This window comes from Acidovorax sp. Leaf73 (assembly GCF_916855635.1).
Taxonomy (GTDB): domain Bacteria; phylum Pseudomonadota; class Gammaproteobacteria; order Burkholderiales; family Burkholderiaceae_C; genus Acidovorax; species Acidovorax facilis.
In genome coordinates this window covers 337,923-443,499 of record NZ_CAKASI010000006.1, presented here as the reverse complement: position 1 = coordinate 443,499, position 105,577 = coordinate 337,923, and the positions used below count along the sequence as shown (strand labels likewise).

The following is a 105,577-nucleotide window of genomic DNA, read 5'->3' as shown; positions in this document are numbered from 1 at the left end:
GCGCCATCCAGCATTTGGCGGGCATGAAGGACTCCAAGGTGATCGTGGCGATCAACAAGGACCCTGAGGCACCGATCTTCAGCGTGGCCGACTATGGGCTGGAAGCGGATCTGTTCACGGCCGTGCCGGAGCTGACCAAGGCGCTCTGAGCCCCCGTAGATCAAAAGCACAGCCCAATCGATGCGGGTTGTATGCTATTGAAAATATAGCTGCCAGTGCTTATTGAATAAGCGATGGGCCTATTTTTTGCACCTATAAACCAGCAGGAGACAAAACCATGAGCGCATCCCTTTCCCGTCGCAGCCTCGTCCAGGCCACTGGCGCAGCGCTGGCCAGTGCGGCACTGCCAGCACTGGCCCAAGCCACTTGGCCCAGCCGCCCGATTCGCATCGTCGTGCCATACACGGCGGGCGGGTTTACCGACCAGATGGCGCGTCTGCTGACTTTGGGCCTGCAAAAGCAGTTCGGTCAGTCGGTTGTCATCGACAACAAACCCGGCGCCAACAGCATCATCGGCGTGGATGCCGTCGCCAAGTCCGCTCCGGACGGTCACACCTTTGGCGTGGTCATTCCGGCCTTTACCGCCAACACCACGCTCTACCCCAAGCTGCCCTACAACCCGCGCAAGGACCTGGTGGGGGTGTCGCTGCTGGGTGTTTCTCCACTGGTGGCAGCGGTGGCCCCCAATGCACCGTTCAAGACGGTGAAGGAACTCGTGGCCTATGCCAAGGCCAACCCGGGCAAGGTGAGTTTTGCCTCTTCAGGCACGGGCTCTGCCGCGCACCTGACCAGCGAGTTGCTCAAGTCACTCACAAAGACCTTCATGGTCCATATACCCTACCGCGGCGCCGCGCCGGCGCTGACGGATTTGCTCGGCGGCCAGGTGCCTTTGTTCCTCGACCCTCCGCCTAACCTGATTCAGCCCGCCAAGGCAGGCCGCATCACCCTCATCGGCGTGGCCAGCGAAAAGCGCTTGCCCATGTTGCCCGACGTGCCCACCTTCATCGAGCAGGGCGTGCCCGGCATGCTGGGCAGCACCTGGGCCAGCATGATTGCTCCCGCCGGCACGTCGCGCGACGTTGTCAAGCGCATGTCGGACGCGGTGAACGCCATCATCCAGAGTGAAGAGACCAAAGCCAAGCTCGAAACCATGGGTACCTTCGGAGAGGGCACCACACCGGAGGCGTGCGATGCCTTCTTGGCTGCTGAAACGACCAAGTGGGGCAAGGTGATCCGCGACGCGGGTGTCACGCTGGACTGAGAAGGTGTGCACCCGGCCTGGCCTGACGGCCAGGATTTACGCGTAGCGCTTGGCCCGCAGGTTCTCTTTCATCTGCTGCAGGATCGGCTGCAGCGAGCTGCCAATGCGCAGCGCCACGCAGGTGGCCAGCACGTCGATGATGAGCAGGTGCATCAGCCGCGACACCATGGGGCTGTAGCGGTCGTAGCCCTCGGGGTGGTCGGCGGCCAGGTGGATCTGGCAGGTGCTGGCCAGGGGCGAGCCGCTGGCGGTGATGGCGATGGTGGTGGCGCCGTTCTTGCGGGCGATGTCGGCGGCGTCCATCAAATCGCGGGTGCGGCCCGAGTTGGAGATGATCACCGCGCAATCGCCCGGGCCGAGCAGGGTCGCGCTCATCACCTGCATGTGCCCGTCGCTGGTGGCAATGGACGTGACGCCCAGGCGGAAGAACTTGTGCTGCGCGTCCTGTGCCACGATGCCCGAGTTGCCCACGCCGTAGAACTCGATGCGTTTGCCGGTTTTCCAGGTGGCTGCAATCGCCTCGGCCGCACGCTCCAGCGCCACGGTGCTGGCGGCATTGCGGTATTGCAAAAAGGCCGCCACGGCGTTGTCCACCACCTTCACCAGCACGTCGCCGGTCTTGTCGTCGGCGTCCACGCTGCGGTGGATGAAGGGCACGCCTTCGCTCACGCTGCCTGCCAGCTTGAGCTTGAAATCTGCCAGTCCGTCATACCCCATGCTGCGGCAAAAGCGCACCACAGTGGGCTTGCTCACGTGCGCGCGTTCGGCCAATTCACGCACGGGCAGGCGTGCAAAAGTGCGTGGGTCGGTCAGCACCAGCCGGGCAACGCGCTGTTCGGCGGGGGCCAGGGAGGGCAGGGAGGCGGTGATGCGGTCGAGCATGTCTCGGTCAGGGTGTGCAGCGCGGGCTGCTCAGGTGAGGCCTTCGAACAGGTTTGGGGGAACCATTCTTAATGTAACTTGGTTCCCAAGGCGGCGGGGAGGGCGCCATCCCTGCCTTTCAACCTGCTTGCACCCGGTCTGGGAGTTTCCCCCCTGACCCTGGCCTGCCTGCAGGACTAGCATCCTTGCATCACGTTATCCAGATACTGAGGAGACTCCCATGCGCAAACATTTGCTGACGAAACTTCTGGCCGGTGCGGCCCTGGTGGCCACCGCCTCCGGCAGCTGGGCCCAGGGCCAGGTCAACATCATCTGTTCGGTGCAGGCCGAGTGGTGCAACCTGATGTCCACGGTGTACGCCAAGACCACCGGCACCAAGGTCAACATGACGGCCAAGGGCTCAGGCGAGGCGCTGGCGCAGCTCAACGCCGAGCGTGCCAACCCCAAGACCGACATCTGGTTTGGCGGCACAGGCGACCCGCACCTGCAGGCGGCCGAGCAGGGCCTCACGCTCGAATACAAATCGCCCCAGTTGCCGCAGCTGTACCCCTGGGCGCAAAAGCAGGCGGCGGATTCCAAGTACCGCACGGTGGGCGTGTACCTGGGCCCGCTGGGCTTTGGCTACAACAAGGAGCTGCTGGCCAAGCGCAAGCTCAACCCCCCGCAGTCGTGGGCCGACCTGCTCAAGCCCGAGTTCAAGGGCGAGGTGCAGATGGCCAACCCGGCATCGAGTGGCACGGCCTACACCATGATCGCTACGCTGGTGCAGATCATGGGCGAGGAAAAGGCGTTTGAATACCTCAAGGCCCTGCACCCCAACATCAGCACCTACACCCGCTCGGGCACGGCGCCCGTCAAGGCGGCCGCCCGGGGCGAGACCACGGTGTCGGTGAGCTTCGTGCACGACGTGACCACTGAGGCGGTCAATGGCTTCCCCGTGGGCTCGGTCACGCCTTCGGAAGGCACGGGCGCCGAGGTGGGCTCCATGAGCATCGTCAAGAACGGCCCCAACACCGAGGCCGCCAAGAAGTTCTACGAATGGGCACTCACGCCAGGCGGCCAGCAGTTTGGCCTGGCGGCCAAGCAGTTCCAGCTGCCCAGCAACACGCAGGTGCCCAAGGACCCGCGCATGACCGACCCTTCCAAGATGAAGCTCATCAACTACGACTACGCCAAGTACGGCGCCAGCGCCGAGCGCCGCCGCCTGATTGCGCGCTGGGAAAAAGACGTGCAGAACGCGGCGCGCTAAGGGGTGGTGGTGTCGGCAGCAGCAGCGGCGGCGCACGCAACCCTCCGAACCACAGCACCCAGCGCCTCGGTCAACCGGCCCTTGTGGGTCTGGCTGGTCGTGGGCGTGCTGGGTTATCTCGTGTTCCCCTGGTATGCGCAGCAGGATGCCAATGGCCTGCTCGCGGTGGGCCAGGTTTTCAGCGGCGAACAGGCGGCCAACGGGCTCATGCAGGCGGCATTGTTTGGTCGGCCCTGGCTCTGGCTAGGCCTGGCCGGTCTGGCCGTGGCGGGGCTGGGCGCCTGCCTGCCTGCGGGACGCAAGCAGGGCGCCGTGCTTGCGGCGGGGGGCGCGCTGGGGCTTGTGGCCTTGTTGCTCAGTGGCTTTGCGATTGGCGCACGAGGCTGGGCCTTTGAGTGGATGAACACCAGCCTGGGTGAACTGGGCGCGCGCCAGCCCGGCATGGGCTGGGGCGGGTTTGTGGTGTTGTCAGCACTGCTGGTGCTGCTGTCGTTCGGCGTGGCACGGCGAGGATTTTTCAAAGGCGATCTGTTCGTAGCGGCTGCGGTGGTGGGCTGTGGAAGCCTGCTCGCGCTGTTCATCGTGTTCCCGGTGCTCAAGGCGTTGTCGGCTGCGTTTTTTCTGGAGGATGGCCCGTTCTCGCTGGCCGTGGTGTGGGAGCGCATTGCGCACGAGCGCAACTTTGGTCTGTCGTGCCTGGCGGGTGGCCAGCGCTGCGGCGTGGCCTGGAACACGCTGTTCCTGGGGCTGATGACCGCCACCAGCACCACGCTGCTGGGCACTTTCATGGCGCTGATGGCCGAGCGCGCGTCGCGCCGCTATGCGCGGCCGCTGAACATCGTGGCGCTGCTGCCCATCATCACGCCGCCGTTTGTGGTGGGCCTGGGGCTCATCCTGCTGTTCGGCCGTGCCGGGGTGTTCAACCAGTTTCTGGAGTACGCGTTCGGCATCACGCCCACGCGCTGGTTCTACGGCTGGCTGGGCATCTGGGTGGCGCAGACCTTTGCGTTCACGCCCATCGCCTTCATGATCATGCGCGGCGTGGTGCAGGGCGTGGCGCCCAGCCTGGAAGAGGCAGCCCAAACGCTGCGTGCCAGCCCGCACCGCACCTTCATGACCGTAACCCTGCCGCTGCTCAAGCCCGGCCTGGCCAACGCGTTTTTGGTGGGCTTTATCGAAAGCATGGCCGACTTCGGCAATCCCATCGTGGTGGGCGGGCAGTTCTCGGTGCTCTCGACCGAAATCTTCTTTGCCATCGTCGGTGCGCAGTACGACCAGGGGCGTGCCGCGTCGCTGGCCTGGATCCTCACGTTCTTTGCGCTCACCGTGTTTGCGATCCAGCGCGGGCTGCTGGGCAAGCAGAACTTCACCACCGTGTCGGGCAAGGGTGATGCAGGCATTGCCATGCCGCTGCCCACCGGTGTGCGCCGCGTGGTGCATTCCATTGCACTGCCCTGGATGGCCTTCACGCTCATCGTGTACCTGTTTGCACTGGCGGGCGGTTTTGTGCAGACCTGGGGGCGCGACTACACCATCACGCTGGCGCACTTTCGCACGGCGTTCAGTGTGGAGTGGGGCGAATTTGGTGTGGTGTGGGCGGGCACCGCGTGGAACTCGTTTTTCACCACGCTCAAGCTCGCGGCCATCTCGGCGCCGCTCACGGCCACGCTGGGCATCGGCATTGCGTGGCTGCTGGCGCGCACCGAGTTCCGGGGGCAGGGCGCGTTCGAGTTTGCAGCGCTGCTGGCCTTCGCCATCCCGGGCACGGTGCTGGGTGTGAGCTACATCCTGGCGTTCAACGTGCCGCCGTTCGAGCTGACGGGCACGGCACTCATCATCGTGCTGTGCTTCATGTTCCGCAATCTGCCGGTGGGCGTGCGGGCGGGCACGGCAGCGTTCAAGCAGCTGGACCGGTCGCTGGATGAAGCGTCCGTCATGCTGCGCGCGGGCAGTGTGCAGACGCTGCGCCATGTGGTGCTGCCGCTGCTCAAGCCTGCGCTGGTGGCGGCGCTGGTCTACAGCTTTGTGCGCGCCATCACCACCGTGAGTGCGGTGATCTTCCTGGTCACGGCCGAAAACGAGCTGGCCACCACCTACATCATTGGCCGCGTGGGCAATGGCGACTATGGCGTGGCGCTGGCGTACTGCACGGTGCTCATCATCCTCATGTCGGCCTCCATCGGGCTCATTCAGCTGCTGGTGGGTGACCGCAAACTCGGTCGGCGCGTTGGCTTATGACCCCCCTGAGTCGCCTTCGGCGCCTTCCCCCCAGGGGGACGACGCCCTGGCTGCGGGGCGGCCCTTGCTCGGCTTCCCACGCCTGGACCGCGCCAGTTGCCAGGCGCAATCGTCAATTGAAAAGACAACCATGAACAACAATGACGCGGGCATCGTGTTCCGCAACATCACCAAGCGCTACGGCAGCGACAGCAGCGCTGCCCTGGCCGTCAAAGGCATCAGCTTTGAGGTGCCGCGCGGCACGCTCACCACCATCCTCGGCCCTTCGGGCTGCGGCAAGACGACCACGCTGCGCATGATTGCGGGGCTGGAATCGCCCACCTCGGGTGAGATCTTCATTGCCGGCAAGGACGTGACCACACTCGGCCCCGCGCAGCGCAACGTGAGCATGATGTTCCAGAGCTACGCGCTGTTCCCACACATGAACGTGGTGGAAAACGTGATGTACGGCCTGCGTATGTCAGGCCAGCCCAAGGAGCAGGCACGGACCAAGGCGGTGGAGGCGCTGCGCGGCGTGGGCCTGGTGGGCTATGACGACCGCCTGCCCAGCGAACTTTCGGGCGGACAGCAGCAGCGCGTGGCCCTGGCCCGCGCGCTGGTGCTCGAGCCCGAGGTGCTGCTGTTTGACGAGCCCCTGTCCAACCTCGACGCCCGCCTGCGCCGTGAGATGCGTGAGGAAATCCGTGCCTTGCAGCAGCGCCTGTCGCTCACCGTGGCTTACGTCACACACGACCAGGCCGAGGCCATGGCCGTGAGCGACCAGATCATCGTGATGAACCAGGGCCTGATTGCGCAGAAGGGATCGCCGCGCGCGCTGTACGAAACCCCGCACAGCGAGTTCGTGGCCGGTTTCATGGGCGAGGCCATGCTCTTCCCGGCCGCCGCCGACGCGGACGGCACGGTGGCGCTCGGCCCGCTGGTGCTGCGCCCCCGCATGGCGGTGAAGAGCGGCCCGGTAAAGGTGGCGGTGCGGCCGGAGGCCTGGCGTATTCACCGCCAGGGCGCGGGCCTGCTGCCCGCCCGGCTGGACAAGCGGGCCTATCTGGGCGCGGTGCACGAATATACCTTTGACACCACGCTCGGCCACATCTTTGTGGTGTCGTCCGACCTGGATGATGTGCTGGCCGTGGGTGATGACGTGCAGCTTAGCCTGGGTGTCCACGGCGTATCGGTGGTTGGTAGTACCGAAGGTGCCCAACGTGATGCGGAATAATGGCGCCATGAACCAACTCGACGCCCTCAAACAGTTCACCACCGTGGTTGCCGACACTGGCGACTTTCTGCAACTGGTCCAGTTCCGTCCGCAGGACGCCACGACCAATCCCTCGCTGATCCTCAAGGCGGTGCAAAAGCCAGAATACGCGCCCCTGCTCAAGGACACCGTCGCCAAGTGGCAAGGGCGCGCCATGGACGAGGTGATCGACCGCCTGCTGGTGCGTTTTGGTTGCGAAATCCTGACCCACGTGCCCGGCCGTGTCTCCACCGAAGTGGATGCGCGTCTGAGCTTTGACACCAGCGCCACCGTTACGCGCGCCGAGCGCATCATCGAGCTGTACCAGGCCGAAGGCATCCACATCGACCGCGTGCTCATCAAGATCGCGGCCACGTGGGAAGGCATCCAGGCGGCCGCCCAGCTGGAGCGCAAGGGCATCCACACCAACCTCACGCTGCTGTTCTCTTTTGCCCAGGCCGTGGCCTGCGGCCAGGCCAAGGTGCAGCTGATCTCGCCGTTTGTGGGCCGTATTTACGACTGGTACAAAAAGCAGGCAGGCGCGAGCTGGGACGAGGCCGCGCGCGCGGGCGCCAACGACCCGGGCGTGCAGTCGGTCACGCAGATCTACAACCACTACAAGCGTTTTGGCATTGCCACCGAGGTGATGGGCGCGAGCTTCCGCAACGTGGGCCAGATCACGGCGCTGGCCGGGTGCGACCTGCTGACCATTGCGCCTGAGCTGTTGGCACAGTTGGCGGCGAGCGATGCGCCGTTGCAGCGGGCGCTGGATGCAGAGGCCGCCAAGGACATGGATCTGCCTGCGGTGAACTATGACGAGGCGGGGTTCCGGTTTGCGCTAAATGAGGATGCGATGGCCACCGAGAAGCTGGCCGAGGGGATTCGGGCGTTTGCGGTGGATGCTGTGAAGCTGGAGAAGCTGATCCTGGCGGCTTGAGGTCGGAATTTTTAGTGGTTTTGGCGGCTAACGCTTGTGTAGCAAGCGCTAGCCGCTATTGTTTTTATAGTTCCGTAGTTTGCCCCATACCGTTCGGGCTGAGCTTTTCGAAGCCTTGGCGCGCTGGTTTAGGCGGTGTGCTTGTGTTGAGGGCGGAGGCCGGGTTGTCGCCCCGGCGGGCGAGTAACTTTCTTTTGCTTCGCCAAAAGAAAGTCACCAAAGAAAAGGCGACCCCCAGTCTGCAACCCCTGCGCTTCGCTACGGGGCAAACCTGCGTCGGAGCGGTTGCGGGGTGCGCCGTGGAACTCGCTTTGCGCTGTGCGCGCCGCTCGGACAACCACGGCGAGTCAGTTCACGAGGCATGGGCGCTGCGACGCCCATGCTCACCCCGCAACCGCCCCGCCGCAGGCGCAGCCAGCAGGGGGTTGGGTACCCGAACATCCAACATCCGAACATCCACACGGGCCCTTGCTTCGCTCGGCCCCACCTCGCGGGCGCAAGCGCCACGCGCTGCGCAGGCGGGGCCGAGCGAAGCAAAGGCCCGAATGGATGTCCGTTGGGTTCCCTTCTGGATGCGCCTGGGGCGCGCAGGGCGCGGGGTGGCATGTGTGCCGAAGGACACACATGCTTTGTGAACTGACTCACCGCAGTTGTCCGAGCGGAGCGCCGCAGGCGCGCAGCGAGTTCTGCGGTGCACCCCGTGACCGAGCACCCCAGGTTGCCCCGGAGCGCAGCGCAGGGGTCGCAAACAGCAGGGTCGCCCTTTCTTTGGTTCCTTTCTTTCGGCGACGCGAAAGAAAGGGACTCGCCCGCCGGGGCGAACTCCCGGCCTCCGCCCTCAATCCAGGCACGCCGCACAGATCAGCGAACGAGCGTGCCCAGGCTTCGACAAGCTCAGCCCGAACAGGCAGAAGAAACCCTGCAACTATTAAAACAATAGCTGTCAGTGCTTATCCACCAAGCGCCAGACCCCAAAAACACAAAAACTCACACTGCAGGCAGCCGCATCCCCACCCGCAACCCCCTAGGCACCACCCCCTCCGCCACCGTCCGGCCGCCATGCCGCAGCGCGATCTCCTCCACGATCGACAGCCCGAGCCCACACCCCCCCGCCTTGTCCGACCCGCGCCAGAAGCGCGCAAACAGATCGCCCAGGTGTTCGGCTGGCACGCCCGGCCCGTCGTCCTCCACCAGCAGCAAGGCCCAGCGCCCGGGCTCCTCGTGGCCCACACGCACTGTCACCGTGGCGCCGGGGCCTGCGTAGTGCAGTGCGTTGTCGATGAGGTTGTTGAGCGCTTCGCGCAGCAGCACCGGGTGGCCTTGCACGGGCAGGCTGTCGTCACCCTCGTAGCCCAGGTCCATGCCTTGCGCCAGGGCGCGGGCTGCCCATTCGCGAGCGACTTCGCGGGCCAGGCAGGCCAGGTCGATGGCCTGCATCTCCACGTTCGATTCGGAGCGTGCCAGCTGCAGCAGCTGGTGCACCAGGTGGGCGCTGCGCTGGGCGGCCGAAAGCACCTTTTGCAGGCGTTCCTGCACGGCGGGCTCATGGCTTTCGTGCAGGGCCAGCTCGGTCTGGCCGATGAGCCCCGCCAGCGGGGTGCGCAGTTGGTGCGCAGCGTCGTTGAGAAAGCGCTTTTCCTTTTGCTGGCCGCGCGCCACGGTCTCCAGCAGCCGGTTGATGGTGCTGGCCAGCGAATGCACCTCCTGCGGAGCCGAGGTCAGCTCGATGGGGGGCAGCGGCGTGGTGCCAGCCTGCGGCAGGGCGCCGGCGCGCTCGATCTGGGCCTCCAGGCGCTTCAAGGGCTGCAGGCCGCGCAGCACGCCCGCATACACCACGGCGCTCAGCGCCAGGCCCATCAGCCCCATGGGGAACACCATCTGCTCCAGCAGCTCCTGCGCGATGCGCTCGCGCACGGTGAGGCTCTGCGCCACCTGCACGCGCAGGGTCTGGCGCGTCTGGGGTGTGCCGTAGTCCACGTCCAGCAGCGCCACGCGCACGGGGCGGTCGTCCACGCGGGCGTGGTACAGGTAGGGGTCGCCCACGCGCACCTCCACGGGCGGCGGCGGAGGCAGCTGGGCATTGCCCAGCAGAAAGCGGCCGGGCGGGGACGACACCATGTAGGTGATGCGGTCGGCCGGGTCCTGCTCCAGGATGTCCTGCGCGGCCTTGGGAAAGTCCACCAGCAACCCGTCCCCGATCGGCTTGATCTGCCGCGCGAGCGCTCGCACCGACTGCGTCAGCGTCTGGTCAATGCCCTTCTCGCCGTTCTGCAGCGCAATGCGCCACGCCAGAAACCCGCCAGACAGCCACAACACCAGCTGCGGCAGCAACAGCCACAGCAGCAGCTTGCGTTGAAGAGAAACCCCCGGTACGTGGCGCATGTCAGTGGCCTGGGCCTGCGGAGATCAGTGGGACCCCCGATGCCAGCCACTGGCGCGGCCCCCGCGAGGGATGCCGAGCAAGGGCCGCCCCGCAGCGAGGGCATCGTCCTCCTGCCCGCGTAGCGCAGCGAAGCGAGAGCGGGGGGAAGGCGCGCAGCGACTCAGGGGGGTGTTCCATCTACGGCCTGTTCAGCATGTACCCCAGCCCCCGGATGTTGCGGATGGCCAGCGGCGAGGTGTCGAGCTTCTTGCGCAGGCGGTGCACATACACCTCCAGCGCGTTGGAGTTGAGCGGGGGCGCGGCGGTTTGTCCGGGCTCCGGGGGGCTGGCGCGCCAGGCGGCCAGCACATCGTCGCGCGTGACGACTTCGCCACAGCGGTTGACCAGCAACTCCAGCAGCTCCCATTCGCGCTGGGTCAGGTCGAGCAGGTCGCCATTGAGCGCCGCCGAATGGCTGGCGTGGTCCAGCACCAGCGGGCCGATGGTGGTGCTGGCGCCCCCTGCGGCGCTGCTGGCCTGGGTAAAGGCGGGCTGGCGCGCACGGCGCAGCATGGCCTGCAGGCGGGCCTGCAGCTCCTGCATGTTGAAGGGCTTGGTGATGTAGTCGTCAGCCCCGGCATTGAGACCCAGCACGCGGTCTTCCACGCCATCGCGCGCGGTCAGAATCAGCACGGGCAGGCCGGCAATGTGGGTGCGCGCCCAGGTCAGAAGCTCCATGCCGTCGGCGCCGGGCAGGCCCAGGTCCAGGATGATGCCGTCCACCGCCTGCGACTGCAGCAGCGTGGTGGCCTCGGCCACACTGGAGGCCGTGTGCACGCCGAATTCCAGCTGCTGGAGCTGGCCAGTCAGCGCGTCCAGCAGCAGGGCATCATCTTCAACAATCAGTATCGTGGCCATGGGATTGAGCATAACAAAGCACCCCGCCAGCGGCTCCTGCAGCACGGCAATGCTTGCACCCGCAGCGGTTGGTAATTCAATAACGGGCCAATGGCGTTGGTATGTAACCCACACCCGGGAAAGCCCTGATATGTTCATTAATTATTGTAATTAAAGTACCGACTGCGCTGAACAGCACCGGATTGCGGCGCACCAACGGATTCAAACATCGAGGAGACACGGGTATGTGGAAGATGACAAAAATCGCCGCAGTGGCGGTGGGCCTGGCGGCAGCGATGTCGGCCAGCGCGGGGGAGGTGGAGGTCCTGCACTACTGGACTTCGGGCGGCGAAGCCAAGTCGGTGGCCGAGCTCAAGAAGATCATGCAGGGCAAGGGCCACACCTGGCGCGACTTTGCCGTGGCCGGTGGCGGTGGCGACAGCGCCATGACCGTGCTCAAGAGCCGCGTGATCTCGGGCAACCCACCGTCGGCTGCGCAGACCAAGGGCCCGGCCATTCAGGAGTGGGCGTCCGAAGGAGTGCTGGCCAACATGGACACCCTGGCCAAGGCTGAAAAATGGGATGACCTGCTGCCCAAGGTGGTCGCCGATGTCATGAAGTACAAGGGCGCTTACGTGGCCGCCCCGGTCAACGTGCACCGTGTGAACTGGATGTGGGGCAGTTCCGAGGCCCTGAAGAAGGCTGGCGTGGCCGCCATGCCCAAGACCTGGGACGAGTTCTTTGCGGCAGCCGACAAGCTCAAGGCCGCAGGTCTGGTGCCCGTGGCCCACGGTGGCCAGAACTGGCAGGACTTCACCACGTTTGAATCGGTGGTGCTTGGCGTGGGTGGCCCCAAGTTCTACCAGGACGCCTTGGTCAAGCTTGACGACAAGGCCATCAACAGCGACACCATGAAGAAGTCGCTGGAGACCTTCCGCCGCATCAAGGGCTACACCGACCCCGGCGCCCCTGGCCGCGACTGGAACCTGGCCACGGCCATGCTGATCCAGGGCAAGGCAGGCTTTCAGCTGATGGGCGACTGGGCCAAGGGCGAGTTCCTGGCCGCAGGCAAGGCGCCGGGCAAAGACTTCCTGTGTGCTGCTGCACCGGGCTCGGCCAACGCGTTCACCTTCAACGTCGATTCGTTCATTCTGTTCAAGCTGAAGGATGCTGCCGCACAGAAGGCGCAGAGCGACCTCGCCAGCGCCATCATGAGCCCCGCTTTCCAGGAAGTGTTCAACCTGAACAAGGGCTCCATCCCCGTGCGTGCGGGCCAGCCCATGGACAAGTTTGACGACTGCGCCAAGGCCTCGGCCAAAGACTTTGTGGACGCCGCCAAGAGCGGCGGCCTGGTGCCCAGCGCGGCCCACGGCATGGCAATTGCCCCGGCCACCGAAGGCGCCATCAAGGACGTGGTCAGCCAGTTCTGGAACGACGACAAGGTCAGCGTCGCCGATGCCATGAAGAAGATCGCGGCCGCCGCGAAAACCAAGTAAGCCGTGCAAGACACACGCGCACACACGCACTAAAACCAACCCCAGAGGGATCCCATCATGAAGACAAGAAACCGCCTTACGGCGGTGGCTTTGGCCGCCGCATGCGCGAATGGCGCCTTTGCTATGGATGTAGCAGGCTTTGAGTTCAACGGTTACTCGCGGGGCGGCCCGGTGTTCAACCACTCCGACGGCGTCAAGGGTAACCTTTCGCTGGGTGGCGAACTGCAGAAGTACCGCCTGGGCAACGAGGGTGACAACGGCATCGAAGTCAACTTTGCACGCGGTTTTGAAGCCGGCGGTGTCAAGTGGAAGGTCAACTACATGCCCGCCAAGTGGGGCAGTGGCGACATCAGCACCGAACAGGCATTTGTGGAAATGAGCGGCTTCTCGTTCTCGCCCGAAGCCAAGTTCTGGGTCGGCCAGCGCCGCCTGCGGATCCAGGACGTGCACATCGTCGACTACTTCCTGCTGAACTACGGCGACAACATCGGCGCCGGTGTGACCGACGTGCCCGTCGGCGGAATGAAGCTGGGCCTGGGTGTGTTCACCGGCGACAAGTTCGACGGTGGCCTGCCCAACAACGTGAAGGCACACCGCATCAACGCCGACCTGTCGGAGATCAACACCAACCCGGGTGGCAAGCTGCGGGTGCTGCTGACGGCGGTGGGGGGCAAGGGCCAGGTCAATGGCGGTTCGGGCTCGGGCATCTCCTTCATGCACACGCAAAAGGAATTCCTGCTGCCCAGCATCACCAACACGCTGTACCTGCAAACATCGCGGGGCCATGCGCGCATCGACGGAGAGTTCGAGGCCATCGAGGGCACCAGCGCTGGCAAGCGCGCCACCCGCATCGCCGACTCCATCAATTGGCAAAGCGGCCCGTTTGGTGGTCAGGCCCTCATTGGCTACCAGACCAACAAGGCTGATCTGACGGGCGTGGAGACCAAGGACTTCTCGCTGGGTGGCCGTGGCTCCTATGCGTTCACCAAGAACTTCAAGGGCCTGGTGGAACTGTCCACCACCACCCGCAAGGGCACTGGTGCTGACCAGCGCCTGTCCAAGGTCACGCTGGCGGGCGCCTTGGCCCTGTCGGAAGACTTCTGGTCACGTCCCGAGTTGCGTCTGTACGTGACCAAGGCCAACTGGAACCAGGCAGCGGCACTGGCCAATGCCGCAACCTTTGGCGCCAATGGCAAGACCTCGCGCACGCTGGTGGGCGTGCAGTACGAGGTGTGGTGGTGATCCGTTGAGTAGGTAGTGAGTTAGCGAGTTAGTCAGAGGTTACTTTGTTCATTTGGGGGGCACTCCTGCGTGTCCCCCGCTTTTTTTACATGCAGGACGATGACAAACACATACCGTGGCCATGAGCAAAAACACGTTTGAAACATGGCTGCCCAAGCTGGTCGTGACACCGGCTTTTGTACTGGGCTTTGCCTTCATCTATGGCCTGATGGTCTGGAATGGCGTGCTGAGCCTCTCCGCATCGCGCATGCTCCCCAACTACGAGTGGGTGGGCCTCGCGCAGTACGAAAAACTCTGGGAGATGGACCGCTGGTGGGTCGCGCTCAAGAACCTCGGCATCTTCGGCGTGGGCTACGTGGGCGGGTCCCTGGCCATCGGCGTCGTGCTGGCCGTGCTGCTGGACCAGAAGATCCGCGCTGAGGGCGCGCTGCGCACCATTTACCTGTACCCCATGGCCCTGTCGTTTGTGGTCACGGGCACGGCCTGGAAGTGGTTGCTGAACCCGGGCCTGGGCATCGAAAAAATGGTGCGCGACTGGGGCTTTCCGAATTTTGAGTTTGGCTGGCTGGTGGACACCGAGATGGCCATCTACTGCGTGGTGATTGCAGGCATCTGGCAAAGCGCTGGTTTTGCGATGGCGCTGTTCCTGGCGGGCCTGCGGGGCATCGACGACAGCATCATCAAGGCCGCGCAGGTCGATGGTGCATCCTTGCCACGCATCTACTGGCGCATCGTGCTGCCAGCACTGCGGCCCGTGTTCTTCTCCACAGTCATGGTGCTGTCGCACCTGGCGATCAAGAGCTTTGACCTGGTGATGGCGCTCACCGCCGGTGGCCCTGGTTTTTCCACCGACGTGCCCGCAACGTTCATGTACACCATGTCGTTCTCGCGCGGCCAGATCGGCCTGGGCGCCGCCAGTGCCACCATGATGCTGGCCACCGTGGCGGCACTGGTCATCCCTTACCTTTACAGCGAACTGCGGACCAAGCCCCATGACCGCTAAGCCCTCCCTCTTTCCGTCGCTCGGCCGCTTGCTGGTCTATGCCGTGCTGGCCCTGGCCACCGCGTTCTTCCTGCTACCGCTGTACGCCATGCTGGTCACCTCGTTCAAGGATGCCGAGGAGATCCGCAGCACCTCGCTGCTGGCGCTGCCCGCTGCGCTGAACGGGGCAGCCTGGGGCACGGCCTGGTCCAGCGCCTGCACGGGCGTGGACTGCAATGGCCTGCGCCCGTTCTTCTGGAATTCGGTGGCCATGGCCGTGCCGGCCGTGATGATCTCCACCGTGTGGGGTGCGCTCAATGGTTATGTGCTGAGCCTGTGGAAGTTTCGTGGCAGCGATGCGCTGTTCGGCATGCTGCTGTTTGGTGTGTTCATGCCGTTCCAGGTGGTGCTGCTGCCCATGAGCCAGGTGCTGGGATGGCTAGGGCTTTCGAGTTCCATCACCGGGCTGGTGCTGGTGCACTGCCTGGCGGGGCTGGCGGGCACCACGCTGTTCTTTCGCAACTACTACGCGGCGATCCCGAAGGAGCTGGTGAACGCGGCGCGCATGGATGGCGCCAGCTTCTTCCAGATCTTCTGGCGCATCGTGCTGCCGCTGTCCACGCCCATCATCATGGTCACGCTGATCTGGCAGTTCACCAACATCTGGAACGACTTCCTGTTTGGCGTGGTGTTCTCGGGCACCGACTCGAAGCCCGTGACGGTGGGCCTGAACAACCTGGCCAACACCAGCAGCAGTGTGAAGGCCTACAACGTGGACATGGCGGCCGCGATCATCGCAGGCTTGCCCACCATGGTGATCTATGTTCTCGCAGGCAAGTTTTTTGTGCGCGGCCTGACGGCTGGCGCGGTGAAAGGTTAAGGAAAATCATGGCGTCTTCATTGGACATCGCGGGCATCAACAAGCGCTTTGGCAAGGGTGACAAGAGCGTGGAAGTGCTGCGCAAGATCGACATCCACGTGGCACCGGGCGAGTTCCTGATCCTGGTCGGCCCCTCGGGCTGCGGCAAATCCACGTTGCTCAACATCATTGCGGGCCTGGACGAGCCCACCGAAGGCGAGATCCGCATCGGTGGCAAGAACGTGGTGGGCATGCCCCCGCGCGACCGTGACATCGCCATGGTGTTCCAGAGCTACGCGCTGTACCCCACGCTCTCCGTGGCCGACAACATTGGCTTTGCGCTGGAGATGCGCAAGATGCCCAAGCCAGAGCGCCAAAAGCGCATCGACGAAGTCGCAGCCATGCTGCAGATCAGTCACCTGCTCGACCGCCGCCCCAGCCAGCTCTCGGGCGGCCAGCGCCAGCGCGTGGCCATGGGCCGGGCCCTGGCGCGCCAGCCGCAGCTCTTCTTGTTTGACGAACCGCTGTCCAACCTCGACGCCAAGCTGCGCGTGGAGATGCGCGCCGAGATCAAGCGCCTGCACCAGGCCAGCGGCATCACCAGCGTGTACGTGACGCATGACCAGGTCGAAGCCATGACCCTGGGTTCGCGCATCGCGGTGATGAAGGGCGGCGTGGTGCAGCAGCTGGGCACGCCCGACGAGATCTACAACCGCCCGGCCAATACCTACGTGGCCACCTTCATCGGCTCGCCCACCATGAACCTGCTGCGTGGCGCGGTCACAGGCGGGCAGTTTGGCATCCAGGGCGCGGCGTTGAACCTGGCACCTCCATCCCCCCCACAAAGCGGTTCCAACGAAGTGCTGCTGGGCGTGCGCCCTGAGCACCTGGTGATGCAGGAGACTGCCCCCTGGCGCGGGCGGGTCAGCGTGGTGGAGCCCACGGGCCCCGACACCTATGTGATGGTGGACACCGCCGCAGGCAGCGTCACGCTGCGCACCGATGCGCAGACCCGTGTGCAGCCCGGCGACGCCGTGGGACTGGCGGTAGAGCCCGCCAACGCCCACTGGTTCGACGCCAAGTCCGAAGATCGATTGACAGGCTGAGCGGTTGGGAGCCCCGGCCCCTGGGTCGCTGCAAGAAGGGGCTTTGGTCTTTGCCTGAAGCGGTAATTCAGGTAAAAAGAGGCTCCAGCGCTTATCTATCAAGCGCCAGCAGCTATATAAATAGTAGCGTTAGCGATCCGCAGGCCGCCGTCTGCCGCAGGGCAACGGGGGCGTGTGAGCTTTGGTTTTCATATTTTTCCCATGCACCCTCAGCGCCTCCTTGCCGACATCGGCGGCACCAATATCCGACTGGCCTGGCAGAACGAACCGGGCGGCCCCTTGCATGACACGCGCGTGTTGCCCTGCGCGCAGTTCCCCACCGTGGATACTGCGCTGGCGGCCTATCTGACAGAAGTGGGCGTACCCACCCCGCGCGAGGCGGCGTTTGGCATTGCCAACCCCGTCACGGGCGACGCCATCCGCATGACCAACCACAGCTGGAGCTTCTCGCAGCGCGCGGTGCGCGAGGCGTTTGGTTTTGAGCGCCTGGTGGTCATCAACGACTTCACCGCGCTGGCGCTGGCGCTGCCCCTGCTGACGCCCGACCTGCTGCGCCCCGTGGGCGGTGGCGAGGCCGTGCCGGGCGCCGCCATCGCGCTGCTGGGCCCGGGCACGGGCCTGGGCGTGTCGGGTCTGGTCTTCCCGCCGGGGTCCAGCAACGGCGTGCCCCTGTCGGGCGAGGGTGGGCACGTTTCGCTGGCCGCGCAGACGCAGCGCGAATTCGACGTGCTGGCCATCCTGCAAGAACGCTATGGCCATGTGTCCGCAGAGCGCGCGGTATCGGGTGCGGGGCTGGTGGACCTGTACCATGCGCTGCGCAGGCTGGCCCAGCGCGGCGGCAAGGAGATCAGTTCGGCCGCCGAAGTGACCGAGCTGGCACTGCAGTCCAACGACGCCTTGGCGCTGGAGGCGCTGGACCTGTTCTGCGGCTTTCTGGGTAGCGTGGCGGGTAACCTGGCCCTTACCCTGGGCGCGCGCGGCGGCGTGTTCATTGGCGGCGGCATGGTGCCGCGCCTGGGCACGTGGTTCGACAAATCCTCGTTCCGCGCACGGTTCGAGTCCAAGGGACGCTTTCAGCCCTACCTCGCGTCCATCCCCTGCTGGATCATCGACCCGAGCGCCACGCCTGCGCTGTATGGAGCTTCGCGTGCGCTCGATATTGCCGGCTCTGAAGGATGAGCAGCGAAGTTGCCGCACCGCCCGCGCCGGGGCCTGCGCTACAGGTCAGCGGTGTGCACCATGTGGCCATCATCGCCAGCGACTATGTCCGCTCGCGCCGCTTCTACACCGAGGTGCTCGGCCTGCGGGTGGTGCACGAAGTCTTTCGGGCGGAGCGGCAGTCGTACAAGCTGGACCTGCAGTTACCCGATGGAACGCAGGTGGAGCTTTTTTCCTTCCCCCATCCACCCAAGCGCCCGTCGTACCCCGAGGCCTGTGGCCTGCGCCATCTGGCGTTGCGCGTAGCCGATATGGAGGCCAGCGTGGGCACGCTGGTAGCGCATGGCGTGGCGGTGGAGCCGGTGCGGGTCGATCCGTTTACCGGCGCGTTGTTCACCTTTTTTGCCGACCCTGATGGGTTGCCGATCGAGCTGGTCGGCCCCGTGCCCGCCACAGCCACGCGCTGATTCCTCCCACCCAAAAGAAAAGGCCCTGACGGGCCTTTTTCCGTGTCACATCTCCTCGCTCCAGCAATACCCATCCCTCGCAATCATCGCGCTGGCCGAGCTAGGCCCCCAGCTGCCCGCCGTGTACGGGCGCGGCCCCACGGGGTCGTTCTTCCAGTGCTGCAGGATGGGCTCGACCCAGCGCCAGGCTTCTTCCTGCTCGTCGCTGCGCACAAACAGGTTCAGGCGGCCTGCAATCACGTCGAGCAACAGGCGCTCGTAGGCGCCCACGCGCTCGGTGCCAAAGCGCTGGTCGAAGTCCAGGTTCAGGTGCACCTGCGACAGCGCGGGCTCCGTCTGGTGCTGGGCCGCGCCTTGGGCCAGCAGGTGCAGCTCCAGCCCGTCCTTGGGCTGCAAGTTGATCACCAGGCGGTTGGCCGCGCCCACCGGGGTCTTGAAGATGGGGTGCGGAACGGGGCGGAAGTTGACGACGATGTGCGCGTCGCGCCCCGCGAGGCGCTTGCCGGTGCGGATGTAGAACGGCACACCCGCCCAGCGCCAGTTGCTGATCTCGGTCCGCAGCGCGACAAAGGTTTCGGTGGTGCTGCCGGGGGCCACGCCTTTTTCCTGCGCGTAGCCGGGCACTTGCGCGCCGTGCACGTTGCCCGCCGCGTACTGACCGCGAATCACGTGTTGGCCGATGGTCTCCATGCTCCAGGGCTTGAGCGACTGCAGCACCTTGAGCTTTTCATCGCGGATGGCGTTGGCGCTGGAGTTGATGGGCGGCTCCATGCCGATGGCGCACAGCAGTTGCAGCGCGTGGTTCTGCACCATGTCACGCAGGGCGCCGGTCTGGTCGTAGAACGCACCGCGCGACTCCACGCCCAGTTCTTCGGCAATGGTGATCTGGATGTTGGCAATGGTTTCGCGCCGCCACAGGGGCTCGAACAGTGCGTTGCCAAAGCGCATGGCAAACAGGTTCTGCACCGAGGGCTTGCCCAGGTAGTGGTCGATGCGAAAGACCTGCTCTTCCTTGAGCACGCGGCGCAGCGTGTCGTTGATGGCCTGGTTCGATTGGAGGTCGTGGCCCAGCGGTTTTTCCAGCACCACGCGGGTGGTGGGGCCGTTCAGGCCCACGGCGGCGATCTGCTCGCACACGTTGGTGAACAGGCTGGGCGCGGTGGCCACATACATCACCACCGAGTCGGCGCCGCGTTCATGCAGCATGGCAGCCAGCTTGGTGTAGTCCTCGGTTTTGGACAGATCCATGCGCAGGTAGTGCAGCAGCGCGCCAAAGCGTTCGAACTCGTCCGGGGTGGGGCGCTTGGCCAGTTCCACGCTGTCAAACCGCGCCTTTATCAGGCTGCGGTATTGTTCGTGGCTCAGCTCGTCACGCGCCACGGCAATGATGCGCCCCCCCTCGGGCAGCGTTCCGTGCCGGAACGCCTGAAACAATGCGGGCATGAGCTTGCGCCAGGCCAGGTCACCTGTTCCACCAAACAGGACAAGGTCAAAACTCATGGGGTCTCCGTATCAGGGTGTTGTTGTGCGTCTGCGGCTGGAAATTGTAATCTCGTTACATTGAATTGTGTAGCTGTAGAGGCTGTAAAACGTTTTTTGACAGTTCGTGCGCAGAAAATTATTAGATAAATTGTGTAATCAAGTTACTATCTCGCCGGTTTTCACCTCCCCACATCCTGAATCCACCATGTCCTCCCTCCGTTGCGACCAAACTCCGCAGTGGCCTCAGTTGCAGGCCGCGTTCTCCGCAGATGGCAGCCGTCTGGACCTGCGGAAGGCCTTTGCCAGCGATGCGCAGCGCTTTGAGCACTTCAGCCAGCATGCGCCCGAGGTGTTTGCGGACCTTTCCAAGAACCTGTGGGACGCCACCACCGAAGCGCTGCTGCTGGACATGGCCCGTGCCAGTGGACTCACCCGGCACCGCGACGCCATGTTCGGCGGCCAGCCCATCAACAGCACCGAAGGCCGCGCCGTGCTGCACACGCTGCTGCGCCGCCCCCGGGGCCTGGCGTTGCCCGGCGACGGGCCAGACATTGCACACAAGCTGGCCCAGGTGCACACCACGCTGGATGCCATGCTGGCATATGCCGACACGGTGCGTGCTCATGAGTCCATCACCGATGTGGTGAACATCGGCATCGGCGGTTCGGACCTGGGCCCGCACATGGCCGTGCTGGCGCTGGAGCAGTTCCGTGCACCGGGCAAGCGGCTGCACTTTGTCTCCAACGTGGACGGGCATGAGCTGCACACCACACTGCGCACGCTCAAGCCCGAGAGCACGCTGTTCCTCATCGCCTCCAAGACCTTCACCACGGCAGAGACCATGACCAACGCGCGCTCGGCGCTGGCCTGGTTTGCGGCGCAAGGCGGTCAGGATGTGGGGCGCCACTTTGCGGCACTGACCACCAATGTCGATGCCGCGCAGGCGCTGGGCATCACCACCACCTTCGGCTTCTGGGACTGGGTGGGTGGGCGCTATTCGCTCTGGTCCGCCATTGGCCTGCCGATCGCGATTGCGATTGGCTCGGCGGGCTTTCGCGATCTGCTGGCCGGTGCCCATGCCATGGACGAGCATTTCCGCACAGCGCCGCTGGCGCAGAACCTGCCGGTGCGGCTGGGCCTGCTGGACATCTGGTACCGCAACTTCCATGGCTTCACCAGCCGCTGCATTGCGCCCTACCATGCCGCATTGCGCCGCCTGCCGGCCTATCTGCAGCAACTGGAGATGGAGAGCAATGGCAAGCGCGTGGGGCTGGACGGCCAGCCGCTGCCCTATGCCACGTCGCCCGTGCTGTGGGGCGAGCCGGGCACCAACGGCCAACACGCTTTTTTTCAGATGCTGCACCAGGGCACCGACGTGCTGCCGCTGGAACTCATCGCCGTGCGCCAGCCCACCCACCCACTCCCGGGCCATCACAACAAGCTGCTGGCCAACGCCCTGGCGCAGGCACAGGCGCTGATGGTGGGCAAGGAAGGGGAAGATGGGCACCGCCACTTCCCGGGCAACCGGCCCAGCACCTTCCTGCTGCTGGATGCGCTCACCCCCGCATCGCTGGGCGCGCTGATTGCGCTGCAGGAGCACCGCGTGTTTGTGAGCGGCAGCCTTTGGGGCATCAACAGCTTTGACCAGTGGGGCGTGGAGCTGGGCAAGGTGCTGGCCAAAGACATTGAGGCGCGCCTGGCCAGTGGCGACGCTGCGGGGCTGGATGGCTCGACCGCCGGCCTGCTGGGCCTTCTGCGCAGCGCGGCCTGACTCCCGGAACATTGCTCGTTTTGGGGCAGCGCTGGCGGCAGACCAGGCCCCCCACCGACAGAGGCCTGCACGGTCTCTGGCCTACAGCTAACGCATCAGGAGACACCCCCATGGCGATTCCGCCCTATCCGGACTTCCGCTCCGCAGCCTTTTTGCGCCAGCATCTGCGTGACACCATGGCGTTCTACGACCCCGTGGCCACCGACGCGAGCGGCGGGCAGTACCACTTCTTCCTGGATGACGGCGCGGTGTACGACACGCGCACCCGCCACCTGGTCAGCGCTACCCGTTTTGTGGTCACGCACGCCATGCTCTACCGCACCTCGGGCGAGGCACGCTACCAGGCCGGCATGTTGCACGCGCTGCAGTTTCTGCGCACCGCGTTCCTCGACCCAGCCACCGGCGGCTACGCCTGGCTGATCGACTGGAATGAAAGGCGAGCCACCGTACAAGACGCCACGCGCCACTGCTATGGCATGGCCTTTGTGATGCTGGCCTACGCCCGCGCCTTTGAGGCTGGCGTGCCCGAAGCCCGCCAGTGGCTGGCCCAGGCTTTTGATACCGCCGAACAGCACTTCTGGCAACCCCCCGCAGGCTTGTATGCCGACGAGGCCAGTCCTGATTGGCAGCTCACAGGCTACCGGGGCCAGAACGCCAACATGCACGCCTGCGAGGCCTTGATCTCTGCCTTCCGCGCCACGGGCGAGCGCCGCTACATCGAGCGTGCCGAGCAGCTGGCGCAAGGCATCTGCCAGCGGCAGGCGGCGTTATCCAGCCCTGCCAGCGCCCCGGCTGCCGAAGGCTGGGTGTGGGAGCATTTCCACGCCGACTGGTCGGTGGACTGGGACTACAACCGCCACGACCGCAGCAACATCTTCCGCCCCTGGGGCTACCAGATCGGCCACCAGACCGAATGGGCCAAGCTGCTGCTGCAACTGGATGCCCTGCTGCCCGCCGACTGGCACCTGCCCTGCGCACAGCGCCTGTTCGATGCCGCTGTAGAACGCGGCTGGGATGCCGAACACGGCGGCCTGTACTACGGCATGGCGCCTGACGGCAGCATCTGCGACGACGGCAAATACCACTGGGTGCAGGCCGAGAGCATGGCCGCCGCTGTCGTTCTGGCTGTGCGCACGGGCGACGATCGGTATTGGCAGTGGTACGACCGCATCTGGGCCTACTGCTGGGAGCACTTCGTGGACCACGAACATGGTGCGTGGTTTCGCATCCTGCATCGGGACAACCGCAACACCACCCGCGAGAAAAGCAATGCGGGGAAGGTGGACTATCACAACATGGGGGCGTGTTTTGACGTGCTGGGGGTGGTTGGTCGCTAGCAAAGCACTGCGTGCTGGTGCACGGTTGCTATGTCTGCCCCTGTCTCTGGCGCGACGGCTGCGCTGCTACGCACTAGCGAATGAACGCCGGGGCGCCGGTGTTCGGTTCGAGTTCGGGCGGGGAAGGACGAAAGCCTTCCTCTGTCCTGGAGTGCTTGCACCCGGGGCTTGATGGGGAACCCACAGCTTCAATCTCAACCGATGCAGATAGGGTGGGGGAGGGTTGGACAAAAAAGAAGAGCACTTGGGCTGGGACGCCGTTTCGCTTCAATAGATTCGTGACATAGGCGGCTCTGGCTTCGGCCATGGTTTTGGTGTCGTGTTTGTCGATGAGGAACTTTGCTTCACCGATCACAACAACCAGCGGACACCAATCCGCTTCACGCAGAGATTCTGCAAATGTGGCCACTGCTTGTCGATCTGCTGCGGCAAGGGTGACGCCACTCTCATGGAATTGAACAACGTGCGTCTTGAGCGCCTTCATGCTGAGGGCCGAAGCGTCGAATGCCAGGCAGCTTCCCGCGAAAAAGGCGGCACATGTTCGAAGGGTGTAGTTCATGGTGAGGCGCCTTTTTAAGCTGCGCTCGTCGATTGTCCTTGGAGAAAATTCACTGGCAGTCCTGCCACTTCCACCCGCACGCTGAACAGCGATCCCGCAGGAGTCTTCGCCTCCTGCTCCTCCACCGGCCTCCCAGCCCGTGCCGACGTGACGTACAGCGTCCGCAGATCCTCCCCCCCAAAACACACCATGGTCGGGCACTGCACTGGCACTGCAAGGCGCTGCAGCACCTCACCCGATGGCGAGAGTTGCAACACACAAGCGCCTTCGTACATCGCGACCCAGTAGTTCCCCTCCACATCCACCGCAGCCCCATCGGGCCGCCCGCCGTAAGGCTGTCCGTCCACCTTGCGGTCAAACCGTACCCAGGGGCGGCGGTTGGTGATCTCCCCCGTGGCCACGTCAAAGTCAAACCGGTCAATGCGGTGCTCCGGCGTGTTCGACCAGTACATCGTGCGGTTGTCGGGGCTGAAGGCCAGGCCGTTGGCGGTGAAGTTGTCGCCTGCCATGTGGCGCACGCGGTAGCCGGTGGCGCTGGTCGGGTCGGCCTGCAGGCACCACAGCGCGGCATCCGGCGCGGTGCGAGGGCTGATGACCGAGCCCGCCCAGAATCGCCCTGCGGTGTCGCAGCGGCCATCATTCAGGCGCAGCACAGCGGTGTCGTGCTGATCAGGTGGCAGCAGGGCCAGGCAGGTGAGGGCGGTGGTGTCGGCACTGTCCTTCGCCGTATCCAGAAGGTAGAAACCGTTTCGTAACCCGATTACCAATCGCCCGCCCGATGCAGGCGCGCAGCAGCCGGGCTCACTGGGCATGCGCCATTGCCGGTGGCGACCGCTTTCAGGATGCCATGCGTGTACTGTTTGTCCCTGAATGTCACACCAGTAAAGGGATTTTTCCGTGGGGTGCCAGAAGGGTGATTCGCCCAGTTCGGAGGGCGGCAGGGGCAGGGTTTGCAGGGACATGGGTTGAAGTGGGGTGGTTATCGAGTTACATTCTAGGGCCTCAGACAACGGGCTCCGGCGCTATGCACGGGGTCCTGCCACCCACCGATGGAGACTTCCATGCACCCAGTTGTAGCGCGCGTGACCGAGCGCATTGTCCAGCGCAGCGCAGACACCCGCGGCGCTTACCTCGCAGGCATCGACGCCATGATCGCCCGCAAGCCTGCACAAGACCGCATGGGCTGTGCCAATCTGGCCCATGCCTATGCCGCACTACCCGGCGCCGACAAGTTCAAGATCACGGTCGAAAAGGCGCCCAACATTGGCGTGGTCACGGCCTACAACGACATGTTGTCGGCCCACCAGCCCTACCAAAGTTACCCCGCCGTTCTGCGGGATGAGGCCGCCCAGCACGGCGCCACGGTGCAGGTGGCAGGCGGCGTGCCTGCCATGTGCGATGGCGTGACGCAGGGCACGCCCGGCATGGAGCTGTCGTTGTTCTCCCGCGATGCCATTGCCATGGCCACTGCGGTAGCGCTGTCCCACGATGTGTTCGATGGCGCGCTGCTGCTGGGCGTGTGCGACAAGATCGTGCCGGGCCTGCTGATTGGCGCGCTGCACTACGGGCACCTGCCCTGCGTGTTTGTGCCCGCAGGCCCCATGGGCACCGGCCTGTCGAACAAGGACAAGTCCAAGGTGCGTGAGCAGTACGCGCAAGGCCTCGTGGGGCGGGATGAATTGCTCAAGGCCGAATCGGCCGCGTACCACAGCCCCGGCACCTGCACGTTCTACGGTACGGCCAACAGCAACCAGATGCTGCTGGAAGCCATGGGCTTGCACGTGCCTGGCGCGGCCTTTGCACCGCCCGGCACTGAAGAGCGCGAAGCCTTCACGCGGCAGGCCGTGCGCACGGTGCTCGACATTGGCAAGCGCGGTGCGCGCTTCACGCCCATCGGGCGCGTGGTGGACGAGCGCTGCATCGTCAATGCCATGGTGGCCTTGCTGGCCACGGGCGGCTCCACCAACCATCTGATCCACTGGGTGGCCATTGCGCGCAGCGCGGGCATCCTGATCGACTGGTCGGACTTTGACGAGCTGTCTTCCGCCGTGCCGCTACTGGCCCGCGTGTACCCCAATGGCGATGCCGACGTGAACCAGTTCCAGGCCGCAGGTGGCCCCGCGTGGATCCTGCGCGAGCTGCTGTCCGGCGGCTTCATGCACCCCGATGTGATGAGCGTGAACACCGGCGGCATTGCCGCAGGCGGGCAGGGCGCCCCGGCGGTGTCGGGCGACGAAACCGTGTTGCGCCCCGTGACCCGGCCGTTCTCGCCCACCGGCGGTCTGCGCCTGCTGCAAGGGCGCCTGGGTCGCGCGGTGATCAAGGTGTCGGCCGTGCCCGAAGACCGCCACATCATCGAAGCGCCTGCGCGCGTGTTCGATTCGCAAGAGGCTTTGCTCGCCGCCTTTGCTGCGGGCGAGGTGCAGCAGGACATGGTGGCCGTGGTGCGCTTTCAGGGCCCGCAAGCCAATGGCATGCCCGAGCTGCACAAGCTCACCCCTCCGCTGGCCGTGCTGCAGAACCAGGGCTTCAAAGTAGCGCTGGTCACCGACGGCCGCATGAGCGGCGCATCGGGCAAGGTGCCCGCCGCCATCCACGTCACGCCCGAGGCACTAGCCGGTGGCCCGCTGGCCAAGGTGCTGGACGGCGACATTGTGCGGGTGGACGCTGTGGCGGGCACGCTCGATGTGCTGGTCGACGAAGCCACCTGGGCCGCCCGCTCCGTGGCGCCGTACACCGTGCCTCCCGCCACCGGCTTTGGCCGGGAACTGTTTACCAACTTTCGCCGCCACGCAGGCGGTGCCGAACAAGGAGCCTGCACATGGTTGTAGCAGGATGCACCCCCTGAGTCGCTGCGCGCCTTCCCCCTCTCTCGCTGCGCGGGAGGGGGACGCACCCGGTGGCCTGGCGAAGCCAGTTCCACGGGTGCACTGGTATGGGCCGCGCCCCTGTCAAACGCCGCGTGCGGCATCCAACATCAAGGAGTATTCCCATGAATCCCATTGACATCGCCAGCCATGGCCCCGTCATCCCCGTCATCGTGATCGACCGCGTGGAAGACGCGCTGCCCTTGGCCGAGGCGCTGCTGGCCGGTGGCGTGAAGGTGCTGGAAGTCACACTGCGCACCGCTGCTGGCCTGCCCGCCATCGAAGCCATTGCGCGCAATTTGCCCGAGGCCGTGGTGGGCGTGGGCACGGTGCTCAACGCCGACGATGCGCGCCGCGCGAGCGAGGCCGGTGCACGTTTTGCGGTGAGCCCGGGTTACACCTCCGAAGTGGGTGGCGCCTGCAAGGGCCTGAATTTGCCGCTTCTTCCCGGGGTGGCCACGTCCAGTGAAATCATGGCCGCGCTGGCCGATGGGTTCTCGTTCCTGAAGCTCTTCCCGGCCGAGGCCGCGGGCGGCATCCCTCTGCTCAAGGCCTGGGCCAGTCCGTTTGGCCAGATCAGCTTTTGCCCCACGGGTGGCATCAGCCTGGCCACTGCGCCCAACTACCTGGCGCTGCCCAATGTGCGCTGCGTGGGCGGTTCGTGGCTGACGCCCGCCGACGCCGTGCGCGCGGGCGACTGGGCGCGCATCACCCAGCTGGCGCGCGAGACGCATGCGCTGCGCAAGGCCGTGTGAGTTTTCCAGGATTTGAGGCGAAATAGGGCTCTAGCGCTTGTCCTGTAAGCGCTGATAGCTATAAGAATAGAAGCATCCGTCGTTCCCTGGTCCGCCTGCAGAGTGAGGTGCAGTCGGTGGGGTGACTCGGCGTGTGGACTTGCTGCCCTGCGCGCCCCTATCATGGCGCAGGGCTTGGCCCTGCCACAACGGCTTTACGTTTCAAAGAGAGGGAGTTCAGTATGGATTTTGTTTCGGCTATCAAAAGCTGCCTGGGGCAGTACGCGGGTTTCTCGGGCCGCGCCGTGCGCTCCGAGTTCTGGTGGTTTTTCCTGTTCCAGGTCATCGTCATGGTGATCGCCAGCTTCCTGGGTGACGTGGTCTCCGGCATCGTCTCCATTGCACTGCTGCTGCCCGCATTCGCCGTGGGCGCGCGCCGACTGCACGACATTGGCCGCTCGGGTTGGTGGCAACTGCTGACGCTGACCGGCATCGGCGTGCTGCTGCTGATCTACTGGTGGGTGCAGCCCAGCGAGGGCTGATCTTTGCGACGCCGCTGCGGGCTCTCTCTGAGTCCGCCCGCGCCAAGCCCGCTGGTCTTACGGTCAGCGGGCTTTTTTGTGGGGGTGTGGCGGGGGCTCCGGGGTACCAGAGAGGTACCGTAACCTTGTGCAGCCCGAATACTGGTCAAAAGTGGCTCTGGCGCTTTCTTGACAAGCGCAAATAGCTATAAAAATAGAAGCAATTCCACTACAACCCGAGCACAACTTGTTGCTGTTGTACGACATCTTCTGTCTGAAACGCGCACCTGTGTGGTTTGATTTTTAGAATAGTAATCATTCTTATTTCTATTCTTGAAAACCATGAAACTCCAGCATCAGCGGACCGCAGTCTGCATGGGTATTGCGTTGGCTTTTGGAGGCGTCCCCGCCTGGGTCGCGGCCCAGGCCCAGGCCCAGGACATGGGAGCCACCTTGTCCGAGGTGCGTGTGGACGCGAGCGCCGAGAAAGAATCGGCCACCGCGCCGGTGGTCGGCTACCGTGCCCGCAACGCGGCCACGGCCACCAAGACCGACACGCCCCTGGCCGAAACCCCCCAGTCCGTCACCGTGGTCACGCGCGACCAGATCGTGGACCAGGGCGCGACGACCTTCCAAGAGGCGCTGCTGTATGCCGCCGGGGTGCGCAGCGACGCCTATGGCCTGGACAGCCGCGCCGACAGTGTGCGGGTGCGCGGCAGCTCCCCCGACACGTACCTGGATGGTTTGCGCCAGAACTACAACTGGTACACCAGCACCACCCCCGCCGAACCCTACACGCTCGAGCGCATTGAAGTGCTGCGCGGCCCGTCGGGCATGCTGTTTGGCGCGGGCACGGTGGCGGGCGTGGTCAACATGGTCAGCAAGCGCCCGTTGCAGGATGCGCAGCGCGAAGTGGGCGTGCAGCTGGGCAGCTGGAACCGCAAGCAGCTGCAGGCCGACCTGACCGGCCCGCTCACCCAGGACGGCGAATGGTCCTACCGTTTGGTGGCCGTGGCGCGCGATGCGGACACGCAGACGGACCATGTGCAGAACGACCGCCGACTGATCGCGCCATCGCTGGCTTGGCGCCCCAATGCCGCCACCTCGCTGGTGCTGCAGGCCCACTGGCAGCAGGACCGCACGGGCACCACCTCGCAGTTCCTGCCCTGGTCGGGCACGCTGCTGCCCAATCCCAACGGCATGTTGCCCATCAGCCGTTTTATCGGGGAGCCCGGCGACTATTACGACAGCGACCGGGAATCCATCGGCTATCTGTTCGAGCACCGTTTCAACGACGCGTGGGCCGTGCGCCAGAACCTGCGCCTGGCCCGCAATGAGAATCGCGGGGGCTACCACTACGCCGACTTCTTCACCATCCCGGGCGGCTGGGGCGCAGACCCTGTCAACCAGCGCCTGATCGACCGCCTGTACGGCAAGAACATCACGCGCACCCGCATGGCGGCGGTGGACACCCACCTGCAGGGCAACCTCACCACCGGCGCCCTCAGCCACCAACTGCTGCTGGGTGTGGACTGGAACCGGCAGACCGAGAACAAGAACGAGGCCGACGATGCGTACAACACGCCCATCGATGCCTACGCCCCGGTGTACGGCAACGTTCTGAACCCGACGCTCATCGCACGGCCTGAGAACGTGCAGCGCCAAAGCGGCCTGTATGTGCAGGACCAGATGAAGTGGGGCAACTGGATCTTCATCGCCGGCCTGCGCCACGACCGTGCTGTGAACAGCCTGGCAGGCCAGTCCGATGACCGCACCAGCGACACCACCAAGCGCCTCGGTGTGATGTACCAGTTGGGGGGCGGCTGGACGCCCTACATCAGTTATGCCGAATCCTTCAGCCCCGTGAGCGGCACCAACGCCTCGGGCCAGCGCTTCAAGCCGCTGGAGGGCGAACAGATCGAGGTGGGCGTGAAATATGCCCCCTCAGGCGGCACCACCCAGTTCACGGCGGCGGTGTACGACCTCAAGGAAAAGAACCAGAAGGTGGCTGACCCGACCAACCCCGACAACTCGCTGCAGGTGGGCCAGACCCGCAACAAGGGCCTGGAGCTGGAATACAAGGCGCGCGTGGCCACGGCGTTTGACCTGACCGCTCACTACAACTACACGGACGTCGATCCGCTGCTGGAAAACCTGCCGCGCCACCAGGCGGCCGTGTGGGGCGTGTACCGGTTCTCCATTGGCGGCGTGCGCGGCTTCTCGGCAGGTGCGGGGTACCGCTGGCTGTCGTCGTTCCGCGACGGCACGGGGCCCGAGGTTCCGGCGGCCGGTGTGGTGGATGCGCTGCTGGCCTACGACAGCCAGGACTGGCGCTACGCGCTCAATATCAGCAACCTGGCCGACAAGAAGTACATGAGCACCTGTCTGGCGCGTGGTGACTGCTGGTGGGCGACACGGCGCAATGTGGTGCTGAGCGCGACCTACAGGTTCTGACCGACCCATCGGGGCGATCTGCTGCTCCGGCGGCGTTCACCCGTGGATGTCGGCCCGGCAAGGAAAAAACCCCGCAGGTTTTGCAACCTGCGGGGTTTCTTTTGGGGCTACCGGGCAGAACCTGGGTTCCACCCGGAGCGGCCGGCCATTACATGCCCATGCCGCCCATGCCGCCCATGCCACCCATGTCGGGCATGCCGCCGCCAGCACCGGCCTCGTCCTTGGGTGCTTCAGCAACCATGGCTTCGGTCGTCAGCAGCAGCGATGCCACGGAGGCAGCGTTTTGCAGGGCCGTACGGGTGACCTTCGTGGGGTCCAGAATGCCCAGTTCGAGCATGTCGCCGTAGGTGTCGTTCGAGGCATTGAAGCCGTAGTTGCCCTTGCCGGCCAACACAGCGTTCACCACCACCGAGGCTTCGCCACCAGCGTTGTTCACGATTTCGCGCAGAGGCGCTTCGATGGCCTTGAGCACCAGCTTGATACCGGCTTCCTGGTCGGCGTTGTCGCCCTTGACCGAGTCGCCCACAGCTTGCTTGGCACGCAGCAGGGCCACGCCACCACCGGCCACAACGCCTTCTTCCACAGCTGCGCGGGTAGCGTGCAGTGCGTCTTCCACGCGGGCCTTCTTTTCCTTCATTTCGACTTCGGTGGCAGCGCCGACCTTGATCACGGCCACACCGCCAGCCAGCTTGGCCACGCGCTCTTGCAGCTTTTCGCGGTCGTAGTCGGACGTGGCTTCTTCGATCTGCACGCGCACTTGCTTGACGCGGGCTTCGATGTCAGCAGCAGCACCGGCGCCGTCGATGATGATGGTGTTTTCCTTGCCCACTTCGATGCGCTTGGCTTGGCCCAGGTCGGCCAGCGTCACCTTTTCGAGCGTCAGGCCCACTTCTTCAGCGATGACCTTACCGCCCGTCAGGATGGCGATGTCTTCCAGCATGGCCTTGCGACGGTCGCCAAAGCCTGGAGCCTTCACAGCCACAACCTTCAGGATGCCGCGGATGGTGTTGACCACCAGCGTAGCCAGGGCTTCGCCTTCAACTTCTTCGGCAATGATCAGCAGGGGACGGCCGGCCTTGGCAACTTGCTCCAGCGTAGGCAGCAGGTCGCGGATGTTGCTGATCTTCTTGTCGAACAGCAGCACGAAGGGGTTGTCCAGAATCGCGGATTGCTTTTCTGGGTTGTTGATGAAGTAGGGCGACAGGTAGCCGCGGTCAAACTGCATGCCTTCCACGACGTCCAGTTCGCTGTCCAGCGACTTGCCGTCTTCCACGGTGATCACGCCTTCCTTGCCAACCTTGTCCATGGCGTCAGCGATCAGCTTGCCGATGGTTTCGTCGGAGTTGGCGGAGATCGAACCCACCTGGGCGATTTCCTTGGAGGTGGTGGTGGGCTTGGAAGCCTTCTTCAGCTCGGCAACCAGGGCCGTCACAGCCTTGTCGATACCGCGCTTCAGGTCCATCGGGTTGATGCCAGCGGCCACGTACTTGAAGCCTTCGCGAACGATGGCTTGTGCCAGCACCGTAGCGGTGGTGGTGCCGTCACCAGCGTTGTCGCTGGTCTTGGAGGCCACTTCCTTCACGAGCTGGGCGCCCATGTTCTGCAGCTTGTCCTTGAGTTCGATTTCCTTGGCCACGGACACACCGTCCTTGGTCACGGTAGGGGCGCCGAACGAGCGCTCCAGCACCACATTGCGACCCTTGGGGCCCAGAGTCACCTTGACCGCGTTGGCCAGGATGTTCACGCCTTCAACCATGCGTGCGCGGGCTTCGCCGCCGAAAACTACGTCTTTTGCTGCCATTTTGGAGCTCCTGAAAATTGGGTTCAAATTGGCCGCTAGCGCCTATCCAGTAAGCAGTAGCAGCTATGAAAAGATGAGCGAATCAGCGGGAGAATTACTTCTCGACCACTGCGAACAGATCGTCTTCCTTCATGACCAGCAGCTCATCGCCGTTGACCTTGACGGTCTGGCCCGAGTACTTGCCGAACAGAACGCGGTCACCGACCTTCACGTTCAGGGCGATCACGTCGCCCTTGTCGTTCTTCTTGCCTGGGCCGACGGCCAGCACTTCACCTTGATCGGGCTTTTCAGCGGCGTTGTCAGGGATCACGATGCCCGAGGCGGTCGTGGTTTCGCTTTCGATACGCTTGACGATCACGCGATCGTGCAGAGGGCGAAGGTTCATTGCATTACTCCTGATTACAAAAAGGATTGCTATATCAACAAGGTGCCCGCAGATGCGGGCACTACCAACTACAGCAGAGATTGTTAGCACTCATCTGCATTGAGTGCTAATGATACGGGCGTTTGCATTGATTTCAAGCTGCTCATCGTCGAAAGATCCGACAAGGCTAGGCCCTACAATCGCCGCTGACCAAAATCCCTGCGGTTCTACAACTGGGGTGTCTGCGACGCGGCGGTTCGTGACCGGCCGCTCCGACAGCGATGGAAACGGTACGCCGTCTCGCATCCGAAACTGGAGGAATGATGAGCCTAATGGCACCCTTACAAGTAACCACAGCACTCATGGGCACCAGCTTGGCCGTGCTTATTTTGTATTTGATACGCCGCGATCACCTTTATCTGATGCATGGCCTTTTCTGGGCCATTGTGGCTGGAGCGGCAGCGGTGTTGGGAGCCTGGCCGGGCCTGATCGACCGTTTGGCCGGATGGGCAGGGTTTGGCTATCCGCCTGCGCTTTTGCTGTTGCTAGCCTGCGTGGTACTGGTGGTCAAGGCGCTGCACACCGACATGGTAAATACCCGCATTGAACGCGACGTGCGCCGCTTGAACCAGCGGCTGGCCCTGCTCGAGGCAGACATCGAAATGCACCGAAATACGGCGGCGACAGCACGTCCTGCCGACGCCATCAATCCATGAACCCCTATCACTTGCTCCCTATTATTCTGTGTGGCGGTTCGGGTACACGCTTGTGGCCCCTCTCTCGTGAAACCTATCCGAAGCAATTCCTAGCACTGGGTGGGGATGGTGTCTCCATGCTCCAAGACACGGCGACGCGTCTGGATGGACTGAGTCTCTCGATCCCAAAGAGGTCACCACTTGTGGTGTGCAATAGCGAACACCGTTTCCTGGCCGCCCAGCAACTGCATGAAGCCGGCGTAGGCGCCGCACGACTGATATTGGAGCCTGCGGGCCGCAATACTGCCCCCGCCTTGACCTTAGCAGCTTTCGCTGCAGATCCCCAGGCCATTTTGCTGGCCATGCCTGCAGACCATATTGTGACCAACGCAGGGAAGCTACACCAAGCTGTGGAAGAGGCGTGGCCATTGGCTCGGGATGGTGCCATGGTGACGTTTGGCGTTGTGGCAAACCGGCCAGAAACCGGATATGGCTACATCAAGAAGTCGCAGGCCGTCGACGGCACCGCTGCATTCGCCATTCAGAGTTTTGAAGAAAAACCTAGTCTCGAACTGGCACAGGCATACATCGCCAGCGGCAACTATTTGTGGAACAGCGGTCTGTTCATGGTGCGGGTCGACCAGTGGCTCAAGGCTATGGCCGCACTGCAGCCCGCCATGTTCCAAGCCTGCCGCGCCGCTATGGAGCTTAGCAGCAGAGATATGGATTTCACCCGCCCGCACGGTGATTCATTTTCTGCTTGTCCGGCTGACTCTATCGACTATGCCGTCATGGAACACCTGCCGAACGACAAAAGACTCGGCATAGCGGCCTGTGTGGTGCCGATGGATGCAGGCTGGTCCGATCTAGGCGCCTGGGATGCACTATGGGACATTCTGCCGCGCGATGCAGGCGGGAACGCCCATGTCGGTCAGACTCTTGCCATCGACACCCGCGACAGCCTGCTCTTTTCTGAAACTTGCTTGGTGGCTACTGTTGGTGTGGATAACCTGGTGGTGGTCGAAACCGCTGACGCCATTTTGGTGGCTGATAAGCGCAAAACCCAGGACGTAAAAAAAATAGTAGAAGCGCTAAATGCGCAAAAGCGCGGTCTGGCTTCGACCCACCGAAAGGTACATCGCCCTTGGGGCTGGTACGACTGTATCGATGGCGGTGAACGCTTCCAGGTCAAACACATTGTGGTGAATCCTGGTGCGCAACTCAGCCTGCAAATGCACCATCATCGAGCTGAGCATTGGATCGTGGTGAAGGGCACGGCGCAGGTCACCAATGGCGATAAGACGTTCCTGCTAGGTGAAAACGAGTCCACGTTCATCCCACTGGGCAACGTCCATCGCTTGGCCAACCCGGGCAAAGTGCCGCTGGAAATTATTGAAGTCCAATCCGGGAGCTACCTGGGTGAAGATGACATCGTCCGCCTTGAAGATACCTATGGTCGGATTCCAGAATGATTGATAGCCATCGTGAGATCAAGGCATGAAACATGCAGGCTTAATTGTCGAATTGGTCCGCCGTGAATTCGCTGGGCGCTATCAAGGATCGCTTGGAGGCGTGTTGTGGGCGCTGATCCATCCGCTGTTCCTGCTATCCATTTACACGTTGGTTTTTGGCGTAGTTCTGAAAACCCGTTGGAATGGAGGCGGAGGGACTTTCGGGTATGCGCTGTACCTATTTGCTGGATTAATAGTATTTAACGCATTTTCAGAATGCTTAATAAAAGCCCCGGCAATGATTGTAGGTAATCAGAATTTTGTCAAAAAGGTAGTCTTTCCTTTGGAAATTCTTCCATTAGTGAGTGCCATTGTGGCACTGCTGCATGCTGCAATCGGGATTGCTGTCTGGCTTCTGTGCTGGGTAGTGTTGTTTGGTATGCCAAAAATGACCGTGCTTCTCGTTCCCTTGGTTTTTATTGCCGTACTCCCGCTGTTGCTGGGAATTGGCTGGATTTTCTCCGCATTAGGTGTGATGTTGCGTGATACGGGGCAGATTGTTGGAATCACCAGTCATGTATTGTTGTTTGTCACTCCCATATTCTATTCGATTGATGACATCCCAGAACCGTTGCGGGCGGCTCTGGCATTGAACCCTCTTACATATCTTGTAGGATGGACTCGCAGTTTCCTGTTTGCAGGGATTTTGCCTGAAGCGATCGAAATTATTGCTTATATGGCGCTGAGTCTTGCTTTTTCGTATGCCTCATTGTGTTTCTTTCGACGTCTTAGGCCTTTGTTTGCGGATTTGGTTTGAATCATGAGTACTGCTGTAATTTCAGTACGCGGCATTAGCAAGTGTTACCCCATTTTTGATTCTGCCCGTTCCAGGGTGCTGCATGCCCTTTGGCCAAAATATGAGCGAGGCGTTAGGCAGCATTGGGCGCTGCGCAATATCGATTTTGAAGTTCAACAAGGTGAATCTGTTGCTATTATTGGTCGCAATGGAGGCGGTAAGAGCACATTGCTCGAAATTCTCACGGGAACCCTCCAGCCCACGACGGGAACAGTGAGCGTCCATGGGCGGGTTTCCGCATTGTTGGAACTAGGTAGCGGGTTCAATCCCGAGTACACCGGGCGCGACAATGTGTTGCTCAACGGCCTGTTGCTTGGCCTATCGCGTGAAGAGATATTGGCTCGCTTCTCTGAAATCGAAGAATTCGCCGAAATCGGGGATGCCATCGACCGCCCCGTGAAGAGCTATTCAAGCGGCATGATGATGCGCCTTGCCTTCTCTGTGCAGGTGTTGTGCGACCCCGACATTCTGATCGTCGACGAGGCGTTGAGCGTTGGTGACTTCTTTTTTCAGCAGAAGTGCTTCAACCGCCTGCGGGAGATGCGCGAGAAGGGGCTGACCTTGTTGTTCGTCTCCCATGACATGGGGACGGTGCGCGATTTGTGCCAGAAGGCCGTGTATCTGCGCCATGGTGAGCAAGTCTATGCAGGGGAGACGCAGGGGGCCATTCGGCGCTATTTCGCTGAAGGGGGAGAGCCGCGCGAGGTTCCCCCTCCGGTCCAGCCCCCTAATCCCGAGGCCGTGTTCCCGCAATTGCCGCCAGACACCGCCTGGTCCCGCCCCGTGGCGGCAGGTAAGCCGCTTTTTGCTGTGCGCATCTTGGATTCGAACGGCTGCGACACGGTCGCTGTGCACCTGGGCGATACGATTCGGGTGCGGATCTATTTCCAAGGAGGGGAGGAGGTCGAGAGGCTGCGTTTGGTGCTTGCCGTCAAGAACCGCTATGACCAGATCGTCAACTCCACCAGTTCCAGAAGGCTTGGGTTCATGCAGATTGTGTCGACCGAACGAGACTGGTCGGCATTCGATTTCGAGATGGATTTACGCCTCGAGGCCGGGCAGTATTCGTTGCGGGTCGGCTTTTCGTCCGAGTCACTGGTGTCGAATCGCGGAGTGGAGCTTGACACGACCGACTGGTTCGGGCCGTTGGAGGTCCGCTGGGACTATGAGAACGAGTCCGCCCCCTTTCTTGGGATGTTTGGGCTGCCGGTGCGCGGCTCACTGGCCTGAATTGCAACTGTCAAACAGTGAAGAGAACTCAGAATGAAGATCCTCATCTGCGGCATGCCGCGCTCGATGACCACCTGGGCATTCAATGCTGCGCGCGAGATAGTCGCCGATCAGAACCTGAAAACGGTCTGGATTGAGCCCAGCGACACGGCTGCCGAAGAGCAGTTTGCTACGGCTAACGGGAATGTTCTTGCCAAATGCCATCACTACAGCGAAGTGCTGGCCAAGGCGGCCGACTGCGTTATCTATTCCTACCGTGACATCCGCACGGCGGCGGTCAGCTACTTTCGCAAGTTCTCCTCGGATTGCGACATCGGCCAACTCAATGCCTGGGTGCAGGCTGGCCGTGCCTGGATGCACGTTGCCGATGCCGTATTGCGGTACGAGCAGGTCGAGCGCGACCCAGCAAACGCCATCCGGGATTTGAGGCAGGTGCTTGGCAAGAAGTACGGCGCGGAAGTGTTGTCCCGCGAGAGCGACGACATTTTGCTTTCCCGCATCGACGCAACCTTTGCGCAGCGGCAGACTGCCGATATGGCGGACTACGATGTGCAGACCATGATTCTGCCGGCGCACCGTACTTTCCAGCCGGCGCCGGACGATCTGAGCACAGCAGAAAAAGCGCTTTTTCTGCGCATCGAACGCGACTTTGCCTCCTGGCTTGCGGAACATTTCTACATGCGGCAGGAAGACCATGGACAGGCCCTGGACTATCGGCTGGCCGCCGATGTCATGGCGCGGCTTGTCAAGCCGGTTGTCATCGATGTGGGTGTCGAGCGTGGCTCGTTCATTGACCTGGCCTTGAGTGCGGGGGCTGAGCGTGTGATTGCCTTCGAGGCTCTCCCACGGCATGTCGAGCATCTGAGCGCACGTTTTGCCAGCGAGCCCCGCGTCGAGGTGCGGGCCCAGGCTGTTTCCGAGCGATTCGGCAAGGCCGTTTTCCACATTGCCATCGACCCGGAAGGCCGGGAACTCGACTATCACCATACGCTCGCGGACCTGGGCGATTCGATCACGGTCGTGCGCAGTGCGCGTGCCATCGAAGTGGAGACTGTCGCACTGGGGGGGCTTGTGGTCGACAAGCAACTGCCGGAGGTGGTTGATTTCCTGAAGGTCGATACCGACGGGCACGATCTTGCCGTGCTGCGCGGTCTCGAGGGTCTGCGCCCGCGCTTCATCCTGGCCGAGTACTGGGACAATTTGCCGGAAACCAGCGGCCGGAACCTGTATTCACTGGCGGATCTGCAAACCTGGGCCGCCGGATGTGGCTACGACCACTCGGTGGTCATCCGTCGCCATGGGCGCCTGGAGTCGCTGGAGTGGGATGCGCCCTGGACACAAGCCGGCGACTGGGGCAACGTCCTGTTTGTCCGTGACGTTGCAGACTTGGCGATGGTGCGGGCTGTTGTGGGTGGGCTGGCACCCGAGGTGCAGCAGCGCAACTATGGCTACCTTGCCACGCTTGTCAAAGAATGCGAAGCGAAGGAAGCCGTGATCCGCCGCCTTGACAATGAAGTCAAGGCGCTGCTGGGACAGCAGCACGTGATCGATGACATCGAGTCGGAGGAACAGGCGCTGCTCAAGAGCTTGGAGGACGTGCCCGCCATCTCTTCATCCGGCCCGGCGTCCACGTCTCGCAAGGCCTTGGAAGCGGAACTGATCCGCAAGGAAATCGTGATCCGGAAACAGGCTCGCGCACTCGCTGCGTACCGTGTGGCATTTCCTCCGTTGTCCCCGTTGCTGCGCTCCATCGGTTTTGTCGGCCGCCATTTGCGGGCAGCCCTGCGGCCGCGTCTGGGCACTCTCACCCAGCACCTGCCGCGCCGGCTCGAATCGCCCAAGCCGTATGTCAGCAGTCTAGGGGCTGGGGCGCTGCCCTCGATCTCGATGGTCACGCCATCTTTCCAGCAGGCGAATTTTGTCGGCCGCACGCTTGACAGCGTACTCAGCCAGAACTACCCCAAGCTCGAGTATTTCGTGCAGGACGGCGGCTCGACGGACGGCACCACGGAGGTGTTGCGGCTCTACGGCGATCGCCTAGCCGGCTGGGTGTCGAAAAAGGACGGAGGGCAGTCCCAGGCCATCAACCTCGGTTTTGCCCGTGTGAGCGGCGAGATCATGGCGTGGCTCAATTCCGATGACTTGCTGATGCCCGGGGCCTTGCACCGGGTCGGAGAGTATTTTGCGCAGCACCCCGACGTGGATGTGGTGTATGGCAATCGCATACTGATCGACGAAGAAGACCGGGAGATCGGGCGCTGGGTGTTGCCCGCACACGATGACGAGGTGCTTTCCTGGGCTGACTTCATTCCCCAGGAAACCCTGTTCTGGCGGCGCTCCATCTGGGAGAAGGCCGGCGGGCACATCGATGAGAGTTTCCGTTTCGCCATGGATTGGGACCTGCTGCAGCGTTTCCGGAATGCCGGAGCCCGCATGGTGCGCTTGCCCGATTTTCTCGGGGCTTTCCGCATCCACGGTGCGCAGAAAACATCGGCGCAGATCAACGAAATCGGCACGGAAGAGATGGCTCGGCTACGCAGGCGCGCGCTGGGGCACGAGGTGAGTTGGGCACAGATTCACCGTGCCTTGATACCCTATCTGATCAAGCATGTGGCCCATGATCTCGTTTACCGGATCAAGCGGTAGCGTTTCCATGGCCTTCAGCCTGTCCTTTCCACCACGTGCCGGAACCAGTCCGGCGAGCGTGCCAGGAACTGCGGTTCCTGTTTGAATAGCATCTGATGAATATTCCGAATATGCCCCGCCGGTCAAGCGTCTCGATAGGATTCTTGGTGCTGTTGTCTGTGATATATGCGTGTTTTTCGATCAATTTTTCCTATGAATATGGCCGACTGTCTACCGTCATTGGATACGATGACATCGTCTATTTTGATGATGGCCTGACTCGGTTGCGCATTTTCTATGAAAATGGAATATTCGATCTTCTGCTGAATCTGGTGCGCAATCCACCACATTCGCCATTCTCAACATTGCTTGCGGCGGCTGCGTTTGCTATTTTTGGGATCCGCGACTGGGCCCCTTATATCGCGAATGCCTCTGTTATTTTTGCCATGCTGCTGCTTGTCAGGCACATCACGCGCAGCATGAGCCTTTATGCGCAGGTTGTTCTTTTATTTTTTGCCTTGGCACCATACTTTGTGATGGCTACCGTTTTGGAGTTTCGCCCAGATCTTCCTGCTGGGTTGTTTGGCGCGATTGCAGTTTTTCTTGCTGTGACGCGGCCAATTGCAGAAACCAGGTTTCGTGACAGGCTGTTTTTGAGCTGCATCTTCGCGCTGGCATTGATGACCAAGCCCACGGCCTCTCTGTTTGTTGTCGTTATGATGTTGGCGTCCCTGGGATTCTCTGTATATCGCAGTTGTTCAGCTCCCCGCAACGCCACCTTATTGTTCGCGACACTTCTGGCTGTGCAATGCCTTGTGATGTCTATTATTCTCGTTTTGCCATATTATTATGCGAATTGGGGGCATTTGACGCGGTATGTAAGCAGTGCCACCGGCAGCGATATTTGGGTCTACTCAAGGGATTGGGAGGTCAAGCTGTGGATGTACCTGACGGGGGTTTATGGCCGCCAATTGCTTGGAGGGTTTTTGTATGTCTATGCTGCCGCCATTGTGCTGTTTGGTGGCATGTTTATGTTTTATAGAAAAAAAGACTCGACCAAAGTTCTGGGGGGGTTGGTGGTGATGGTGCTGATGGCATGGTTTGCGCCAACCTATCTGGGAATGGGAAATCCATTTTTTGCTGCGACATTTTATTATTTGTTTCTGTTTACGGTGATCTATGGGTTCGTAGAGGTTTTTGAATCGGTGGTTGGCACCAAGAGTACGCGTTTTTATGCCTATGCCTTCGGCATGATTGCAATAGTGTTTGTTCTGGCATTGAGTTACGCAACAATTCAAGTGTCTTCGCCCAGGTCAAGACCCACTCATAGTGATGACTCAGTGAAGGTTTCGCAGGATATCTTTCAGGCCCTCGAGGCTGATATCGCTGTGAAGGCGGATAAGCCGGTGACCATATATTACACGGCCACTGGATATGTCAATAATGATCTTTTTACGTACTATTTTAAGAAGAGAAATAAGAAAATTGGATTGAGGGGGTTGTTTACATTTGACGCGGATGAGCAGGAGTGGGTGCGTCTGCTCGAAATGTCGGACTATATTGTCGCCTGTGACCCTGGGACAGGTGGTGTGGCCAATGAAAGTTTTCCGTCTGGTAAACTGCTTGATAAATCAATGGCCTTGGTGCGTTCGCGCAGTGATTTTGTGGAAATCAAATCTGTGAAGATGAGTACGGGATCCAGCTATTATCTCTTCAAGCGCATTGACAAAGCTGCCGCAGTACAAGGCTAAGGTGCTGGCTGCAAGGTTTTCTTGGAGTGGGCGTTATTTTGAAGTTCAGTAAAATGCGGGCTTTGGAAATCATTTGAAAAGAGCCTGCTAAGAGTCTAGAGGGGTATCATGAATTCGCCTGGCGTTTCCTTGTCCATTGTGGTGCCGGTCTACCGCAGCGAACCTATCTTGCCGCTGCTCGTCGAGAAGGTGCAGCAGGAAATCAGCCAGTTGGGGCTACCGCACGGTTTCGAGTTGATTCTGGTGAACGATGCAAGTCCTGACCAGAGCTGGAAGGTGATTCGCGATCTTGCAACACGTTACTCTTTTGTACGTGGCCTTTCTTTGCGGCGCAATTTTGGCCAGCACAATGCGACCATGGCGGGCCTGCATCAGGCCCGTGGGAAGATGGTGGTGGTGATGGACGATGACCTGCAGCACCCGCCAGAGGCTATTGCGCGCATGCTTGCGGCGCTGGAAGAGGGATATGACGTGTGTTACACGCACTACAACAATCGCCAGCATGCAATATGGAAAAAACTGGGGAGTGCGTTCAATGACTGGGCGGCTCGCCATTTGCTGGGGAAACCTCGTGGGTTGTATCTTTCTTCTTTCAAGGCGATACGGTCCGAGGTGGTTGCCGAGATTATTCGGTACGACGGGCCGTATGCCTATGTTGATGGCTTGATTCTGGATGTGACTCGCAATATTCATGTTGTCGGAATCAACCACCAAGCCCGGCACAGTGGGGAGGGGAATTACAACTTTCGCCGCTCGGTGTCGCTCTGGCTGAAAATGGCGACCAGCTTCTCCATTCTGCCACTTCGACTCGCTTCCTATGCTGGTTTCCTGCTTTCCGCTTTCAGCCTGTTGATGATCATGTATGTCATTGTGCAGAAGTGGATGTACCCGGAGATCCCCGCCGGCTGGTCGTCTTTGATCGCTACCATTTTGCTGATTGGTGGTGTCCAGACCTTGAGCATTGGCATGCTGGGCGAATATCTGGGGCGTACCTATCTCAAGCTGAACCATAAGCCCCAGTTTGTTGTGGCATCGCGCACCTGGGTGGAAGCGGCATGAGCAAGCCTGAGTTTGATCAATATGCGGCAGATTATGACCGAATGCTGAAGGAGGCGATGCCTTCGGGATTGGGCGAATCTGATTATTTTGCCGAATACAAGGTGAAACTTCTGGCGCGCCTCCTGGGGGGCGTTGCCCCGCGCCGCGTGCTGGACTTTGGCTGTGGTGCAGGGCGAAGTTTGCCTTATCTGTCGCAATTTTTTTCGGGGGCGGAATGCTGGGGGTACGATGTATCGCCGGAATCGCTGAAATTTGCTGTGCAAGCGGCCCCCAGGGCGCGCCTGAGTTGTGACTGGGACGTGATAGAGCAGCAGCAGTTCGATGTCATCTTTGCTGCCAATGTTTTTCATCATATTGTGCCCGCTGACCGTGTAGGGGCGCTGGAGCGTTGCCGCAGGTTATTAGCTCCTGGCGGGAAGCTCTTCCTGTTTGAACACAATCCGTTCAACCCGTTGACGCGGCGGGTGTTTGAACGTTGCCCATTTGATGCCGATGCAGAAATGTTCAGTCTCGGGCAGGCGCGGGAAATGTCCCGTCAAGCGGGATTCTCGCAGGAGACGCACGGCTACACCTTGTTTTTCCCCAAGCCCCTAGCTTGGCTGCGCGGGCTTGAGCCGTTGCTGACGAGGCTGCCATTGGGAGCGCAATATTATGTCCAGATGGCAAGTTGAAGCTCGGCTGCTGGCACGCTTTCTGAGCAGTGGGGTGGTCAATACACTGTTGGGATTTGCGGTTATTTTCACCCTCATGGCGGCGGGCGTGCATCCTCTTGGGGCCAACATTGCCGGCTATGCCACCGGTTTTGTCCTTGGTTTCTTGCTGTCGCGAAATTTTGTTTTTCGAAGCAATGGTCGGTTTGTGGTGCAAAGTCTGCGTTATTTAATGAGCTTTGCCCTGTGTTTTTCGTTGAATCTGTTGGTGCTGCAGATAGGGTTGCAATTTATGGCTGCAATTCCTGCACAAGTAATGGCTTCGGCTGCGTACACCTTCGGCATGTTCTTCTTGGCGCGTCTTTGGGTTTATCGGAATACACCTGAGAGGTGAGAGGCTTGTTTTTGTGAAAGCCAGGTTTGTGGTGTACTAGGCATATCATGCCCTTGCTGCAATTTGTTGAAAAATTATATTAGAGGCCAAATGAAAGTTGCACTTATTACTGGTATCACGGGCCAAGACGGCGCTTATCTTGCCGAACTGCTTTTGAGCAAGGGCTACGAGGTCCATGGCATCAAGAGGCGTTCGTCATTGCTCAATACCGACCGCATTGACCACCTTTACCAGGATCCCCATGTCCAGGGCCGACGGCTGTTTCTGCACTATGGTGACATGACGGATTCGTCCAGCCTGATACGCATCATCCAGCAGGTCCAGCCCGACGAGATCTATAACCTGGCGGCGCAGTCACACGTGGCGGTTTCTTTTGAGGAGCCCGAATACACGGCCAATTCGGATGCGCTGGGGCCGCTGCGCATGCTGGAGGCCATCCGCATTCTGGGCCTGGAGAAAAAAACCCGGTTCTACCAGGCCAGCACCAGCGAACTGTATGGCCTGGTGCAGGAGGTGCCGCAGAAGGAAACCACGCCTTTTTATCCGCGTAGCCCCTATGCGGTGGCCAAGCTGTATGCGTACTGGATCACGGTCAACTACCGTGAGGCCTATGGCATCTATGCCTGCAATGGCATTCTTTTCAATCACGAGTCGCCGGTGCGGGGCGAAACCTTCGTTACGCGCAAGATCACCCGTGCGATGGCCCGGATCAAGTTGGGGTTGCAGGATTGCCTGTACCTGGGCAACCTTGATGCCCGGCGGGATTGGGGCCATGCCCGCGACTATGTGGAGATGCAGTGGCTGATGCTGCAGCAGGACACGCCGGAAGACTTTGTCATTGCCACGGGCGTGCAATACAGCGTGCGCGATTTTGTGGATGCGGCCGCCCGTGAACTGGGCATCGCCATCCAATGGAGTGGCCAGGGCGTGGACGAGGTCGGGACCGATGCGCAGGGGCGGGTCGTCGTGCGGGTCGATCCGCGTTATTTCCGCCCGACCGAGGTCGAGACTCTGCTGGGCGATGCCACGTGGGCCAAGGAGAAGCTGGGCTGGGTGCCCAGGACTTCATTTGACGAACTGGTGGCCGAGATGGTGCGCGAGGACCTCAAGAGTGCCGAGCGCGATGAATTGGTCAAGAAACATGGTTTTTCAGCCTATGACTTCCATGAGTGACAACAGCCCGCGGCCCCAGAAGATCTACGTGGCCGGCCACCGTGGCATGGTGGGGTCGGCCATCGTGCGGCGGCTGCGTTCTGGCGGATATGGCGAGCCGGTCACACGTACCCATGCCGAGCTGGATCTGGCGCGGCAGGCGGCTGTCGAGGCGTTCTTCGAGCAGGAGCGGCCCGACTACGTGTTCCTGGCCGCCGCCAAGGTGGGGGGCATCCAGGCCAACAATACCCAGCGCGCCGATTTCATCTTCCAGAACCTGGCGATGGAGTGCAACGTGATCGAGGCGGCGCGCCGCAGTGGTGTGCGCCGGCTGATGTTCCTGGGGTCGAGCTGCATCTATCCGCGCGATTGCCCTCAGCCTATCCGTGAGGACTATCTGCTCACCGGTTCGCTGGAGCCGACCAACGAGCCGTATGCCATCGCCAAGATTGCGGGCATCAAGTTGTGCGAGGCGTTCAATCACCAGCATGGCACGCGCTATGTGTCGGTGATGCCAACCAACCTGTATGGACCGAACGACAACTATGACCTGAGCAACAGTCATGTGCTGCCAGCCCTGATCTGCAAGGCCCACGAGGCGAAAGTGCGGGGAGATGCGGAATTGGTCGTCTGGGGCTCGGGGCGGCCCATGCGCGAGTTTCTCTATGTGGACGATCTAGCGGATGCGTGTGTGCGCCTCATGGAATGGGGCGTGGGGGAGGGCATCTACAACATTGGGACCGGTGAGGACGTGACGATCCGTGAATTGGCGGCCACGGTGATGGAGGTCGTGGGTTTCCAGGGCGGGATCGTATTCGATGCCAGCAAGCCTGACGGCACTCCGCGCAAGCTGCTCGACGTGGGTCGCATGCGCGAGAGAGGGTGGACTGCTTCAACACCGCTGCGCGAGGGAATTGCATTGGCGTACGACGATTTCCTGCAGCGTTACGGGTCCGCATGAGCATGGCTCAGGCGCTGGTGACCGTTGCCGTGCCGTCGTTTCGCCAGGGACGCTTTCTGGACAAGGCCTTGTCTTCCCTCTTTGCGCAGGACGTGCCGGTGGAGGTTTTCGTCCTAGATGGCGGGTCTGACGACGAGACGTTGGCCGTGCTGGAGCGGTGGAAAGGCCGGCTGGCGGGCTGGCGCAGCCATGCCGATGGGGGACAGTCCGAGGCCATCAATGAAGGCATAGCCAATGGGCGTGCGCCCTATGTCTGCTGGCTCAACAGCGACGATTGGCTGCTGCCCCAGGGGCTGTCGCGCCTGATTGCGGCGCTGGAGCAAGCGCCTGGTGCGGCGCTTGCCTATGGTCGCACGTGGGACTGGATGGAAGCGACAGGCCGGCGCCGCCACTCGCTGGTGCTGCCCTTCAGCGAGTGGGCGATGGCGCGGGTCAATGTCATTTCCCAGCCCGGCACGCTGATGCGGCGCAGCGCCTGGGAGGCGGTTGGAGGCGTTGACGCCAGTCTGCACATGGCAATGGATTACGACCTGTGGTGGCGGCTGTACCGCTATGCAGGCTCGCCGGTGCGGATAGCGGACATGGTGGCTGTCAATCGCGTGCATGGTCAAACTAAGACCAATAAGCATCGTCAGCTGCATTATCAGGAGGCGATGGCCGTGGTGCGGCGGCACCATGGCAAGATTCCGCTCAAGTGGTGGTTAGCCTACCCCTACGCGGTGTGGTGGCGGGGCTGGCGTGGATCGGCGGGGCAGTAGGGTTGCCAGCCAAAGAATGCTGCCCAGGCTGACAATGTCATCCCTTTTGACACGCGGCAACAGGCAATAGGTCCTGATTAGCCACTTACCTCAGATACCCGCAGCAGCTTCAAAGGCAGTGGAGGAGTAGTCACCAAGGCCCTCAACAGTCTGGGCAGCATGGCAGGCAGATCAGCGGCGGTCGAATCGCCAGCAAAACTCGGCTAAGTAGCGCTGGGCATACCTGGTGTGATCAAATGAGTGATAGGTCCCTGCCGTGCTGGTCTTGAGGTTACCCAGCAAGGTGTTCACCCAACGCAGCTGGGGTGTCTGCGCCCCCTGGCGCCCACCTCCAGTCATAGAGCGCTCATGCGTGGCCTGGGCCTGGCTGGCGCACCTGGGCAAAGGCAGCGTGCCATCGCTGACCACGTGGCAGCCCGCAGCCAGGTGGCGACTGGCCCATTGCCGCATGTGCTCGTTGGTGAAGTCCGCCACAGGCGTCAGGCGCATGTACAGGGGACTGCCATCGACGCTTGTCTGCACCGCAGCGACGAAGGCCGTCTTGTTGGCCGCCTTGGGCCCGCCGTGGATGTGGCCTGTTTGGGCCATTTGCAACGGCACCCGCTGCGTTGCCAGCCGCTTGACCCGCTTGCGCTGGCGTACGACAAGGTCGGCTTCGCGATAGAGCCGATACACACGCTTGTGATTGACGCCCGGAAACTTCGGGCGCAGCAGGTCATGGATGCATCGGTAGCCAAAGCGTCGGCGGGCCTGGGCAATCTCGACGATCCTGCCTGTGAGTCACGGGTGGCTGCGTCCACCTCGGGCGGGAGAAGGTAGCTGTCGCGGGCGAGCCCCACGAGGCGGCAGGCGCGACGCTCGGACAGATGGTATTCGGCAACCATCTGTGCGATTGCATCGCGCTTGGCACGTGGGGCTAGCGCTTTACCCCCGGGACGCTCTTGAGCGCGTGCATGTCCAAGTGCGCCTCGGCCAACAGCTTCTTGAGCTTGGGGTTTTCGGCTTCGAGCTCACGCAGCCGCTGCGCCTCTGATGCCTGCATGCCGCCGAACTTGGCTCGCCACTTGTAGACGGTCGCGTCGCTGAAGCCGCCACTGCGGCACAGCTCCCTGATCGGCATGCCCGCCTCGGCCTGCCTGAGAAAGCCAATTATCTGCTCCTCGGTGAATCTGCTTTTCTTCATGTCCGTCATTCTCCTGGTGGTTGACGGACTTCACTAACTTCAGCTTGGCACGGCTGGCATGAGGCAGGTCACCGCGGCTCAAAAGAGTCCGAACATGCGCTGAGAGCTTCGGAAGCGCGGCGTTCTGGCGCCTCAACCACCATTGGGGTGTTAGCGAGAATCAAGGTTTTTGTATAAGACTGGACGCCGGAGTATGGCTATTCAAGACTTCCGTCCCGTGGGCATTTCCCACTGAGCCAGACACAGCAATGTGGTTGCAGCCATGTACTTCGCTACGCTGAACCAAGAATTGAAGATGCGCGACTTCCCTTCAATGCGCAAATTCATCGATACTGGTACTTCCGCAATCGTGAGACCTGCCCGGCGTATCAAAAGCAGGGCGCCAAGATCCTGATAGTCCAACAGCGTGGCTTCGCGAGAGGCCAATACGTTCATGACGTTGCGGTTGTATAGCCGAAAGCCGGAAGTCAGGTCGCGCAGATCGAACCCCGCCAGTTGGCGAAACCAGCGCCAGGCGAGTTGGCGTAGCTTGCTGGCGCGCTCCGGGAATGCTCCGACGACCAGATCGGCATGATCGCGTGCCTGAAGCAGCGTGGGTATTTCCTGTACTTCATGCTGCCCATCGGCATCCATGGTGATGACTGCTTGGTAGCCATGCAGCAACGCATAGCGAATACCCGCTTGCATGCCACCCCATGCGCCCATGGGGAGCACAGGATTCAGCACGCGGGCACCTGCCGCGCTGGCAATGGCTGCCGTATCGTCCGTGCTCTGGTCATTGATGACCAGCACATCGTGCCAGCCCTGCGCATGCAGATGCTGCAGCACGCTGCCGATGGTGCCGGCTTCGTTGCGCGCGGGGATTACCACCAGGAGGTCCTTGCCCCGAGCCGGTTTTTCCGCCTCTGGGGTCACCAGCTTATAGCTGGTGGCGAGCGCTTTTGCGCAGGCGGCAATCGAGAAATATTCAAGCAAGGCACGCTGTCCCGCCGCACCAAATGCCGCGCGTTGTTCGGGCAGGTCTTGCAAGTGCTGGAACGCCGCCCGCCAGCCCGAAATACCGTCTTCCGGGGGAACGCGCAAGCCAGCATCGGCCTTTGAGACGACCCAGGGCATGCCGGATCCGGGCAGGTCGCTCACGATGCAAGGCCGGGCATGGTGCATGGCTTCTAGCAGCACCATTCCGAAGGCCTCGGTCCGTTCGCACGAAGCAAGGCAGAAAACGTCACAACTCTGAAGCAGGGCATGTTTCTCGTTGTCACCCACGTTCCCCAAAAGGCGCACATTGGGCGGCTCGCCGGACCGGGTTTGGGTTGCAATGAGGGTCTCCAGCTCTTGGCGGGACTCGCCTTCTCCAATGATCAGCAGTTCCAGCCCTGGCTGGCCCGTCACAGCGCGGACCAGTGTCTCAAAACCTTTGTAGTAGGTGAGGCGCCCGATCGACAACAGGCGCAGTGCGCCGCAATCTTCGGCTGACCAGCTTTTCAGCGGTTCGGTGTCGTCGGGTGGTGCCGGGTTCGTGCAATCCAGGCCCAGGGGAACTACATCGCATTTGTCCCGCCATGTTCGAAGCGGCTCGCTGGCTTCCAGGTAAGGCGTGGATGTGGCAATGACCCGCGCCGCCTGGCTGAGTACGGCTTGTTCAAAAGGCCTGTAAAGGCGGTAGGCGATGGCAACTGCCGTGCGGATGCGTGATACCACCACGTCGGAATGCCAGTGCACCACCCACGGAATGTCGCGCGCCTGCGCCAGGGTGAGCGCCCAGAAAACAGAGTTGTTGGGCATGTGCAGGTGCAGCACATCAGGCTGGATGCGCTGAATGGCCTGTGCCAGGGCTCTTCGAAATCCCAGTGCGATGGGTGCGTAGATCACGCTGAACTGCACAGGCACCCGCTGCAACCAGACGGGATCATCGGGCAGGGGATCGCCGTGCACCAATGCATGGACATCCAGGCCCTGGCGCCGCTGCTCTTGAATCAGGTCGGCAAGAAACACTTCCATCCCCCCTCGGTGTGGGGGATAAAACTTGCCAATGTGTAATACGCGCAAAGTCACAGCCTGCTTGTCTGGTCGCTACTTGTGCTACTTCTTTGGGGCAGCGATGACGGCACGCATCTGGTTGTACTGCGGGTTCCGAGGGTCCAGCTTGATGGCCTGATCGATGTCGCTCAAGCTTGCTGCCTGCTGGCCCGCCCGGTGGTGGGCGATGGCGCGGCCGTAGTAGACCGGGGCGCCGGGGTTGGTGGCAATGAGTTGATCAAACACCTCAATGGCTGCCTTGGTTTCGCCTTTGCCCACCCGTGCCATGCCAAGGCCGAGCAGCAGGCGCGGATCTTTGGGGTTTGTCTGCAGCAGCACCTTAAACCCGCTGATGGCCTCGTCATACCTTTGCAGGGCCATCGCGGTCTCCACCAGCCGTATGCGCACTGTGGGTACCGTACTCTGCAGTTGAGGATCTTTTTCAGCCTTGGCCACGGCAGTGTGGAAGCTCTCCAGCGCAGGTGCAAGTTGCCCCAGCGCTGCTTGGGATTCGCCTCGGTGGTAATACAGGGCGGGCTCTGCGTACCCCTGCGCCTCTGCCGCGGCAAAAGCCTGAAGTGCTTCCGCGTGCTTTTTCTTGAGCTGCAGAACCACGCCCGCGTTAAAGCGTGCACTGCGTCCCAGTTCGCCCAGGTCTCCAAGGGCTGCCGCAGTAGACAGGTTCCACTGCGCTTGGTCTGTCATGCCCTTGCGCAGGTAGTAGGCCCCCAGATTCAGAAAAGGGCGGCTGCGCCCAACGGCATTGGCGGGGGCTTTGACATCGATCTTCTCGGCAGCATCGGTCCATGCGACCACTTCGTCGCTCAAAGAAAGGTTGCGCTCCAGGGCCAGCGCCCCACACAACAACCCCAGCACAGCGCCAAGGGCATAGATTGCTTTGGGCTTGAAGCCGGTGAGCACAATCGCCAGCAAGCCAGGAAGCGCCACTGCCCACAGGTAGCTGCGATAAAGCACAAAAGGGTCTTGCACCCAGACGGTGATGAACTCCGTGGCAAACCACAAAAGTGGAAAAAGAAGGAGTACCGCAGCAAGACTCAATGCGCCTGTGCGACGAAGCAGCAGCCACGCGGCCCCTGCAAAGAGCGCCAGATATGCCACCGCGCCAGCCAGGTGCCAGGACGATGCAAAGCCCAGCGGAAAGGCGGGACGCAGGTCGATAGACATCCAGCCAACATAGGGCACGATCCAGAGCAGCCCGTATGCAAAGAAGAGCCCTGCTTGATTCAGGATGCTCAGGGGAAAAATCTGCTGCGTAATGCCCGGGCGAAGCGCTTCGAGCTGCTGCGCAAAGGCCACAGATTGCGCATCAAAGAGCTGACCAATCAAGTCGCCGCGAAAGTGCAGCAGTGCGGCAGTGGCCACGCCCATCAGCAAAAGTGCAGCACCCAACACGACGGCAATGCTCTTCCAGCTGGGGTGCCGTATGTGGATGTAGATAGGAATGGTCAGGGCGGCGGTCATCACAGCATGCTCTTTGGACAACATGGCCAGCAGATAGGCCAGCAGTGCGCCTGCGTACCAGACCATTCGCTTGGTTTGCAGCCCACGCACAAAGGCCCAGCATGCGAGCACGGCAAACAGGGTTGCCATGAGGATGGATCGTTGGATCAGGTAGCCCACCGCGTAAACCGCCATGGGGTGGAGTGCAAACAATGCCACCCCAACCTGCAATGCAGCCCTTTGCGATGCGGCAAAGTGCGCCTGGTCCTCCATGTCCTGCGGGAAACGGGTGCTGGCCATCAGCGCTTTGAAGAACGCATACATGGCAGCCACCACACCCAGGTGCAAGGCAATGTTGACGATGCGTTGCTTCCACCAGCCAGCGCCTGCGATCTGGTCGACCCAGACGAAGCTGCCGTACGAGACCATGCGCGCCTTGAGGTCCAGCAGGCTGCCGTAGCCACTAAAGATGGAGCCTTCCGTGAGCCGAATGTCGTCAAACAGCAGCTCGTTGTTCAGTCCTGGCACATACACGCCCAGCACAGCCAATACCAAAACCAGGGCGAAAAAGTAGGGGGCTTTGCCGGATTGGGCCATGGAAGGGCGTTTGGAGGAGGGCCAGAGCCCAGGTGGGACGGTAGACCAAACCAGTTTAGCAGACCAAAAAACGTCTCAAATCGTGAAAAATGTCGCAGAAGAGAGCCGTTTGATGGAGCGCGCTGCGGTGGTTTGTAGTGCCGGTCGCTTTGGGCGTGACCGCATATATCTGTCTTGTCTCCGGACGGCGGTTACGGTTGGGATTTCTGTGGGCCCCGTCCGATCATCAAATCCAGGTTCTGAACAGCCGCCCCCGATGCCCCCTTGCCCAGGTTGTCGAACACGGCAGTCAGCAGCACCTGGCCATGGCGGGCGTTGCTGAAAACGCCCAACTGCAGCTGGTTGGTGCCGTTGAGGGCCTGCGGGTCCAGGTGCTGGGTGTCTTGCGCTTGCGCCAGACCCAGGACCTCAACATGGTCCGCACCGAGAAAGTGCTGGGCCAGGCAAGCGTGCAAACGCTCTCCGGTGGTGCCTGCGGGCAGCTGGCGCAGATGCAGCGCAATGGTGAGCGCAATCCCCTGGCGGAACGAACCATAGGCCGGAAGAAAAAACGGGCGTTGCGACAGCCCGGCATGCAGGGCGATTTCCGGGGTGTGTTTGTGTTCCAGACCCAGGCCGTAGAGCTGGAAGGCCGGGGCGTTGGCCGCGTTCGTGCCTTCATGTTCGTCCACGCGAGCCCGTCCGCCGCCCGAATACCCCGACACCGCGTGGATGGTGATGGGAAGGTCAGCGGGCACGAGCCCCGCCTGCACCAGGGGCCGCAGCAGGGCGATGGCGCCCGTGGGGTAGCAGCCTGGGTTGCTGACCCGCTTGGCGCCAGCAATGCGCGCGGCCTGGGCAGCGCCCATCTCTGGAAAGCCATACACCCACTGCGGGTCCGTGCGGTGCGCCGAGCTGGCGTCGATCACGCGCACGGCGGGGTTGACGATGGAGGCGGCTGCTTCGCGGGCAGGGGCATCGGGCAGGCACAGGATGGCGATATCGCAGCTGTTGATGGCCTCGGCGCGGCGGGTGGCGTTCTTGCGTTCGGCCTCGGGCAGGGTCAGCAGCTGCAGATCCGTGCGGCCACGCAGGCGTTCGTGGATCTGCAAACCGGTGGTGCCTTGGTCGCCATCGATGAAGACAAGGGGTGGGGTGGTCATGGGGCGGGTTCCTGCAATGGAGGGGATGTGGAATCTTCGGTCCCGGTCTAAACTTTGAAAAGTTGAATTTCACAAACATCAGGATCAGGTTTACTGAACGTCATGCGCGAACTCAATCTTGACCGGCTGCGCACCCTGGTCACCATTGCCGACCTGGGCTCCTTCGCAGAAGCCGCGCGCACGCTGCACCTGGCGCCGCCCACGGTGAGCCTGCACATCGCGGACCTGGAGGCCCACATCGGTGCGCCATTGCTGGTGCGCAAGCGGGGCGAGGTGCGTCCGTCCGCCGTGGGTGAGGTGCTGGTCGAACGTGCGCGGCGCTTGCTGGCGGACGCGGATGAAGCGATGGACCTGGTGCAACGCCAGGTGCAGGGGCTGGCGGGGCGTGTGCGCCTGGGCGCCTCCACGGGGGCCATTGCGCACCTGCTGCCCCAGGCCCTGGAGGCGCTGGGCCAGCACCACCCCGGCATCGACGTGCAGGTGGCCGTGCTCACTTCGCACGAAACCATGTCGCGGCTGGCCAATGGTGTGCTGGATGTGGGCCTGGTGGCCCTGCCACAGGCTGCCCTGCGCGGTGTGGCGGTGCTGCCGTGGCGGCGCGACCCAGTCATGGCGTTTGTGCCGTCCACCTGGCCTTCGCCCGCGCGGGTCACTCCCGGCTGGCTGGCGAGCCAGCCGCTGATCCTCAACGACGACGGCACCAGCCTGTCACGGCTGACGGGCGAGTGGTTTGCGCAAGCCGGCGAACACCCGAAGGCGCGCATCCAGCTGAACTACAACGACGCCATCAAGAGCCTGGTGGCGGCAGGCTATGGTGCAACGCTGCTGCCGCAAGAGGCTTCCACCTCCGTGCCACGGGACCCCCGCATCCGCATGCTGCCGCTGCAGCCCCGCCTGTGGCGGCCGCTGGGTATCGCGCACCGTGCAGGGCCAGTCGAGCGGGCCACCCAGCATGTGCTGGATGTGCTGTGGCAGCAAAAGCAGGGGTAGGGCAGTGGCAAGGCGGGGGCGGTACCGCCCATGCCCGTCGTGTTGCTCACCATGCGGCGCAAGATCGGATGCACAAATTACAGATAAAAATAGGCTCTAGCGCTTATCTATAAGGCGCAAGTAGCTATCAATATAGTAGCGTTGGTGGCTGCTTCAGAGGGGGTTCTCGGGCGCCAGCGCGCTGAGCACCATGCGCACGATCAGCTCCTCGGCCTTTTCGTAGTCGCGTTCTGTCAGTGCCGGTTTGCCCAGCAGCAGGGCGAACTGGGCCTCCTGCTCCGCATAGGCCTGCGTGACCGACCAGATGATGAACATCAGGTGCGTGAAGTTGACCTTGGCGATGCGGCCTTCTCGGGCCCAGCGTTCGAAGGTGCGCACCTCGGTCTTGAGCAGCGGCGCCACGCGCTCGATGATGGCGTTGCCATAACGTGGTGCACCGGCAATCACCTCTTTGGTGAAGACCTTGGCGCCCTGGGGGCGCGTGCGCGAATACTGCAGCTTGGCGCGGATATAGCGCCGCAGCGCCTGCTGGGGGTCGTCGCTGTGCGACAAGTCTTCCATCCCGGCCAGCCACTGGGTGAGCACGTCGTCGAGCACACGCTGGTACAGCGCCTCTTTGCTCGGAAAGTAATACAGCAGGTTGTGGCGGCTGATGCCGATGGCGGCTGCGATGTTTTCCAGCGAGGCGCCCTCAAAGCCGAACTGCGCAAAGTGGTTCTCGGCCTCAGTGAGGATGCCCTGTTCCTTGAGCAAGCGCGAGGCGGTGGGCGCGCGGGGCGTTGTCTCGTCGCTGGAGGTGGCGCGCGTTGTCCTGGGAGCGCGGGGGGCGGTGTCTGCGGGGGACGGGCGGGCGTCGGTCATCGCACCATTGTGGAACAAGCCAGGGGCCAAAAACTGGCATTTCGCTGGCGTGAGACGGAGATTTGTGGCGATTTGGCTGGCACGGGGTTTGCTCTAGGGATTTTACCAATTGGTAAATTTTTACGGGTTGGTAAATTGACCCACCACACAGGGCACCGCTGCGCCAAAGCAGCGGGCACCTGAATCCTACAGCGAGGCCCACGATGAAACCTCCGAAGTTTGCAAGCACAGGCGCCTGCGCCTGCGCTGCATTGGCTGGCCCCAGCCGCATGCGCAGCCAGCGCTGCGTGGCACGGGCGCATTGGAGCGTCTGTATGGCCTGCGCCCAGACCCCCACCCTGACCCTCTCGGAGGAAACCTGATGGACACACCCGCAAGCCGTGCCTGCGGCATTCATGCCGCACGCCTGAACCTGGCCGACTACGCTGCCAACTTCAGTGATGCGCACCCGCCGCTCACCAAACCCCAGGCCCTGATCGAGGCCGAGCGCTGCTACTACTGCCACGATGCGCCCTGCGCCACCGCCTGTCCCACGGGGATCGACATCCCATCGTTCATCCACCGCATTGCGCAGGACAACAACCGGGGTGCTGCCCGTGCCATCCTGGAGGCCAACCCGCTGGGCGGCATGTGCGCCCGCGTGTGCCCCACCGAAGTGCTGTGCGAACAGGCTTGCGTGCGCAACACCAACGAGGACAAGCCGGTGGAGATCGGCTCGCTGCAGCGCTATGCAACTGACGCATTTTTTGAAAAGCCCGGTGCACCGTTGTTCCAGCGCGCAGCCGCTACCGGCAAGCGCGTGGCCGTGGTGGGCGCAGGGCCGGCGGGCCTGGCCTGTGCGCATGGCCTGGCCGTGCGGGGGCATGACGTGGTGTTGTTCGAGGCGCGCCCCAAGCTCGGCGGCCTCAACGAATATGGCCTGGCCAGCTACAAGACCACCAACAACTTTGCGCAGAAGGAGGTGGAGTGGCTGCTGTCCATCGGCGGCATCGAGGTGCGCACCGGCCAGCAACTGGGCCGTGACATCACGCTCGATAGCCTGCTGGGCGCCTACGACGCCGTGTTCCTGGGCCTGGGCCTGCAGGGCGTGAACGCGCTGGGCGTGGCCGAGCCCACCGCCACCGGACTGCGCAATGCCGTGGATTTCATTGCCGAGCTGCGCCAGAGCGTCGACCTCTCGACCCTGCCCGTGGGCCGCCGGGTGGTGGTGATTGGTGGCGGCATGACAGCGGTGGATGCCGCCGTGCAGTCGCGCAAGCTGGGCGCCGAAGAAGTAACCATCGTCTACCGCCGGGGCGCGGAGGCCATGTCGGCATCGGCCGTGGAACAGCAATGGGCGCAGACGAACGGCGTGACCATCCGCCACTGGGCTGCACCGAAAGAGGTGCTGAGCGAAGGCGGCGCTGTCAAGGGCGTGCGTTTTGCCGCCACGGCGCTGAGCGGCGGCAAGCTGGTGGAAACCGGCGAAACCTTCACGCTCGATGCCGACATGGTGCTCAAGGCCATCGGCCAGACCTTTGTGGCCGAGCCTGTGGGCAAAAGCATTGCGCTGGAGGGCGGGCGCATCGCCACCGATGCCGAAGGCCAGACCAGCCTGGCGCGTGTGTGGGCCGGTGGCGACTGCCGCGTGGGCGGCCGCGACCTCACGGTGGAAGCGGTGGAGCACGGCAAGGTGGCCGCTGTCTCCATCCACGCCGCACTGATGGCCTGAACCCCTTCACCCAGTTTTCACGGGAGCACCCCATGGCAGACATTCGCAGCAATTTTCTGGGCATCCAAAGTCCCAACCCCTTCTGGCTCGCGTCCGCGCCACCCACCGACAAGGAGATCAACGTCACCCGCGCCTTCGAGGCGGGCTGGGGCGGCGTGGTGTGGAAGACGCTGGGCGAAGACCCACCGGTGGTCAATGTCAACGGCCCGCGTTACTCCACGCTGATGTCGCAAGACCGCCGTGTGATCGGCCTGAACAACATCGAGCTGATCACTGACCGGCCGCTGCACACCAACCTCGAAGAGATCAAGCGCGTCAAACGCAACTGGCCGGACCGCGCCATGATCGTCTCGCTCATGGTGCCGTGCGAGGAGCAGAGCTGGAAGAACATCCTGCCGCTCGTGGAAGACACCGGCGCCGATGGCATCGAACTCAACTTCGGCTGCCCCCACGGCATGAGCGAGCGTGGCATGGGCGCGGCCGTGGGCCAGGTGCCCGAGTACATCCAGATGGTCACGGCCTGGTGCAAGCACTACAGCAAGCTGCCCGTGATCGTGAAGCTCACGCCCAACATCACCGACGTGCGCCAGCCCGCACGCGCCGCCAAGGCGGGTGGGGCCGATGCGGTGTCGCTCATCAACACCATCAACTCCATCATGGGTGTGGACCTGGACCGCATGGTGATGAGCCCGAGCACCGACGGCTGGGGTTCGCACGGCGGCTACTGCGGCCCGGCCGTCAAGCCTATTGCGCTCAACATGGTGGCCGAGATTGCACGCGACGCGCAGACCGCGGGCCTGCCCATCAGTGGCATCGGCGGCATCACCACCTGGCGCGATGCGGCCGAGTACATAGCGCTGGGCTGCGGCACGGTGCAGGTGTGCACGGCGGCCATGGTGTACGGCTTCAAGATCGTGCAGGACATGTGCGATGGGCTGTCCAACTTCATGGACGAGCACGGCTACGCCACCTTGGATGACTTCAAGGGCCAGGCCGTGCCCACGGTCAAGGACTGGAAGAACCTCAATCTCAACCACATCGAAAAAGCCGTCATCAACCAGGATGCCTGCATCCAGTGCGGCCGCTGCCATGTGGTGTGCGAGGACACCTCGCACCAGGCCATCACCTTCACCAAAGAGGGTGGCGTGCGCAAGTTCGAGATCAACGAGGCCGAGTGCGTGGGTTGCAACCTGTGCGTGTCGATCTGCCCCGTGCCAGAGTGCATCACCATGCGCGCGCTCGCGCCCGGCGAAGTTGATGTGCGCACGGGCAAGAAAGTTACCGGCGAATACGCCAACTGGACCACGCACCCCAACAACCCGCAGCGCGTGTCTGCAGCGGCTTGATATGCGGCCCATGCGTGCGTGTGCCACAGACCCCGCAATGCGTTGTGACAGCACCCGTTGTGGTGCTGATTTGCAACGCATGCTGCACTGCATCTGGTGCAGTTCTTGCGTGATCTCTAGCATCGCTCGCTTCCCTTTGCCCGCCATCTGCCAGCGTGAGGGCGCTGAAACAGACGGCGGGTTGTGTGCAACCCCAACGACGTCTTTGACAGGAGTACAGGCATGACCAACAGTACCGGCAGCGCTGCCCACGTGGCGGGGCTAATGCCCGGCGGAGCCTCCAACACGCTCGCCAATGAAGATCTGCTCCCCACCACCGCCGCGCAGCGACACTGGACCTGGAAAGACTTCGCTGCACTCTGGGTGGGCATGGTGGTGTGTGTGCCCACCTACACCATGGCCAGCTCCATGCTCGACCAGGGCTTCACCTGGCAGATGGCGGTGTGGCTGGTGTTCCTGGCCAACTGCATCGTGCTCGTGCCCATGGTGCTGATCGGCCGTGTGGGACCCAAATATGGTGTGCCGTTCCCGGTGCTGGCGCGCGCTTCGTTCGGTGTGAAAGGCGCCAACCTGCCTGCCGTGTTGCGGGGCCTGGTGGCGTGTGGCTGGTTCTCCATCAACTGCTATTTCGGCGCGCTGGCGCTGCATGGCTTCCTGAACATCCTGGGCATGGGGCTCGCGGGCCCGGCCGAGGGGCAGACCATCAGCACCTCGCAGTTCATGTGTTTCCTCGCGTTCTGGGCAGTGCACATCTACTTCATCTGGAAGGGCCCAGAGTCCATCCGCAAGCTCGAAGTGATCGCCGCGCCGCTGATGATCATTGCGTCCATCGTGCTCGTCGTGGTGCTGATGATGAAGGTGCCTTCGGGCCAGCTCTTCAACCTGCCTGCCAAGGTGGTCGAGGGTGGCCCCAAGACCTGGGCGGCGCTGACGGGCCTGGTCGGCTTCTGGGCTACGCTTGCGCTCAACATCCCGGACTTCACGCGCTTTGCCAAGTCGCAAAAGGACCAGGTCATGGGCCAAGCCATCGGCCTGCCGATTCCCATGGCACTGTTCTCCATGGTGGGTGTGATTGGTTTCTCGGCCTCAGCCATCCTGTATGGCAAGGCACAGTTGTTCCCCGACGGCCTGCTCACGCAAATGGGCAGCGTGGCTGCGGGCGTGGGCCTGCTGGTGATCCTGCTGGCCAACCTGACCACCAACGTCGCCGCCAACCTGGTGTCGCCGTCGTATGACTTCAGCCAGGTCGCACCGTCCAAGATCAGCTTCCGCATGGGTGGCCTGATCGCCGCGCTGATTGGCCTGGTGTTCATGCCCTGGAAGCTGCTGGCCACCTCGGGCGGCTACCTGTTCACCTGGCTGGGCGGCTACGGCACGCTGCTGGGCGCCATCGCGGGCATCCTGCTGGTGGACTACTACCTGGTGCGCAAGAGCGAGCTGAAGGTGGACGACCTGTACCGCCGCGGCGGCGAATACGAGTACAGCAATGGCTGGAACGTGCAGGCGCTGATTGCCTTTGCGCTGGGCGTGCTGCCCTGCCTGCCGGGCTACCTGGCCGTGTCGGGCGTGATCGACAAGGCGGCTGTGCCCGGCCTGCTGCTCGCGCTGTTTGACTTTGGCTGGTTCTTCAGCCTGGCCGTGGCCGGCACCTACTACTACCTGACTGCCAAGAAGAAGTGACCCCTTGGCCCTGCCTGGGCCTGGTGCCAGTGCAGGGCCTTTTTTTGATCTGATCCGTATCCCTGAAGGAGACCCCCATGACCCAAGCCCTTGTGATCCGCGGTGGCACCGTGGTCAACGCCGACCGTGAACAGCGCGCCGATGTGTTGTGCGTCGATGGCCGCATCGTGGCCGTGGGGGACGGGGCTGCGGCGCAGGCCCCCGCAGGTGCGCAGACGCTGGATGCCAGCGGCCAGTACGTGCTGCCCGGTGGCATCGACCCGCACACCCACATGCAGCTGCCGTTCATGGGCACCGTCACCATGGACGACTTCTACACCGGCACGGCCGCCGCGCTGGCCGGCGGCACCACGAGCATCATCGACTTCGTGATCCCCGACCCGCAGGAGCCGCTGATGGACGCCTACCGCAAGTGGCGCGGCTGGGCCGAGAAGTCGGCGGCCGACTATTCCTTCCACGTTGCCGTCACTTGGTGGAGCGAGCAGGTGCGCGCCGACATGGGCACGCTGGTGCAGGACGAGGGCGTGAACAGCTTCAAGCACTTCATGGCCTACAAGAACGCCATCATGTGCGACGACGAAACCCTGGTGAACAGCTTCAAGCGCGCGCTGGAGCTGGGCGCTATGCCCACGGTGCATGCCGAGAACGGCGAGCTGGTGTACCTGCTGCAGCAGGAGGTCGCGAAGATGGGCATCACCGGCCCCGAGGGCCACCCGCTGTCGCGCCCGCCCATGGTCGAGGCCGAGGCCGCCAACCGCGCCATCGCCATCGCCGACGTGCTGGGCGTTCCCATCTACGTGGTGCATGTGAGCTGCATGGAGTCGGCCGACGCCATTGCCCGCGCACGTGCGCGCGGCCAGCGCGTGTACGGCGAGGTGCTGGCGGGCCACCTGCTGGTGGACGACAGCGTCTACCGCGACCCTGACTTTGCCAAAGCCGCCGCCTATGTGATGAGCCCGCCCTTCCGCCCCAAGGGCCACCAGGAGGCGCTTTGGCGCGGCCTGCAGTCGGGCCAGCTGCATACCACCGCCACAGACCATTGCACCTTCTGCGCCGCGCAGAAGGCTATGGGCAAGGAGAATTTCGCCAAGATCCCCAACGGCACGGGCGGCGTGGAAGAACGCATGGCCGCGCTGTGGGATGGCGGCGTGAACACCGGGCGCCTCACGCCCAGCGAGTTCGTGGCCATCACCTCGGCCAATGCGGCCAAGCTGTTCAACATCTATCCGCGCAAGGGTTTCATCGGCGAAGGTGCCGATGCCGACTTGGTGCTGTGGGACCCGCAAGGCACCAAGACCTTCTCGGCCAAGACGCAGTTCAGCAAGGGCGACTTCAACATCTTTGAAGGCCGCACCGTGCGCGGCATTCCCAGCCACACCGTGAGCCAGGGCCGCGTGGTGTTTGCCAACGGCGACCTGCGGGCGGAGCAGGGCAAGGGCCGCTACATCAAGCGCCCCGCGTTTGGCGCCAATTTCCAGGCCGTGCAAAAGCGTGCGCAGGACCTGGCCCCCTCGGCGGTGGCGCGCTAAGCGCTGCAATGCATCTGGAGAACACCATGGACACCAAAGTCAAACCCGACATCGAAAACCTGCGCATCGACGGCGATCGCCTGTGGGCGTCACTCATGGAGCTGGCGCAGATCGGCGCCACGCCCAAGGGCGGCGTGTGCCGCCTGACCCTCACCGACCTGGACAAGCAGGGTCGTGATTTGGTCACCCGCTGGGCACGAGAAGCTGGCATGACCGTCACCATCGACAAGATCGGCAACGGCTTCATGCGCCGCCCCGGGCGCAACAACAGCCTGCCACCCATCATGACCGGCAGCCACATCGACACCCAGCCCACCGGCGGCAAGTTCGACGGCAACTACGGCGTGCTGGCAGGCATCGAGGTGGTGCGCACCCTCAACGACCACGGCATCGAAACCGAGGCCCCCATCGAAGTCGCCTTCTGGACCAATGAAGAAGGCAGCCGCTTTGTGCCCGTGATGATGGGCTCCGGCGTGTTCGCCAAAGCCTTCACGCTGGAGCACGCCTACGCCGCCACCGACACCGAAGGCAAGACGGTGAAGGGCGAGCTGGAGCGCATCGGCTACATCGGAGACCAGGAACCGGGAGACCACCCCATCGGCGCCTACTTCGAAACCCACATCGAACAAGGCCCCGTGCTGGAAGACAACGACAAGACCATCGGCGTGGTCAGCGGCGTGCTGGGCATCCGCTGGTTTGACTGCACCGTGACCGGCATGGAAGCCCACGCCGGCCCCACGCCCATGGCCCTGCGCAAGGACGCGATGCTGGCCGCCACACGCATCATGCAAGACGTAGTCGCTGCCGCCCACCGCCACCCGCCGCACGGGCGCGGCACCGTGGGCATGGTGCAAGTGTTCCCCAACAGCCGCAACGTCATCCCCGGCCGGGTCAAGTTCAGCATCGACCTGCGCAACAGCACCGACGCGCTGGTTGATGCCATGGCCGCTGAGGTCAAGGCCTTCGCCGACCAGGTGGCCCAAGAACACGGTGTGCAGGTGCACATCGAGATGGTGTCGAGCTACCCCGCGCAACTCTTCCAGCCCGAGTGTGTGGAGGCCGTGGGCCGCGCCGCAGCCAAGCTGGGCTACAGCCACATGCCCGCTGTCTCGGGCGCGGGGCACGACGCGGTCTACATGGCCAAGCTGGCGCCCAGCGGCATGATCTTCATCCCCTGCAAGGACGGCATCAGCCACAACGAGATCGAGGATGCCAAACCCGAGCACATCGAGGCGGGATGCAACGTGCTGCTGCATGCCATGCTGGAGCGTGCGGGGACGTGAGGTGGTGCTATTCAAATAATAGCTTTATGCGCTTATTGGATAAGCGCTAGAGGCTGTTCTTGCTTGAAGTCTGGCTGCACGTTGTCAGTGCAGCTCCGTCAACCCCAAGAAGTGGTCTAGCATGTGGAAGTGGTCTTCAAAGAATTCCTCTTCCATCCCCGCCAGCTGGTCGATGCGTGTCCACTGCACCAGCATCGCGTCGTCATCGGCCTGTACCAGCGGAAACGGCGCGTCCCCCAGGTCGAAGTAGTGCGCATGCGTGATGGTGCGGCCACGTTGGCTGCGGTCGGGGTGGTCGAACACGGCCACGGACTGCAGCGCGGCGCGCATGGTGGCCTCGGGCAGGTGGCAGTGGGTTTCTTCCACCAGTTCGCGCAGGCAGGACTGCCACACCGTTTCGCGCTGTTCGATGAAGCCACCGGGCACGGCCAGCTGGCCCTTGCCGGGTGCGTGTGCGCGGCGGATCAGCAGCACATGGTCCTGGCAGCGCAGCACCGCGTCCACCGTCACGAAGACGGGTGGGTAGGGCGCGGCGGCCCAGGCCTGCCGGTAGCCGCGCAGCATCTGCCACTCCTGCTGCAGCGCCAGGTAGTGCGGGGTCTGCGCAAACTCGGTCAGCGTGGCCAGGGTGCTGGCAGGCATCTGGTCAGCCAGAGGAGCGAGGGCGGACTGCACCGTGTCGGGTGTGGCGCCAAACCAGGCGCCGCGGATGGCGGTGGCGTCAATCGGCCCCTGGCGCTCCACATGGATCAGCTCCCAACCCGGGAACGCGCTCAGGTAGCCGCTGGTGGCGTCCTTGAAGTGACCCACCAGTCCGATCCGCGCACCGGGTGTCGTCAGCCGCGCCACGCCCTGGCGCACGGCCTGCACCCAGACCGCCTCGTTGTAGTAGTCGCGCATGGGCAGGACCACCATGCGGCTGCGGTCGACCTCGGGCAACGCATTGCGCAGCATGGCCTCGCGCTCTGGCCAGGTGAAGGGGTTCTTGGGCGAGCGCGCCTGCCAGGCCGAGCCCACCACCACGATGACCTGCTGCGCGCTGTCGAGCGCGCGCTGCAGCAGCGCCATGTGGCCGTTGTGCACGGGTTCAAAACGCCCGATGTAGATGGCGGTATCGACCATGTGTCTCCAGTCGTTATCGGGTGATTTTTAAGTGTTTTTGGTCGCTAGCGCTTATCTGTAAAGCGCTAGCAGCTATCTTTTTGGTAGTAATTTTACCCTGGAGCCGTATTACACATACCGCGCAGCAATAGGCATCTGGCGCCCGCTGCCAAAGGCCCGGGCCCGCACGCGCACGATGGGCGGGGCCTGGCGGCGTTTGTATTCGTTACGCGCCACCATCATGCGCACGCGCTGCACCAGGGCGCGGCCCGCGTCGTCGGTTTGCAGCTGGGCCACAAAATTCTGGGCCGCCGCGTGCTCCGCAGCAGAAAGGCGGTCGCCTTCGATGAGCAGCTTGAGCACTTCGTCGAGCACGGGGTAGGGCGGCAGGCTGTCCACATCGCGCTGGCCGGGGGCCAGTTCGGCAGAGGGTTCCTTGTCGATGATGGCCTGTGGAATCAGCACGCGCCCGGCGTGTTCGTTGACGTGGCGCGAAAGGGCAAACACCTCCGTCTTGTAGAGGTCGCCAATCAAGCCCAGCCCGCCGTTGGTGTCGCCATACAGCGTGCAGTAGCCCACCGAGATTTCGCTCTTGTTGCCCGTGGTGAGCAGCAGGTGGCCGAAGGCGTTGGAGTACTCCATCAGCACCGTTCCGCGAATGCGCGCCTGCAGATTTTCGAGTGGCAGGCCCGCCAGTGGTTTGCCAAAGCTGGCCTCGAACTGCTGCGCATAGCCCGCCACCAGCTCGGCAATCGGGTGTGTGAAGAGCTGCACCCCCAGGTTGCGGCACAGCACCACCGAGTCATCGACCGAGCCGCTGCTGGAGTAGCGCGAGGGCATGGTGATGCCGACCACGTTGTCCGCACCCAGCGCTTCCACGGCCAAGGCGAGCGTCAGCGCGCTGTCGATGCCGCCCGAGCTGCCCACCACCACCTGCGTAAAGCCGCAGCGCCGTGCGTAGTCACGCAGGCCCAGCACGATCTGCTGGCGGTAGAAGTCCATGGTGGGCAGACCCTGTGCGGGCACGGGGGCGGGGCGTGCGCCTTCCGCGCTCAGAAAATGCCCGTTGTCGAACTGCAGCGTGCACACGTCTTCCACAAACCGCTGCGCTTCAAAGACGACACCCGCATCGGGCTCGGCCGCGAACGATGCGCCGTCGTACACCACCTGGTCGTGCCCACCGATCTGATTCACGTACAGGATCGGCAGGCCGTGGCGGCGCGCGGCGTCGGCAAAGATCTGGTGGCGCTGCTCGCGTTTTCCAGTGTGGCTGGGACTGGCGTTGATGCTCACCACCAGGTCGGGCGCGGCGTCGCGCATGCGCTCGAAAGGGTTGGTGGCGTAGTCGGCGCCGTGGTCGTTCCAGCCGTCTTCGCAGATCAGCAGGCCCACCTGCGTGCTGCCCACACGCAGCACCTTGGCCACGTCTGGTCCGGGCTCGAAGTGGCGGCGCTCGTCAAAGATGTTGTAGGTGGGCAGCAGCTGCTTGGCGTATTGCAGGCGCACAGCCCCGCCTTGCAGCACCAGCAGGCTGTTGTGCAAGCGCTTGCCGGGGCCGCGCGCGGGTGTGGGCGCGCCCAACACCCAGTGCAGCTGGGGTAGTTCAGCAGAGGCCTGTTGTAACGCGGAGATACCGGACTCGATGCGTTGCTGAAAGCCGGTTTCCTCCAGCATGTCGCCGGGGTAGTAGCCGCACAGCGACAGCTCGCTGAACACGACGAGGTCGGCCTGTTCGCGCGCCGCCTGCTGCGCGGCGGCCACCATGCGGGCCACGTTGCCTTCGATGTCACCGACGGTGAAGTTGAGCTGGGCAAGGGTGATGCGGAGCATGGTGTCAGTCCTTCACGTTGAAAACCTGACGCAGGTAGGCCAGGTAGGTTTCATCGTCGCACAGCGTCTTGCCAGGCGTGTCCGACAGCTTGGCCACGGGCTGCCCGTTGGCGCGCACAAGTTTCATCACGATGTTCAGCGGCTTGTGGTCTGCACCCATGTCGTTGGTCAGGTTGGTGCCAATGCCAAAGCCGAGCTGTGTGCGGTCGCCAAAGTGGCGATACAGCATGAGGGCGCGTTCCAGGTCGAGTCCGTCCGAGAACACCAGCCGCTTGGTGTGTGCGTCGATGCGCAGCCGGGTGTAGTGCGCGATGGCTTTTTCGCCCCAGGCCACCGGGTCGCCTGAGTCGTGGCGCAGGCCGTCGAACAGCTTGGCGAAGTACAGGTCAAAGTCAGCGAGAAAGGCGTCCATGCCCACGGTGTCAGTCAGCGCAATGCCCAGGTCGCCCCGGTATTCCTGCACCCAGTCTTCGAGTGCGGCCTTTTGGAAGTCGCGCAGCCGCACGCCCAGGGCCTGGTAGGTCTGCAAATACTCGTGCGCCATGGTGCCGATGGGCACCAGGTTCAAATCGCGTGCCAGCAGCACGTTGCTGGTGCCCTTGAACCAGTGCGGCGTTTGTGTGGCAAAGGTCTGCACCACCTCGCGCTGCCAGGCGCCGCTGTAGCGGCGGCGCAGGCCAAAGTCGAACAGCTCGAAAGGGTGGCGCAGCGTGGCCTGCCGGGCCAGGGCCTGCAGCTGATGCACTTTGGCGGCCAGCCGTGCACGGCCGCTGGCGAGGGCCTGGGCCGCGTCAAAACGGCGAAAGTACAGTTCGTTCACGATGGCCAGCACGAAGATCTCAAACCCCATCACATGCACCTGTGGGCCTTGCGCCACGATGTGCAGTTGCTCACCCTCGGCCCAGGCGCTGATGAAACTGCGCTGGAACTGGAAGATGCGCAGGAAGTCCACAAAGTCGCTCTTGATGTAGCGCAGGCTGCCCACATAGGCCAGCTCTTCTGGCGTGAAGCGCAGGCTGCACAGGTGGTCCAGCGCAGCGTTCACCTCGGGCAGCAGCTCGGCCAGCGGGTAGGCTGGGGTGTTGCGGCACACAAAGCGGTATTCGCTTTGTGTTTGTGGGTGGCGGTGCAGCAGGGCCTGCCACATCGTGAACTTGTAGAGATCGGTGTCGAGCAGGCTGGTGATGACGGGGTTCATGGTGTTGCTCCAAAATTGGTAGCTGCTAGCACTTGATAGATAGGCGCTAGAGCCTGATTTCATTCATATTTGCGAGATGCGCACCGGCTGCCCGCATGACCTGCAGAAATGCCTGGTGCTGCGCCTCGAACCCGCCCACGGGGCTCATGCCGTCGGTCAGCAGCACGATGCGACTCGCCTGCCAGCCCGGCACCAGGCGGGGCAGGTGCTGCACGATGTGCTCGGTGGTTGATCGCACGCAGTGGCTGCTGGCCTCGCCCGCGACCAGCAGCACATCGGCCTGGCCCAGCGACTGCAGCAGGGCGGTGTTGAGTGCGGTGCCTTCGTCGTCCGCATCGGGCACCTCGGCCTCGATGGCGCTGTAGTGCTCCGTCCAGGGGTTGGTGCCCTTGAACACATTGCGCACCGCGCGCTGGTGCTGGAGCTGCCAGGCCCCGCAAGCGGCCAGTACATCGGCGTGCACGCCATGGCCCCAGCTGCCCACCTCGCAGTGCACCGGCCACACCATCAGCGTATAGCGGCCCTGGGCTTCGAGTGCGTCCAGATACCGCAGGGTGCGGGGCAGGGCTGTGGTATCGCGCGGTGTGTAGTCGCCTGCGCGCACCTGGGCGGTGGTGATGGGGGTGAAGGGCGCCACATCGGCACCCGCGCCGGTTTGCCAGAAGCCAGGGTGAGCGATATCAAAGCGCTGGTGCGAATCGAGCGTGACGGTGATCCCATCAAGCTGGTCGCCCTGGTTGCGGATGAACTGGGCCAGGCGCTGCATGTCGGCATGGGCACCCGGCACAGGCAGGGCGGGTGCGGTGCGTTGGCCGGTCAGTACATCGGTGGGTTGCCAGGCCATGGGCAGGTCGCAGAAGTCGTTTTGGGGGTCGATCACCAGCAGCTGGATGTTGTGGGCCATGGTCTTCTCCTGGGTTGTTGGATGCAGTGTAATCTTGTTAGTAAAAAAAATGAACTAACTAAGTTGAAAGCACTTGTTTCGTAGTGGTCTCAAAGAATTTGCGCCAGGGAATGTGGTTCTCGATCTGGGTGCCGGTTTGTTCATGCTTGTGACAAACTCGGCGCATGACCGAATCCGCTTTGCCCACTGTGATCTGTACCGTCGATGTGGTGTTGCTGACCTTGCAGCAAGGGGCGTTGCAAGTGGCCCTGTTGCGCCGTGAGCGCGCGCCGTTTGCCGGGGCTCTGGCGCTACCGGGTGGCTACATCCATGCGCAAGAAGATGCCGATGCCCAGGCCAGCGCGGCCCGGGTGCTGCGCGACAAGGCGGGCTTGCAGAGCCCGTACCTGGAGCAGTTGGCCACCTTCTCCGGCCCGGTGCGCGACCCCCGGGGCTGGTCGCTGGCCGTCGCTTACTGTGCCCTGGTGCCGCCTGAGGTGCTGGCGCAGGCACCGCTAACGCTGGTACCCGTGGCCGAATTGCCTGCGCTGCCTTTTGACCACCGTGCCATGGTCGATGCCGCCGTGGCCCGCGTGCGCAGCAAAAGCCAGTATTCGTCCATGCCCGTGCACCTGTGCGCCGAGCCGTTCACGCTGCCGCAGCTGCAGGCTGTGTACGAGGCGGTGCTGGGCGAGCCGGTCAACAAGGTGAGTTTTCGCCGCAAGATGGACGAGTTGGCCATGCTGGAGCCGGTGCCGGGAGCACTGCAAGGCGGCGGCGCCCACCGGCCCGCGCAGCTGTACCGGGTGCGCCCGGCCTACCGGCGCAATCTGTCGCTGAGCGCGCGCGGGCTGTAGCGCGGGCTTAGCGCACAAACTATTGGACCGCCGCACGGAAATCTGGCACAAACGCAAACTTTGTGTCCCACGAACGGTGGGTGCGTCGCGCGGGCCAGGATGGCTGCCGTTGCACCACCAACAACAAGCCGGCACAACGCTGGCACCTGAGGGAAATCCATGTCTTTGCGGCTCAAATTCAACCTGGTGCTGGCGGCCGTGCTGCTGGTGGCAGCGGCGGGGGCGGGAGTTTATGTGCACCGCTTTCTGCAGCAGTCTGCCATCGAGGAGGTGCAGCACAACTCGCAGATCATGATGCACGCGGCCATGGCGATCCGCGACTACACGACAGAGCTGGTCAAGCCCCACCTGGACGTGACGCTGGCCGAGAAATTCCTGCCGCAGACGGTGCCTGCCTACGCGGCCACCGAAACCCTGCGCCGCCTGCAGAACCGGTTTCCGGGCTATGAGTACAAGGAGGCAGTGCTCAACCCCACCAACCTGCGCGACCGTGCCAACGAGTGGGAGGAACGCATCATCGGCGACTTCCGCGAAGGCCGGGCCGACCTCAAGAAAGAGGTCACCGGCGAGGTGGGCGAGGGCATGCACCGCGCCATGTACGTGGCCCGCCCCATCACCATCAAGCAGGCGCAATGCATGGCCTGTCACAGCACACCGGCCGTGGCGCCGCCCACCATGCTCAAAGTCTATGGCGACAAGAACGGGTTTGGCTGGGGCATGAACGAGACGGTGGGCATCCAGGTGGTGAAGGTGCCGATGTACTTCCCGCTGGAGAAGGCGCGTCAGACCTTCAACACGGTGATGGCGGCGCTGGTGGGTAGTTTTGTGCTGCTTTTCGTCGGGCTCAACCTGTCGCTGTCGTCGCTGGTGATCGAGCCCATGGCGCGGCTCAACCGCAAGCTGGAAGACCTGGCCACCAAGGACTTCCTGACGGACCTGGTCAACCGCCGCCGCTTCTTTGAGAGGCTGGAGACCGAGATGGCCGACACCCGCATCAAGAAGGGCAGTCTGTCGGTGGTGATGTTTGACATCGACTTTTTCAAACGCATCAACGATACCTTTGGGCATGACTCGGGCGATGTGGTGCTCAAGAGCACGGCGCTGCGTGTGCGCGAACTGCTGCGGTCGTCCGACTGCGCTGCGCGTTTCGGGGGCGAGGAGTTCATCATCCTGCTCAAGGAAACCCCGGTGGATGCCGCCATGGCCATGGCCGAGGCGGTGCGCGCGCGCATTGCAGGCGTGCCGTTCGACGCAGTGGGCCATGTAAGCGCCAGTTTTGGCGTGGCCACCTGGGACCACAAGGAAGACAGCCACGCCCTGATCAAGCGCGCGGACACGGCGCTGTACAAGGCCAAGTCCAGCGGTCGCAACTGCGTAGTGCAGGCCGAAGAGTCCGTATGACCCCTTGCGTGTCTCCGGGCAGAGCCCGGCACGCTCAGGCCATGGCGGCCTTGGCCTCCTCATAGTCAGCCCGGTAGTCCGCCGCCAGCGCGGTTTTTTGCTTCTCCGTCAGCAGCTTGCCAGCCATCTGGAAGAAGCGGTGTTCTTCTTCCTTGAGGTGGTGTTCCACCTTCTCCGCCAGTTTCTTGGCCAGCGGCAGCCAGCTGGGGGTGGCCGGATCTGCCTCTTCCAGTGACTCCAGCAGTTCATCGAGCTGGTGGTGCTCTGAAATGGCGTGGCGGGACAGGTCGATGCCCGCGTCGTGCGCCATCAGCGGAATATAAAAATGCCGTTCCTCAGCCCGCTCATGGGCCGTCAGTTCCTGCTTGAGCTGGTCAAACAGCTCGCGCCGCTCGGGGGTGTCTCCGCTGGTGTCGGTGAGTGCGGTGTACAGCGCTCGTTGGCGTTCGTGGCTCTCGCGCAGGGCTTCAAAGATATTGGTGGTGTCGGTCATGGTGCGGCTGTGTGGGGAATGTGGAGCTGTGACAAAGGTGCGGTGGGCTACTTGAGTACCTTGCGCGCGGCACCCACGCCGATGACGGCCAGCACCACAAACACCACGGCAATCACCAGGAACAGCACAAACAGCACCTTGGCGATGCCCGCCGCGCCTGCGGCGACTCCGCTGAATCCCAGGGCACCGGCGACCAGGGAGATCAGGGCAAAAATGATGGCGTACTTCAGCATGGTGGTCGCTCCTTGCAGTGGATGTTCAGGCAGCGGGGCTGCGAAAGGGTGTGCAGGAACGATACCGAGGGGCCGTCGGCAGCGCCGTCAGTGCGGGCGGGCGGTGGGTGTAGGAGAGGGCCGCTGGCGGGCAGTGGTGAAGCGTCAAAAGAAAAGCCGCAACGCGGAGCGTTGCGGCTTTGGAGGTGGGACGGCTCTGACGGTCTTTTGGTCTGCGCTCACATCGCTGACGCGATATGAGCTTCGTCCGCAGACCGAAAACCGCGCTATCGCGCGGCGGGCTTTACAGCCCGGCTGCAGCGCGCAGCGCAGCAGCTTTATCGGTCTTCTCCCAGCTGAATTCGGGCTCTTCGCGGCCGAAGTGGCCGTAGGCTGCGGTCTTCTCATAGATGGGACGCAGCAGGTCCAGCATCTGGATGATGCCCTTGGGGCGCAGGTCGAAATGCTCACGCACCAGCGCTGCCAGACGCTCGTCCGACACCACGCCCGTGCCTTCTGTGTAGACCGTGATGTTCATGGGCTCGGCCACGCCGATGGCATACGCCACCTGGATCTGGCACTGGCGCGCCAGGCCTGCGGCCACGATGTTCTTGGCCACATAGCGGGCAGCGTAGGCTGCCGAGCGGTCCACCTTCGTTGGGTCCTTGCCGCTGAAAGCGCCGCCGCCGTGGGGGCAGGCACCGCCGTAGGTGTCCACGATGATCTTGCGGCCGGTCAGGCCACAGTCACCTTGTGGACCGCCGATGACAAAGCGGCCCGTGGGGTTGATCAGGTAGCGCGTGTTCTGCAGCCATTCCTTGGGCAGCACGGGCTTGATGATCTCTTCGATGATGGCTTCGGTGAACGAGGCCTTCATCTTGGTTTGCGTTTCGCTCTGGTCGGGGTGGTGCTGGGTAGAGAGCACCACGGTGTCGATGCTGTGGGGCTTGCCGTCCACGTAGCGCATCGTCACTTGCGACTTGGCATCGGGGCGCAGGAACGGCAGGCGGCCGTCCTTGCGCAGCTGGGCCTGGCGCTCGACGAGGCGGTGCGCGTAATAGATGGGCGCGGGCATCAGCTCGGGCGTTTCGTCGCAGGCGTAGCCGAACATCAGGCCCTGGTCGCCAGCGCCGGTGTTCAGGTGGTCGTCGCTCGCGTGGTCCACGCCCTGGGCGATGTCGTTGGACTGCTTGTCGTAGGCCACCAGCACGGCGCAGCCCTTGTAGTCGATGCCGTAGTCGGTGTTGTCGTATCCGATGCGCTTGATGGTGTCGCGCGCCACCTGGATGTAGTCCACGTGGGCGTTGGTGGTGATTTCGCCCGCCAGCACCACGAGGCCGGTGTTGGTCAGCGTTTCGGCGGCGACGCGGCTGCGGGGATCTTGCTTGAAGATTGCATCGAGAATCGCGTCCGAGATCTGGTCGGCCACCTTGTCGGGGTGGCCTTCGGAGACGGATTCCGAGGTAAAGAGAAAGTCGTTCGCCATTTGAATAAACTCCTGTGTTCCGGCATTTGGGGCGTTGCCCTCACCCCGAAGGAGATCTGGCGAACGCTTTAGCAGATTTTTTTAACGTCGCCCTGCAAGTTGCTCATTTAACTCAGCGACCCCGTCATTTTAATGCCAGTCGTCTTTCGATTCTTTTCCGTATTTCCACTGTGGTTGCTGCACATCATGGGCGCGGCCATGGGCTGGATTGCGTTTTGTGCGTCGCCCACGTACCGGCGTCGCTTTCTGGCCAATTCGGCCCTGGCAGGGTATTCGTTGGGCGACGTGCGTGCCGCTGTGGCCCATGCCGGCCGCATGGTGGCCGAGCTGCCGCGCCTGTGGCTGGGGGCGCCACTGCCCTGCCGCATCGAAGGCGAGGCCTGTGTGGAGCAGGCGTATGCGGCCGGGCGCGGCATTTTGTACCTCACGCCGCACCAGGGGTGCTTCGAGCTGTCGGCCCAGGCGGCGGCCCGGCGCTGGAGCGCGGAGCGCGGCCCCATCACCGTGCTGTACCGCCCCGCGCGCCAGGCCTGGCTGGCCAAGGTGATGGAGACCGCACGCAACCGGCCCGGCATGCTGGCCGTGCCCACCACGCTGGCGGGGGTGCGCCAGATGATCAAGGCCCTGCGGCGGGGTGAGGCCGTGGGCCTGCTGCCCGACCAGGTCCCGCCGGACGGGCAGGGCCTTTGGGCGCCGTTTTTTGGCCGCGATGCCTACACCATGACCCTGGCCGTGCGCTTGGCGCAGCAGACGGGTGCTGCCGTTGTGCTGGTGCGCTGCGAGCGGCTGCCCTGGGGCCGTGGTTTTGTCACCCATTTCGAGCCGCTGGCGCAACCGCTGTCGGACCAGTTGGACGTTGCCGTTGTGCAGATCAACCAGGCCATGGAACACCTTATCCGCCAGTGCCCCGAGCAATACCTGTGGGGCTATGCCCGCTACAAGCAGCCGCGCGCCGAGGCAGCGCCTGCTGCGGGAGCTGCGGTATGACGGGACGCCTGGGTGTGTGGTTCATGCGGGTGCTGGCGCACCTGCCGCTGCCCGTGCTGCGCGGCATGGGGTGGCTGCTGGGGCAGGTGGCCTTTGTGCTGGTGGCGCCCCGGCGCAAGGTGGCGCTGCGCAACCTGGAGTTGTGTTTTCCGGACTGGACCGAGGCGCGCCGCCGCGCCGTGGCGCGCGCCAGTTTTGTGGTGTTCTGCCAGACCTGGTTGGACCGCAGCTGGCTCTGGGCCGCGCCCCGCGAGGTGGTCGAGCGGCGCGTGCAACTCAGAGGTGCCGTGCACGAGCTCGACGGCGACACGCCCACCATACTGTTTGCGCCGCACTTCTATGGCATGGATGCGGGTGGCCTGGCGCTGCCGCTGCATTCGGGCCGAGCGTTCACGTCCATTTTTGCCACCCACCCCGATCCGGCGGTGGACGGCTGGTTCATGGCCGGGCGCCAGCGTTTTGGTGACGTGCGCATGCTCAACCGCTCGGACGGCGTCAAACCCATCATCGCCAACCTGCGCAAGGGCGGCCTGCTGTACCTGCTGCCCGACATGGACTACGGGCGCAATGATTCGGTGTTTGTGCCGTTCTATGGCGTGACGGCGGCCACCATCCCGTCGCTGTCGCGGTTTGCGCGGCTGGGACGCGCCAAGGTGGTGGGTGTGTATTCGCGCATGACGCCCACAGGCTACGTGGCCGAGGTCTCGCCCGCCTGGGCGAACTACCCCACCGACGATGCCGAGGCCGACACCCTGCGCATGAACCACGAGCTGCAGGCCGTCATCAACACCATGCCCGAGCAGTACTACTGGGTGCACAAGCGTTTCAAGACACGGCCCGAAGGCGAACCGTCTTTTTACGCCTGAAAATTTGAGTCAAATCAGCGTCTGGCGCCGATCTGTCAAGCGCTGGTAGCTATCATTTTGATTGCAAAAATCGCTGCAGTTCCAGAGCCACGCGCTCGGGGTGCTCGTGCACGATCCAGTGCGATGCCTTCTCCACCTGCCGCAGCTGCAGCTGCGGCACCCAGCCCGGCAGGCCGTCGAGCAAGCCGGGCAGCAGGGCCGGGTCGTCCATGCCCCACAGGACCAGCGTGGGCACCGTCACCGTCAACATGGATTCGGGCAGGGTGATGGCCTGCGCGCCCGGGTCACCATCGCGGGGTGGGCGCAGGGGGCTGGCGCGGTAGTAGTTGCAGGCACCCGTCAGGCCCTGCTGCCACAGCGCGCGGTACTGGGCACGCACGCTCTCGGTCAGCCACGCGGGGGCGCTGCCGTCTGGGGCGTTGAAAAAAGCGAACAGGCGGCGAAAGTCGTCCTCGGCCAGCAGGGCCTCGGCATCAGGCCTGCACAGGAAGTGCATGTACTGGCTGCCCGCCTGCTGCGCAGCGTTGTGTGCCAACTCTCGCACAAAGGCGCCAGGGTGGGGGGAGTTGATGATGGCCAGCCGCTTCATGAGCTGCGGCTGCTGATTGGCCAGGTTCCAGGCCACGGCGCCGCCCCAGTCGTGCGCCACCAGGCATTCCAGCGCGCCGCCGGGGCATTCGTGGGCAATCAGCGCCACCAGGTCCTGCACCAGATGCTTGGCACGGTAGGCATCCACTTCGGCGGGGCTGCTGGAGGGGCCAAACCCGCGCAGGTAGGGCGCCACGCAGTGGTAGCCACCGTTTTCGGGGCGGGAAAAGTGCAGCAGCAGCTCATCCCAGATGAAGGCGCCCTCGGGGAAGCCGTGCAAAAACAGCAGCACTGGGCGACCCGCCACACCGCTTACGCGGCAGTGCAGGGTGGTTCCGTGGGGCAGGGGAGTGGAGACGGTCTGGATCATGGCGCTATGCATTTAATAGCTAATAGCGCTTGATGGATAAGCGCTAGGGCCTAATTTGACTGAATATCCTCAGAATCACCGAGCTCTGGGGGCTCAACGGCGGGGGCAGGGGCTGCGTCGCCCGAGGCTTGCACCGGGTGCGCCCACTGCCACAGCAGCTGTGCCACCTCGTCCACGCCTTGTTTCTTGAGGGCCGAGAACATCATCACCTCTCCGCCGGCCGCGTTCAGTCGCGTAATCGACAGGATCTTGGCTTGCTCCGAGCGTGTGAGCTTGTCCGCCTTGGTGAGCACGATCAGGAATTTCAGGCCTTCTTCGACCCGTGGTCGCAGCACTTCAAGCAAGGCCTCGTCCAGCTCGGTCAATCCCAGCCGGGGGTCACACAGCAAGACGATGCCGGTGAGCCCAGGGCGGCTCACCAGGTAATTGACCATCACCTGCTGCCAACGCACCTTGTCGGACCTCGACACCTTCGCGTAGCCGTAGCCGGGCAGATCGGCCAGCACCGCATCGGTCGCGCCGTGCTTGCCCAGTGAGAAAAGGTTGATGTGCTGCGTGCGCCCGGGCCGTTTGGAGGCGAAGGCCAGCTGCTTTTGCTGCGTGAGCGTGTTGATGCACGTGGATTTGCCCGCGTTGGAGCGGCCCACAAAAGCGATCTCGGGCACATGGATGGGCGGCAGGTGGTGCAGCTGGGCGGCCGTGGTCAGAAACCTGGCGGTGTGCATCCAGCCCATGGCGATCTTGGCGTCGGGAGCGGGCGGAAGGGAGCCAGCAACTGGCGCGGTGGAAGAGGTCGTCATGGAATATTGGGAGGCTTGGGAGCCTCATTGTAGAATCGCGAGGTTTTGCGCACATAAACACAGACCCTCGATATGAAGTTGCTCGCCTCTTTGCTGACGGCTGCCGCACTGGCAGCACCTGTTTTTTCGGCCTATGCGGCGGGCGATGCCCCCAAAGCGGCCAAGCCGGATCTCGTCAAAGGCGAGGCCAGCTACACCGCAGTGTGTGCTGCCTGCCATGGCGCCGATGGCAATTCGGCCATTGCGGCCAACCCCAAGCTGTCGCAGCAACACCCCGAATACCTGGTCAAGCAGTTGCAGGAATTCAAGTCCGGCAAGCGCAACAACGCCATCATGAAGGGTTTCGCCACCGCGCTGTCGGACGAGGACATGAAGAACATTTCGTACTGGGTGGCTTCCAAGGCGGCCAAACCCGGTTTCGCCAAGGACAAGAACCTGGTCTCCCTGGGGGAGCGCATCTACCGTGGCGGCATCGCCGACCGCCAGATCGCTGCCTGCGCTGGCTGCCACAGCCCCAACGGCGCGGGCATCCCTGCCCAGTACCCCCGCCTGTCGGGTCAGCACGCTGACTACACCGTGGCCCAGCTCAACACCTTCCGCGATGGCTCGCGTGCCAACAGCACCCAGATGACGCAGGTGGCGGCCAAGCTGAACGACAAGGAAATCAAGGCCGTGGCGGACTACATCGCTGGCCTGCGCTGATTGACTTGATTTTCGTCAATCTTGTGGCCCGCTAGACCGGGTTGCACGGAACCTACCGCCAATAACAATCCCAAAACGGGCGGGCCCATCGCACAGATGGTCCCGCCCTTTTTCTTTCCTTCTCTCGCGCCTCCTCGCCGTCTCCTTTCTTTTTCATCCATGTCCGATAACACCCAAGGCCTTCGCATCCAGTCTGGTTCCCAGGCCTGGCGCGCCGGGATCGAGCTGCTGTCCTCCATGCGGTTCGCGATCTCGCTGCTGACGGTGATCTGCATTGCCTCGGTGATCGGCACGGTGCTCAAGCAGCACGAGCCGGCGGTCAACTACGTCAACCAGTTCGGTCCTTTCTGGGCGGAGTTGTTTGGCGCCATCCAGCTCAATGCCGTCTACAGCGCCTGGTGGTTCTTGCTGATCCTGGCGTTTCTGGTGATCAGCACCTCGCTGTGCATCGCCCGCAATACACCCAAGATCCTCATCGACCTCAAGGTCTACAAGGAAAACATCCGCGAACAAAGCCTGAAGGCTTTTCACCACAAGGCCGAGGCAACGCTTAGCGGCTCTGCCGAGGTCGAGGCGCGCCGCATTGGCACCCTGCTGGCCGGTGGCGGATGGAAGGTGCGCCTGCAGCAGCGCGACACCACCTCTGGCCCCTGCACTGGCTGGATGGTGGCGGCCAAGGCGGGTGCTGCCAACAAGCTGGGCTACATCGCCGCGCACAGCGCCATCGTGCTGGTGTGTGTGGGCGGTCTGCTGGACGGAGATCTCATCGTGCGCGCCCAGATGTTGCTGGGGGGCAAGACACCGTACCAGGGCGGCGGCCTGATTGCCGATGTGAAGCCCGAGCACCGGCTTTCCGAGCGCAACCCCACCTTTCGGGGCAACCTGCTGGTGGCTGAGGGCACACAGTCGAGCACAGCCATCCTGAATCAGTCCGACGGCGTGCTGCTTCAGGACTTGCCGTTTGCCATCGAACTCAAGAAGTTCATCGTGGAGCACTACTCCACCGGCATGCCCAAGCTGTTTGCCAGCGAGATCATCATCCACGACAAGGCCACGGGCGAGAAGACGCCCGCGCGTGTGGAGGTGAACCACCCGGCCAGCTACAAAGGCATCGAGATCTACCAGTCGAGTTTTGACGACGGCGGCTCGCACCTCAAGCTGCGCGGCGTGCCCATGGTGGCAGGCGCCAAGCCCATTGAGGTCGAAGGAGTGGTCGGCAATTCCACCCAGCTGACCAACAACGGCGGCGGCCCGGGCAGCGAGACGCTGACGCTGGAGTTCACAGCACTGCGCACCATCAATGTCGAGAACTTCGGGGGTGCAGGCCCCGGAGGCAGCGGTGTGGATGTGCGCAAGGTGGACCTGCGCGAGTCGGTGGAATCCCGCCTGGGCGCCGCCAACAAGACCGTCACCAAAAAAGAACTGCGCAACGTGGGCCCGAGCGTGAGCTACAAGCTTCGGGACGCAGCGGGCCAGGCGCGTGAGTTCCACAACTACATGCTGCCTGTGGACACGGGCGATGGCGTGCCGGTGTTTCTGCTGGGTGTGCGCGAAACCCCTGCAGAGCCATTCCGGTACCTGCGGGTGCCAGCCGATGACAAGGGCAGCATGGACGGCTTCGTTCGCATGAAGGCCACCTTGGCCGACCCCGCAGCGCGCGAGCAGGCCGTGCGCCGCTATGTGGCGCAGGCCATCGACACCTCGCGCCCGGATCTGGCCGAGCAGTTGCAGCAGTCTGCACTGCGGGCCTTGGCCCTGTTTGCGGGCCAGGGCATGGTCGATGGCAAGCCCACTGGTGGCCTGCAGGCGGTGTCGGACTTCATGGAGGCCAACGTGCCCGAGGCCGAGCGCGCGCGGGCGGGTGAGGTGCTGGTGCGCATTTTGAACGGCACGCTGTTCGAGGTGGCCCAGTTGTCGCGCCAGCGTGCCGGCCTGCCGCCGCTTCCCCAGGACGACCAGACGCAGGGCTTCATGACGCAGGCCGTGCTCTCGCTCAGCGACGCGCAGATCTACCCCGCACCGCTGGCGTTTGAACTCAAGGACTTCACCCAGGTACAGGCCAGTGTTTTCCAGGTGGCGCGAGCCCCTGGCAAGAATGTTGTCTATCTGGGATGTGCCTTGCTGATCCTGGGCGTTTTTGCCATGCTCTACGTGCGCGAACGGCGCGTCTGGGTCTGGGTGGCGCCGCAGGACGGGCGTACCCACGCCACCATGGCCCTGTCCACCAACCGCAAGACCATGGACGGCGACCAGGAGTTTGTCCAGCTCGCACAAAAACTGATCGGGGCATCGCCCCGCGAAGGCACCGCATGAATACCGCGACTTCTTCCTCCACGGCCACCACGATCACCCTGAACGAGGGTTTTTTTGCCCGCCGCAACTGGTTCGACTGGCTGTTTGCCGCCATCGTGGCCGTGGGCGGGCTGTATGCGTTGCAGCGCTACGGCGCCTTCATGGACGTCTACGAGAAAGGTATTTTGCTGGGTGCCATTCCGTGCACGATCTGGCTGGGCTGGTTCTGGCGCCCCTTGCGCGCGCTGATGCTGATCGTGGCTGCGGTGGCGCTGTTGGCCATCGGCCTGTACCAGCAAGACGGTGCGGGTAGTCTGGCGCGGGCCGATACGGTGTTCGGCCTCAAGTATTTCCTGTCGAGCCAATCTGCAATCCTGTGGATGAGCATGCTGTTCTTCATGAGCACCATCTTTTACTGGGTGGGCATGTTCTCCCGCGGCGAGGGCCGCACCATGAGCATGCTGGGCTCGCGCATTGCCTGGGTGGCCGTGGCCATGGCGCTCATCGGCACGCTGGTGCGCTGGTACGAAAGCTACCTCATCGGCCCGGACATCGGCCACATCCCGGTGAGCAATCTGTATGAAGTGTTTGTGCTGTTCTGCTGGATGACGGCGGCGTTCTACCTGTATTACGAACAGCAGTACGACACGCGTGCACTGGGCGGGTTCGTGATGTTGGTAGTCAGTGCCGCCGTGGGCTTCCTGCTCTGGTACACGGTGGTGCGCGAAGCGCACGAGATCCAGCCCCTGGTGCCTGCCCTCAAGAGCTGGTGGATGAAGCTGCATGTGCCCGCCAACTTCATCGGCTACGGCACGTTTGCGCTGGCCGCCATGGTGGCCTTTGCCTACCTCATCAAGCAGCAGGCCACCGAAACCCGCTGGTACAAGCTGGCGCCGCTGTGGCTGCTGGGCGTGGTGCTGTGTTTCGAGCCCATCGTGTTCCGCCAAGGTGCGACCGAGAACGGTGGCAGCTACTGGATGGTGTACTTCGGCATTTCGGCTTTCATCGTGGCTGGCATCCTGCTGGGCCGCAAGCGCATCGCGGCGCGCCTGCCCTCGTTTGAGATCCTGGACGATGTGATGTACAAGTCCATCGCCGTGGGCTTTGCGTTCTTCACCATTGCTACCGTGCTCGGCGCGCTGTGGGCGGCCGAGGCCTGGGGCGGCTACTGGAGCTGGGACCCGAAGGAAACCTGGGCGCTGATCGTCTGGCTCAACTACGCCGCCTGGCTGCACATGCGACTGATGAAGGGGCTGCGCGGCACCGTGTCGGCCTGGTGGGCGCTGGTGGGCCTGGCGGTGACCACGTTCGCGTTTCTGGGGGTGAACATGTTCCTGAGCGGTTTGCACAGCTACGGCACGCTGTGATGGGGTGAGGGCTCAGTCGGGCATCGGAGTGGGGCCGACAACTATTGCGTCTTCGGTGTAACCTGCGTGGTCTAGGGAACGAACTAACAGTTGTGCTGCTCTACTGCTGCAGCTGTTTCCACCAGACCATGACCGGAGCCTCCCCATGCTGATCCCCTCGCGCGATTCGGGTTTCAACCACCCCCACTCCTCCGAAATCACCCCCCGCGCGGTCTACGAAGACCGGCGCCAGATGCTCAAGCTCATGGCGGGCGGCGCTGCAGGTGCCGCGATGGCGGCCTGGGCCGGCCGCGAGGCGCTGGCGCAGCAGGCGCAGGTGGTGCGGCCCAACAAGCTGGCTGCGCTCGCGGGTGCCAAGTCCACCGTGGCGGGTGCGGTCACGATGGAAAAGCTCACTGACTACAAAGACGCGAGCACCTACAACAACTTCTACGAATTCGGCACCGACAAGGCCGACCCCGCGCGCAACGCCCACACACTCAAGACCACGCCCTGGACGGTGGAAGTGGAAGGCCTGGTCAAGAAGCCGGGTAAATACGGCATCGAAGACCTGATCAAGCTCAGCGCGCAGGAAGAGCGCATCTACCGTCTGCGCTGCGTGGAAGGCTGGTCCATGGTCATCCCCTGGGTGGGTTATTCGCTGGCCGAACTGATCAAGCGCGTGGAGCCCCAGGGCAGCGCCAAGTATGTGGAATTTGTGACGCTGGCCGACAAGGCCACCATGCCTTTTGTCGGATCGCGCGTGCTCGACTGGCCCTATGTGGAAGGCCTGCGCATGGACGAGGCAATGAACCCTCTCACACTGCTGGCTTTTGGCATGTATGGCGAAGTGCTGCCCAACCAGAACGGGGCGCCTGTTCGCCTGGTGGTGCCGTGGAAGTACGGCTTCAAGAGCGCTAAAAGCATTGTCAAGATCCGCTTTGTCGAGAAAGAACCCGGCACGGCATGGAACAAGGCGGCCAAGCAGGAATACGGCTTTTACTCAAACGTGAACCCTGAGGTGGACCACCCTCGCTGGAGCCAAGCCACCGAGCGACGCATTGGCGAAGATGGCCTGTTTGCCAAAAAGCGCAAGACGCTCATGTTCAACGGCTATGAAGCCCAGGTGGGGCAGCTGTACGCGGGCATGGACCTCAAGAAGTTCTACTGATCTTCATTCGCCTTTTTTCTCCGCTTGACGTGTAGTTAAAGCGGCAGAAGAGGGGCGCGGATCACCATGCGCAAACTCTTGCTCCATTCTGCCGCCAAGCCCGTGGTCTTTGCACTGTGCCTGCTTCCGTTGGCATGGCTGGTCTACGCTGCGGCTGCCAATCAGCTGGGCGCCAATCCGGCCGAGGCCCTGATCCGCGCCACGGGTGACTGGACGCTGCGCGCGCTCTGTCTGGTGCTGGCCGTTACGCCGCTGCGCGTGGTGACTTCCACGCCCCAGCTTGCGCGCTTTCGGCGCATGCTGGGCCTGTTCGTGTTTTTCTACGGCCTGCTGCACCTGCTGAGCTACGCCTGGTTCGACATGGGTTTTGATGGGACCGACATCGTGCGCGACATCATCAAGCGGCCTTTCATCCTGGTCGGGTCTCTGGCGCTGCTGGTGCTCACGCTGCTTGCCGCCACATCGTTCAACCGCGCGATCAAGGCTTTGGGCGCAAAGCGCTGGCAGGCGCTGCACCGCAGCGTATACGCAGTGGCGGGCCTGGCCATCCTGCACTTCTTCTGGATGCGCGCTGGCAAGAATGATTTTGGCGAGGTGGCGGTGTATGCGGCGGTTTTGTCAGCTTTGCTGGGCTGGCGGCTGTGGCACCGGCTGCGCAAGCGTCGGCCAACCCAGGGTACGGCGGGGGCCAAGGCATCCCAAGCCGCCCGCACGTCGTAGCGCTGTGCTTGTGGAATTATTTGCTATATAAATAATAGCTGCTGGCGCTTGATGGTAAAGCGCCAGCAGCAAATTTAGCCTGAAATTCCAAGGCCTGTGGCTACCGCGCCGGTGCCGCGCGCATCTGCCGGGTCACAGGATCGATGTAACCGGTGGGAATCTGGTAGGCCCGATCGTCAAACAGGTCGATGCCACACATGAGGTTCTCGATCCAGCTGAAGAAATCGCTGATCGCCTGCTTGCCCATGATGGGCGCGCCATGCTGTGGCACCAGCATGGCGATATCCAGTTGCCGTGCCATGCGGACCCACAGCCGCAGGATCTTGTTGGACACCATATAGCGGCGGTGAAATCCCTCCATGCGCGGGATGTGGGCGTGGAGGTCGGTCACTGGCACACGAGCCTCGGCGCCCGACATCATCGACACCCCCAGGTCGCCGGTGAACAGGATGCGGCTGACCGGGTCGTAGAAGTGAAAGTTGCCCTCGGAGTGCATGAAGTGCGCAGGCAGCAGCACCAGTTCATGGCGGCCCAGGGGCAGATGCCCGCCACTGTCGGGCACACCGATGACGCGATTTTCCGTCTTGCCTACCTTGGTGAAGTGGGGCGCAAAACGTTCCCAGACGCGTGAGATCACCAGGTCGGCCTTGGTGCTGGTCATCCAGCGATCCAGCGAGGCAATGATGTCTGGGTCTGCATGCGAAGCGATCAGGTACGACAGCTTGTGCGGTGGGAAGTGCTTGGTCATCCCCATGAACAGCTCGTTGAAGGCCAGGTTGCCACCGGGGTCGATGATGGCGCCGGTGTCGTCGTCCACGATCAGAAACTGGTTGGCCTGAACGGCCTGACCGTCTTCTTCGATGAGGTCGGTGAACATCAGACAAGCATGGTTCTTGTCGCGGTAGAGTTCGAGGGCCATGGCCATCCTGCGGTGCAATAAAGCACGAACTGTACGATTGACCCTCTGAGACGTCCTTGATAGAAATCAAGTGCCTTGGTGGTATTGGTGGCCAGAACCGTTGTCCCGGTCCTTCTGCCGCTATTCAGCGCGGCGCTGACGCTGCGGCTGCGGGGGGCTGCGCAGGGCTGGCGGTACCGACGCCGGGGGTCAAGGTCTGGGGCAGGGTCGCACGCTGCGCAGCTGCCGGACTGCTGGGCAAATACAGGGGACCCCGTTGACCGCAACCTGCAAGGGCTGCCGCACTGGCAGCAAGGACAAGCGTCCTGACTAGAATTTGGGAAGCTTTCAACATGCGCAAATTGTAATGACCGACCTCGAATTCATGGACCACGCCGAAAAACTGCTGCTTGCCGTCGAGCGCAGCTGCGATCGCATCAACGATGCGACCGATGCCGATGTGGACGCCCAGCGCTCCGGGGGCATGGTGACATTGACGTTCCCCAACCGCAGCCAGATCGTGATCAATCTGCAAAAACCTCTGCACGAGGTGTGGATGGCCGCTCGGTCCGGTGGTTACCACTACCGATTTGACGGCCAAGCCTGGCAGGACACCAAAGGAGCTGGCGAGTTCTTTGAGTGCCTGAGCCGCGACGCAGCCGCCCAAGCGGGTTTGCCACTGCAGTTTTCAGCGTGAGCCACCCTCCCGGGTGGCGCACGTCTCTCAGGTAGATGGAAGAGCGTCCGCAACGCCATCAGTTGCGGAACAGGTCCAGGATGCGGTTCCGCTCTTCGGTGGGCGGTGGCGCTTGTGGAGCCACAGCAGGTGATGCGGATCGGTCATCGAGACCCACACTTGGAATACCGCTGTTGCGCGCGTACTCGTCGTAGAACCATTCTCCGCCTACATTGACCACGCCAGCGGGCACTGTGGGCTCCATGACGGGGACACCCTTGAGTGCACGTTCCATGAAATTGATCCATACCGGCAGGCTGAGGCCGCCCCCTGTTTCGCGGCTTCCCAGGTTACGCGGCGTGTCGTAGCCAATCCAGGTCACTGCAGCGATCGTGGGTTGGTATCCGGCAAACCATGCGTCCACAGAATCGTTGGTGGTCCCGGTTTTTCCGTAGAGGTCTGGCCGCTTCAGAGTTGCTTGCGCCCGCGCTGCGGTACCGGAGCGCGTGACCTCTTGCAGCAAGCTGTTCATCACGAAGGCGTTGCGGGCATCAATGGCGCGCGGTTGTTCGCTGGTGACCGGCGGAGCCGTTTCAGAGATGACACGGCCCTTGTGGTCGGTGACCTTGGTGATCAGCCAGGGGTTCACGCGGTATCCGCCGTTGGCAAAGACGGAATAGGCCGTAGCCATTTGCAGGGGTGTGACGGAGCCCGCGCCCAACGCCATGGTGAGGTAGGCCGGGTGCTTTTCAGCATCGAAGCCAAAGCGGGATACCCACTCCTGCGCGGTCTTCGGCCCGACGGCCTGCAAGATGCGGATCGAGATCATGTTCTTGGACTTGGCCAGTCCCGTGCGCATGCTCATGGGGCCGTCGTACTTGCCATCGTAGTTCTTGGGCTCCCATGGTTGGCCACCGGTCACCCCTGCATCAAAGAACAGAGGGGCGTCGTTGATGACCGTTGCGGGCGTGAACCCTTTCTCCAGTGCCGCAGAGTAGATGAAGGGTTTGAAGCTCGACCCGGGTTGGCGCCATGCCTGTGCGGCGTGGTTGAACTTGTTCTTGTCGAAATCAAATCCGCCGACCAGCGCCCGGATGGCTCCAGTGCGCGGGTCCAGTGCCACCAGGGCGCCTTCGACTTCGGGCAGCTGTGTAATTTCCCAGGCGTTCTTGGGTGTTTTCACCACTCGGATCACTGCTCCACGGCGGATCTTGATGTTGGGCGCGGCCTTGTCACTCAGGCCGGACTGTGCGGGCTTCAGTCCATCGCCGGTGATTTCCAGTGTGTCGCCGTTCGCGCGGGCTGCAACAATTTTGCGCGGCGAGGCCTCCAGAACCACTGCAGAAAGGACGTCGCCGTTGTCCGGGTGGTTGGCCAGCGCGTCGTCAATGGCGTCTTCCACCTCCTGGGCCGCCGTCGGCAACACCACGAACTTTTCCGGTCCTCGGTACTGCTGGCGCCGCTCGTAGTCCATGATGCCTCGGCGCAGCGCCGCGTACGCAGCCTCTTGTTCCGCAGCGTTAAGTGTCGTGTAGACGTTGAGTCCGCGTGTGTAGGCCTCGTTGCCATACTGCGTGAAGATCAGCTGGCGCGCCATCTCGGCCACGTACTCTGCATGAATCCGGGTACTGTCCGGGCCGGTACGGATCTTGAGTTCTTCTTTCTTAGCATCTGTCGCCTGCTCGGCGGTGATGAAGCCGTTTTCCTCCATGCGCTCAATGATGTAAAGCTGCCTGGAGCGAGCCCGCTTGGGGTTGCTGATGGGGTTGTACGCAGAGGGCGCTTTGGGCAGACCTGCAAGCATGGCCGCCTCAGCCACGGACACCGATTTCAGGGGCTTGCCAAAATAGGCTTCTGACGCCGCAGCGAATCCATAGGCGCGATTGCCCAAATAAATCTGATTCATGTAAATCTCAAGAATCTGATCTTTGGTCAGTAAATGCTCGAGTTTGAATGTCAGTAAGATTTCGTAAATTTTGCGTGTAAATGTTTTCTCTGACGAGAGGTAAACATTCCGCGCCACCTGCATTGTGATAGTAGAGGCGCCCTGGCTTTTTACCCGGCCAAGATTAGCCAAGGCTGCGCGAATTACGCCTTTGTAGTCAACGCCGCCATGCTGGAAGAAGCGGGCATCTTCAATGGCCAATACCGCGTCCTTCATGACTTTGGGGATTTCACCAATGGGGGTGAGGTTGCGGCGCTCCTCGCCGAATTCGCCCAGCAAAGCGCCTTCGGCTGAGTAAACGCGCAAAGGCAACTTGGGGCGATAGTCAGCGAGATCAGAGATGTCCGGCAGGTTCGGATAGGCCACCGCCAGCGCCACTGCAATGGTCAGAGCCAATCCCACGGCGGCGGCAGTCGCTAGGCCCACCATCCAAAGAGTGGCGCGCACCAGCCAACGGAGCCAAGTGGGGCGGGTGGGAGCGGAAGGAGAGTCCTGCTTGTCAGAGGACTTCGATGAAGAGGGCGGCATATCGCTCCGGAGGGGTAAGACGGCCCATTATAAAAATGTCCGCTGCACCCCACTGAAAATCACAATGCCCGGCCCGTGCCCGTCTGCCCAAAGGTGCGTCATCGTTGCCAAACGGTGTTGCAAGGGCGGCTAAATTCGTCTGCTTTTGGCAACGCTCCGCAAGTGTTACGCGGGGAAAAATCTTTGCTGGAGAACTATCTTACTGATAGCATTCATGTGAAGTGTTAAGTTTTGTTGCCTCATTTTGGCAAGTTACAGGGGACCAATCTTGAGCTCAATGGGGTCTTTGTTCAGTCGCCAGTCTCCGCCGCTGCTGGGAATCGACATCAGTTCCTCCAGTGTCAAACTGGTGGAGCTTGGGCGCGATAAGGCAGGCGGCTTGGTTCTGGAGCGTTGCGCGATCGAACCGCTGGAGCGTGGCTGGATCACGGATGGCAACATCGAAAAATTCGACGAAGTTGCGGACGCACTGCGCCGCCTGGTCAAAAAAAGTGGAACGCGCACGAAGAACGTCGCCTTGGCACTGCCGCCATCGGCCGTCATCACCAAGAAGATTACGCTGCCAGGGGGCATGACAGAACAAGAGCTTGAGGTTCAAGTCGAGTCGGAGGCCAATCAGTACATTCCTTTCTCGCTCGACGAAGTGAGTTTGGACTTCTGCGTCATCGGCCCCAGCAAAAATGCGCCGGGGGACGTCGATGTTCTCATTGCCGCATCTCGGCGAGAGAAGGTCCAAGACCGCCAAGGTTTGGCAGAGGCTGCAGGCCTCAAGCCGGTGGTGGTGGACATTGAATCCCATGCCTCCCGATTGGCTGCGGGGCGTCTCATTGAGGCCTTGCCCAAGAAAGGCGTCGACGCAATGGTTGCTCTTTTTGAGGTGGGAGCACTTACCACCAGCATGCAGGTTATCCGCAACGAAGAAGTTCTTTATGACCGGGACCAAGCTTTTGGAGGAGCGCAGCTGACCCAATTGATCGTCCGTCAATACGGTTTCTCAGTGGAAGAGGCGGAAAGTAAAAAGCGAAATGGTGACCTCCCAGAAGACTATCAATCGGCTGTGCTGCGGCCGTTTGTAGACAGCATGGCCCAAGAGATTGGGCGAGCTTTGCAGTTTTTCTTCACCAGTACACCCCATAACCGTGTTGATCACATCATGCTTGCAGGTGGCTCAGCGCCACTGCCAGGCCTGACAGAGGCTGTTACCCAGCAGACCGGCTTTGCGTGCAGCGCAGTCAATCCTTTTGACGGTATGGAAATCGGAAGTTCCGTTCGTTTGAAAAAAATGGTGCGTGAGGCGCCGTCCTATCTGACCTCGTGCGGTCTGGCCATGCGGAGGTTCCTGCAGTGATTCTGATCAATTTACTTCCGCACCGGGAAGCTGCGCGCAAACGTCGGAAGGAAGCCTTTCAGGCGACGATGTTCGCATCATTTCTGATTGGTCTGGCAATCGCTGGGGCAGTGTATTGGTGGTTTCAAATGATGATCACCGCACAGCAAGAGCGAAATGCTTTTCTTCAGAGTGAAATTAAGGTCCTTGAAGAACAAATCAAGGAAATTGCCACCATAGAAGACGAAATTGCGGCTTTGCGGGCTAGGCAGAAGGCTGTGGAAGATCTTCAGTCAGATCGAAATCTCCCTGTTCACTTGCTCAATGAGCTTGTGCGTCAGATACCAGAAGGCGCGTATGTGACAAGCATTAAGCAAACTGAGCAAGTAATCGCTATGCAAGGGGTTGCCCAATCCAACGAGCGTGTTTCTGAGATGCTTCGGAATTTGACCGATAACACTCCTTGGCTGTCAAAGCCGGAATTGGTGGAAATTGTGGCGAGCAATATTGCTTTGTCCTCAAGAGACCAGCGGCGAGTGTCCACGTTCAATTTGCGCTTCCGTTTGATGCGTACGGGTGAAGCACAAAAAGCCAAAGACTCGGCTAGCGCCGCGATTGGGAAATAGATATGGCAAAAAAATCAAAAAAAGATATTGATTTCTCTGCCTTGCAGGAGACTATCTCCCGGCAGTTCCGAAATTTAGATCCCAAAGATCCCTCTTTGTGGCCAGTAGCTCCAAAGATTCTGTTATATCTTTTTATTTCCATTGCGGTGGCTGCTGTTCTCTGGTTTGCCAAGATCAATGAGTATGAAGTCGAACTTGAAACCGAGATCGCTAAAGAGCAAACCCTACGCCAAGACTATCAAGCAAAATTGACTAAAGCGGTGAGTTTGGAGGCTTTAAAGCGTCAACGAGAACAAGTCCAGCAGTACGTGATTCAACTGGAAAAGCAACTGCCAAGCAAGGCCGAGATGGCGGCGTTGCTCTCTGATATTAATCAGGCCGGGCTTGGAAGAAGTTTGCAGTTTGATTTGTTCCGGCCAGGACAAGTTGTGGTTAAAGAGTATTATGCTGAATTACCTATTCAAATTCGTGTGACTGGAAAATATCACGATATGGGATCGTTTGCGTCTGATATCGCGCATCTGTCCCGAATTGTTACTTTAAACAATATTTCCATTGCCCCATTGGGGAAGGAGAAGGGTGGGGCTACGTTAACTATGGAGGCCACAGCCCGTACGTTTAGGTACCTCGATTCTGAGGAAATTCAGGCTCAAAAGCAGGTGGCGAAGGGCGGCAAAAAATGACGTCGCATAGACTGATTTCATTAATAGTGGCCGCTCTTGGCTTGTCCGGTTGTGTTTCTTCGGGTGATGACGAATTGCGTCAGTGGATGTCGGAGTTGCGGGCAACAACCAAACCCAAAGTAACCCCTTTGACTGAGCCCAAGCAATTTTTACCCCAAACCTATGCAATGGATTCAGGAGTCGAGCCGTTCAACTCTATAAAGTTAACACAGGCGTTGAGACGAGAGTCTACCCAGTCAGCCTCTAACGCTGCTTTAATTGCCCCAGAGATGGCCAGGCGAAAGGAGCCTCTGGAGTCTTATCCGCTGGATGTAATGGCGATGGTCGGCAGTCTTGATAAAAAGGATGCGCCGACTGCACTATTGAAAGTTGATAAGTTACTTTATCAAGTGCGAGTAGGGAACTATATTGGCCAAAACTACGGGCGAATAACGAAAATTACTGAAAATTCGATTCAGTTGCGCGAAATTGTTCAAGATGCGACTGGTGATTGGATTGAACGTGCAGCCTCCCTCGATCTGCAAGAGGACAAGAAATGAAATATCTGAAAATTTATCCATCAAAGATTTGTCAAATTGCAGTGGGATTCACATTTGCTGTGTTGACACCCATCAGTGTGTTTGCGCAGGTTGTAGTTCAATCTGTAATGGGGAGCGTGCAGAACGGCGTAGATGTGGTCCGTATTGATTTTTCTGAACCACTGAAGTCTGTGCCAACAGGATTTTCCATCCAATCGCCTCCTCGCATTGCTTTGGACTTTCCGGATGCGTCCAATGCGACCGGAAAAAATGTTTTTGAAGTGAATCAGGGCAACGTTAAGTCTGTCAATGTGGTGCAGGCCGGTGACCGCTCCCGAATTGTCCTGAATCTTAAGCAATCCACTTCCTATCAGGCTGAAATTCAAGGGAAATCACTCCTGATTTCTTTAGGGACGGTGCAGTTTGCCAATTCAGCAACTCAAGCGGTGCCTGCTCCAGTGTTTGCTGATCCTGCTAATTCTGATATCCAGACATTGAAAGATGTTGACTTCAGACGAGGCGCGGATGGCTCTGGGCGTGTGGTGGTGATGCTTCCTTCAAGCCAAGTGGGCGTTGATATTCGGCAGCAGGGAAAAGGCTTGGTGGTGGATTTCCTGAAATCTTCATTGCCGGAAGGGCTGCGTCGGCGTTTGGATGTGGGTGATTTTGGAACGCCAGTGCAAGCTATTACCACCGTTCAGCAAGGCGAGCGGGTTCGTATGACCATCGATCCTGTTGGCGATTGGGAGCATAGCGCATATCAAAGTGATAGCCAATTCGTGGTTGAAATCCGGCAGAAGAAGGTCGACCTGAACAAGCTAACACAAGGCCCTGGATATAGCGGGGAAAAGCTATCGCTGAATTTTCAGAATATTGAGGTTCGGTCACTTCTGCAAGTCATTGCTGATTTTACCAATTTCAATATTGTGACCTCGGATACGGTCACTGGTTCGCTGACATTGCGTCTCAAAGATGTACCTTGGGACCAAGCGCTTCAAATCATAATGGAGGCCAAAGGCCTGGGGATGCGGAAATCTGGTACTGTGTTGTGGATTGCGCCTAAAGATGAAATTGATGACAGGACTAAGAAGGATTACGAGGCTGCGTTAGCTATTCAAAAACTGGAGCCGCTTCGAACGCAAGCGTTCCAAATGAATTATGCAAAAGCGGTTGATATGGTCGCTCAACTGACGGCCTCAAGCGGTGGTACATCGGGGGGGACCTCAAATAGATTCCTGTCGGAGCGAGGTAGCGCTATTGCGGAACCCAGAACCAATCAGCTTTTTGTGACTGACACGGCAAGTAAACTGGAAGAAGTGCGTCAGTTGCTCTCGACTTTGGATGTTGCTGTTCGGCAAGTGATGATTGAAGCGAGAATTGTTGAAGCATCCGATACGTTCGGGCGCTCCTTGGGCGTCCGACTAGGTGGAACAGATTTGCGGGCTAATCGTGGCGGTACCGGGGGGTACAACATCGGCGGTGGCAATAGTGTGGCGTTTGGCACCAGCTACAGCAACGCGGTTGCGTCATCTGGTGCTGGTGGGGCTGCTAATACTTTGGGTAACTTTGTTAATCTTCCTGCGCAGGCCCAAGGTGGATTCGATCCAGCAAGTTTCGCTATATCTATTTTTAACTCGGCGGCCAACAGATTTTTGAATTTAGAGATATCTGCGATGGAGGCAGACGGTAAAGGTAAGATTGTGTCCAGTCCCCGTGTTGTGACAGCTGATCAAACCAAAGCATCTATTGAGCAAGGAACTGAGTTTCCATATCCCGTAACGGCTCCAAATGGTGGAACGGTTATCGCGTTTAAGAAAGCAGTTTTGAAACTAGAGGTGCTGCCCCAAATAACACCAGAGGGTAATATCATTTTGGATCTTGATGTAAACAAAGATAGCCCAGGTGAAATTCTTCAGAATGTGCGAGCTATTAATACCAAGCATATTAAAACCCAGGTGTTGGTTGAAAATGGCGGTACGGTCGTAATTGGTGGGATTTTTGAATTGTTCGAGGATGATGCTGAGGCAAAGGTGCCATTTTTGGGCGACATTCCCGGTGTTGGTAATTTGTTTAAAACAAAAACTAAGCAGGCCAATAAGCAAGAAATGTTGATTTTCATTACACCGAAGGTTCTCACTGAGCGTGCTGCGGTTCGCTAATTTTTATATTGAATGGATGAGCAATGTTGAAAAATGCTAAATTTTTAACCCTTGCGTTAGCGGCAATCTTGTCGGCATGTGGTGGTGGCGGTAGCGGTGGTTCGGGCGAGACCCAGGAAAATTACAGCATCACGCTCCGGGCTGAGAAGACACAATTGCCATTGAATATTGCAGGCGCTATGCCTGGCATCGGTGCATACCGGCCCTATACCACATCCCTATACGTGGAGGCTCGCAAGGGTAGTGTGCTGATACCTGGTGGAGAGGATATCTTTGGCTGTAATGTGGCTGGTGGGTTGGATTCTGGGTCGCTTTATTATTTGGATGGCGACCCAGAGCATGAAACGGAAGTTGATGATGGGAATGGTGGGACAATAAGAATTCCGAATGCCTATCGAAATATCACGTTGGGTGCGAATTCTGGTGGAAACTCGTTCCACTTTCATGCTGGTGATCAGGCTGGAACCGCGCGTATTACATGCTCTGTGACTGATCCACGTGACAATCAGCAAAAATCTGCCAGTGTGACGATTTCTGTTGGCGGTACTACCGGAAAACCAGCGAGCGTGCGTATGGAAGCTCAGATTCCAGGTTATCTGGGTACCAAGAACAACGCTAACGGCCTTCTGAATCAGATGGGAATACAGGCGTTTGTGATGGATGATGCCAATCAGCCTACCGCAAGTGCCTCGGGTGCCAACATGCAGGTTCGCATTCTGTCAGGCACAGATGCAGCCCAAGGCGCGCGTTTGGTCTCTGGTGCTCAGAGTGGGAGCATTTTGCAACTGCCGTCCATAGGCGGTGTGGCAACGTTCTCTCTGCTTAGCAGCACAGAAACAGGAGCGATTTTCCTCGAATTGACGGCGGATCGTTTCGACAACAATGTGAGCAACGGCATCATTGACCCGATCACATCGATCCAGCCGATTTCAGTGTTGGAGGCGCTGACGAGTGCACCGGTACTTGCCGATGTAGATTTGGGCACTGTAACCAAAGGGGTTCCATTTACGGCATTGCTAACTGTCGATGGGGGGCTGCCGCCTTATGTTTGGTCGGCAGCAGGACTGCCTGCAGGTTTGGCTATTGATGCCAGCACCGGCATGCTTAGTGGCACTGCTAGCGCCAGCGCAGAAGAACGTGATTACCGTGCGACAGTAACTGTAGTGGATAAGAACAAGCGGTCTGCGACGGCTGTTGTCAAACTTAAGTTGGTAGGCGGGTTGCCCGAAGACTTTGCAATCGGTGATTGCAACTCGACCGCTGTTTGCTCGTTGGGAACAATTCCCGTTGGTAATAGTTTTACCTACTCGTTTGTTGCCTCGGTAAGCGATGTGACCTGGAGTTTCGCCGGTCTGCCGTCTTGGCTGACCAGTGGCACGACCGGTACTGCCGGGGTTCTCAATGGAACACCCAAGGTGGCTAACTGTGGCGAACAAAGATTCTTGGTGACTGCTGCAAAGGGTGCGTCGAAAGTGACACGAACGTTTAGCATCACTGTCGTGAGCGCTGGATCTGTTCCTCCCGGCGGAGACCCTGTCGACTACGTCTGCCCATAGTCGAACAGTTGCATCTTGCTTAGAAGTGCGCCTGACAGTGCTTTGCTGCTAGGTGCCTTCGAATCTTAACCCCGGCTTGCCGGGGTTTTCTTATTGTGAAATGGTGTTTGTGTCTATGTCCGTAGAGTCAATCAGGAGCGGTGCAAAGGGTGTTGCTGCGCTAAATGCGTCGGGCCAATGCCTGCGTTCAAAGATACGCTGGGCATTTAGCAGTTCACGGCACTTCAAAAGAGTATTTAGTTATGGGGGTAGGGGCATCCCCTCTAACAATCAAGCTGGCGACCAAGAATTTGCAGTCTGGCGTGGCTTGTGTCTCAACGGCTTAAGTCTCCAGCTTATTGGGCTGGCCGTTGAACCAAGGCAAAATTGGGTAAGCGCGGCGCACGCGTCGGTGCCTCTAGCGATTTAACTTGTAAGAATATTTCATGTCCCAGATTGATCAAGAAGTCTCCATTGAACTGGGTGAGCGTAGCTATCACATCCTCATTGGCGGTGGCCTTTTGGCTAATGCCGCTTCCTATGCCGACTTGCCCGGCGCAAGCAGGGCGCTGATTGTGAGTAATACCACGGTCGCACCCCTTTATGCAGCGGCTTTGCGTGCAGCGCTGGCGGGCCGGTATGCGCAGATTCATGAACTGCAGCTGCCAGATGGCGAGGAGTTCAAGAACTGGGAGACCCTGCAGCTAATTTTTGATGCGCTGCTTAGCAATGGTTGCGATCGCAAGACAACCATCTTTGCGCTGGGCGGCGGGGTCGTTGGTGACATGACCGGTTTTGCCGCAGCCAGCTACATGCGGGGTGTGCCTTTTGTGCAGGTCCCGACCACGCTGCTGGCCCAAGTGGACTCTTCGGTGGGTGGCAAAACGGCCATCAACCACACTTTGGGCAAGAACATGATTGGCGCGTTCTACCAGCCGCAGTTGGTTGTGTGTGACCTTGCGGTGCTCGATACGTTGCCAGCGCGCGAATTCAGTGCCGGTCTTGCAGAGGTCATCAAATACGGACCGATCTCGGACATGGCCTTCTTTGATTGGCTGGAACGGAATATGGACGCCCTGATCGCGCACGACCGGGACGCCCTAGCGCACGCCGTGCGGCGCAGTTGCGAGATCAAGGCCTGGGTTGTCGGCCAGGATGAAAAAGAGACGGGCCTTCGTGCCATCCTCAACTTTGGCCATACCTTTGGGCACGCCATTGAGGCTGGCATGGGTTATGGCGTGTGGCTGCACGGTGAGGGCGTTGGCGCCGGCATGGTGATGGCGGCAGAGCTTTCTCACAGGCTTGGCTTGGTGGACGGCGAGTTTGTGGCCCGCCTGAATCTGCTGATCCAGCGCGCGGGGTTGCCCACCAAGGGGCCCATTCTGGATGCCGCAGACAATGCCGGCCGTTATTTGGAACTGATGCGCATTGATAAGAAATCTGAAGCCGGTGAGATCCGATTTGTCGTGATCGATGGCCCGGGCAAGGCGGCAGTGCGCGCTGCACCGGACAGCCTGGTGCGCGAAGTGATTGATGCCTGCTGTGCCTAGAAGGTGCTTGTCACCAATTGCTATAAATAGTATAGCTATTTGCGCTGTATAGATAAGCGCTGGCGGCAATTTTGATTCCGATCTCTGACCTGGCCCCGTACGCCTGCCACCCTGCTGCGACCAGGGGGCGGCGCTACCCTGAAACACCGGCACCCACACGGACCGAATACCAGCGTGATCGGGACCGGATCGTGCACTCCACTGCATTTCGGCGATTGGTCTACAAGACGCAGGTCTTTCTCAACCATGAAGGGGACCTGTTTCGCACACGCCTGACGCACTCGCTGGAGGTCGCCCAATTGGGGCGCTCCATCGCTCGCTCACTGCGCATCAACGAGGACCTGGTGGAAGCCATCTCGTTGGCCCACGATCTTGGCCACACGCCGTTTGGACATGCCGGCCAGGATGCGCTGCATGGGTGCATGGCGGAGCACGGGGGCTTTGAGCACAACCTGCAGAGTTTGCGGGTGGTGGACAAGCTGGAGGAGCGTTATCCACAGTACGACGGACTGAACTTGACCTTCGAGACGCGTGAAGGCGTGCTCAAGCACTGTTCTAGGCAACACGCACAGCAGTTGGAGCGGGAAGAGCCCGGTGGCGTCGGTGCAAGATTTTTGCGCCGGGAGCAGCCCAGCCTGGAGGCGCAGCTGTGCAACTTAGCCGATGAAATCGCCTACAACGCGCACGACATCGATGACGGCGTGCGCTCTGGGCTGATCACGCTGGCGCAATTGCAGGACGTGCCCTTGTTCGACCAGTACCGCGCTGCGGCCCAGGCCGAGTACCCGGATCTCGTGCAGCCGCTGCTGCAACGGCGCCTGTTGTTTGAAGCCATACGGCGCATGCTCAGCGCGCAGGTTTATGACGTGATTGATGCCACGCAGGCAGCGCTGGCCAGGCACGCGCCCACTGATGTGCAGGCTGTGCGCCAATCGCCGTCGCTCGTGATGTTTGGCGATGCCATGCGTGCGCGCTCGCTGGAACTCAAGCAGTTCCTCTTCAAAAACCTGTACCGCCATCCACGCGTCATGGAGACCACGGGACGTGCGCAGGAGGTCGTGCGCGACCTGTTTGCAGCGTACACGGCCTCCCCCCAAGAAATGAAGGCGGCATTTGCCGAGCAGGCCTCTGTGGACTGCGGCCCGCTGCGGGCAAGGGCTGTGGCGGATTTCATTGCGGGCATGACAGACCGGTTTGCAGCGCGGGAGCATGAGCGCCTGACGGGGCGGCGGCTTTTCGACTAGCGGCTGTGGGGGTGGGCAGGGCGCCCGGTAAAATCAACCCCGCACTTCTTCGCGCCCCGTGCGCCCGTTTCATGACTTCCTCCCCCACCTTTACGGCCTCGGCGGCCTCTTCGGAGCCTGCCGACTTGTTCGTTCGCAACACCGTCCGTTGGCTGGAGCGAGCAGTGATTGGGCTCAACCTGTGCCCATTTGCCAAGGGCGTTCATGTCAAGGGGCAGATTCACTACGTGGTCGCGCTGACCGAAGACTTGACGGAAGTGCAGGCTCTTCTGCGCAGTGAGTTGTCTGCCCTGGTGGCGACCCCCGCCGAAACGCGGGACACCACCTTGTTGATACTCCCCCACTGCCTCCAGGATTTTCTTGATTTCAACGATTTTCTGGGAGATGCGGAGGCACTGCTGGAGGCCATGGAGCTCGACGGCACGCTGCAGATCGCGAGTTTTCACCCCCAGTTTCAGTTTGCGGGCACCGATGTGGATGACGTGACCAATTGCACCAACCGTTCGCCATACCCCACACTGCATCTGCTGCGGGAGGAGAGCATCGACCGCGCCGTGGAGGTGTTTCCGGAGGCGGAAACAATTTTTGAGCGAAATATTGAGGTGCTGCAGGCATTGGGCATGCAGGGCTGGTCTGCGCTGGATGTGGGCCCCAGCGCTGGCACGCCATCGCTGCCGGAAGCGAGCCAGGACGTTCGATGATGAGAAAGACCAAAGACCTCTCTGCAGCCCGCGCGCAGCAGCCACATGCTTCCCGCCCGAAGGCGGCTGCCTCCAAGGCCGAGTCTGCGGAGCTTTCCGAACTGCGGCCGGGCCAGTCGATAGAACTGCTCAAGGAACTGCACATCCTCACGCGCGATGGACGCCTCAATCAAGACTCGCGGCGCAAGCTCAAGCAGGTCTACCACCTGTTCAACTTCATCGAGCCGTTGCTCACGGAGCTTGCCACCACCGACCAGGGGCCGACGCTCGCAGACCATGGGGCGGGCAAGTCGTATCTGGGTTTTATCCTGTACGACCTGTACTTCAAGGCCCTGGGGCACGGGCACATCTACGGGGTAGAAACGCGCGCCGAGCTGGTGGACAAATCCCGCCTGCTGGCGCAGAAACTGGGCTTTGAACGCATGTCGTTCCTGAATGTGTCGGTGGCGGAATCCACCGGTGCAGATGAATTGCCAGCCAGGATCGATGTGGTCACCGCCTTGCATGCCTGTGACACCGCCACGGACGATGCCATTGCTTTCGGACTGCAGAAACAGGCCCGGGCGATGGTGCTGGTGCCGTGCTGCCAGGCTGAGATGGCCGCCTGCCTGCGGCAGGGCAAGGCCTTGCAGCTGTCGCGCACGCCCTTGGCCGAGCTGTGGCGCCACCCGCTGCACACGCGCGAACTGGGCAGCCAGGTCACCAATGTGTTGCGCTGCCTGTACCTCGAGGCGAGTGGCTACCAGGTCACCGTGACAGAGCTGGTAGGCTGGGAGCACAGCATGAAGAATGAGCTGATCATTGCCCGCTACACGGGGCAGAAAAAGCGCAGCGCCTCGGAGCGCCTGCGCGCCATTCTGGAAGAGTTTGGCCTTGACAAGGCGCTGGGGGCTCGCTTTGGTCTGAAGCCGGAGGCTCGCGATACCCAGGTTGCCGTGGAATTGGTGCAGGACTGACGTCGCGCCATACGTTGTTGCCGGGGTGAGAAGAAATCGGGGACGGATTTATTATCATCCTCCCCCTAGCTCCCATCCACATCCATGGCCCGCCTGCCGCGCCTGACCCTGCCGGGTCATCTGCACCACGTCATCCAGCGCGGAAACAACCGCCAAAGCATCTTCGCGGACCGCGAAGACTTCGAGACCATGCTTTCGCTGCTGGCAGACAATGCACAGAAATTTGGTGTTGCTGTGCATGCCTATGTGCTGATGGACAACCACTTTCACCTGCTGGCCACGCCCACTACTGCTGACGGCCTTCCGCAGATGATGCAGGCGGTAGGGCGGCGCTACGTGCAGTATTTCAACCGGCGCCACGCCCGTACGGGCACCCTGTGGGAGGGGCGCTATCGTTCCACGGTGCTGCAGCCCGAGCGGTATCTCCTGCCTTGCATGGTCTACCTTGATCTGAACCCGGTGCGGGCCGGGCAGGTGGCGCAGCCTGGCGACTACCCGTGGTCCAGCCATGCCCATTGGCTGGGACTGCGCCATGACCGTTTGCTCACACCACATGCTTTGTACTGGGCGCTGGGCAACACGCCGTTTGCGCGCGAGGCGGCGTATGCCGCGCTGGTGCAGGCGGGCATCGGCTCGCAGGAGCAGACTGTGCTGACGTCATCCGCACTCAGTGGTTGGGCGCTGGGCGACGCTGAATTTGTTCAAGAGTTGCAAAAGCACACACCGCGCCGGGTAACCCAGGGACAAGCCGGTAGGCCGGCGCTTCGCAAAACGTCAGAATAAATATGGCATTAGCGCTTTCTGTTGTTGGGTTGATTGCTATTAAATTTGATACGTCCCTAATAAAAAATGAAATTCAATTTTCATTCGTAAATTAAGAATCTGACCCTAATTAATTTTCTTGCCAAAAGATGTTGCAATGCACTAATCTTCCACTCCCTGCGAAAAATATAGGAGTGCGCCATGACCACGGCTGCCGAGATCCAGCATCTGCAACAACACGGTTTGTATTCATCGGGTAACGAACACGACGCCTGCGGCCTAGGGTTTGTGGCCCACATCAAGGGCATCAAGCGCCACGACATCGTGACGCAGGCTCTGAAGATTCTGGAAAACATCGACCACCGTGGCGCGGTGGGTGCCGACCCGCTGATGGGCGACGGCGCCGGCATCCTGATCCAGATCCCTGACGCGCTGTACCGCGAAGAGATGGCCAAGCAAGGCGTAACCTTGCCAGCAGCGGGCGAATACGGTGTGGGCATGATTTTCCTGCCCAAGGAGCACGCCTCGCGACTGGCTTGTGAGCAAGAGATGGAGCGCGCCATCAAGGCCGAAGGCCAGGTACTGCTGGGCTGGCGCGATGTGCCGGTCAATGTGGACATGCCCATGTCCCCCACTGTGCGCAAGAAGGAGCCCATCCTGCGCCAGGTGTTCATCGGCCGTGGCAACGACGTGATCGTGCAGGACGCGCTGGAGCGCAAGCTGTACGTGATCCGCAAGACGGCCAGCGCCAACATCCAGGCCCTCAAGCTCAAGCACAGCAAGGAATACTACGTTCCCTCCATGTCCAGCCGCACCGTGGTCTACAAGGGCCTGCTGCTGGCCGACCAGGTGGGCGTGTACTACAAGGACCTGTCCGACGAGCGCTGCGTCTCGGCCATCGGTCTGGTGCACCAGCGTTTCTCCACCAACACCTTCCCCGAGTGGCCGCTGGCCCACCCCTACCGCTATGTGGCGCACAACGGTGAAATCAACACCGTCAAGGGCAACTACAACTGGATGAAGGCCCGCGAAGGCGTGATGGCCTCGCCCGTGCTGGCTGCTGACCTGCAAAAGCTGTACCCAATCAGCTTCGCCGACCAGTCTGATACGGCTACGTTCGACAACTGCCTCGAACTGCTGACCATGGCCGGCTACCCCATCAGCCAAGCCGTGATGATGATGATCCCAGAGCCCTGGGAGCAGCACACCACCATGGACGAGCGCCGCCGCGCCTTCTATGAATACCACGCTGCCATGCTGGAGCCTTGGGACGGCCCCGCCTCCATCGTGTTCACCGACGGACGCCAGATCGGCGCCACGCTGGACCGCAACGGCCTGCGCCCCTCGCGCTACTGCATCACCGACGACGATCTGGTCATCATGGGCTCCGAGTCGGGTGTGTTGCCGGTGCCCGAGAACAAGATCGTGCGCAAGTGGCGCCTGCAGCCCGGCAAGATGTTCCTGATCGACCTGGAACAAGGCCGCATGATCGACGACGAAGAGCTGAAGGCCAACATCGTCAACACCAAGCCCTACAAGCAGTGGATCGAAAACCTGCGGATCAAGCTCGACAGCATTGACGCGGGCGCGCAAGTGGCCGCACCGCAGCCTGCCGATCTGCCGCTGCTCGACCGCCAGCAGGCCTTCGGTTACACGCAGGAAGACATCAAGTTCCTGATGGCGCCCATGGCCAAGAATGGTGAAGAGGGCATTGGCTCGATGGGCAATGACAGTCCGCTGGCTGTGCTGTCGGGCAAGAACAAGCCGCTGTACAACTACTTCAAGCAGCTGTTCGCCCAGGTGACGAACCCGCCGATCGATCCGATCCGCGAAGCCATCGTGATGTCGCTCAACAGCTTCATCGGACCCAAGCCGAACCTGCTGGACATCAACCAGGTCAACCCGCCGATGCGGCTCGAAGTGAGCCAGCCCGTGCTCGACTTTGCCGGCATGGCCAAGCTGCGCGACATCGAAAAGTACACGCAAGGCAAGTTCAAGAGCGTGACCATCGACATCACCTACCCACTGAACTGGGGCCGTGAGGGGGTGGAAGCCAAGCTCGCCTCGTTGTGCGCGCAGGCTGTGGATGCCATCAAAGGCGGCGCCAACATCCTGATCGTGAGCGACCGCGCCGTGAGCGCTACCCAGGTGGCAATCCCTGCGCTGCTGGCGCTGTCCGCCATCCACCAGCACCTGGTGGGAGCGGGCCTGCGCACCACGGCCGGCCTGGTGGTCGAGACGGGCACCGCGCGCGAAGTGCACCACTTTGCCGTGCTGGCGGGCTACGGCGCCGAGGCCGTGCATCCCTACCTGGCCATGGAAACCCTGGCCGAGATGCACAAGGACCTGGGCGGCGACCTGTCGGCCGACAAGGCCATCTACAACTACGTCAAGGCCATCGGCAAGGGCCTGTCCAAGATCATGTCGAAGATGGGCGTAAGCACCTACATGAGCTACTGCGGCGCCCAGCTGTTCGAGGCCATCGGCCTGAACACGGAAACCGTGGGCAAGTATTTCACCGGCACCGCCAGCCGTGTGGAAGGCATCGGCGTGTTCGAGATCGCCGAAGAGGCCATCCGCATGCACAAGGCCGCGTTTGGTGACGACCCCGTGCTCGAGACCATGCTGGACGCCGGTGGCGAATACGCCTGGCGCGCCCGGGGCGAAGACCACATGTGGACGCCCGATGCGATTGCCAAGCTGCAGCACAGCACGCGCGCCAACAACTGGAACACGTACAAGGAATACGCCCAGCTGATCAACGACCAGAGCAAGCGCCACATGACGCTGCGCGGCCTGTTCGAGTTCAAGATCGACCCCGCCAAGGCGATCCCGGTCGACGAGGTCGAGCCCGCCAAGGAAATCGTCAAGCGCTTCGCCACGGGCGCCATGTCGTTGGGTTCCATATCCACCGAGGCCCACGCCACGCTCGCCGTGGCCATGAACCGCATCGGCGGCAAGAGCAACACCGGCGAAGGTGGCGAGGACGCCGCACGCTACCGCAACGAACTCAAGGGCATTCCGATCAAGAAGGGCGATACCCTCAAGAGCGTGATCGGTGCCGAGAACGTGGAGGTCGACCTGCCCCTGCAGGACGGCGACTCGCTGCGCAGCCGCATCAAGCAGGTGGCATCGGGCCGCTTCGGTGTCACGGCCGAATACCTTTCGTCGGCCGACCAGATCCAGATCAAGATGGCCCAGGGTGCCAAGCCCGGCGAGGGCGGTCAGCTGCCGGGTGGCAAGGTCTCCAATTACATCGGCAAGCTGCGCCACAGCGTGCCCGGCGTGGGCCTGATCTCGCCCCCGCCGCACCACGACATCTACTCGATTGAGGATCTGGCCCAGCTGATCCACGATCTGAAGAACGTGGCGCCACACGCTGGCATCAGCGTCAAGCTGGTCTCTGAAGTGGGCGTGGGCACCATCGCCGCAGGCGTGGCCAAGTGCAAGAGCGACCACGTGGTGATCGCAGGGCATGACGGCGGCACGGGCGCTTCGCCCTGGTCGTCCATCAAGCACGCGGGCGGTCCGTGGGAAATCGGCCTGGCCGAAACCCAGCAGACGCTGGTGCTGAACCGCCTGCGCGGCCGCATCCGTGTGCAGGCCGACGGCCAGATGAAGACCGGCCGCGACGTCGCCATCGGCGCACTGCTGGGTGCTGACGAGTTCGGCTTTGCCACGGCACCGCTGGTGGTGGAAGGCTGCATCATGATGCGCAAGTGCCACCTGAACACCTGCCCCGTGGGCGTGGCCACCCAGGACCCTGAGCTGCGCAAGAAGTTCTCGGGCAAGCCCGAGCACGTGGTGAACTATTTCTTCTTCATCGCCGAAGAAGTGCGCCAGATCATGGCCCAGCTCGGTATTCGCAAGTTCGACGACTTGATCGGCCGCACCGACCTGCTCGACATGCGCCAGGGACTGGAACACTGGAAGGCACGTGGCCTGGACTTCAGCCGCCTGTTCGCCCAGCCCAACGTGCCCGCCGATGTGCCGCGCTTCCACGTGGACGTGCAGGACCACAACATCGAGCACACGCTGGACCGCAAGCTCATCGAACGCAGCAAGCCCGCCATTGAAAAGGGTGAGCGCGTGCAGTTCATCGAGGTGGCGCGCAACGTGAACCGCTCGGTCGGCGCCATGCTGTCCGGCGCTGTCACCCGCGTGCATCCCGAAGGCCTGCCCGACGACAGCATCCGTATCCAGCTCGAAGGCACGGGCGGCCAGTCGTTCGGTGCGTTCCTCACGCGCGGAATCACGCTGTACCTGATCGGCGACGCCAACGACTACACGGGCAAGGGTCTGTCGGGAGGCCGCGTGGTTGTGCGCCCCAGCATCGATTTCCGCGGTGACGCCGTGCGCAACACCATCGTTGGCAACACCGTGATGTACGGCGCCACCACGGGCGAAGCCTTCTTTAGCGGCGTTGCCGGTGAGCGTTTCGCCGTGCGTCTGTCGGGCGCCACCGCAGTGGTGGAGGGCACGGGCGACCACGGTTGCGAATACATGACCGGGGGCACCGTGGTGGTGCTCGGCAAGACCGGTCGCAACTTTGCGGCGGGCATGAGCGGCGGCGTGGCGTACGTGTACGACGAAGACGGTCAGTTCGACACCCGCTGCAACATGTCCATGGTGACGCTGGAGCGCATCCTGCCCGCCACCGAGCAGGAAGCCACGGTGCCACGCTCGATCTGGCACAACGGACAGACCGACGAAGCCCAGCTCAAGAAGCTGCTGGAAGACCACAACCGCTGGACGGGCAGCAAGCGCGCACGCGAACTGCTCGACAACTGGGCCGCATCGCGCAGCAAGTTCGTCAAGGTCTTCCCGACTGAGTACAAGCGTGCGTTGGCTGAAATTTATGAACAAAAAGTGCTGGAGGAGTCCGCTACACCAGCGGTAGCTGCTACCAAAAAAGAAGTGGCACCCGCCAAGTAAGGCGACGTCACCCACTTTCGCACAGCATTCATAAACAAGGACATCGTCATGGGAAAAACTACCGGCTTCATGGAATACGAGCGCATCGAAGAGGGCTACAAGCCTGTGCCCGAGCGCTTGAAGCACTACAAGGAATTTGTCATCGGACTGGATGAAAGCCAGGCCAAGGTGCAAGGCGCGCGCTGCATGGACTGCGGCACGCCGTTCTGCAACAACGGCTGCCCGGTGAACAACATCATTCCGGACTTCAACGATCTGGTGTACCACGCGGACTGGAAGAGCGCGATTGAGGTGCTGCACAGCACTAACAACTTCCCCGATTTCACCGGCCGTATCTGCCCCGCACCCTGCGAGGCCGCCTGCGTGCTCAATGTGAACGACGACGCCGTGGGCATCAAGTCCATCGAGCACGCGATCATTGACCGTGCGTGGGAGGAGGGCTGGGTACAGCCACGCGTTGCCAAGCACAAAACGGGCAAGAAGGTGGCCGTGGTGGGCTCTGGCCCCGCAGGTATGGCGGCCGCCCAGCAACTCGCGCGCGCTGGCCACAGCGTCACGCTGTTTGAAAAGAACGACCGCGTGGGCGGGCTGCTGCGCTACGGCATTCCGGATTTCAAGATGGAGAAGTCGCACATTGACCGCCGCGTCAAGCAGATGGAAGCCGAAGGCGTGGTCTTCCGCACCGGCGTGTTCGTGGGCGCCGCCAAGGACGGACTGGGCAAAGATTCCAAGGTCACCAACTGGGCCAAGGAAACCGTCACGCCCGAGCAGTTGAACAAGGAGTTCGATGCCGTGCTGCTGACCGGTGGCGCTGAGCAATCGCGCGATCTGCCCGTGCCGGGCCGTGACCTCGATGGCATCCACTTCGCCATGGAGTTCTTGCCGCAGCAGAACAAGGTCAACGCGGGCGACAAGCTCAAGGGCCAGTTGCGCGCCGATGGCAAACACGTCATCGTGATTGGTGGCGGCGACACCGGTAGCGACTGCGTGGGTACCAGCAATCGCCATGGCGCCGTGAGCGTCACCCAGTTTGAGTTGATGCCCCAGCCGCCCGAAGAGGAAAACCGCCCGCTGACCTGGCCTTACTGGCCGATCAAGCTGCGCACCAGCTCCAGCCACGAAGAGGGTTGCGAGCGCGAGTTCGCCATCTCCACCAAGGAGTTCATCGGCGAAAAGGGCAAGGTCACCGGCCTCAAGACCGTGCGTGTGGAGTTCAAGGACGGCAAGATGGTCGAGGTGGCCGGGTCTGAGAAGATCCTGAAGGCCGATCTGGTGCTGCTGGCCATGGGCTTTGTGAGCCCGGTGGCTGCCGTGCTGGAAGCTTTTGGCGTGGACAAGGATGCCCGGGGCAATGCCCGCGCCACGACCGACTTCGATGGCGGTTATGCCACCAACGTGCCCAAGGTGTTCGCTGCTGGCGACATTCGGCGTGGTCAGTCGCTGGTCGTCTGGGCCATCCGCGAAGGCCGTCAGGCCGCGCGTGCAGTCGATGAGTTCCTCATGGGCTACTCAGATCTGCCGCGCTGATCGGCTGCGGAACATGCAATCGAAACGGCGCTGCGGCGCCGTTTTTCATGGCGGGTTGGTCAGGGCGTAAGGCGATCGGTGGATATGCCCCTGGAAGTTGGGAGGGGAGGGGCTGCGGACGCATTGTTGGGCGAGGCCACCGACTGGACCCGGCGCGCGCCCGCCAGTCCAGGTGGATGGCCCCGCCTTCCACGTCTGCGCATCTTTATTGGCACAATCGAGGGTTCTGTCAATCCGGGGTTGTATGGCGTCTGAGCCACCATCCATCTCATGATGCAGATGCTTCAAGATGCAAACATACATGTATGTATGTTTGCATCTTGAGCTACCATCGCGGCTTCCTGCGGCCCGAGGAATCACTGTGTGGTGACTGATGACCCGGAATCCTGAATCTTTTTTGCATGCCTGACCCCTCCCTCCTTGCCGAACTGCGCAATGTCACGTTCTCCTACGGAGACCGCGACATCCTGCGCGACGTTTCGCTGACCGTGCCGCGTGGCAAGGTCACGGCGCTGATGGGTGCCTCCGGTGGGGGCAAGACCACGGTGCTGCGCCTGATAGGGGGGCAGCAGCGGGCTTCGGGCGGTGAAGTCCTGTTTGATGGGCAGGACGTGGGTCGCCTTGATGCGTCTGGCTTGTACGCCGTCCGTCGCCGGATGGGGATGCTGTTCCAGTTCGGGGCGTTGTTCACCGACCTGAGTGTTTTCGAGAATGTGGCCTTTCCGCTCAGGGAGCACACCGACCTTTCCGAAGCGCTGATCCGCGACGTGGTCCTCATGAAACTGCATGCCGTGGGCCTGCGCGGCGCACGTGATCTCATGCCCAGCGAGATTTCGGGGGGAATGGCCCGGCGGGTGGCTCTGGCCCGTGCCATTGCGCTGGACCCGGAGCTGGTGATGTACGACGAGCCTTTTGCGGGGCTGGACCCCATTTCCCTGGGAACGGCGGCGCAGCTGATCCGCCAGCTCAATGACGCCATGGGCCTCACGAGCATCGTGGTCTCGCACGACCTGGAGGAAACCTTCCGGCTGGCAGACCACGTGATCATCCTCGGGGCTGGCGTGGTGGCCGCTCAGGGCACGCCAGATGAGGTGCGTGCCAGCACGGACCCCCTGGTGCACCAGTTTGTGAATGCCTTGCCCACAGGGCCGGTACCCTTTCATTACCCTGGCCCTGACGAGGTGCAGGACTTCGGACCTGTGGGAGGGCGTGCACGGTGAGCTGGTACAACCCCTCCGATGTCGGTTTTGCCGTGCGCCAAAAGCTGGCCGACATTGGCATGGGCGCGCGTCTTTTTGTACGGCTGGTGCGGATGGTGGGTGCCACCTTCATGCGGCCTTCGCTGGTGCGCGACCAGGTGCATTTTCTGGGCAACTACTCGCTGGCCATCATCGCAGTGTCCGGCCTGTTTGTAGGGCTGGTGCTGGGGCTGCAGGGGTATTACACGCTGCAGCGCTACGGTTCAGCAGAAGCGCTGGGTCTTCTTGTCACGCTGTCGCTGGTGCGGGAGCTGGGGCCCGTGGTCACCGCCTTGCTGTTTGCGGGGCGGGCGGGCACGTCGCTGACGGCCGAGATTGGTTTGATGCGTGCGGGCGAGCAGCTCAGCGCGATGGAAATGATGGCGGTGGACCCAGTCCAGCGCATTCTGGCGCCCCGCTTCTGGGCCGGCGTGATCACCATGCCCCTGCTGGCGGCGGTGTTCAGTGCGGTGGGGGTGATTGGTGGCTGGAGCGTGGGCGTGCTCATGATCGGCATCGACCCCGGCGCTTTCTGGAGCCAGACGCAGGGCGGCGTGGACGTTTGGAAAGACGTGGGCAATGGGGTGCTCAAAAGCGTGGTGTTCGGTGTTGCCGTCACCTTTGTGGCACTGCTGCAGGGCTTTACTGCCAAGCCCACGCCCGAGGGCGTGTCGCGTGCCACCACGCGCACCGTGGTGATGGCGTGCCTGGCCGTGCTGGGGCTCGACTTCGTCCTCACGGCCCTGATGTTCAGTATCTGAGGCTGGCGATGCTGGCAGTGAAGAGGAAATAAACAATGCAACGCTCCAAAAACGATCTCTGGGT

Annotated in this window: 87 protein-coding genes and 2 pseudogenes (1 of these 89 running past the window's edge); 63 read left to right on the top strand and 26 right to left on the bottom strand. The window is 61.9% G+C overall.

The genetic code is table 11. The annotated features are described in order from the left end of the window. Together LPA35_RS21740 and LPA35_RS21735 are read left to right on the top strand one after the other, a co-directional pair. A pseudogene (locus tag LPA35_RS21740) lies at positions 1–149 on the top strand (electron transfer flavoprotein subunit alpha/FixB family protein); the annotation flags it as partial. Positions 150–277: 128 nt separating this feature from the next. After that, positions 278–1,261 carry a tripartite tricarboxylate transporter substrate binding protein gene (locus tag LPA35_RS21735; RefSeq protein ID WP_228898880.1) on the top strand — a complete coding sequence of 328 codons (984 nt, stop codon included), beginning with the start codon at positions 278–280 and terminating at the stop codon, positions 1,259–1,261. A 36-nt stretch (positions 1,262–1,297) separates the two neighbouring features. Here the strand turns inward: LPA35_RS21735 and LPA35_RS21730 are convergent, their stop codons facing one another. After that, on the bottom strand, positions 1,298–2,143 hold the full coding sequence (locus LPA35_RS21730; RefSeq protein WP_055394300.1) for a MurR/RpiR family transcriptional regulator: 846 nt from the start codon (positions 2,141–2,143) through the stop codon (positions 1,298–1,300). A gap of 220 nt (positions 2,144–2,363) precedes the next feature. Between LPA35_RS21730 and LPA35_RS21725 the strand changes: the two genes are divergently transcribed. The 4 genes from LPA35_RS21725 (at position 2,364) to tal (ending at position 7,798) form a co-directional block, all read left to right on the top strand. After that, entirely contained in the window at positions 2,364–3,392 is a 1,029-nt protein-coding gene (locus LPA35_RS21725; protein ID WP_228898878.1) for an ABC transporter substrate-binding protein, read from the top strand. Positions 3,393–3,491: 99 nt separating this feature from the next. Continuing rightward, on the top strand, positions 3,492–5,630 hold the full coding sequence (locus tag LPA35_RS21720) for an ABC transporter permease (protein WP_370641490.1): 2,139 nt from the start codon (positions 3,492–3,494) through the stop codon (positions 5,628–5,630). Between the two features lie 130 nt (positions 5,631–5,760). Continuing rightward, positions 5,761–6,843, top strand: coding sequence for an ABC transporter ATP-binding protein (locus tag LPA35_RS21715; RefSeq protein ID WP_228898876.1), 1,083 nt, complete (start codon positions 5,761–5,763; stop codon positions 6,841–6,843). Between the two features lie 7 nt (positions 6,844–6,850). Continuing rightward, positions 6,851–7,798 (top strand): transaldolase, encoded by a 948-nt coding sequence (gene tal / locus LPA35_RS21710; RefSeq protein ID WP_228898874.1) that lies wholly within the window; start codon positions 6,851–6,853, stop codon positions 7,796–7,798. Positions 7,799–8,785: 987 nt separating this feature from the next. On the opposite strand, the gene LPA35_RS21705 is transcribed toward tal, so the two are convergent. Both LPA35_RS21705 and LPA35_RS21700 read right to left on the bottom strand, forming a co-directional pair. Beyond that, positions 8,786–10,180, bottom strand: a complete 1,395-nt coding sequence (locus tag LPA35_RS21705) for a sensor histidine kinase (RefSeq protein ID WP_228898872.1) — start codon at positions 10,178–10,180, stop codon at positions 8,786–8,788. 178 nt (positions 10,181–10,358) lie between these two features. After that, positions 10,359–11,078, bottom strand: a complete 720-nt coding sequence (locus tag LPA35_RS21700) for a response regulator transcription factor (protein WP_055395176.1) — start codon at positions 11,076–11,078, stop codon at positions 10,359–10,361. Positions 11,079–11,302: 224 nt separating this feature from the next. On the opposite strand from LPA35_RS21700, the gene LPA35_RS21695 reads away from it, so the two are divergent. The 7 genes from LPA35_RS21695 (at position 11,303) to LPA35_RS21665 (ending at position 18,367) form a co-directional block, all read left to right on the top strand. Then, entirely contained in the window at positions 11,303–12,553 is a 1,251-nt protein-coding gene (locus LPA35_RS21695) for an ABC transporter substrate-binding protein (protein WP_228898870.1), read from the top strand. A 123-nt stretch (positions 12,554–12,676) separates the two neighbouring features. Further along, positions 12,677–13,795, top strand: coding sequence for a carbohydrate porin (locus LPA35_RS21690; protein ID WP_121507506.1), 1,119 nt, complete (start codon positions 12,677–12,679; stop codon positions 13,793–13,795). 121 nt (positions 13,796–13,916) lie between these two features. Then, entirely contained in the window at positions 13,917–14,798 is an 882-nt protein-coding gene (locus LPA35_RS21685; RefSeq protein ID WP_121422357.1) for a carbohydrate ABC transporter permease, read from the top strand. Then, entirely contained in the window at positions 14,788–15,657 is an 870-nt protein-coding gene (locus LPA35_RS21680) for a carbohydrate ABC transporter permease (protein ID WP_121422358.1), read from the top strand. Before LPA35_RS21685 ends, LPA35_RS21680 begins: the two co-directional genes overlap by 11 nt. An 8-nt stretch (positions 15,658–15,665) precedes the next feature. Then, a complete protein-coding gene (locus LPA35_RS21675) occupies positions 15,666–16,742 on the top strand; it encodes an ABC transporter ATP-binding protein (RefSeq protein ID WP_121422359.1) in 1,077 nt (358 codons plus the stop codon). Positions 16,743–16,943: 201 nt separating this feature from the next. Further along, positions 16,944–17,921 carry a glucokinase gene (glk, locus tag LPA35_RS21670; protein ID WP_228898868.1) on the top strand — a complete coding sequence of 326 codons (978 nt, stop codon included), beginning with the start codon at positions 16,944–16,946 and terminating at the stop codon, positions 17,919–17,921. Then, entirely contained in the window at positions 17,918–18,367 is a 450-nt protein-coding gene (locus tag LPA35_RS21665; protein WP_228898866.1) for a VOC family protein, read from the top strand. Before glk ends, LPA35_RS21665 begins: the two co-directional genes overlap by 4 nt. Positions 18,368–18,412: 45 nt before the next feature. Here LPA35_RS21665 and zwf read toward each other — a convergent pair whose 3' ends face one another. Then, on the bottom strand, positions 18,413–19,867 hold the full coding sequence (gene zwf / locus LPA35_RS21660) for a glucose-6-phosphate dehydrogenase (protein ID WP_228898863.1): 1,455 nt from the start codon (positions 19,865–19,867) through the stop codon (positions 18,413–18,415). A gap of 187 nt (positions 19,868–20,054) precedes the next feature. Between zwf and pgi the strand changes: the two genes are divergently transcribed. Then, a complete protein-coding gene (gene pgi / locus LPA35_RS21655) occupies positions 20,055–21,620 on the top strand; it encodes a glucose-6-phosphate isomerase (protein ID WP_228898862.1) in 1,566 nt (521 codons plus the stop codon). Between the two features lie 110 nt (positions 21,621–21,730). Continuing rightward, entirely contained in the window at positions 21,731–22,957 is a 1,227-nt protein-coding gene (locus LPA35_RS21650) for an AGE family epimerase/isomerase (RefSeq protein ID WP_228898861.1), read from the top strand. 73 nt (positions 22,958–23,030) lie between these two features. Here LPA35_RS21650 and LPA35_RS21645 read toward each other — a convergent pair whose 3' ends face one another. Continuing rightward, on the bottom strand, positions 23,031–23,516 hold the full coding sequence (locus tag LPA35_RS21645; RefSeq protein ID WP_228898860.1) for a hypothetical protein: 486 nt from the start codon (positions 23,514–23,516) through the stop codon (positions 23,031–23,033). A 14-nt stretch (positions 23,517–23,530) separates the two neighbouring features. Then, the gene (locus LPA35_RS21640) at positions 23,531–24,478 is read right to left on the bottom strand and encodes an SMP-30/gluconolactonase/LRE family protein (RefSeq protein WP_228898859.1); all 948 of its coding nucleotides are present in this window, start codon (positions 24,476–24,478) and stop codon (positions 23,531–23,533) included. 99 nt (positions 24,479–24,577) lie between these two features. Here LPA35_RS21640 and edd point away from each other — a divergent pair, with 99 nt between their 5' ends. The 4 genes from edd (at position 24,578) to LPA35_RS21620 (ending at position 30,092) form a co-directional block, all read left to right on the top strand. Beyond that, positions 24,578–26,347, top strand: coding sequence for a phosphogluconate dehydratase (edd, locus tag LPA35_RS21635; protein WP_228898857.1), 1,770 nt, complete (start codon positions 24,578–24,580; stop codon positions 26,345–26,347). A 161-nt stretch (positions 26,348–26,508) separates the two neighbouring features. After that, positions 26,509–27,138, top strand: coding sequence for a bifunctional 4-hydroxy-2-oxoglutarate aldolase/2-dehydro-3-deoxy-phosphogluconate aldolase (gene eda / locus LPA35_RS21630; RefSeq protein ID WP_176888386.1), 630 nt, complete (start codon positions 26,509–26,511; stop codon positions 27,136–27,138). Positions 27,139–27,359: 221 nt separating this feature from the next. Further along, entirely contained in the window at positions 27,360–27,659 is a 300-nt protein-coding gene (locus LPA35_RS21625; protein WP_121507494.1) for a DUF805 domain-containing protein, read from the top strand. 321 nt (positions 27,660–27,980) lie between these two features. Further along, entirely contained in the window at positions 27,981–30,092 is a 2,112-nt protein-coding gene (locus LPA35_RS21620; protein WP_370641488.1) for a TonB-dependent siderophore receptor, read from the top strand. Positions 30,093–30,240: 148 nt separating this feature from the next. Here the strand turns inward: LPA35_RS21620 and groL are convergent, their stop codons facing one another. Beyond that, a complete protein-coding gene (gene groL / locus LPA35_RS21615) occupies positions 30,241–31,893 on the bottom strand; it encodes a chaperonin GroEL (protein WP_055395159.1) in 1,653 nt (550 codons plus the stop codon). A gap of 94 nt (positions 31,894–31,987) precedes the next feature. Further along, on the bottom strand, positions 31,988–32,278 hold the full coding sequence (locus LPA35_RS21610; protein ID WP_055395161.1) for a co-chaperone GroES: 291 nt from the start codon (positions 32,276–32,278) through the stop codon (positions 31,988–31,990). Between the two features lie 311 nt (positions 32,279–32,589). Between LPA35_RS21610 and LPA35_RS21605 the strand changes: the two genes are divergently transcribed. The 12 genes from LPA35_RS21605 to LPA35_RS21550 all read left to right on the top strand — a co-directional run bounded on the left by LPA35_RS21605 (position 32,590) and on the right by LPA35_RS21550 (position 45,839). After that, on the top strand, positions 32,590–32,973 hold the full coding sequence (locus LPA35_RS21605) for a DUF2304 domain-containing protein (RefSeq protein WP_055395164.1): 384 nt from the start codon (positions 32,590–32,592) through the stop codon (positions 32,971–32,973). Then, on the top strand, positions 32,970–34,424 hold the full coding sequence (locus LPA35_RS21600; protein WP_055395166.1) for a mannose-1-phosphate guanylyltransferase/mannose-6-phosphate isomerase: 1,455 nt from the start codon (positions 32,970–32,972) through the stop codon (positions 34,422–34,424). Before LPA35_RS21605 ends, LPA35_RS21600 begins: the two co-directional genes overlap by 4 nt. Before the next feature lie 25 nt (positions 34,425–34,449). Further along, positions 34,450–35,220, top strand: a complete 771-nt coding sequence (locus tag LPA35_RS21595) for an ABC transporter permease (RefSeq protein ID WP_055395168.1) — start codon at positions 34,450–34,452, stop codon at positions 35,218–35,220. A gap of 3 nt (positions 35,221–35,223) precedes the next feature. Then, positions 35,224–36,489 (top strand): ABC transporter ATP-binding protein, encoded by a 1,266-nt coding sequence (locus LPA35_RS21590; protein WP_055395170.1) that lies wholly within the window; start codon positions 35,224–35,226, stop codon positions 36,487–36,489. A gap of 33 nt (positions 36,490–36,522) precedes the next feature. After that, positions 36,523–39,135 (top strand): FkbM family methyltransferase, encoded by a 2,613-nt coding sequence (locus LPA35_RS21585; RefSeq protein ID WP_082437315.1) that lies wholly within the window; start codon positions 36,523–36,525, stop codon positions 39,133–39,135. A 95-nt stretch (positions 39,136–39,230) separates the two neighbouring features. Then, the gene (locus LPA35_RS21580) at positions 39,231–40,865 is read left to right on the top strand and encodes a glycosyltransferase family 39 protein (protein ID WP_228898855.1); all 1,635 of its coding nucleotides are present in this window, start codon (positions 39,231–39,233) and stop codon (positions 40,863–40,865) included. 108 nt (positions 40,866–40,973) lie between these two features. Next, a complete protein-coding gene (locus LPA35_RS21575; RefSeq protein ID WP_055401352.1) occupies positions 40,974–41,924 on the top strand; it encodes a glycosyltransferase family 2 protein in 951 nt (316 codons plus the stop codon). Continuing rightward, positions 41,921–42,595 (top strand): trans-aconitate 2-methyltransferase, encoded by a 675-nt coding sequence (locus LPA35_RS21570; protein ID WP_228898853.1) that lies wholly within the window; start codon positions 41,921–41,923, stop codon positions 42,593–42,595. The genes LPA35_RS21575 and LPA35_RS21570 overlap by 4 nt, the downstream gene beginning before the upstream one ends. Beyond that, complete coding sequence (locus LPA35_RS21565) at positions 42,576–42,968, top strand: GtrA family protein (RefSeq protein WP_082437597.1); 393 nt, start codon at positions 42,576–42,578, stop codon at positions 42,966–42,968. Before LPA35_RS21570 ends, LPA35_RS21565 begins: the two co-directional genes overlap by 20 nt. Before the next feature lie 90 nt (positions 42,969–43,058). Beyond that, positions 43,059–44,141: a GDP-mannose 4,6-dehydratase gene (gmd, locus tag LPA35_RS21560; protein ID WP_055401358.1), complete on the top strand. Its 1,083-nt coding sequence runs from the start codon at positions 43,059–43,061 to the stop codon at positions 44,139–44,141. After that, a complete protein-coding gene (locus LPA35_RS21555; protein ID WP_228898852.1) occupies positions 44,134–45,081 on the top strand; it encodes a GDP-L-fucose synthase in 948 nt (315 codons plus the stop codon). Before gmd ends, LPA35_RS21555 begins: the two co-directional genes overlap by 8 nt. Further along, positions 45,078–45,839: a glycosyltransferase gene (locus LPA35_RS21550; RefSeq protein WP_228898850.1), complete on the top strand. Its 762-nt coding sequence runs from the start codon at positions 45,078–45,080 to the stop codon at positions 45,837–45,839. Before LPA35_RS21555 ends, LPA35_RS21550 begins: the two co-directional genes overlap by 4 nt. Before the next feature lie 171 nt (positions 45,840–46,010). Here the strand turns inward: LPA35_RS21550 and LPA35_RS21545 are convergent, their stop codons facing one another. From LPA35_RS21545 to argC, 5 genes and pseudogenes are all read right to left on the bottom strand, one after another. Then, positions 46,011–46,427 carry an IS1595 family transposase gene (locus LPA35_RS21545; protein WP_228898904.1) on the bottom strand — a complete coding sequence of 139 codons (417 nt, stop codon included), beginning with the start codon at positions 46,425–46,427 and terminating at the stop codon, positions 46,011–46,013. Beyond that, positions 46,419–47,022, bottom strand: a pseudogene (locus LPA35_RS21540) (transposase); the annotation flags it as partial. The pseudogene LPA35_RS21540 and the gene LPA35_RS21545, both read right to left, overlap by 9 nt. Before the next feature lie 201 nt (positions 47,023–47,223). Further along, positions 47,224–49,023, bottom strand: coding sequence for a glycosyltransferase (locus tag LPA35_RS21535; RefSeq protein WP_055401364.1), 1,800 nt, complete (start codon positions 49,021–49,023; stop codon positions 47,224–47,226). Between the two features lie 81 nt (positions 49,024–49,104). After that, positions 49,105–51,099 carry a tetratricopeptide repeat protein gene (locus LPA35_RS21530; RefSeq protein WP_228898849.1) on the bottom strand — a complete coding sequence of 665 codons (1,995 nt, stop codon included), beginning with the start codon at positions 51,097–51,099 and terminating at the stop codon, positions 49,105–49,107. Between the two features lie 191 nt (positions 51,100–51,290). Then, the gene (argC, locus tag LPA35_RS21525; RefSeq protein ID WP_228898846.1) at positions 51,291–52,241 is read right to left on the bottom strand and encodes an N-acetyl-gamma-glutamyl-phosphate reductase; all 951 of its coding nucleotides are present in this window, start codon (positions 52,239–52,241) and stop codon (positions 51,291–51,293) included. Between the two features lie 102 nt (positions 52,242–52,343). On the opposite strand from argC, the gene LPA35_RS21520 reads away from it, so the two are divergent. Next, a complete protein-coding gene (locus LPA35_RS21520; RefSeq protein WP_228898844.1) occupies positions 52,344–53,231 on the top strand; it encodes a LysR family transcriptional regulator in 888 nt (295 codons plus the stop codon). A 153-nt stretch (positions 53,232–53,384) separates the two neighbouring features. On the opposite strand, the gene LPA35_RS21515 is transcribed toward LPA35_RS21520, so the two are convergent. Continuing rightward, complete coding sequence (locus tag LPA35_RS21515) at positions 53,385–54,092, bottom strand: TetR/AcrR family transcriptional regulator (RefSeq protein ID WP_176888401.1); 708 nt, start codon at positions 54,090–54,092, stop codon at positions 53,385–53,387. 361 nt (positions 54,093–54,453) lie between these two features. On the opposite strand from LPA35_RS21515, the gene LPA35_RS21510 reads away from it, so the two are divergent. The 5 genes from LPA35_RS21510 to LPA35_RS21490 all read left to right on the top strand — a co-directional run bounded on the left by LPA35_RS21510 (position 54,454) and on the right by LPA35_RS21490 (position 61,641). Further along, complete coding sequence (locus tag LPA35_RS21510; protein ID WP_228898842.1) at positions 54,454–55,803, top strand: NAD(P)-dependent oxidoreductase; 1,350 nt, start codon at positions 54,454–54,456, stop codon at positions 55,801–55,803. A 32-nt stretch (positions 55,804–55,835) separates the two neighbouring features. Then, positions 55,836–57,149 (top strand): NAD-dependent dihydropyrimidine dehydrogenase subunit PreA, encoded by a 1,314-nt coding sequence (gene preA / locus LPA35_RS21505; protein WP_228898841.1) that lies wholly within the window; start codon positions 55,836–55,838, stop codon positions 57,147–57,149. 222 nt (positions 57,150–57,371) lie between these two features. After that, positions 57,372–58,829, top strand: a complete 1,458-nt coding sequence (locus tag LPA35_RS21500; RefSeq protein ID WP_121507475.1) for an NCS1 family nucleobase:cation symporter-1 — start codon at positions 57,372–57,374, stop codon at positions 58,827–58,829. Positions 58,830–58,906: 77 nt separating this feature from the next. Beyond that, entirely contained in the window at positions 58,907–60,358 is a 1,452-nt protein-coding gene (gene hydA / locus LPA35_RS21495; protein ID WP_228898834.1) for a dihydropyrimidinase, read from the top strand. Positions 60,359–60,384: 26 nt separating this feature from the next. Then, complete coding sequence (locus LPA35_RS21490) at positions 60,385–61,641, top strand: Zn-dependent hydrolase (RefSeq protein ID WP_228898833.1); 1,257 nt, start codon at positions 60,385–60,387, stop codon at positions 61,639–61,641. Between the two features lie 84 nt (positions 61,642–61,725). Here LPA35_RS21490 and LPA35_RS21485 read toward each other — a convergent pair whose 3' ends face one another. From LPA35_RS21485 to LPA35_RS21470, 4 genes are all read right to left on the bottom strand, one after another. After that, positions 61,726–62,763 carry a bifunctional nicotinamide-nucleotide adenylyltransferase/Nudix hydroxylase gene (locus LPA35_RS21485; protein ID WP_228898832.1) on the bottom strand — a complete coding sequence of 346 codons (1,038 nt, stop codon included), beginning with the start codon at positions 62,761–62,763 and terminating at the stop codon, positions 61,726–61,728. Positions 62,764–62,871: 108 nt separating this feature from the next. Continuing rightward, positions 62,872–64,572, bottom strand: coding sequence for an NAD+ synthase (locus LPA35_RS21480; RefSeq protein WP_228898831.1), 1,701 nt, complete (start codon positions 64,570–64,572; stop codon positions 62,872–62,874). 4 nt (positions 64,573–64,576) lie between these two features. Beyond that, a complete protein-coding gene (gene pncB, locus LPA35_RS21475; RefSeq protein WP_228898830.1) occupies positions 64,577–65,770 on the bottom strand; it encodes a nicotinate phosphoribosyltransferase in 1,194 nt (397 codons plus the stop codon). A gap of 46 nt (positions 65,771–65,816) precedes the next feature. Beyond that, on the bottom strand, positions 65,817–66,674 hold the full coding sequence (locus LPA35_RS21470) for a cysteine hydrolase (protein ID WP_228898828.1): 858 nt from the start codon (positions 66,672–66,674) through the stop codon (positions 65,817–65,819). A 164-nt stretch (positions 66,675–66,838) separates the two neighbouring features. On the opposite strand from LPA35_RS21470, the gene LPA35_RS21465 reads away from it, so the two are divergent. Together LPA35_RS21465 and LPA35_RS21460 are read left to right on the top strand one after the other, a co-directional pair. Beyond that, entirely contained in the window at positions 66,839–67,510 is a 672-nt protein-coding gene (locus LPA35_RS21465) for an NUDIX domain-containing protein (RefSeq protein WP_055399308.1), read from the top strand. 159 nt (positions 67,511–67,669) lie between these two features. Beyond that, the gene (locus LPA35_RS21460) at positions 67,670–68,911 is read left to right on the top strand and encodes a diguanylate cyclase (protein ID WP_228898826.1); all 1,242 of its coding nucleotides are present in this window, start codon (positions 67,670–67,672) and stop codon (positions 68,909–68,911) included. 34 nt (positions 68,912–68,945) lie between these two features. Here the strand turns inward: LPA35_RS21460 and LPA35_RS21455 are convergent, their stop codons facing one another. The 3 genes from LPA35_RS21455 to metK form a co-directional block, all read right to left on the bottom strand. Beyond that, positions 68,946–69,404 carry a hemerythrin domain-containing protein gene (locus LPA35_RS21455; RefSeq protein ID WP_055399304.1) on the bottom strand — a complete coding sequence of 153 codons (459 nt, stop codon included), beginning with the start codon at positions 69,402–69,404 and terminating at the stop codon, positions 68,946–68,948. Positions 69,405–69,451: 47 nt separating this feature from the next. Then, on the bottom strand, positions 69,452–69,637 hold the full coding sequence (locus LPA35_RS21450; RefSeq protein WP_055399302.1) for a DUF1328 domain-containing protein: 186 nt from the start codon (positions 69,635–69,637) through the stop codon (positions 69,452–69,454). A 283-nt stretch (positions 69,638–69,920) separates the two neighbouring features. Further along, complete coding sequence (gene metK / locus LPA35_RS21445; RefSeq protein WP_056060126.1) at positions 69,921–71,102, bottom strand: methionine adenosyltransferase; 1,182 nt, start codon at positions 71,100–71,102, stop codon at positions 69,921–69,923. A gap of 132 nt (positions 71,103–71,234) precedes the next feature. Between metK and LPA35_RS21440 the strand changes: the two genes are divergently transcribed. Both LPA35_RS21440 and LPA35_RS21435 read left to right on the top strand, forming a co-directional pair. Beyond that, positions 71,235–72,089, top strand: coding sequence for a lysophospholipid acyltransferase family protein (locus tag LPA35_RS21440; RefSeq protein WP_055399298.1), 855 nt, complete (start codon positions 71,235–71,237; stop codon positions 72,087–72,089). After that, complete coding sequence (locus LPA35_RS21435) at positions 72,086–72,955, top strand: lysophospholipid acyltransferase family protein (RefSeq protein ID WP_055399296.1); 870 nt, start codon at positions 72,086–72,088, stop codon at positions 72,953–72,955. The genes LPA35_RS21440 and LPA35_RS21435 overlap by 4 nt, the downstream gene beginning before the upstream one ends. 52 nt (positions 72,956–73,007) lie before the next feature. Here the strand turns inward: LPA35_RS21435 and LPA35_RS21430 are convergent, their stop codons facing one another. Both LPA35_RS21430 and yihA read right to left on the bottom strand, forming a co-directional pair. Further along, a complete protein-coding gene (locus LPA35_RS21430; RefSeq protein ID WP_228898824.1) occupies positions 73,008–73,913 on the bottom strand; it encodes an alpha/beta fold hydrolase in 906 nt (301 codons plus the stop codon). A gap of 50 nt (positions 73,914–73,963) precedes the next feature. Then, the gene (gene yihA / locus LPA35_RS21425) at positions 73,964–74,713 is read right to left on the bottom strand and encodes a ribosome biogenesis GTP-binding protein YihA/YsxC (protein ID WP_121422409.1); all 750 of its coding nucleotides are present in this window, start codon (positions 74,711–74,713) and stop codon (positions 73,964–73,966) included. A gap of 72 nt (positions 74,714–74,785) precedes the next feature. On the opposite strand from yihA, the gene LPA35_RS21420 reads away from it, so the two are divergent. The 5 genes from LPA35_RS21420 to LPA35_RS21400 all read left to right on the top strand — a co-directional run bounded on the left by LPA35_RS21420 (position 74,786) and on the right by LPA35_RS21400 (position 80,944). Further along, positions 74,786–75,415, top strand: a complete 630-nt coding sequence (locus tag LPA35_RS21420; RefSeq protein WP_055399289.1) for a cytochrome c — start codon at positions 74,786–74,788, stop codon at positions 75,413–75,415. 159 nt (positions 75,416–75,574) lie between these two features. Then, complete coding sequence (locus tag LPA35_RS21415; RefSeq protein ID WP_228898822.1) at positions 75,575–77,728, top strand: cytochrome c biogenesis protein ResB; 2,154 nt, start codon at positions 75,575–75,577, stop codon at positions 77,726–77,728. Continuing rightward, positions 77,725–79,074, top strand: a complete 1,350-nt coding sequence (ccsB, locus tag LPA35_RS21410) for a c-type cytochrome biogenesis protein CcsB (protein WP_121507460.1) — start codon at positions 77,725–77,727, stop codon at positions 79,072–79,074. Before LPA35_RS21415 ends, ccsB begins: the two co-directional genes overlap by 4 nt. A gap of 145 nt (positions 79,075–79,219) precedes the next feature. Continuing rightward, positions 79,220–80,224 carry a protein-methionine-sulfoxide reductase catalytic subunit MsrP gene (msrP, locus tag LPA35_RS21405; RefSeq protein ID WP_055399284.1) on the top strand — a complete coding sequence of 335 codons (1,005 nt, stop codon included), beginning with the start codon at positions 79,220–79,222 and terminating at the stop codon, positions 80,222–80,224. Positions 80,225–80,290: 66 nt separating this feature from the next. Beyond that, entirely contained in the window at positions 80,291–80,944 is a 654-nt protein-coding gene (locus LPA35_RS21400) for a sulfite oxidase heme-binding subunit YedZ (RefSeq protein ID WP_228898820.1), read from the top strand. A 100-nt stretch (positions 80,945–81,044) separates the two neighbouring features. Here LPA35_RS21400 and LPA35_RS21395 read toward each other — a convergent pair whose 3' ends face one another. Together LPA35_RS21395 and LPA35_RS21390 are read right to left on the bottom strand one after the other, a co-directional pair. Further along, entirely contained in the window at positions 81,045–81,863 is an 819-nt protein-coding gene (locus LPA35_RS21395) for an MBL fold metallo-hydrolase (protein ID WP_228898818.1), read from the bottom strand. Between the two features lie 124 nt (positions 81,864–81,987). Then, positions 81,988–82,197, bottom strand: coding sequence for a lipoprotein (locus LPA35_RS21390; protein WP_228898816.1), 210 nt, complete (start codon positions 82,195–82,197; stop codon positions 81,988–81,990). A gap of 12 nt (positions 82,198–82,209) precedes the next feature. Between LPA35_RS21390 and cyaY the strand changes: the two genes are divergently transcribed. Continuing rightward, positions 82,210–82,539 carry an iron donor protein CyaY gene (gene cyaY, locus LPA35_RS21385; RefSeq protein ID WP_121422414.1) on the top strand — a complete coding sequence of 110 codons (330 nt, stop codon included), beginning with the start codon at positions 82,210–82,212 and terminating at the stop codon, positions 82,537–82,539. Between the two features lie 58 nt (positions 82,540–82,597). On the opposite strand, the gene LPA35_RS21380 is transcribed toward cyaY, so the two are convergent. Next, a complete protein-coding gene (locus LPA35_RS21380; protein WP_228898814.1) occupies positions 82,598–84,991 on the bottom strand; it encodes a penicillin-binding protein 1A in 2,394 nt (797 codons plus the stop codon). Positions 84,992–85,259: 268 nt separating this feature from the next. Here LPA35_RS21380 and LPA35_RS21375 point away from each other — a divergent pair, with 268 nt between their 5' ends. The 16 genes from LPA35_RS21375 to mlaD all read left to right on the top strand — a co-directional run. Further along, on the top strand, positions 85,260–86,339 hold the full coding sequence (locus LPA35_RS21375; protein ID WP_055399276.1) for a pilus assembly protein PilM: 1,080 nt from the start codon (positions 85,260–85,262) through the stop codon (positions 86,337–86,339). Next, complete coding sequence (locus LPA35_RS21370; protein ID WP_121422416.1) at positions 86,336–86,944, top strand: PilN domain-containing protein; 609 nt, start codon at positions 86,336–86,338, stop codon at positions 86,942–86,944. Before LPA35_RS21375 ends, LPA35_RS21370 begins: the two co-directional genes overlap by 4 nt. Positions 86,945–86,946: 2 nt before the next feature. Continuing rightward, positions 86,947–87,627, top strand: coding sequence for a type 4a pilus biogenesis protein PilO (locus LPA35_RS21365; protein ID WP_228898812.1), 681 nt, complete (start codon positions 86,947–86,949; stop codon positions 87,625–87,627). Then, positions 87,624–88,166 carry a pilus assembly protein PilP gene (locus LPA35_RS21360; RefSeq protein WP_228898810.1) on the top strand — a complete coding sequence of 181 codons (543 nt, stop codon included), beginning with the start codon at positions 87,624–87,626 and terminating at the stop codon, positions 88,164–88,166. Before LPA35_RS21365 ends, LPA35_RS21360 begins: the two co-directional genes overlap by 4 nt. Next, positions 88,163–90,304 (top strand): type IV pilus secretin family protein, encoded by a 2,142-nt coding sequence (gene pilQ / locus LPA35_RS21355; protein WP_228898809.1) that lies wholly within the window; start codon positions 88,163–88,165, stop codon positions 90,302–90,304. Before LPA35_RS21360 ends, pilQ begins: the two co-directional genes overlap by 4 nt. A 23-nt stretch (positions 90,305–90,327) precedes the next feature. Beyond that, the gene (locus LPA35_RS21350) at positions 90,328–91,860 is read left to right on the top strand and encodes an Ig domain-containing protein (protein ID WP_228898808.1); all 1,533 of its coding nucleotides are present in this window, start codon (positions 90,328–90,330) and stop codon (positions 91,858–91,860) included. A gap of 425 nt (positions 91,861–92,285) precedes the next feature. Further along, entirely contained in the window at positions 92,286–93,389 is a 1,104-nt protein-coding gene (aroB, locus tag LPA35_RS21345; protein ID WP_228898803.1) for a 3-dehydroquinate synthase, read from the top strand. 74 nt (positions 93,390–93,463) lie between these two features. Beyond that, positions 93,464–94,633, top strand: coding sequence for a deoxyguanosinetriphosphate triphosphohydrolase (locus LPA35_RS21340; protein ID WP_228898903.1), 1,170 nt, complete (start codon positions 93,464–93,466; stop codon positions 94,631–94,633). Positions 94,634–94,704: 71 nt separating this feature from the next. Continuing rightward, positions 94,705–95,334 (top strand): DUF1415 domain-containing protein, encoded by a 630-nt coding sequence (locus tag LPA35_RS21335; protein WP_228898800.1) that lies wholly within the window; start codon positions 94,705–94,707, stop codon positions 95,332–95,334. Then, positions 95,334–96,290, top strand: coding sequence for an SAM-dependent methyltransferase (locus tag LPA35_RS21330; protein WP_228898799.1), 957 nt, complete (start codon positions 95,334–95,336; stop codon positions 96,288–96,290). The genes LPA35_RS21335 and LPA35_RS21330 overlap by 1 nt, the downstream gene beginning before the upstream one ends. 84 nt (positions 96,291–96,374) lie before the next feature. Beyond that, on the top strand, positions 96,375–97,073 hold the full coding sequence (locus LPA35_RS21325; protein ID WP_176888457.1) for a transposase: 699 nt from the start codon (positions 96,375–96,377) through the stop codon (positions 97,071–97,073). Between the two features lie 180 nt (positions 97,074–97,253). After that, positions 97,254–101,987 carry a glutamate synthase-related protein gene (locus LPA35_RS21320; RefSeq protein ID WP_228898797.1) on the top strand — a complete coding sequence of 1,578 codons (4,734 nt, stop codon included), beginning with the start codon at positions 97,254–97,256 and terminating at the stop codon, positions 101,985–101,987. Positions 101,988–102,035: 48 nt separating this feature from the next. Further along, on the top strand, positions 102,036–103,514 hold the full coding sequence (locus LPA35_RS21315) for a glutamate synthase subunit beta (protein WP_228898796.1): 1,479 nt from the start codon (positions 102,036–102,038) through the stop codon (positions 103,512–103,514). A gap of 401 nt (positions 103,515–103,915) precedes the next feature. Beyond that, on the top strand, positions 103,916–104,734 hold the full coding sequence (locus tag LPA35_RS21310; RefSeq protein ID WP_121422427.1) for an ABC transporter ATP-binding protein: 819 nt from the start codon (positions 103,916–103,918) through the stop codon (positions 104,732–104,734). Next, positions 104,731–105,513: a lipid asymmetry maintenance ABC transporter permease subunit MlaE gene (gene mlaE / locus LPA35_RS21305; protein WP_055399256.1), complete on the top strand. Its 783-nt coding sequence runs from the start codon at positions 104,731–104,733 to the stop codon at positions 105,511–105,513. The genes LPA35_RS21310 and mlaE overlap by 4 nt, the downstream gene beginning before the upstream one ends. A 35-nt stretch (positions 105,514–105,548) precedes the next feature. Then, a protein-coding gene (mlaD, locus tag LPA35_RS21300; protein ID WP_121507448.1) for an outer membrane lipid asymmetry maintenance protein MlaD crosses the window boundary here: on the top strand, positions 105,549–105,577 show its 5' end (the start). Its footprint extends 460 nt past the window's final position; 29 of the gene's 489 nt are visible here — the first part of the coding sequence; it begins with the start codon at positions 105,549–105,551; its stop codon lies off the right edge, out of view.

What these genes read in the sequence shown, in the direction of transcription:
- LPA35_RS21735 (WP_228898880.1), top strand. Translation starts at nt 278, where the DNA reads ATGAGCGCATCCCTTTCCCGTCGCAGCCTCGTCCAGGCCACTGGCGCA.
- LPA35_RS21730 (WP_055394300.1), bottom strand. Translation starts at nt 2,143, where the DNA reads ATGCTCGACCGCATCACCGCCTCCCTGCCCTCCCTGGCCCCCGCCGAA.
- LPA35_RS21725 (WP_228898878.1), top strand. Translation starts at nt 2,364, where the DNA reads ATGCGCAAACATTTGCTGACGAAACTTCTGGCCGGTGCGGCCCTGGTG.
- LPA35_RS21715 (WP_228898876.1), top strand. Translation starts at nt 5,761, where the DNA reads ATGAACAACAATGACGCGGGCATCGTGTTCCGCAACATCACCAAGCGC.
- tal (WP_228898874.1), top strand. Translation starts at nt 6,851, where the DNA reads ATGAACCAACTCGACGCCCTCAAACAGTTCACCACCGTGGTTGCCGAC.
- LPA35_RS21705 (WP_228898872.1), bottom strand. Translation starts at nt 10,180, where the DNA reads ATGCGCCACGTACCGGGGGTTTCTCTTCAACGCAAGCTGCTGCTGTGG.
- LPA35_RS21700 (WP_055395176.1), bottom strand. Translation starts at nt 11,078, where the DNA reads ATGGCCACGATACTGATTGTTGAAGATGATGCCCTGCTGCTGGACGCG.
- LPA35_RS21695 (WP_228898870.1), top strand. Translation starts at nt 11,303, where the DNA reads ATGTGGAAGATGACAAAAATCGCCGCAGTGGCGGTGGGCCTGGCGGCA.
- LPA35_RS21690 (WP_121507506.1), top strand. Translation starts at nt 12,677, where the DNA reads ATGGATGTAGCAGGCTTTGAGTTCAACGGTTACTCGCGGGGCGGCCCG.
- LPA35_RS21685 (WP_121422357.1), top strand. Translation starts at nt 13,917, where the DNA reads ATGAGCAAAAACACGTTTGAAACATGGCTGCCCAAGCTGGTCGTGACA.
- LPA35_RS21680 (WP_121422358.1), top strand. Translation starts at nt 14,788, where the DNA reads ATGACCGCTAAGCCCTCCCTCTTTCCGTCGCTCGGCCGCTTGCTGGTC.
- LPA35_RS21675 (WP_121422359.1), top strand. Translation starts at nt 15,666, where the DNA reads ATGGCGTCTTCATTGGACATCGCGGGCATCAACAAGCGCTTTGGCAAG.
- glk (WP_228898868.1), top strand. Translation starts at nt 16,944, where the DNA reads ATGCACCCTCAGCGCCTCCTTGCCGACATCGGCGGCACCAATATCCGA.
- LPA35_RS21665 (WP_228898866.1), top strand. Translation starts at nt 17,918, where the DNA reads ATGAGCAGCGAAGTTGCCGCACCGCCCGCGCCGGGGCCTGCGCTACAG.
- zwf (WP_228898863.1), bottom strand. Translation starts at nt 19,867, where the DNA reads ATGAGTTTTGACCTTGTCCTGTTTGGTGGAACAGGTGACCTGGCCTGG.
- pgi (WP_228898862.1), top strand. Translation starts at nt 20,055, where the DNA reads ATGTCCTCCCTCCGTTGCGACCAAACTCCGCAGTGGCCTCAGTTGCAG.
- LPA35_RS21650 (WP_228898861.1), top strand. Translation starts at nt 21,731, where the DNA reads ATGGCGATTCCGCCCTATCCGGACTTCCGCTCCGCAGCCTTTTTGCGC.
- LPA35_RS21645 (WP_228898860.1), bottom strand. Translation starts at nt 23,516, where the DNA reads ATGAACTACACCCTTCGAACATGTGCCGCCTTTTTCGCGGGAAGCTGC.
- LPA35_RS21640 (WP_228898859.1), bottom strand. Translation starts at nt 24,478, where the DNA reads ATGTCCCTGCAAACCCTGCCCCTGCCGCCCTCCGAACTGGGCGAATCA.
- edd (WP_228898857.1), top strand. Translation starts at nt 24,578, where the DNA reads ATGCACCCAGTTGTAGCGCGCGTGACCGAGCGCATTGTCCAGCGCAGC.
- eda (WP_176888386.1), top strand. Translation starts at nt 26,509, where the DNA reads ATGAATCCCATTGACATCGCCAGCCATGGCCCCGTCATCCCCGTCATC.
- LPA35_RS21625 (WP_121507494.1), top strand. Translation starts at nt 27,360, where the DNA reads ATGGATTTTGTTTCGGCTATCAAAAGCTGCCTGGGGCAGTACGCGGGT.
- LPA35_RS21620 (WP_370641488.1), top strand. Translation starts at nt 27,981, where the DNA reads ATGAAACTCCAGCATCAGCGGACCGCAGTCTGCATGGGTATTGCGTTG.
- groL (WP_055395159.1), bottom strand. Translation starts at nt 31,893, where the DNA reads ATGGCAGCAAAAGACGTAGTTTTCGGCGGCGAAGCCCGCGCACGCATG.
- LPA35_RS21610 (WP_055395161.1), bottom strand. Translation starts at nt 32,278, where the DNA reads ATGAACCTTCGCCCTCTGCACGATCGCGTGATCGTCAAGCGTATCGAA.
- LPA35_RS21605 (WP_055395164.1), top strand. Translation starts at nt 32,590, where the DNA reads ATGGCACCCTTACAAGTAACCACAGCACTCATGGGCACCAGCTTGGCC.
- LPA35_RS21600 (WP_055395166.1), top strand. Translation starts at nt 32,970, where the DNA reads ATGAACCCCTATCACTTGCTCCCTATTATTCTGTGTGGCGGTTCGGGT.
- LPA35_RS21595 (WP_055395168.1), top strand. Translation starts at nt 34,450, where the DNA reads ATGAAACATGCAGGCTTAATTGTCGAATTGGTCCGCCGTGAATTCGCT.
- LPA35_RS21590 (WP_055395170.1), top strand. Translation starts at nt 35,224, where the DNA reads ATGAGTACTGCTGTAATTTCAGTACGCGGCATTAGCAAGTGTTACCCC.
- LPA35_RS21585 (WP_082437315.1), top strand. Translation starts at nt 36,523, where the DNA reads ATGAAGATCCTCATCTGCGGCATGCCGCGCTCGATGACCACCTGGGCA.
- LPA35_RS21580 (WP_228898855.1), top strand. Translation starts at nt 39,231, where the DNA reads ATGAATATTCCGAATATGCCCCGCCGGTCAAGCGTCTCGATAGGATTC.
- LPA35_RS21575 (WP_055401352.1), top strand. Translation starts at nt 40,974, where the DNA reads ATGAATTCGCCTGGCGTTTCCTTGTCCATTGTGGTGCCGGTCTACCGC.
- LPA35_RS21570 (WP_228898853.1), top strand. Translation starts at nt 41,921, where the DNA reads ATGAGCAAGCCTGAGTTTGATCAATATGCGGCAGATTATGACCGAATG.
- LPA35_RS21565 (WP_082437597.1), top strand. Translation starts at nt 42,576, where the DNA reads ATGTCCAGATGGCAAGTTGAAGCTCGGCTGCTGGCACGCTTTCTGAGC.
- gmd (WP_055401358.1), top strand. Translation starts at nt 43,059, where the DNA reads ATGAAAGTTGCACTTATTACTGGTATCACGGGCCAAGACGGCGCTTAT.
- LPA35_RS21555 (WP_228898852.1), top strand. Translation starts at nt 44,134, where the DNA reads ATGAGTGACAACAGCCCGCGGCCCCAGAAGATCTACGTGGCCGGCCAC.
- LPA35_RS21550 (WP_228898850.1), top strand. Translation starts at nt 45,078, where the DNA reads ATGAGCATGGCTCAGGCGCTGGTGACCGTTGCCGTGCCGTCGTTTCGC.
- LPA35_RS21545 (WP_228898904.1), bottom strand. Translation starts at nt 46,427, where the DNA reads ATGGCCCAAACAGGCCACATCCACGGCGGGCCCAAGGCGGCCAACAAG.
- LPA35_RS21535 (WP_055401364.1), bottom strand. Translation starts at nt 49,023, where the DNA reads ATGGAAGTGTTTCTTGCCGACCTGATTCAAGAGCAGCGGCGCCAGGGC.
- LPA35_RS21530 (WP_228898849.1), bottom strand. Translation starts at nt 51,099, where the DNA reads ATGGCCCAATCCGGCAAAGCCCCCTACTTTTTCGCCCTGGTTTTGGTA.
- argC (WP_228898846.1), bottom strand. Translation starts at nt 52,241, where the DNA reads ATGACCACCCCACCCCTTGTCTTCATCGATGGCGACCAAGGCACCACC.
- LPA35_RS21520 (WP_228898844.1), top strand. Translation starts at nt 52,344, where the DNA reads ATGCGCGAACTCAATCTTGACCGGCTGCGCACCCTGGTCACCATTGCC.
- LPA35_RS21515 (WP_176888401.1), bottom strand. Translation starts at nt 54,092, where the DNA reads ATGACCGACGCCCGCCCGTCCCCCGCAGACACCGCCCCCCGCGCTCCC.
- LPA35_RS21510 (WP_228898842.1), top strand. Translation starts at nt 54,454, where the DNA reads ATGGACACACCCGCAAGCCGTGCCTGCGGCATTCATGCCGCACGCCTG.
- preA (WP_228898841.1), top strand. Translation starts at nt 55,836, where the DNA reads ATGGCAGACATTCGCAGCAATTTTCTGGGCATCCAAAGTCCCAACCCC.
- LPA35_RS21500 (WP_121507475.1), top strand. Translation starts at nt 57,372, where the DNA reads ATGACCAACAGTACCGGCAGCGCTGCCCACGTGGCGGGGCTAATGCCC.
- hydA (WP_228898834.1), top strand. Translation starts at nt 58,907, where the DNA reads ATGACCCAAGCCCTTGTGATCCGCGGTGGCACCGTGGTCAACGCCGAC.
- LPA35_RS21490 (WP_228898833.1), top strand. Translation starts at nt 60,385, where the DNA reads ATGGACACCAAAGTCAAACCCGACATCGAAAACCTGCGCATCGACGGC.
- LPA35_RS21485 (WP_228898832.1), bottom strand. Translation starts at nt 62,763, where the DNA reads ATGGTCGATACCGCCATCTACATCGGGCGTTTTGAACCCGTGCACAAC.
- LPA35_RS21480 (WP_228898831.1), bottom strand. Translation starts at nt 64,572, where the DNA reads ATGCTCCGCATCACCCTTGCCCAGCTCAACTTCACCGTCGGTGACATC.
- pncB (WP_228898830.1), bottom strand. Translation starts at nt 65,770, where the DNA reads ATGAACCCCGTCATCACCAGCCTGCTCGACACCGATCTCTACAAGTTC.
- LPA35_RS21470 (WP_228898828.1), bottom strand. Translation starts at nt 66,674, where the DNA reads ATGGCCCACAACATCCAGCTGCTGGTGATCGACCCCCAAAACGACTTC.
- LPA35_RS21465 (WP_055399308.1), top strand. Translation starts at nt 66,839, where the DNA reads ATGACCGAATCCGCTTTGCCCACTGTGATCTGTACCGTCGATGTGGTG.
- LPA35_RS21460 (WP_228898826.1), top strand. Translation starts at nt 67,670, where the DNA reads ATGTCTTTGCGGCTCAAATTCAACCTGGTGCTGGCGGCCGTGCTGCTG.
- LPA35_RS21455 (WP_055399304.1), bottom strand. Translation starts at nt 69,404, where the DNA reads ATGACCGACACCACCAATATCTTTGAAGCCCTGCGCGAGAGCCACGAA.
- LPA35_RS21450 (WP_055399302.1), bottom strand. Translation starts at nt 69,637, where the DNA reads ATGCTGAAGTACGCCATCATTTTTGCCCTGATCTCCCTGGTCGCCGGT.
- metK (WP_056060126.1), bottom strand. Translation starts at nt 71,102, where the DNA reads ATGGCGAACGACTTTCTCTTTACCTCGGAATCCGTCTCCGAAGGCCAC.
- LPA35_RS21440 (WP_055399298.1), top strand. Translation starts at nt 71,235, where the DNA reads ATGCCAGTCGTCTTTCGATTCTTTTCCGTATTTCCACTGTGGTTGCTG.
- LPA35_RS21435 (WP_055399296.1), top strand. Translation starts at nt 72,086, where the DNA reads ATGACGGGACGCCTGGGTGTGTGGTTCATGCGGGTGCTGGCGCACCTG.
- LPA35_RS21430 (WP_228898824.1), bottom strand. Translation starts at nt 73,913, where the DNA reads ATGATCCAGACCGTCTCCACTCCCCTGCCCCACGGAACCACCCTGCAC.
- yihA (WP_121422409.1), bottom strand. Translation starts at nt 74,713, where the DNA reads ATGACGACCTCTTCCACCGCGCCAGTTGCTGGCTCCCTTCCGCCCGCT.
- LPA35_RS21420 (WP_055399289.1), top strand. Translation starts at nt 74,786, where the DNA reads ATGAAGTTGCTCGCCTCTTTGCTGACGGCTGCCGCACTGGCAGCACCT.
- LPA35_RS21415 (WP_228898822.1), top strand. Translation starts at nt 75,575, where the DNA reads ATGTCCGATAACACCCAAGGCCTTCGCATCCAGTCTGGTTCCCAGGCC.
- ccsB (WP_121507460.1), top strand. Translation starts at nt 77,725, where the DNA reads ATGAATACCGCGACTTCTTCCTCCACGGCCACCACGATCACCCTGAAC.
- msrP (WP_055399284.1), top strand. Translation starts at nt 79,220, where the DNA reads ATGCTGATCCCCTCGCGCGATTCGGGTTTCAACCACCCCCACTCCTCC.
- LPA35_RS21400 (WP_228898820.1), top strand. Translation starts at nt 80,291, where the DNA reads ATGCGCAAACTCTTGCTCCATTCTGCCGCCAAGCCCGTGGTCTTTGCA.
- LPA35_RS21395 (WP_228898818.1), bottom strand. Translation starts at nt 81,863, where the DNA reads ATGGCCCTCGAACTCTACCGCGACAAGAACCATGCTTGTCTGATGTTC.
- LPA35_RS21390 (WP_228898816.1), bottom strand. Translation starts at nt 82,197, where the DNA reads ATGTTGAAAGCTTCCCAAATTCTAGTCAGGACGCTTGTCCTTGCTGCC.
- cyaY (WP_121422414.1), top strand. Translation starts at nt 82,210, where the DNA reads ATGACCGACCTCGAATTCATGGACCACGCCGAAAAACTGCTGCTTGCC.
- LPA35_RS21380 (WP_228898814.1), bottom strand. Translation starts at nt 84,991, where the DNA reads ATGCCGCCCTCTTCATCGAAGTCCTCTGACAAGCAGGACTCTCCTTCC.
- LPA35_RS21365 (WP_228898812.1), top strand. Translation starts at nt 86,947, where the DNA reads ATGGCAAAAAAATCAAAAAAAGATATTGATTTCTCTGCCTTGCAGGAG.
- LPA35_RS21360 (WP_228898810.1), top strand. Translation starts at nt 87,624, where the DNA reads ATGACGTCGCATAGACTGATTTCATTAATAGTGGCCGCTCTTGGCTTG.
- pilQ (WP_228898809.1), top strand. Translation starts at nt 88,163, where the DNA reads ATGAAATATCTGAAAATTTATCCATCAAAGATTTGTCAAATTGCAGTG.
- LPA35_RS21350 (WP_228898808.1), top strand. Translation starts at nt 90,328, where the DNA reads ATGTTGAAAAATGCTAAATTTTTAACCCTTGCGTTAGCGGCAATCTTG.
- aroB (WP_228898803.1), top strand. Translation starts at nt 92,286, where the DNA reads ATGTCCCAGATTGATCAAGAAGTCTCCATTGAACTGGGTGAGCGTAGC.
- LPA35_RS21335 (WP_228898800.1), top strand. Translation starts at nt 94,705, where the DNA reads ATGACTTCCTCCCCCACCTTTACGGCCTCGGCGGCCTCTTCGGAGCCT.
- LPA35_RS21330 (WP_228898799.1), top strand. Translation starts at nt 95,334, where the DNA reads ATGAGAAAGACCAAAGACCTCTCTGCAGCCCGCGCGCAGCAGCCACAT.
- LPA35_RS21325 (WP_176888457.1), top strand. Translation starts at nt 96,375, where the DNA reads ATGGCCCGCCTGCCGCGCCTGACCCTGCCGGGTCATCTGCACCACGTC.
- LPA35_RS21320 (WP_228898797.1), top strand. Translation starts at nt 97,254, where the DNA reads ATGACCACGGCTGCCGAGATCCAGCATCTGCAACAACACGGTTTGTAT.
- LPA35_RS21315 (WP_228898796.1), top strand. Translation starts at nt 102,036, where the DNA reads ATGGGAAAAACTACCGGCTTCATGGAATACGAGCGCATCGAAGAGGGC.
- LPA35_RS21310 (WP_121422427.1), top strand. Translation starts at nt 103,916, where the DNA reads ATGCCTGACCCCTCCCTCCTTGCCGAACTGCGCAATGTCACGTTCTCC.